Origin of the sequence: Enterococcus pernyi, from assembly GCF_045371165.1 — a bacterium.
GTDB classification, from domain to species: Bacteria; Bacillota; Bacilli; order Lactobacillales; family Enterococcaceae; genus Enterococcus_B; species Enterococcus_B pernyi.
In genome coordinates, this window is the sequence record NZ_JBIQDM010000002.1 from 239565 (window position 1) to 354907 (window position 115343).

General features: G+C 39.1%; 113 protein-coding genes, 3 tRNA genes, 2 pseudogenes, 1 riboswitch and 1 other annotated feature (2 of these 120 cut by a window edge). Of the genes and pseudogenes, 22 read left to right on the forward strand and 96 right to left on the reverse strand.

The genetic code is table 11. From position 1 onward, the window contains the following. From cls to ACH0AK_RS03730, 9 genes are all read right to left on the reverse strand, one after another. Positions 1–1099, reverse strand: partial view of a cardiolipin synthase gene (cls, locus tag ACH0AK_RS03690; protein WP_010734915.1) — the 5' portion only. 350 nt of this gene lie to the left of the window's left edge; the window shows 1099 of its 1449 coding nt (coding positions 1–1099); the start codon lies at positions 1097–1099; the stop codon falls past the left edge of the window. A gap of 225 nt (positions 1100–1324) precedes the next feature. After that, the gene (gene ftsX / locus ACH0AK_RS03695; protein WP_306795955.1) at positions 1325–2209 is read right to left on the reverse strand and encodes a permease-like cell division protein FtsX; all 885 of its coding nucleotides are present in this window, start codon (positions 2207–2209) and stop codon (positions 1325–1327) included. Beyond that, on the reverse strand, positions 2202–2888 hold the full coding sequence (gene ftsE / locus ACH0AK_RS03700) for a cell division ATP-binding protein FtsE (protein ID WP_010734913.1): 687 nt from the start codon (positions 2886–2888) through the stop codon (positions 2202–2204). Before ftsE ends, ftsX begins: the two co-directional genes overlap by 8 nt. Positions 2889–2998: 110 nt before the next feature. Beyond that, positions 2999–4097 (reverse strand): peptide chain release factor 2 gene (gene prfB / locus ACH0AK_RS03705; protein WP_226075640.1). Its coding sequence is split into 2 segments (ribosomal slippage): positions 2999–4024 and positions 4026–4097, totalling 1098 coding nucleotides; the frame shifts between segments, so codons are not numbered across the junction. Between the two features lie 382 nt (positions 4098–4479). Further along, positions 4480–7014 carry a preprotein translocase subunit SecA gene (gene secA, locus ACH0AK_RS03710; RefSeq protein ID WP_010734911.1) on the reverse strand — a complete coding sequence of 845 codons (2535 nt, stop codon included), beginning with the start codon at positions 7012–7014 and terminating at the stop codon, positions 4480–4482. Between the two features lie 217 nt (positions 7015–7231). Next, positions 7232–7783, reverse strand: coding sequence for a ribosome hibernation-promoting factor, HPF/YfiA family (gene hpf, locus ACH0AK_RS03715; RefSeq protein ID WP_010734910.1), 552 nt, complete (start codon positions 7781–7783; stop codon positions 7232–7234). Between the two features lie 136 nt (positions 7784–7919). Further along, the gene (locus ACH0AK_RS03720; RefSeq protein WP_062804904.1) at positions 7920–8621 is read right to left on the reverse strand and encodes a ComF family protein; all 702 of its coding nucleotides are present in this window, start codon (positions 8619–8621) and stop codon (positions 7920–7922) included. Continuing rightward, positions 8602–9927: a DEAD/DEAH box helicase gene (locus ACH0AK_RS03725; RefSeq protein WP_010734908.1), complete on the reverse strand. Its 1326-nt coding sequence runs from the start codon at positions 9925–9927 to the stop codon at positions 8602–8604. The genes ACH0AK_RS03720 and ACH0AK_RS03725 overlap by 20 nt, the downstream gene beginning before the upstream one ends. A 263-nt stretch (positions 9928–10190) precedes the next feature. Next, entirely contained in the window at positions 10191–10481 is a 291-nt protein-coding gene (locus tag ACH0AK_RS03730; RefSeq protein WP_010734907.1) for a DUF7662 domain-containing protein, read from the reverse strand. A 131-nt stretch (positions 10482–10612) separates the two neighbouring features. Here ACH0AK_RS03730 and ACH0AK_RS03735 point away from each other — a divergent pair, with 131 nt between their 5' ends. Next, positions 10613–11257, forward strand: a complete 645-nt coding sequence (locus ACH0AK_RS03735; protein ID WP_023520031.1) for a YigZ family protein — start codon at positions 10613–10615, stop codon at positions 11255–11257. A gap of 84 nt (positions 11258–11341) precedes the next feature. Here the strand turns inward: ACH0AK_RS03735 and ACH0AK_RS03740 are convergent, their stop codons facing one another. Both ACH0AK_RS03740 and ACH0AK_RS03745 read right to left on the reverse strand, forming a co-directional pair. Then, positions 11342–12049 carry a GntR family transcriptional regulator gene (locus ACH0AK_RS03740; RefSeq protein ID WP_010734905.1) on the reverse strand — a complete coding sequence of 236 codons (708 nt, stop codon included), beginning with the start codon at positions 12047–12049 and terminating at the stop codon, positions 11342–11344. 237 nt (positions 12050–12286) lie between these two features. Continuing rightward, positions 12287–16515: pseudogene (locus ACH0AK_RS03745) on the reverse strand (acyl-CoA dehydratase activase-related protein). Positions 16516–16688: 173 nt separating this feature from the next. Here ACH0AK_RS03745 and ACH0AK_RS03750 point away from each other — a divergent pair. Continuing rightward, positions 16689–17297, forward strand: coding sequence for a TetR/AcrR family transcriptional regulator (locus ACH0AK_RS03750; protein WP_137072622.1), 609 nt, complete (start codon positions 16689–16691; stop codon positions 17295–17297). Between the two features lie 52 nt (positions 17298–17349). Here the strand turns inward: ACH0AK_RS03750 and ACH0AK_RS03755 are convergent, their stop codons facing one another. From ACH0AK_RS03755 to ACH0AK_RS03870, 24 genes are all read right to left on the reverse strand, one after another. Then, complete coding sequence (locus ACH0AK_RS03755) at positions 17350–17520, reverse strand: hypothetical protein (protein WP_010734900.1); 171 nt, start codon at positions 17518–17520, stop codon at positions 17350–17352. A 117-nt stretch (positions 17521–17637) separates the two neighbouring features. Continuing rightward, positions 17638–17709, reverse strand: a tRNA-Gln gene (locus ACH0AK_RS03760). A 6-nt stretch (positions 17710–17715) separates the two neighbouring features. Beyond that, positions 17716–17796, reverse strand: a tRNA-Tyr gene (locus ACH0AK_RS03765). 87 nt (positions 17797–17883) lie between these two features. Continuing rightward, the gene (locus tag ACH0AK_RS03770) at positions 17884–18117 is read right to left on the reverse strand and encodes a DUF2969 domain-containing protein (RefSeq protein WP_010734899.1); all 234 of its coding nucleotides are present in this window, start codon (positions 18115–18117) and stop codon (positions 17884–17886) included. Between the two features lie 74 nt (positions 18118–18191). Next, entirely contained in the window at positions 18192–19076 is an 885-nt protein-coding gene (locus tag ACH0AK_RS03775; RefSeq protein WP_023520035.1) for an ROK family protein, read from the reverse strand. 65 nt (positions 19077–19141) lie between these two features. Then, on the reverse strand, positions 19142–19591 hold the full coding sequence (locus tag ACH0AK_RS03780; protein WP_010734897.1) for a GNAT family N-acetyltransferase: 450 nt from the start codon (positions 19589–19591) through the stop codon (positions 19142–19144). Between the two features lie 32 nt (positions 19592–19623). Then, positions 19624–19899, reverse strand: coding sequence for a membrane protein insertion efficiency factor YidD (gene yidD / locus ACH0AK_RS03785; RefSeq protein WP_010734896.1), 276 nt, complete (start codon positions 19897–19899; stop codon positions 19624–19626). A gap of 212 nt (positions 19900–20111) precedes the next feature. After that, positions 20112–20288 carry a DNA-directed RNA polymerase subunit beta gene (locus ACH0AK_RS03790; RefSeq protein ID WP_010734895.1) on the reverse strand — a complete coding sequence of 59 codons (177 nt, stop codon included), beginning with the start codon at positions 20286–20288 and terminating at the stop codon, positions 20112–20114. Between the two features lie 14 nt (positions 20289–20302). Then, the gene (murA, locus tag ACH0AK_RS03795) at positions 20303–21604 is read right to left on the reverse strand and encodes a UDP-N-acetylglucosamine 1-carboxyvinyltransferase (RefSeq protein ID WP_010734894.1); all 1302 of its coding nucleotides are present in this window, start codon (positions 21602–21604) and stop codon (positions 20303–20305) included. Positions 21605–21699: 95 nt separating this feature from the next. Further along, on the reverse strand, positions 21700–21930 hold the full coding sequence (locus tag ACH0AK_RS03800) for a DUF1146 family protein (protein WP_029594144.1): 231 nt from the start codon (positions 21928–21930) through the stop codon (positions 21700–21702). 311 nt (positions 21931–22241) lie between these two features. Then, positions 22242–22664 carry a F0F1 ATP synthase subunit epsilon gene (locus ACH0AK_RS03805; protein WP_010734892.1) on the reverse strand — a complete coding sequence of 141 codons (423 nt, stop codon included), beginning with the start codon at positions 22662–22664 and terminating at the stop codon, positions 22242–22244. 13 nt (positions 22665–22677) lie between these two features. Next, a complete protein-coding gene (atpD, locus tag ACH0AK_RS03810; protein ID WP_010734891.1) occupies positions 22678–24084 on the reverse strand; it encodes a F0F1 ATP synthase subunit beta in 1407 nt (468 codons plus the stop codon). A 22-nt stretch (positions 24085–24106) separates the two neighbouring features. Next, a complete protein-coding gene (locus ACH0AK_RS03815; RefSeq protein WP_010734890.1) occupies positions 24107–25009 on the reverse strand; it encodes a F0F1 ATP synthase subunit gamma in 903 nt (300 codons plus the stop codon). A 13-nt stretch (positions 25010–25022) separates the two neighbouring features. Further along, positions 25023–26579, reverse strand: coding sequence for a F0F1 ATP synthase subunit alpha (gene atpA, locus ACH0AK_RS03820; RefSeq protein ID WP_010734889.1), 1557 nt, complete (start codon positions 26577–26579; stop codon positions 25023–25025). 22 nt (positions 26580–26601) lie between these two features. Further along, positions 26602–27144 (reverse strand): ATP synthase F1 subunit delta, encoded by a 543-nt coding sequence (atpH, locus tag ACH0AK_RS03825; protein WP_010734888.1) that lies wholly within the window; start codon positions 27142–27144, stop codon positions 26602–26604. Beyond that, on the reverse strand, positions 27131–27655 hold the full coding sequence (gene atpF, locus ACH0AK_RS03830; protein ID WP_010734887.1) for a F0F1 ATP synthase subunit B: 525 nt from the start codon (positions 27653–27655) through the stop codon (positions 27131–27133). Before atpF ends, atpH begins: the two co-directional genes overlap by 14 nt. 101 nt (positions 27656–27756) lie before the next feature. Then, positions 27757–27972 (reverse strand): ATP synthase F0 subunit C, encoded by a 216-nt coding sequence (gene atpE, locus ACH0AK_RS03835; protein WP_010734886.1) that lies wholly within the window; start codon positions 27970–27972, stop codon positions 27757–27759. A gap of 49 nt (positions 27973–28021) precedes the next feature. Next, the gene (gene atpB / locus ACH0AK_RS03840) at positions 28022–28741 is read right to left on the reverse strand and encodes a F0F1 ATP synthase subunit A (RefSeq protein ID WP_010734885.1); all 720 of its coding nucleotides are present in this window, start codon (positions 28739–28741) and stop codon (positions 28022–28024) included. Between the two features lie 301 nt (positions 28742–29042). Further along, complete coding sequence (smpB, locus tag ACH0AK_RS03845; protein ID WP_010734884.1) at positions 29043–29507, reverse strand: SsrA-binding protein SmpB; 465 nt, start codon at positions 29505–29507, stop codon at positions 29043–29045. A 33-nt stretch (positions 29508–29540) separates the two neighbouring features. Then, on the reverse strand, positions 29541–31904 hold the full coding sequence (rnr, locus tag ACH0AK_RS03850; RefSeq protein ID WP_499796732.1) for a ribonuclease R: 2364 nt from the start codon (positions 31902–31904) through the stop codon (positions 29541–29543). Between the two features lie 2 nt (positions 31905–31906). Next, positions 31907–32653, reverse strand: a complete 747-nt coding sequence (locus ACH0AK_RS03855) for an alpha/beta hydrolase (protein ID WP_010734882.1) — start codon at positions 32651–32653, stop codon at positions 31907–31909. Between the two features lie 202 nt (positions 32654–32855). Continuing rightward, complete coding sequence (gene secG, locus ACH0AK_RS03860; RefSeq protein ID WP_010734881.1) at positions 32856–33092, reverse strand: preprotein translocase subunit SecG; 237 nt, start codon at positions 33090–33092, stop codon at positions 32856–32858. Between the two features lie 200 nt (positions 33093–33292). Next, positions 33293–33568, reverse strand: coding sequence for a GNAT family N-acetyltransferase (locus ACH0AK_RS03865; protein WP_019724263.1), 276 nt, complete (start codon positions 33566–33568; stop codon positions 33293–33295). Positions 33569–33658: 90 nt separating this feature from the next. Then, entirely contained in the window at positions 33659–34624 is a 966-nt protein-coding gene (locus ACH0AK_RS03870) for an alpha/beta hydrolase (RefSeq protein ID WP_029594240.1), read from the reverse strand. A 291-nt stretch (positions 34625–34915) separates the two neighbouring features. After that, positions 34916–34960, forward strand: a riboswitch (PreQ1 riboswitch). Between the two features lie 23 nt (positions 34961–34983). Between ACH0AK_RS03870 and ACH0AK_RS03875 the strand changes: the two genes are divergently transcribed. Next, positions 34984–35958, forward strand: a complete 975-nt coding sequence (locus tag ACH0AK_RS03875) for a nucleoside hydrolase (protein ID WP_010734878.1) — start codon at positions 34984–34986, stop codon at positions 35956–35958. Between the two features lie 6 nt (positions 35959–35964). Continuing rightward, positions 35965–36543 carry an ECF transporter S component gene (locus ACH0AK_RS03880; RefSeq protein WP_023520040.1) on the forward strand — a complete coding sequence of 193 codons (579 nt, stop codon included), beginning with the start codon at positions 35965–35967 and terminating at the stop codon, positions 36541–36543. A 163-nt stretch (positions 36544–36706) separates the two neighbouring features. On the opposite strand, the gene ACH0AK_RS03885 is transcribed toward ACH0AK_RS03880, so the two are convergent. The 6 genes from ACH0AK_RS03885 to ACH0AK_RS03910 all read right to left on the reverse strand — a co-directional run bounded on the left by ACH0AK_RS03885 (position 36707) and on the right by ACH0AK_RS03910 (position 40584). Continuing rightward, positions 36707–37327, reverse strand: a complete 621-nt coding sequence (locus ACH0AK_RS03885) for a sugar O-acetyltransferase (protein WP_010734876.1) — start codon at positions 37325–37327, stop codon at positions 36707–36709. Between the two features lie 99 nt (positions 37328–37426). Further along, positions 37427–37753 carry a hypothetical protein gene (locus tag ACH0AK_RS03890; RefSeq protein WP_023520041.1) on the reverse strand — a complete coding sequence of 109 codons (327 nt, stop codon included), beginning with the start codon at positions 37751–37753 and terminating at the stop codon, positions 37427–37429. Between the two features lie 3 nt (positions 37754–37756). Next, positions 37757–38050, reverse strand: a complete 294-nt coding sequence (locus ACH0AK_RS03895) for a hypothetical protein (RefSeq protein ID WP_023520042.1) — start codon at positions 38048–38050, stop codon at positions 37757–37759. Continuing rightward, positions 38020–39657, reverse strand: coding sequence for a cutinase family protein (locus ACH0AK_RS03900; RefSeq protein WP_137072626.1), 1638 nt, complete (start codon positions 39655–39657; stop codon positions 38020–38022). Before ACH0AK_RS03900 ends, ACH0AK_RS03895 begins: the two co-directional genes overlap by 31 nt. Further along, positions 39657–40052: a hypothetical protein gene (locus ACH0AK_RS03905; protein WP_010734872.1), complete on the reverse strand. Its 396-nt coding sequence runs from the start codon at positions 40050–40052 to the stop codon at positions 39657–39659. Before ACH0AK_RS03905 ends, ACH0AK_RS03900 begins: the two co-directional genes overlap by 1 nt. Before the next feature lie 139 nt (positions 40053–40191). After that, positions 40192–40584 (reverse strand): hypothetical protein, encoded by a 393-nt coding sequence (locus ACH0AK_RS03910; protein WP_224434139.1) that lies wholly within the window; start codon positions 40582–40584, stop codon positions 40192–40194. 263 nt (positions 40585–40847) lie between these two features. Here ACH0AK_RS03910 and ACH0AK_RS03915 point away from each other — a divergent pair, with 263 nt between their 5' ends. Together ACH0AK_RS03915 and ACH0AK_RS03920 are read left to right on the forward strand one after the other, a co-directional pair. Next, positions 40848–41024 (forward strand): hypothetical protein, encoded by a 177-nt coding sequence (locus ACH0AK_RS03915; RefSeq protein ID WP_010734870.1) that lies wholly within the window; start codon positions 40848–40850, stop codon positions 41022–41024. Between the two features lie 197 nt (positions 41025–41221). Then, the gene (locus tag ACH0AK_RS03920) at positions 41222–41629 is read left to right on the forward strand and encodes a hypothetical protein (protein ID WP_023520046.1); all 408 of its coding nucleotides are present in this window, start codon (positions 41222–41224) and stop codon (positions 41627–41629) included. Between the two features lie 46 nt (positions 41630–41675). Here ACH0AK_RS03920 and ACH0AK_RS03925 read toward each other — a convergent pair whose 3' ends face one another. The 9 genes from ACH0AK_RS03925 to rpoN form a co-directional block, all read right to left on the reverse strand. Beyond that, positions 41676–42743, reverse strand: a complete 1068-nt coding sequence (locus tag ACH0AK_RS03925; protein WP_023520047.1) for a WxL protein peptidoglycan domain-containing protein — start codon at positions 42741–42743, stop codon at positions 41676–41678. Positions 42744–42950: 207 nt separating this feature from the next. Beyond that, the gene (locus tag ACH0AK_RS03930; protein ID WP_137073085.1) at positions 42951–44414 is read right to left on the reverse strand and encodes a helix-turn-helix domain-containing protein; all 1464 of its coding nucleotides are present in this window, start codon (positions 44412–44414) and stop codon (positions 42951–42953) included. Between the two features lie 543 nt (positions 44415–44957). After that, the gene (locus ACH0AK_RS03935) at positions 44958–45452 is read right to left on the reverse strand and encodes a hypothetical protein (RefSeq protein WP_019723101.1); all 495 of its coding nucleotides are present in this window, start codon (positions 45450–45452) and stop codon (positions 44958–44960) included. Positions 45453–46255: 803 nt separating this feature from the next. Continuing rightward, the gene (gene eno, locus ACH0AK_RS03940) at positions 46256–47554 is read right to left on the reverse strand and encodes a phosphopyruvate hydratase (protein WP_010734865.1); all 1299 of its coding nucleotides are present in this window, start codon (positions 47552–47554) and stop codon (positions 46256–46258) included. 116 nt (positions 47555–47670) lie between these two features. Beyond that, a complete protein-coding gene (gene tpiA, locus ACH0AK_RS03945; RefSeq protein WP_010734864.1) occupies positions 47671–48426 on the reverse strand; it encodes a triose-phosphate isomerase in 756 nt (251 codons plus the stop codon). 94 nt (positions 48427–48520) lie between these two features. Beyond that, the gene (locus ACH0AK_RS03950) at positions 48521–49711 is read right to left on the reverse strand and encodes a phosphoglycerate kinase (protein ID WP_010734863.1); all 1191 of its coding nucleotides are present in this window, start codon (positions 49709–49711) and stop codon (positions 48521–48523) included. A gap of 106 nt (positions 49712–49817) precedes the next feature. Then, positions 49818–50819: a type I glyceraldehyde-3-phosphate dehydrogenase gene (gene gap / locus ACH0AK_RS03955; RefSeq protein WP_010734862.1), complete on the reverse strand. Its 1002-nt coding sequence runs from the start codon at positions 50817–50819 to the stop codon at positions 49818–49820. A gap of 40 nt (positions 50820–50859) precedes the next feature. Continuing rightward, positions 50860–51951 carry a sugar-binding transcriptional regulator gene (locus ACH0AK_RS03960; protein WP_171844984.1) on the reverse strand — a complete coding sequence of 364 codons (1092 nt, stop codon included), beginning with the start codon at positions 51949–51951 and terminating at the stop codon, positions 50860–50862. Positions 51952–52103: 152 nt separating this feature from the next. Next, positions 52104–53432, reverse strand: coding sequence for an RNA polymerase factor sigma-54 (rpoN, locus tag ACH0AK_RS03965; RefSeq protein WP_226075646.1), 1329 nt, complete (start codon positions 53430–53432; stop codon positions 52104–52106). Positions 53433–53491: 59 nt separating this feature from the next. On the opposite strand from rpoN, the gene ACH0AK_RS03970 reads away from it, so the two are divergent. Then, positions 53492–53563, forward strand: a tRNA-Arg gene (locus tag ACH0AK_RS03970). Between the two features lie 108 nt (positions 53564–53671). Here the strand turns inward: ACH0AK_RS03970 and ACH0AK_RS03975 are convergent. From ACH0AK_RS03975 to ACH0AK_RS03990, 4 genes are all read right to left on the reverse strand, one after another. Beyond that, positions 53672–54301 (reverse strand): hypothetical protein, encoded by a 630-nt coding sequence (locus ACH0AK_RS03975; RefSeq protein ID WP_023520050.1) that lies wholly within the window; start codon positions 54299–54301, stop codon positions 53672–53674. 302 nt (positions 54302–54603) lie between these two features. Then, complete coding sequence (locus tag ACH0AK_RS03980) at positions 54604–55002, reverse strand: hypothetical protein (protein WP_010734858.1); 399 nt, start codon at positions 55000–55002, stop codon at positions 54604–54606. A gap of 281 nt (positions 55003–55283) precedes the next feature. Then, a complete protein-coding gene (gene rpoE / locus ACH0AK_RS03985) occupies positions 55284–55895 on the reverse strand; it encodes a DNA-directed RNA polymerase subunit delta (protein ID WP_019723160.1) in 612 nt (203 codons plus the stop codon). A 75-nt stretch (positions 55896–55970) separates the two neighbouring features. Continuing rightward, positions 55971–56402 carry a YwiB family protein gene (locus ACH0AK_RS03990; RefSeq protein ID WP_010734856.1) on the reverse strand — a complete coding sequence of 144 codons (432 nt, stop codon included), beginning with the start codon at positions 56400–56402 and terminating at the stop codon, positions 55971–55973. Between the two features lie 207 nt (positions 56403–56609). Between ACH0AK_RS03990 and ACH0AK_RS03995 the strand changes: the two genes are divergently transcribed. Genes ACH0AK_RS03995 through yidA form a run of 3 tightly spaced genes read left to right on the forward strand, consistent with a single transcriptional unit; the run spans position 56610 to position 59621 of the window. Then, positions 56610–57443 (forward strand): lipoate--protein ligase family protein, encoded by an 834-nt coding sequence (locus ACH0AK_RS03995; RefSeq protein WP_023520051.1) that lies wholly within the window; start codon positions 56610–56612, stop codon positions 57441–57443. Continuing rightward, entirely contained in the window at positions 57427–58797 is a 1371-nt protein-coding gene (locus ACH0AK_RS04000; RefSeq protein ID WP_499796734.1) for an HD domain-containing protein, read from the forward strand. Before ACH0AK_RS03995 ends, ACH0AK_RS04000 begins: the two co-directional genes overlap by 17 nt. A gap of 14 nt (positions 58798–58811) precedes the next feature. Continuing rightward, the gene (gene yidA, locus ACH0AK_RS04005) at positions 58812–59621 is read left to right on the forward strand and encodes a sugar-phosphatase (RefSeq protein WP_010734853.1); all 810 of its coding nucleotides are present in this window, start codon (positions 58812–58814) and stop codon (positions 59619–59621) included. A 70-nt stretch (positions 59622–59691) separates the two neighbouring features. Here the strand turns inward: yidA and ACH0AK_RS04010 are convergent, their stop codons facing one another. Further along, positions 59692–60135 (reverse strand): NUDIX hydrolase, encoded by a 444-nt coding sequence (locus ACH0AK_RS04010; protein WP_023520053.1) that lies wholly within the window; start codon positions 60133–60135, stop codon positions 59692–59694. A gap of 133 nt (positions 60136–60268) precedes the next feature. Between ACH0AK_RS04010 and gloA the strand changes: the two genes are divergently transcribed. Continuing rightward, positions 60269–60643 carry a lactoylglutathione lyase gene (gene gloA, locus ACH0AK_RS04015; RefSeq protein WP_010734851.1) on the forward strand — a complete coding sequence of 125 codons (375 nt, stop codon included), beginning with the start codon at positions 60269–60271 and terminating at the stop codon, positions 60641–60643. Between the two features lie 83 nt (positions 60644–60726). Here gloA and ACH0AK_RS04020 read toward each other — a convergent pair whose 3' ends face one another. From ACH0AK_RS04020 to ACH0AK_RS04065, 10 genes are all read right to left on the reverse strand, one after another. Beyond that, positions 60727–62073, reverse strand: coding sequence for a TrkH family potassium uptake protein (locus tag ACH0AK_RS04020; protein WP_019723165.1), 1347 nt, complete (start codon positions 62071–62073; stop codon positions 60727–60729). A 371-nt stretch (positions 62074–62444) separates the two neighbouring features. Then, positions 62445–63080: a V-type ATP synthase subunit D gene (locus ACH0AK_RS04025; RefSeq protein ID WP_010734849.1), complete on the reverse strand. Its 636-nt coding sequence runs from the start codon at positions 63078–63080 to the stop codon at positions 62445–62447. Between the two features lie 7 nt (positions 63081–63087). Next, entirely contained in the window at positions 63088–64464 is a 1377-nt protein-coding gene (locus ACH0AK_RS04030; RefSeq protein WP_010734848.1) for a V-type ATP synthase subunit B, read from the reverse strand. Further along, positions 64457–66238 (reverse strand): V-type ATP synthase subunit A, encoded by a 1782-nt coding sequence (locus ACH0AK_RS04035; RefSeq protein WP_023520055.1) that lies wholly within the window; start codon positions 66236–66238, stop codon positions 64457–64459. The genes ACH0AK_RS04030 and ACH0AK_RS04035 overlap by 8 nt, the downstream gene beginning before the upstream one ends. 20 nt (positions 66239–66258) lie before the next feature. After that, positions 66259–66570, reverse strand: a complete 312-nt coding sequence (locus ACH0AK_RS04040; RefSeq protein ID WP_019723168.1) for a V-type ATP synthase subunit F — start codon at positions 66568–66570, stop codon at positions 66259–66261. Next, entirely contained in the window at positions 66560–67546 is a 987-nt protein-coding gene (locus ACH0AK_RS04045; RefSeq protein ID WP_010734845.1) for a V-type ATPase subunit, read from the reverse strand. The genes ACH0AK_RS04040 and ACH0AK_RS04045 overlap by 11 nt, the downstream gene beginning before the upstream one ends. Positions 67547–67560: 14 nt before the next feature. Next, positions 67561–68145, reverse strand: a complete 585-nt coding sequence (locus tag ACH0AK_RS04050) for a V-type ATP synthase subunit E (RefSeq protein ID WP_023520056.1) — start codon at positions 68143–68145, stop codon at positions 67561–67563. A 16-nt stretch (positions 68146–68161) separates the two neighbouring features. Next, positions 68162–68632 (reverse strand): V-type ATP synthase subunit K, encoded by a 471-nt coding sequence (locus tag ACH0AK_RS04055; protein WP_010734843.1) that lies wholly within the window; start codon positions 68630–68632, stop codon positions 68162–68164. Positions 68633–68655: 23 nt separating this feature from the next. Beyond that, positions 68656–70650 carry a V-type ATP synthase subunit I gene (locus ACH0AK_RS04060; RefSeq protein ID WP_023520057.1) on the reverse strand — a complete coding sequence of 665 codons (1995 nt, stop codon included), beginning with the start codon at positions 70648–70650 and terminating at the stop codon, positions 68656–68658. Further along, positions 70637–70960, reverse strand: a complete 324-nt coding sequence (locus ACH0AK_RS04065; RefSeq protein ID WP_023520058.1) for a hypothetical protein — start codon at positions 70958–70960, stop codon at positions 70637–70639. The genes ACH0AK_RS04060 and ACH0AK_RS04065 overlap by 14 nt, the downstream gene beginning before the upstream one ends. 108 nt (positions 70961–71068) lie before the next feature. After that, positions 71069–71116: a sequence feature (sodium ion sensor (DUF1646 type); this cis-regulatory element may regulate processes involved in with the transportation of sodium ions), on the reverse strand. Positions 71117–71333: 217 nt separating this feature from the next. Between ACH0AK_RS04065 and ACH0AK_RS04070 the strand changes: the two genes are divergently transcribed. Next, complete coding sequence (locus tag ACH0AK_RS04070; protein WP_010734840.1) at positions 71334–72053, forward strand: gamma-glutamyl-gamma-aminobutyrate hydrolase family protein; 720 nt, start codon at positions 71334–71336, stop codon at positions 72051–72053. A 96-nt stretch (positions 72054–72149) separates the two neighbouring features. On the opposite strand, the gene ACH0AK_RS04075 is transcribed toward ACH0AK_RS04070, so the two are convergent. From ACH0AK_RS04075 to zapA, 8 genes are all read right to left on the reverse strand, one after another. Then, on the reverse strand, positions 72150–74048 hold the full coding sequence (locus ACH0AK_RS04075; RefSeq protein WP_226075651.1) for a fructose-1,6-bisphosphatase: 1899 nt from the start codon (positions 74046–74048) through the stop codon (positions 72150–72152). A 253-nt stretch (positions 74049–74301) separates the two neighbouring features. After that, positions 74302–75564 carry an ABC transporter permease gene (locus tag ACH0AK_RS04080; RefSeq protein ID WP_010734838.1) on the reverse strand — a complete coding sequence of 421 codons (1263 nt, stop codon included), beginning with the start codon at positions 75562–75564 and terminating at the stop codon, positions 74302–74304. Continuing rightward, entirely contained in the window at positions 75557–76456 is a 900-nt protein-coding gene (locus ACH0AK_RS04085; protein ID WP_010734837.1) for an ABC transporter ATP-binding protein, read from the reverse strand. The genes ACH0AK_RS04080 and ACH0AK_RS04085 overlap by 8 nt, the downstream gene beginning before the upstream one ends. A gap of 142 nt (positions 76457–76598) precedes the next feature. Continuing rightward, positions 76599–78377, reverse strand: a complete 1779-nt coding sequence (gene uvrC / locus ACH0AK_RS04090) for an excinuclease ABC subunit UvrC (protein ID WP_023520060.1) — start codon at positions 78375–78377, stop codon at positions 76599–76601. 266 nt (positions 78378–78643) lie between these two features. Beyond that, positions 78644–78958 (reverse strand): thioredoxin, encoded by a 315-nt coding sequence (gene trxA, locus ACH0AK_RS04095; RefSeq protein ID WP_010734835.1) that lies wholly within the window; start codon positions 78956–78958, stop codon positions 78644–78646. 85 nt (positions 78959–79043) lie between these two features. Continuing rightward, entirely contained in the window at positions 79044–81404 is a 2361-nt protein-coding gene (locus ACH0AK_RS04100) for an endonuclease MutS2 (protein ID WP_438725294.1), read from the reverse strand. A 109-nt stretch (positions 81405–81513) separates the two neighbouring features. After that, positions 81514–82062 (reverse strand): CvpA family protein, encoded by a 549-nt coding sequence (locus ACH0AK_RS04105; protein ID WP_010734833.1) that lies wholly within the window; start codon positions 82060–82062, stop codon positions 81514–81516. 30 nt (positions 82063–82092) lie between these two features. Continuing rightward, positions 82093–82527 carry a cell division protein ZapA gene (gene zapA, locus ACH0AK_RS04110; RefSeq protein WP_010734832.1) on the reverse strand — a complete coding sequence of 145 codons (435 nt, stop codon included), beginning with the start codon at positions 82525–82527 and terminating at the stop codon, positions 82093–82095. A 205-nt stretch (positions 82528–82732) separates the two neighbouring features. On the opposite strand from zapA, the gene rnhC reads away from it, so the two are divergent. Both rnhC and ACH0AK_RS04120 read left to right on the forward strand, forming a co-directional pair. After that, positions 82733–83647, forward strand: coding sequence for a ribonuclease HIII (rnhC, locus tag ACH0AK_RS04115; protein ID WP_023520062.1), 915 nt, complete (start codon positions 82733–82735; stop codon positions 83645–83647). Between the two features lie 82 nt (positions 83648–83729). Further along, positions 83730–84632, forward strand: coding sequence for an N-acetylmuramoyl-L-alanine amidase family protein (locus ACH0AK_RS04120; protein ID WP_010734830.1), 903 nt, complete (start codon positions 83730–83732; stop codon positions 84630–84632). 127 nt (positions 84633–84759) lie between these two features. Here the strand turns inward: ACH0AK_RS04120 and ACH0AK_RS04125 are convergent, their stop codons facing one another. The 11 genes from ACH0AK_RS04125 to ulaG form a co-directional block, all read right to left on the reverse strand. Next, the gene (locus tag ACH0AK_RS04125; protein ID WP_226075676.1) at positions 84760–87042 is read right to left on the reverse strand and encodes a glycosyl hydrolase family 18 protein; all 2283 of its coding nucleotides are present in this window, start codon (positions 87040–87042) and stop codon (positions 84760–84762) included. A gap of 345 nt (positions 87043–87387) precedes the next feature. Further along, positions 87388–89976, reverse strand: coding sequence for a glycosyl hydrolase family 18 protein (locus ACH0AK_RS04130; RefSeq protein ID WP_226075677.1), 2589 nt, complete (start codon positions 89974–89976; stop codon positions 87388–87390). A 531-nt stretch (positions 89977–90507) separates the two neighbouring features. Beyond that, positions 90508–91083, reverse strand: coding sequence for a TetR/AcrR family transcriptional regulator (locus ACH0AK_RS04135; protein WP_010734827.1), 576 nt, complete (start codon positions 91081–91083; stop codon positions 90508–90510). Between the two features lie 17 nt (positions 91084–91100). After that, on the reverse strand, positions 91101–91769 hold the full coding sequence (locus ACH0AK_RS04140; RefSeq protein WP_019722442.1) for an ABC transporter ATP-binding protein: 669 nt from the start codon (positions 91767–91769) through the stop codon (positions 91101–91103). 15 nt (positions 91770–91784) lie between these two features. Beyond that, entirely contained in the window at positions 91785–92855 is a 1071-nt protein-coding gene (locus ACH0AK_RS04145) for an ABC transporter permease (protein WP_010734825.1), read from the reverse strand. 170 nt (positions 92856–93025) lie between these two features. After that, a complete protein-coding gene (locus tag ACH0AK_RS04150) occupies positions 93026–93877 on the reverse strand; it encodes an L-ribulose-5-phosphate 3-epimerase (RefSeq protein WP_499796735.1) in 852 nt (283 codons plus the stop codon). Position 93878: 1 nt separating this feature from the next. After that, the gene (locus tag ACH0AK_RS04155; protein WP_010734823.1) at positions 93879–94520 is read right to left on the reverse strand and encodes a 3-keto-L-gulonate-6-phosphate decarboxylase UlaD; all 642 of its coding nucleotides are present in this window, start codon (positions 94518–94520) and stop codon (positions 93879–93881) included. After that, positions 94521–94832 (reverse strand): PTS sugar transporter subunit IIB, encoded by a 312-nt coding sequence (locus ACH0AK_RS04160; RefSeq protein ID WP_019722445.1) that lies wholly within the window; start codon positions 94830–94832, stop codon positions 94521–94523. A 15-nt stretch (positions 94833–94847) separates the two neighbouring features. After that, positions 94848–96338: a PTS ascorbate transporter subunit IIC gene (gene ulaA / locus ACH0AK_RS04165; protein ID WP_034691471.1), complete on the reverse strand. Its 1491-nt coding sequence runs from the start codon at positions 96336–96338 to the stop codon at positions 94848–94850. A gap of 183 nt (positions 96339–96521) precedes the next feature. Further along, positions 96522–96977 carry a PTS sugar transporter subunit IIA gene (locus ACH0AK_RS04170; protein ID WP_226075809.1) on the reverse strand — a complete coding sequence of 152 codons (456 nt, stop codon included), beginning with the start codon at positions 96975–96977 and terminating at the stop codon, positions 96522–96524. 170 nt (positions 96978–97147) lie between these two features. Beyond that, positions 97148–98209 carry an L-ascorbate 6-phosphate lactonase gene (ulaG, locus tag ACH0AK_RS04175; protein WP_023520068.1) on the reverse strand — a complete coding sequence of 354 codons (1062 nt, stop codon included), beginning with the start codon at positions 98207–98209 and terminating at the stop codon, positions 97148–97150. A gap of 171 nt (positions 98210–98380) precedes the next feature. Between ulaG and ACH0AK_RS04180 the strand changes: the two are divergent. Together ACH0AK_RS04180 and ACH0AK_RS04185 are read left to right on the forward strand one after the other, a co-directional pair. Beyond that, positions 98381–99149: pseudogene (locus ACH0AK_RS04180) on the forward strand (DeoR/GlpR family DNA-binding transcription regulator). 239 nt (positions 99150–99388) lie between these two features. Continuing rightward, positions 99389–100492: an alpha-hydroxy-acid oxidizing protein gene (locus ACH0AK_RS04185; protein ID WP_438725300.1), complete on the forward strand. Its 1104-nt coding sequence runs from the start codon at positions 99389–99391 to the stop codon at positions 100490–100492. A gap of 202 nt (positions 100493–100694) precedes the next feature. Here ACH0AK_RS04185 and ACH0AK_RS04190 read toward each other — a convergent pair whose 3' ends face one another. Continuing rightward, positions 100695–101477 (reverse strand): PhzF family phenazine biosynthesis protein, encoded by a 783-nt coding sequence (locus ACH0AK_RS04190; RefSeq protein ID WP_226075680.1) that lies wholly within the window; start codon positions 101475–101477, stop codon positions 100695–100697. Between the two features lie 7 nt (positions 101478–101484). Next, positions 101485–102444 (reverse strand): ornithine cyclodeaminase family protein, encoded by a 960-nt coding sequence (locus tag ACH0AK_RS04195; RefSeq protein WP_226075683.1) that lies wholly within the window; start codon positions 102442–102444, stop codon positions 101485–101487. Between the two features lie 92 nt (positions 102445–102536). Here ACH0AK_RS04195 and ACH0AK_RS04200 point away from each other — a divergent pair, with 92 nt between their 5' ends. From ACH0AK_RS04200 to ACH0AK_RS04210, 3 genes are all read left to right on the forward strand, one after another. After that, positions 102537–103931 (forward strand): aminotransferase-like domain-containing protein, encoded by a 1395-nt coding sequence (locus tag ACH0AK_RS04200; protein WP_226075811.1) that lies wholly within the window; start codon positions 102537–102539, stop codon positions 103929–103931. Between the two features lie 205 nt (positions 103932–104136). Then, positions 104137–105777, forward strand: a complete 1641-nt coding sequence (locus ACH0AK_RS04205) for a malolactic enzyme (protein WP_023520074.1) — start codon at positions 104137–104139, stop codon at positions 105775–105777. 263 nt (positions 105778–106040) lie between these two features. Beyond that, positions 106041–107363: a 2-hydroxycarboxylate transporter family protein gene (locus tag ACH0AK_RS04210; RefSeq protein ID WP_010734811.1), complete on the forward strand. Its 1323-nt coding sequence runs from the start codon at positions 106041–106043 to the stop codon at positions 107361–107363. 67 nt (positions 107364–107430) lie between these two features. Here ACH0AK_RS04210 and ACH0AK_RS04215 read toward each other — a convergent pair whose 3' ends face one another. The 7 genes from ACH0AK_RS04215 to ACH0AK_RS04245 form a co-directional block, all read right to left on the reverse strand. After that, a complete protein-coding gene (locus tag ACH0AK_RS04215) occupies positions 107431–107727 on the reverse strand; it encodes a GNAT family N-acetyltransferase (protein WP_264082978.1) in 297 nt (98 codons plus the stop codon). Between the two features lie 289 nt (positions 107728–108016). Further along, complete coding sequence (locus ACH0AK_RS04220; protein WP_010734809.1) at positions 108017–108322, reverse strand: DUF1292 domain-containing protein; 306 nt, start codon at positions 108320–108322, stop codon at positions 108017–108019. 21 nt (positions 108323–108343) lie between these two features. Further along, positions 108344–108775, reverse strand: a complete 432-nt coding sequence (gene ruvX, locus ACH0AK_RS04225) for a Holliday junction resolvase RuvX (protein ID WP_010734808.1) — start codon at positions 108773–108775, stop codon at positions 108344–108346. Next, positions 108772–109038: an IreB family regulatory phosphoprotein gene (locus tag ACH0AK_RS04230; protein ID WP_002290885.1), complete on the reverse strand. Its 267-nt coding sequence runs from the start codon at positions 109036–109038 to the stop codon at positions 108772–108774. Before ACH0AK_RS04230 ends, ruvX begins: the two co-directional genes overlap by 4 nt. Positions 109039–109296: 258 nt before the next feature. Continuing rightward, the gene (locus tag ACH0AK_RS04235; protein WP_226075685.1) at positions 109297–110016 is read right to left on the reverse strand and encodes a DNA/RNA non-specific endonuclease; all 720 of its coding nucleotides are present in this window, start codon (positions 110014–110016) and stop codon (positions 109297–109299) included. Between the two features lie 283 nt (positions 110017–110299). Then, positions 110300–110680 (reverse strand): hypothetical protein, encoded by a 381-nt coding sequence (locus tag ACH0AK_RS04240; protein ID WP_023520079.1) that lies wholly within the window; start codon positions 110678–110680, stop codon positions 110300–110302. A 3-nt stretch (positions 110681–110683) separates the two neighbouring features. Continuing rightward, positions 110684–111073 (reverse strand): TetR/AcrR family transcriptional regulator, encoded by a 390-nt coding sequence (locus ACH0AK_RS04245; protein ID WP_010734805.1) that lies wholly within the window; start codon positions 111071–111073, stop codon positions 110684–110686. Between the two features lie 224 nt (positions 111074–111297). Here ACH0AK_RS04245 and ACH0AK_RS04250 point away from each other — a divergent pair, with 224 nt between their 5' ends. Continuing rightward, positions 111298–112050: a threonine/serine exporter family protein gene (locus ACH0AK_RS04250; RefSeq protein ID WP_226075688.1), complete on the forward strand. Its 753-nt coding sequence runs from the start codon at positions 111298–111300 to the stop codon at positions 112048–112050. A 15-nt stretch (positions 112051–112065) separates the two neighbouring features. Then, positions 112066–112539 carry a threonine/serine exporter family protein gene (locus ACH0AK_RS04255; protein ID WP_010734803.1) on the forward strand — a complete coding sequence of 158 codons (474 nt, stop codon included), beginning with the start codon at positions 112066–112068 and terminating at the stop codon, positions 112537–112539. 158 nt (positions 112540–112697) lie between these two features. Here ACH0AK_RS04255 and ACH0AK_RS04260 read toward each other — a convergent pair whose 3' ends face one another. Both ACH0AK_RS04260 and ACH0AK_RS04265 read right to left on the reverse strand, forming a co-directional pair. Next, positions 112698–113537, reverse strand: a complete 840-nt coding sequence (locus tag ACH0AK_RS04260; protein WP_062804858.1) for a TIGR03943 family putative permease subunit — start codon at positions 113535–113537, stop codon at positions 112698–112700. A 10-nt stretch (positions 113538–113547) separates the two neighbouring features. Continuing rightward, positions 113548–114471: a permease gene (locus ACH0AK_RS04265; RefSeq protein WP_023520083.1), complete on the reverse strand. Its 924-nt coding sequence runs from the start codon at positions 114469–114471 to the stop codon at positions 113548–113550. 278 nt (positions 114472–114749) lie between these two features. On the opposite strand from ACH0AK_RS04265, the gene ACH0AK_RS04270 reads away from it, so the two are divergent. Beyond that, on the forward strand, positions 114750–115100 hold the full coding sequence (locus tag ACH0AK_RS04270; protein WP_224434150.1) for a thioredoxin family protein: 351 nt from the start codon (positions 114750–114752) through the stop codon (positions 115098–115100). A 53-nt stretch (positions 115101–115153) separates the two neighbouring features. Here the strand turns inward: ACH0AK_RS04270 and ACH0AK_RS04275 are convergent, their stop codons facing one another. Beyond that, positions 115154–115343: the 3' end of an ATP-binding cassette domain-containing protein gene (locus ACH0AK_RS04275; RefSeq protein ID WP_226075691.1), read on the reverse strand. It continues 2054 nt past the right edge of the window; the window shows 190 of its 2244 coding nt (coding positions 2055–2244); its start codon lies beyond the right edge, outside the window — the gene reads right to left on this strand; its stop codon occupies positions 115154–115156.

Consider the following 115343-nt stretch of genomic DNA (forward strand, 5'->3'; position numbering starts at 1 on the left):
TATTGGGAATCTGCAAATGGACCTTCACACCGGATAGCAATGCCAATTTCAACGCTTCATGGATTGATTCATCTGGAATATAATAAGGCGTTTGGATCAAAATCTCCCGCTTGGCCAGTGAGATCATTTTAAGGTACGTCATTTTGATTTGTTCATGTTCTGAGTCTGGTCCACTCGTCACGACCTGTAAGGCAATCTCACCGGTTGATGCAATACTTGGGAAAAAGCGCGCCGCATAATGCACTTCTTTTGTATGTTGAGAATTCCAATCCATCAAAAAGCGATTTTGTAGCGCATAGACTCCTTCACCATAGATACGCAAATGATTATCTCGCCAATAACCAAATTTTTGTACGAGACCTAAATACTCATTTCCCACATTGAATCCACCTGTATAACCAATTTTCCCATCGATTACTACGATCTTTCGATGATTACGATAATTGATTCGCGGGTTCAGATAAGGAACAAAAAGCGGAAAAAAGAAAGCAACTTCTCCACCAGCTTCTTTTAACTCATGGAAAAACTTGGTTGAAACTTCCGTCGATCCCCACGCATCCAGTAAAACTCTTACTTGTACCCCTCTGCGAGCAGCAGAAGTTAATGCTTGGCAGACCTCGATCCCTAAGCTATCGCTGCGATAAATATAATATTGTAGATGGATGTGGTCAGTTGCCTGTTCAATATCCTCGATCAACCGGTCAAATTTTTCTCTGCCATCGGTGAACAGCGTCACATCATTGCTTGTGGTATACAGTGTGCTTTCTCCAACAGTTAACATATAAATCAACTGTTTGACATCCACTTGTCCAGTCGGAGGATGTGGGTATAATCCCCGCATCAATGCCTGTCGATCCTCTTCGATCTCTAAGTTCTTACCGATCTTTCCTTGAATCTTCAAATCAAATATCTTATCTTTTGAAATCCCACGTCCAAAGAAAATGTAAAGGAAAAAACCTAGTATCGGGATAAAAGTCAATACAAGTAACCATGCCCAAGTTTGAGCAGTTTCTTTTCTTTCGGTAAAAACGATCACTAAAGATAATAATGTGTTCGTAAGCAGTAAGATCGTCGAAAAATTGTCAAAAATAATATCCATTGCCTCACCTCTTATCCGGCTATCCTCCTTAGGATAGCGAAGTTGTTTTTTAAAGTAAAGAAAAACCACTGATTTGTCTACCAGAAAAACCGACTTCCTTAGAATACTATAGATAGACAGGAAAGAGTAAGTTTATTTTTCTATAAAATAGATTTTTCGAGAATGAAAATTTTTACAAAAAAAAACCAGCAGGATCGCTCCCACTGGTCTGCTTCATATCTTTGACTAAAATTTCAAGAATCTTCTCATTGAAATAATCGAACCTAATGAACCAATAATGACACCAATACCGGCCATCAATGCGTCGATTTTCCAAACGATATCCTGTGGCTGTATCAATGAGTAATTTGAACGCAACAAGGTTGGGTTGAGCAATTTGTAGATTTCCTGATACCCAAATGTGAAAATCAATACAGGAATAATGGCTCCAATCAAGCCGATCCAACCTCCTTCAAGGAAGAAAGGCCAACGGATATAGCCATTCTTGGCACCAACTAAACGCATGATCTGGATCTCTCTTTGACGTGAAATGATCGTGATACGAATCGTATTTGAGATCAAGAACATCGCGACAAATAATAGCAAGGCAGCTGCTGCTAATCCCCATGTACGTACTGCCGCAGCAATATCAAAGATTCGGTCAGACGAAGTGCCACCATAATCCGAACGGAAAACATTTTTCAACTTCGCGGCTTCTTCAGAAACTTCTTTAGTATAAGAAGGTTGTGTCGTTGTTACAACGTATACATCGTATAACGGATTGCCGTCTCCCTCAAACAAACTCCAAGAATCACCCATTTGATCCTGGATTTTCTTTAATTCTTGGTCTTTACTTGAAAATTCAACTTTGTTGACGTGTTCAAGTTCATTCAATTCTTTTTCGAGTGTTTTCATATCTTTCTCATTCGTCCCGATATCAACGAACACAGAAACATCTACGTTACCTTCGATGTCTTCGGCTAATTTAGTCGCATTCATGATGATTGCCATAAATACACCAACCAAAGTCAGTGTGATCGTCACCGCACTGATTGATGCGATGGTCATCCAACCGTTTCGTTTTAAACTTTTGATACTTTCTAATAAATGACGGAAAAAGGTTCTAATCATCGTATCCATATTCCCCTTCCGCTTGGTCACGAATAATCCGGCCATTTTCAATGGCGATTACGCGGTGACGAATTGTATTAACGATCGTACTGTTATGTGTAGCCATAACAACAGTCGTTCCTTGCGCATTGATCCGATCCAATAACTTCATGATTTCCCATGAGTTTTCCGGGTCTAAGTTTCCTGTCGGTTCATCTGCAATCAATACTTTTGGTGTATTCACGATTGCTCGAGCAATCGAAACACGCTGTTGTTCCCCACCTGATAATTCACTTGGGAAAACACGTACTTTATGTTTCAAGCCGACTAAGTCTAAAACTTCCATGACACGTTTTTTTATGTCACGAGGTTTTCTACCGATGACTTGCATCGCATATGCGACATTTTCATATACTGTTTTTCGAGGCAACAATTTATAGTCTTGGAAAACTACTCCGATTTCTCTACGTAAATAAGGTACTTCACGATCTTTGATATTTATCAGATCATGGCCAGCAACGTTCAATGTTCCTTTCGTTGCTTTTTCTTCTCGGTACATCAATTTGATGAATGTAGATTTACCAGCACCAGATGGTCCTACTACATAAACAAACTCTCCTTGGTCAATGACGATCGAGAGATTTCGGATAGCTGTGGTACCATTTGAGTACTTCTTCATTACATCCTTCATTTCAATCATGGCGTTCTCTCCATATCTTTTCAGTCTTTAGTCATTATAGCATGGGAATGTTTCAGCTTGCTTTCGAAATCTTACAATTTTATTTCAATTTACTACTAATCGTAAGCATACTATATATGCATTTTTAAATAGCCATCGATGAATGGGTCTAACTCGCCATCCATCACCGCTTGGACATTTCCAGTTTCCACATTGGTCCGATGATCTTTGACCATCGAATACGGATGGAAAACATAAGAACGGATCTGTGAGCCCCAGCCGATTTCCATTTGTTCCCCACGTAATGCAGCTGCTTCTTGTTCTTTCTTTTCAACTTCCAATTGATAAAGTTTCGCTTTCAGCATCCCCATCGCTTGTTCACGGTTTTTTAATTGTGAGCGTTGTGCCTGACTGGCAACGACCGTTCCTGTTGGCAAATGTGTGATCCGTACAGCAGATTCTGTTTTGTTGATATGCTGTCCACCCGCTCCACTTGCTCGGTAAGTGTCGATCTTCAAATCATCAGGATTGACCTCGATGTCGATCATGTCATCTAATTCTGGCATGACATCGACCGAACAAAATGACGTATGTCGGCGTTTCGCCGAATCAAATGGCGAGATCCGAACAAGACGGTGAACGCCTTTTTCTGATTTCAGATAACCATAAGCATTATGCCCTTTGATCAATAATGTCACACTTTTGATTCCAGCTTCATCACCAGCCTGGTAATCTAACATTTCCACTTGGTAGTTGTGTTGCTCTGACCAACGGGTGTACATTCGTAACAACATACTTCCCCAGTCTTGAGATTCTGTTCCCCCAGCACCTGGATGCAGCTCGACGATGGCGTTATTGCGGTCATAAGGTCCGTCTAGTAACATGGCTAATTCGTAAGTCATCATTTTTTCAGCTAACGCACTGATTCGCTCTTGTGCTTCTTCTTGCATTTGTGCATCTGGCTCTTCTTGTAACATTTCCACCATCAATTCTAGTTCTTCTAGCTCTTGTGCGAGTTCATTGAACTGATCATAGGTTTCTTTGTTTGCATTATTTTCATTGATCACTTTTTGTGCAGCTTCACTATCATCCCAAAAACCTGGTTCAGCCATTTTTGCTTCTGCTTCAGCAATATCTTCTTCCAGCTGATCTAAGTCAAAGAGACCCCCTAAAACTTGTGACTTTCTCTTGCATTTCGGTTAGGAGGTTTCGAATTTCAGAAATTTCCATTTCGATTTCCTTCTTTCTGTCTAATCTTCATTGTTTAGTCTACCAGAATCTTGAACGAACAGAAAGAATAAGATGCGACAAGCTTGCCACTTTCCCTTTTTCATTCCGTTCTTAATGGTAGTGTGTCCCAAAAGTAACCTCTTCGGAAATAAGGTGGAATCCACAAAAATTCAACGAACGATTTTTGCGGATTCCACCTTATTTCTTGAGGCTCAGTACTGCTTGACCTCAGGGAAGTCATAAAACAAAAAATAGTGCTTTAAGATTCCCTATCTATTTTAGTTTGTGAAAAGGAACGATCACTCTCATATGAGGGGAGTTCCTTTTCTGAATTGATCAAATCTTATTGTTCAGTATGAACGATTTCTTTCAATAGGAAAGATTACATTTCATTCTTGCCGTGACAATTTTTGAATTTTTTACCACTGCCACATGGACAAGGGTCATTACGACCAACTTTATTGACACTGACAGGCTGTGATTTCACATTCAATCGACTGTTTTCTTTCGCGCCGCCTTCTGTTGGTTGAACAGGCTGTCCTTGAGACACTTGTTCACGTTGGACGTTTTGACGGATCTCTGCTTTCATAAAGATACGTGTTACTTCGTATTCGATTGCACCAATCATGTCTTCAAACATTTTGTAGCCTTCTGTTTGATATTCGACAAGTGGATTGTTTTGTCCGTAAGCACGTAGTCCGATCGATTGACGTAATTGATCCATTGCATCGATGTGGTCTGTCCATTTTGAATCGACAACACGTAAGATCACGACTTTTTCAAACTCAAGTAATTGCTCAGGTCCATTTAGTTGTGAAGCTTTCGTATTAAAGATTTCTTGTGCTTTTTCATTTAAGAATTCTTTGATTTGTTGCGGTGTCTTGCCTTCTAGATCAGCCAATGAAATACTGTCTTCATGAACAAGTGTACTACCAGCAAAGTCAACGATCCCTTCAAGGTTCCAGTTTTCCTTTTCAAGTTGAGTATGTGCATCTACTACTCGACTGATCGTTCGTTTGACCATATTCATCAATGGTTCAGATAGACTTGTTTCTTCCATGATGACGTCTTGACGTTGTTTATAGATGACTTCACGTTGTTCACGCATCACGTCATCGTATTGAAGAACGTTTTTACGTGTGTCGTAGTTGTTTCCTTCTACACGTTTTTGCGCAGATTCAACTTGTTTCGACAACATCTTACTTTGGATCACTGCATCTTCTTCACCGATCTTCATGCGTTCCAAGAAAGCTTTGATTCGTTCTGAACCGAATCGTTTCATCAAGTCATCTTCAAGAGACAAGTAGAATTGTGACATCCCTGGATCTCCTTGACGACCGGCACGTCCACGTAACTGGTTATCGATACGTCTTGATTCGTGACGTTCTGTACCAATAACGGCTAATCCACCCAACTCACGAACACCTAGACCTAACTTGATATCCGTACCACGACCAGCCATGTTCGTTGCAATCGTAACTGCTCCTTTTTGACCAGCATTCATGATGATCTCGGCTTCTTTAAAGTGGTTTTTGGCATTTAGTACTTCATGAGGTACGCGTTCTCGGTTCAATAAATCAGAAAGCAATTCAGACGTTTCAACAGCGACAGTACCTACAAGAACAGGTTGTCCTTTACGGTAACGATCTTTGATATCTTGAACGACTGCATTGAACTTGCTTGTCAATGTCGGATATAACAAATCTGGACGATCATCACGAATGACCGGACGATTTGTAGGGATTTGAATGACTTGGATGTTGTAGATTTCTCTAAACTCTTCTTCTTCTGTCTTCGCTGTCCCTGTCATACCAGATAATTTCTTATACATACGGAAATAGTTTTGGAATGTGATCGATGCCATCGTTTTTGTTTCATCTTCGATCTCCACGCCTTCTTTGGCTTCAATCGCTTGGTGCAAGCCATCAGAATAACGGCGTCCATCCATGATACGACCAGTAAATTGGTCAACGATCATTACTTTTCCATCTTGGACCACATAGTCGATATCTAAAATCATGATATAGTTTGCGCGTAATGATTGATCGATATGATGCGTTAAAGCAGAATTTTCGATATCATATAAGTTATCTAAACCAAAAGTTTCTTCGGCTTTTTCAATTCCCGCTTCAGTCAAGCTGATCGTTTTTGATTGAACATCGATTTTATAATCTTCTTCTTCTTTCAATCGTTTGACAAAGTTATCAGCACGCGTATATAACGCAGTTGACTTTTCTGCTTGTCCAGAAATGATCAATGGCGTTCTTGCTTCATCGATCAAGATCGAATCGACTTCATCGACGATTGCATAGTTCAATGGACGTTGTACCATTTGATGACGATAAACGACCATGTTGTCTCTCAAATAGTCAAACCCTAGCTCGTTGTTTGTACTATACGTAATATCACAATTGTAGGCTTCACGTTTTTCATCTGCTGATTTTGAATTGATATTCAAACCAACTGTCAAACCTAAGAAGTTGTATAACTCACCCATCTCATTGGAGTCACGGGTAGACAAGTATTCATTGACAGTAACTACGTGAACGCCTTCTCCCGTCAAAGCATTTAAATAAACAGGCATCGTAGCAGTCAAGGTTTTCCCTTCACCGGTACGCATCTCTGGAATATTTCCATCATGAAGTACGATCCCCCCCATCAACTGCACAGGGTAAGGGTACAATCCTAATACGCGTTTTGCTGCTTCACGAACGACTGCGAAAGCTTCTGGTAAAAGTTGATCTAATGTTTCCCCTTTTTTATATCTTTCCTTAAATTCGGTTGTCTTTGCTTGTAATTGTTCATCTGTTAATGCTGCCATATCATCAGCATGAGCTTCGATTTTTTTTACAATACTTTCTAAACGTTTTAGTTCTTTCTTATCATTTTCGATAATCGAACGAATAAAATTGGCCATGCGTTGTTTAATCTCCTTTTATATAATATCCAAACTATGTAGACTCTGTTTCTTATTTTATCATTAGTTGTGGATAAATGAAATAACTTAAGACAATTAAAGTGATATCTTCATAATTATTTCATATTCTTTTTTATCTATTCAATCCGAAAAAAAAGCTTGCAGTAGTCATTAGAGACCACTGCAAGTTTTTCTCATGTTATTCTTTCGTTATTTATCAATCAGTTTCGATCAATCCATATTTGCCATCTTTACGACGGTAAACAATGCTTGTACCATTCGTTTCTGCATCTTCAAAGATGAAAAAGTTATGGCCTAACATATTCATTTGTAAAACAGCTTCTTCGCTGTCCATTGGTTTCAATGACAAGCGTTTTGTACGCACGATATCTAATTCAGACTCATTTTCTTCTTCGTCTTCATTATTGAACATAACCGCCGCATTTGCTGTATTCAAACCAGTTTCACGAGATTTGCGATTGATTTTTGTTTTAAATTTGCGGATTTGACGTTCCAATTTATCAACAACCAAATCAATACTTGCATATAGATCTGGTGAAGTTTCTTCGGCACGTAATACGAGATAAGGTAATGGAATCGTAACTTCCACTTTTGCTGTTTTTTCAGTATAAACTTTTAAATTCACATGCGCCGTAGCATCGGGAGCATCGCTGAAATAACGTTCTAATTTTCCTACTTTTTTCTCTACGTAGTCACGAATCGCTTCAGTTACTTCGATATTTTCGCCGCGTACATTATATCTAAACATAAAAACTACCCCTTTCATCTACCACAATCAAGAAGGAGAAGGACCACTCTTTCCCTCTTCTTACTTCTATTATATCGAACTCGTAAGCATTTGCAAACTAAATCGCTGTCATTTTACTGCTGTTTCTACAAAAAGCTTATCTAGCAAGTGAGAACGTCTGTACTTTATTGGGTGACTGCGCCAATAGGCAGGTCGCTGCATGGAACATCGTCTGGCCAGTCGTATAAACATCATCGATCAGTAAGATATTTTCCCCTTTGATTTTAAGTGTAGATGGCTGATAAACAAATGGTTGGGACGTAATCAAACGTTGCTCTCTTGTTTTTTTAGATTGCGGTGTATGGTGTTTTTCTCTGATCAGCAATTCTTGAAAAGGAAGCCCAGCAGCTCTCAATAGTTCACTCACTTGATTAAATCCCCTTTCGCTGATCCTTTCTGTAGACAATGGGATCGGACAAAAAACAAACGACTTATATTGTTTTCGTAATTCTTGTAACTCTAAGCTGAATGTGTGTGCCAACAGGATATCCCCCATGAATTTATATTGTTTGAGCCAAGTACGGAACGCGTGATCATAGCGGAAGAACGCACGATGACAAAAACGATAGTCAGGATAACGCGTACGCCAATGCAAGCAATCTCGGCAATAGTCAGGTTGATCAATCGCCTGTTTCGTCCATACTTTTTGGCAGCCTTCGCACTGATGGCTACTCTCCTGTTGTATTCGTTGGAATAAAAATTGACATTCCTGGCAACGTCTCGCTATTTTTTTCAGTCCAAGCAATTCACTAATTGTTATATTTCTACTAAATGTTTTCTTACAGTATACGCATCTCATCTCGTTGCTCTTTTCCTTTTTTATTCATTTGTTTGATTTCTTTACACGCCTTTGCGATAGCACGTGTCTTTTCTTCATAGAAAAAATAGACCTGACTATTGGTGAATCCTCCCTTTCGATCGGCACGTCCAGCAATTTGGACCAGTGATGATTTGCTGAATACCGGATGATCGGCGCCTAAAACAACGACTGAGATCCGTTCAAAAGTCACCCCGCGCTCTAAGATCATCGTTGTCAAAAACACATCGTAATGTTGCTCTCTCATATTTTGGACTTTGCTACTACGTGCTTCATCTTTTGATGAGGCGGATGTCATACGACAAGACAATTGTTTTTTTAATTGTTTCTCCAATTGCTCCATTAAAGAGATACTCGGGCAAAACAATAGCACATGGTTTTCTTTGACTAGCTCTTGGATCAAGCGACACAATCGTTGATTCTTTTTTGGGTGTAAACAGCGATTAGCCCACTGATCCCAAAAAAGCAGTTTCGGTTCTGGCAATAATCGTTGATGAAAGCGTAAAGCCAACTGATGAACAGTCATAGCTGTTCGGCTTTTTTTCAATAACTGGTCATCGGGTGTCGCACTTAAATATATCAGTTGGCCATTTCTTTGTAGCGCGGTTTCCACTGCATAAGCTAACCCTTGATCCCCCACAAATGGAAAAGCATCCACTTCATCTACTACTAAAAGAGCAAATGCTCGGTAAAAACGATACAACTGATGCGTCGTACAAATCACTAAAGAACCATAGCGATCAGGTTCGTCTAATTTCCCATGAAGCAGGCGGATCGTTTCTTCTGGGAAGACCTTGCTAAGTCGTAGGTATAATTCCTGACAAACATCGATCCTTGGTGAGGCGATAGCAACTCTCCTACCTTTAGCTAAGGTCTTTCGGATACTGGCGTAAAGCATCTCCGTCTTGCCTGAACCGGTAACTGCCCAAACCAAATGCTCACCCGATCGTTCACATAGATCATCCGAAATTTGCTGTTGTAGTGTTGTTAATTGACCTTCCCAACAGTGATTTATATGACGCTTCTTTCCATTTGGTTGTTCGAATAAGTAGAGCTGTTGCAGGGTATCGCAACGCCCCAAAAACAGACAGTGGGGACAGTAGTAGGTAGACGCATTGAGCCTTGCAGTTTGCAAAGGGGTCGTTTGACTGCAACGATTGCAATAAAGCTGCTTCTTTTTTATTGTGATTGCATCGACCACTACATAGTTCAATTTTTCATAAGAATGTTCATTCCCATATACTTCTTTAGTTAATAATCGCCGCCCAAAAAAATCTTCCGCTTGCATGTGCACTTCTCTCCCTTCGCAAAATAGATACGCCAAAAAAGAAATTCTTCATGCAGAATCAATCGGATTGATCCAATTAGAAAATCAGCTAATAAGCGGACGAACGAACGTGATGATTTCAATGAAAAACAAAAAAAGTATGAAACTGAGTCAGCGGGCCATTTCTTTAACAGAAACTTTCGGACTCAGATCATACTGATATATGTAGCTAGACCTAAATTTGAACTTGAATCGAGGGATCGGATCAACAGCTAGAAAAATAGTTATTCGTCAAACAACCAACTGGATTTGACTAATTGATTGAATACGATAAATTCTTTTTCTAAATTGATGACCACCACTTCATAGCCAGCATTGATCCAGCCATAGGCGCCTTTTTCAGGATGTTTATAGTCGTTCGCCCACCAATCGGTACTTTCTCGTGCAGAACGGGGCAAGGCACTACTTGGAAAAAGCAACTCATCGATTTGAGTAAATGTCAGCGTGATTTGAGAGCCACCATTTGTCTTTAAATAATGAGTGATGGCATCATACTTTTTGACTCGTTCTTTCATGTTACGCACCTCACTTTTCTTTATTATCCCATATTCCCTTCGTTAAGCAACTATTAACATAATTGTCATGCAGAAAAAAATTCTCTATACTTGAAAAGAGACGAGAACAAACAATGAAAGTAGTGAAACAGATGTTAGAACGTTATTACACGATCAAAGAAAATGGTCAAAGTGAGCTTGAAATAAAAAAATCACGTTTTATCTGCTCACTGAAACGAGTTGAAACGGAAGAAGAAGCAAAACAATTTATCCAAGAAACAAAAAAAGAACATTGGAAAGCCAATCATAATTGTAGTGCGTTCGTGATTGGTGAAAAAAATGAGATTCAACGAAGTAGCGATGATGGTGAACCGAGTGGAACTGCTGGCGTGCCGATGCTAGAAGTAATCAAAAAAAATGAACTAATCAATGTTGCGGCTGTTGTGACTCGTTATTTCGGCGGGATCAAATTAGGTACAGGCGGCTTGATTCGTGCATATGCGCATTCGGTTTCCCACGCATTACAAGAAATTGGCATCGTTGAAGGAACATTGCAACAAGAATTATCGATTCATATTGCCTATCCCCAGCTAGGAAAAATAGAAAACTTCTTGGCACTCCAGCAGGTGAATGTGAAAGAAATCCGCTATACAGAAAAAGTCATCGTTGTTTGCATGATCAATGAAAAAGAGGTCTCTGCTTTCCAAGAAGCAATCATTGAACTTTTGAGCGGTCAAGTGACATTTACTGAAGGCGCTGTTTCTTATCATGAACAACTCATTCAAACAAGAGAATGAGCCTGATCATAGAGAAAAAGACCAAAGAATAGAAGGCAGCTATGCCAATGACTATTCTCTGGTCTTTTTATTCAATATGAACGATCATCTTTCTAAATAAAACTCAAAGCGGTCGCCGACATATTGGGTACGTACGTATTCAAATGGCGTGCCATCTTCAAAGTAAGAAATCTGTCTTAAACGTAAAACAGCATCTCCTCGCTTGACCTCTAAATATTCAGCAATTTTTTCTGAAGCTAAGACTGCTGAAATTGTTTGTTTCGCCGCACCGATCTTGTTTCCTCTTTTTTCTTCGAGTGTTCGGTACAATGACTCCGTAATTTCTGCTTTGCTGTATCCGTCGATGATTTTTTGCGGAATACTCGCAATCTCAAAGCAAATAGGGATATCATCAGCAAAACGAATACGTTCCATTCGTAAGATAGTATCATCTTTTTTTAGTTGCAATTTCTCCATTTCACTCGAACTTGGTGACGTGAGAAAATAAGAAATCGTTCGACTGGATGGTACACGATTTTGTGATTCCATGATTTCGGTAAAACTGGTTGCACCAGACATCTTTTCTTGGACTTTTTCTCGTGCCACGTAGGTACCTGATCCAATTTTTCTTTCAAGGATTCCTTCATCGGCTAAGTTTTGGATTGCTTGTCTTAAAGTCATTCGACTAACATTAAACTTGATGGCTAATTCTCTTTCTGAAGGAAGACGATCTCCAATTTTCCAGACGCCTTGCTCGATTTCACTTTTGATTTGATCGTGAATTTGTATATATACCGGTAATTGATTCGACATAACATCTACCCGTCCTTTCATTTCTATTTTATTATAACTGGTATATACCTAATTCTCAACAAAAAAGAGCCCATCATGCTGTTCATTCCACTGCCTTGCCCTCCGATATAATAGCGTTTGGATATAGACCTATGATCATTCACTCTTATTCAATAAGTAATTAAAGTAACAAGCCCTGACTATTCTTGCTCGGAAACGACAGAATCAAAAAAGGCTGGCTCAAGTTCACCCAACTAATCATTGATCCAGTATTTTCATGGCCGTTGCCATCATCAAACGGATTCGATTCAATTGATTGACTAAGGAAGCACCTGGGTCATAATCGATTGCCGTAATGTTGGCTTTTGGGTAACGATGACGAAGCTCTTTGAATACCCCTTTGCCTACGACATGATTCGGTAGACAGCCAAATGGTTGCATACAAACGATATTAGGCACATCATTTTCCAACAATTCAATCATCTCACCGGTTAAAAACCAGCCTTCGCCGGTCTGATTGCCAATTGATAAAATCTGGCTTGCTCCCTCTGCTAATTGATGAATTGGTGTTATTCCATCAAAGCGTTGTGATTTCCTTAATGCTTTATCCATTGGCTTTACAACATATTCAATCAAGCGGATAAGAAACTGCGCGACCCATTTACTTTTTTTCGAATGACCTAAATGTTCATATTTCCAGATTTGATTGTATATCGAATAATTCATAAAGCCCATGATATCAGGTACAACGACTTCAGCTCCTTCTTCTTCTAATAATCGGACGATATCATTATTGGCTGTCGGTGAATACTTGACTAGGATCTCTCCAACAATCCCTACTTTAGGTTTCGTTTGGTTCGTTAGCGGAACCGTGTCAAAATCATGGATGATTTTCGCCATATTTCGATTGAAATTTGTCAAAGAACCATTTTTGACATTGCGTTCCACTCGTTCAAGCCATTGATGGTGTATTTCATCAATCGCGCCTTTTTCTATCTCATACGGTCGAGTGCGGTAAACGACTCGTTCAAAAAGATCGCCATATAAAAAAGCAACAGCTAAACGTTTCAACAATGGCAATGTGAACGTAAAACCAGGAGAAGATTCTACCCCTTGATTGCCGAAAGACACAGAAACCACAGGTATCTGTGGGAAGCCAGCTTCATCAAGCGCCTTGCGAAGTAGTGGGATATAATTAGTCGCTCGGCATCCACCTCCTGTTTGGGTCATCATCACGCTGGTATGATTTAAATCATATGTGCCACTTTCCAATGCCTCGACTATTTGCCCAATCGAGATGATTGCTGGATAACACGCGTCATTGTTGACATACTTCAACCCAACATCAACGGCACTGCCACTTTCACTTGGCAAACAAACGACTCGATATCCCGAGGATTTTAGAGCAACATCAACTAAACCAGATTGATGGATAGGACTTAACATCGGCAATAACAAGGTATGTGTTTTCTTCATTTCTTTGGTAAAGGTGATTTTTTCCGGTGTAAGAAATTGTTTCGTTGGGCGAAATTTTTGTTTGTTTCGTGCATTGACTGCCGCTTTTAATGAGCGCAAGCGTATCCTGATGGCACCTAAATTTGCACCTTCATCGATTTTTAGGACAGTGTATAACTTGCCATATTGCGCCATGATTTCTTCCACTTGATCAGTTGTCACCGCATCGATACCACACCCGAAAGAGTTTAATTGCACTAATTCTAACTCCTTAGATTTGGCGACGACTCGGGCAGCTGCATATAATCTTGATTGATAGACCCATTGATTCACTACTCGTAATTGCCCCACATCTCCTAGATGAGCAATGCTATCTTCTGTCAAGACATGGAAGCCTTCTTGTGTGATCAATTCTGCAATCCCATGATTGATTTCCGGATCTAGATGGTAAGGGCGACCTGCAAGGACGATGCCACGTTCATTGTTTTGATGTAGCATCCTCAAGGTTTCTTCTCCTTTTTGCTGAATTTCTTTTTTTAAATCGGCTAATGCTTCATATCCTTGGTGTAAGGCTTCTTTTATTTGATCTTCTGAAAATCCATAGTCAGAAAATGTTTGGTGTAACGTCTTTGCCACTGATGCTTCGTTCGCTAGATTCAAAAACGGCTGACGGTAATCGATCCTTCCTTCCCGAATCGCATCGACATTATTTTTGATGACATCTGGATAACTTTGAACGATGGGACAATTAAAATGATTGTCCGCTTGGTTGTTCTCCTTTTGCTCAAAGATCACGCCCGGATAAAAAATGCAGGGAACACCAGCATCGATCAGTGACTGGATATGGCCATGCACCAGTTTCGCTGGATAGCAGACGGTATCACTTGAAATCGTGTCGATTCCTTGTTCGTAGATTTCCTTACTCGAACGAGGGGATAAGACTACTCGAAAGCCTAAAGTACGAAAGAAAGTCTGCCAAAGAGGAAAGTTTTCATACATATTCAATACTCTTGGAATCCCGATTTCCCCGTTGACAGCTTCTGTTTTTCGTAATGGACGGTAACGGAATAATTGCCGAGATTTTTCAGCCACTAAATTGATTTTCTTATCGGCTTTTTTGATTTTGATCTGTGCCCCACGTTCACAACGATTACCAGAAATCAACTTCCGACCATCAGAAAATAAAGTGACCGTCAATAGGCAATTATTCTCACACAACCCACAGTGCGTCAATTCTTTTTCTGTCGTCAACTGAGACAATTCTTCGAATGAGAGTACTTCACTTATTTCCCCTTTTTGATATTCTTCCAAAGCAATCAAAGAAGCCCCATATGCACCCATCAATCCTGCGATAGAAGGACGAACAACTTCTCTTCCACTGATTGTTTCAAATGCTCGCAAGACTGCATCGTTGTAAAAGGTTCCACCTTGGCACACGATCTTATTGCCTAGATCTTCTGGTTTTCTGATTTTGATCACTTTGTAGATCGCATTTTTGATCACAGAATAAGATAGACCAGCCGAGATGTCTCCAACAGAAGCGCCTTCTTTTTGGACTTGCTTGACCTTTGAATTCATGAAGACCGTACATCTGGAACCTAAGTCCACAGGGTTCTTGGCTGAAATAGCTGCAACCGTAAAATCTTGGATTCCATAACCTAATGACCTAGCAAATGTTTCGATAAATGAACCACAACCTGAAGAACAGGCTTCGTTCAATTGAATCGAGGACAATGCGCTGTCCTTGATCGTCATTGCCTTCATATCTTGTCCGCCAATATCTAAAATAAAATCGACACCTGGTTGAAAAAAATTTGCTGCTTTATAATGCGCCATCGTTTCGACTTCACCAATATCGATTTTCAACGCACTCTTGATCAACGCTTCACCATATCCAGTCACTACCGCTTTACCGATAAAGCAGCCTTTGGGCATTTGCTGATACATATTTTTCAATACGTTGATGGTTGTTTCTAAAGGCTGTCCTTCATTGTTTCCATAAAACGAGAATAATAGCTCTCCTGATTGATTGATCAAGGTGACTTTCGTCGTTGTCGAACCAGCATCAATACCTAGAAAAGCCACCCCCTGATGGGTAGCTAGCGCACGTTCTTGCACCTTCGCTTTTTCGTGTCGACTGCGAAAATCAGCTAACTCTTGATCGTTCTGAAACAGTGGCGCTAAAGAACGAGATGGATGAAGCAACTCTTGCTCTTGGCTTTTCAATTTCTGGATTAATTCACTGAGTGTTTTTTCCTTTGAAGTTTTTGCGTGATAAGCTGCCCCTAATGCTACGAATAGTTGCGGATTTTCTGGAAAAATCACTTCTTCTGTCGATAGACCAAGCGTTTCAATAAAGCGTTGGCGCAATTCGGACATAAAGTAAAGTGGGCCACCTAAAAAGGCGACCTTTCCTTTGATCTTTCTGCCTGCTGCTAAACCAGCGATCGTTTGATTGACGACGGCTTGAAAAATACTAGCAGCGATATCGGCTTCGCCGCTCCTTCATTGATCAGTGGTTGTACATCCGTTTTAGCGAATACACCACAGCGAGAGGCAATTGGATAAAGCTGTTGGTACGCTTTGGCTAGTTCATTCAACCCATTTGCATCGGTTTTCAATAGTGCTGCCATCTGATCAATAAACGCGCCTGTCCCTCCCGCGCAGCTACCATTCATGCGTTGTTCTAAAGAAGAACCAAAAAAAGTGATTTTGGCATCTTCTCCCCCTAATTCAATTGCTACATCTGTTTCGGGAATCCTTTCTTCGATCGTTTTTGTACATGCAATCACTTCTTGGATAAAAGGTAATTGTAGATGTTCCGCTAATCCCATACCGCCAGAACCAGTGATGGCAAAAGCAATCCCCTGATCTTGTAAGGTTGTTTTGGCTTCTTCTAATATGTTGATGGTTGCTTTTCTGATATCTGCATAATGTCGTTCGTATTTAGCAAAAAGAGTTTCGCCATGGTTATCAAGAATCACTAATTTTACTGTCGTTGAACCTACATCGATACCTCCGTACATTTTCATCGTCTCGCCACCTTCTTAAAAAAACGCTTTGTTTAACATTGAACAAACCGTCTGTTATACTACATATATCTATTTTAAAACGATTTAGAGCGATTTCAATAAGCAATAATCGTCAGTTTGTGAGATAAACAACAATCGTGTGCGATTTGTCGACCAAAAGTGAGGAGATTTTTATGATGAAGAAAAACGATCTTCGAGTGAAACGTACCAATAAAATGATTATTGAAGCATTCTTACGTTTACTAGAAACAAAAAGTATGGAGCGAATCACGATCCAAGAAATTGCCGATGAAGCAATGATCAATCGTGCGACTTTTTATGCTCATTTCAAAGATAAACAAGATCTTTATGAGCATTTATTCCATATCGCTATCCAGACATTTACCTCGATCTTAGATTTGGAACCCTTGATGGAAGACAATAAATTGAAGCTGAAACGGGTCAACCGCGCCTTAACTCAAATTTACCAATTGGTGGCTGAGAACAAAGCCATATTTATTACGACTTTGGACGGCACTTCGATCGAGTTTTTCAGGAAAAAGTTAAAAATTTTCTTATCAGAAAAATACGCCACTATCTTTGATCGTCTAAAAATCACAGAGAACGAACTAGAAGTACCTATTGACTTTATCACAGAATACATAACTGCCATTTTCACCGGTACTTTACATTGGTGGGTCACTAGTGATACCGAGATGACACCACAGCAGTTAGCTACTTTAGTCATCAAATTAGTGGGAAATGGTCACTTGACCGTCTTAGGGATCGAGATTGAAAAATAACAAAAGCTCTGAAGAACACAAGATTATGTGAACTTCAGAGCTTTTGTTATTCTTAACGATTTTTAGACAACCATTTTTTGGTATGATTTGTTGGACGTTTCGCTTTGATTTGGACAAATTTTTCTGATTTTTTCGGTACATGGATCTCTACATTGTACTTCTCCGATTTGATCATATCGTAAATTTTTTCTGCTGTTTCATCTACTTTTTGTTTCCACTTCATTTGTGCCGCCTCCTTTTTTTCTTCTTATATCTACTCTAGCCTATAATAGCAAAATCAGCAAGAAACAAGGTGTTTTACACAAAAAAAAGAGTGATCTGCAACTGATCACTCTAGGAACTGGGGTAGCTGGATTCGAACCAACGCATGAGGGAGTCAAAGTCCCTTGCCTTACCGCTTGGCTATACCCCAATGAAATGGAGGAGAGTGGATTCGAACCACTGAACCCTAAGGAACGGATTTACAGTCCGTCGCGTTTAGCCACTTCGCTACTCCTCCGAAAGGTTTGTATCAACCTGACTTAGTTATAATACCTAATTTTCCAAGTGATTGCAACCCTTTATTGAAAATTTTTTTGATATTTTTTTATTCGTGTAAATTCCAATGACGAATTACTGTTTCTATCGCATTTTCAAGACTTTTTTCTTTGCCAAAGTCTTCTTCTCCCAAGAAAATCTCAAATTCTTTTGGGCCATACGCTAAAATTTCACCGATCATTTTTTTACCAATAAATAACTGCGTTACCTCATATGTGTTCCCTTTGATCGTTTTTTTGATCTCTTCGGTACGCACTTCAATATCTTTATTCTTTTTTGACATTATTTCCCACCTCCTCAATAGTTTATCACATTTAACGGCAGAAAACATTCACTGCGTGCCTTCTATTTGATAATTTATTTTCCTGCTTCGTGTTGCGCTAGATAATTTGCTGCTGCCCCTATCAGGTTCGCATCATTGCGATACTCACACAGGGTGATCAATGGATCAAAATCATTCAACCCAAAATGATTCGTCAATTTTTTCATCCGTTGATTGATTTCTGTCAGTAATCCCTCTTTTGCAGAAATTCCGCCACCCAATACGATCACTTCTGGATCAAAAGAAAATTGAATACTAAATAATCCTTTTGTTAAATAATCATAAAAAGATTCAACTTCTTCTTGTGCGAGCGGATCACCATTTTCTGCTAATTCAAAGACTTCTTTTCCACTAAAGGTATGTTTATCTAATCCTTTGCGTTCACAATACCGCCACGCCATTTGGACTGCCGTTCCTAATGTACTGAATGTATGCTCCCCATTAAGAAACATCAAGCCAAATTCTCCGCCATAAAGATGAGCGCCTTTATTCAATTCACCATTAGTGAACATCGCACCACCTACGCCTGTACCAATTACTACAAAAGCAACATTTTGATAGCCACGAGCAGCACCTTCATAAAACTCAGCCATTCCCGCGCAATTCGCATCATTTTCCATAGCAACTGGCAGACCAAATAATTCCTCTAATTCAGTATAAATATCAAACCCATGGATATAAGGGATCGCGCTGATACCTTCAATTACTTGTCGTTGGCTGTTCACAACACCTGGTGCACTAAAGGCGACCCCACTGATTGCTACTTCTTGTGATAATTGTTGGAATACCAATGATAATTGCGCTTTCATTTCTTTCCATGTAGCTGGTGTTGTGAACTGACCTTTATGTGTTAGTGTTTCTTGTTCCCAATAACCATATTTGACAGCTGAACCACCAAAATCGAATGCTAAAATCCCCATAATTATTTGTTCCTCCTCGATAGTTTTTCATCATTATTTTCACTATGAAACGCTTTCTTTTTATTCTATAATTCTTTGGATAAAGTGACTTGATCTCTCAGAAGTATTCCTTCTTCATAGATTGGTTCTGGGTAGTTATTGATGAAGTAATCCTTTTCTCTTGATACTTCTTTAAAGCCTTTTTTTTGATAAAGATGTAACGCTGGATTCGTGATACTTCCTGTACGGATCAGTATTTTTGTTGGTTGTTTGCATTCTTTGCTAAACTGTTCGAGTGCATGGTCAATCAGCTTGCCACCGATTCCTCTTCCTTGATGCGCATCAGCAACAGAAACATTCATGATCTCACATTCCGTTTCTCTGATTTCATAAACAAGCACACCAATCACTTCATCCTGCTCTTTCCAGATAAATCCATCGCCATTGGTCACATAAGCGATCACTTTGTTTTTATCAGGATCGGCTTCTAGTAGTAATGCCCATGGTAAGTCACTTTTGTTCAATTGTTGAAACATCGCTTTCTCCCATCTAATAAAAATCAATGACTCTATTTTTTGTATTTTTTATAGTCTGGCATCGATTGATCTTCTTTATTACGCGTCAAACGAAAGTTACGAGGCACATAATCGATACCGCCTTTCACAAATGGGTGGCAACGAAAGATGCGTGCTGTTCCCATTAGGGTTCCTTTGAGCGCACCATGTACTTGGATGGCTTGGATCATGTAATTAGAACAAGTTGGATAATACCGACAACTTGGTGGGAACGCAGGTGAAATAAAACGCTGATATCCTCGAACTAAATAAATTAAAATCTTTTTCATATTCTCATCTCCATAAAAAAGAGGATTGGTCATACATCCACTTACCATCCCCTATAACCGGATAAACGGTGTTCTAAAAGCAACTCCTACAGAAATAAGCGCCAAAACCCAAAAATATGAAAAGCTATTTTCGGATTTTGGCGCTTATTTCTCGGAGCTGTACGCTTTTGCCACAACCTCTTTTTATCTTATCTGTTACCTAGTGTACACACTTAACTAAAGAAATCGAAGATATGCAACCATAAGCTCGGTTGAAAGACCTTGAATGGACTTCCACCGCCAATCAAACCATATCCGATCATTGTTCCAATGATGAATAATAGGAGTACAAGTAAAATGACAGCTAAAATTTTTACCAAACTTATCAAAATATAGCGTGGACTCGTCATCTCTCGTCACATCCTTAAGCGATTGTTTGTGGTGTTTTTTCGACTGGTGTTTCTTCTACATTTACACGTTCCACATCTGCACCTAATTGTTGCAATTTAATATGGAAATTATAATAGCCACGATCTAAATATTTTAGGTTACGAACGCGTGTGATTCCATTTGCTTTCAAACCAGCTAATACGAGCGCTGCTGCTGCTCTTAGATCTGTTGCATAGACTTCAGCACCTTGTAATTCGTGATTACCATCCATGATTGCAATGTTGCCATCGATTTTTACATGTGCATTCATTCTGCGCATTTCTTCAAGATGTTGGAAACGGTTCTCAAAGACTGTTTCAGTCACAACACTTGTACCTTCTGCAACCAACTGGATAGCAGTCATTTGTGCTTGCATATCCGTTGGGAAACCAGGATGTGGCATTGTTTTTACATCTGTTGGTAAAATATGTTTTGGTCCGATGACACGAACGCCACCGTCTTCTTCAGTGATCGTTGCACCCATTTCGATCAATTTAGAGATCAATGGACGATTATGCTCAGAAATCGCATCAGCGATCAATAGATTGCCTTCAGTCATTGCTGCTGCTACCATGAAAGTACCAGCTTCGATACGGTCTTGGACGATTGAATGGTTGACTGCATGCAAATGATCAACGCCTTCGATACGCATCGTTTCTGTACCAGCGCCATAAACATTCGCACCCATTTTATTTAAGATATTCGCTAAATCAACGATTTCAGGTTCACGTGCGACGTTTTCAATGATCGTCGTGCCTTTTGCTTTGACAGCAGCCATCATGATGTTTTGTGTCGCACCAACACTTGGAAAATCTAAATAGATCGTATTTCCGATCAGTTGATCGGCGATTGCTTCGATATAACCATTCTTTTGAATGATTTTTGCACCCAAGGCTTGAAAACCTTTTAGGTGTAAATCGATCGGACGTTTTCCAATCGCACATCCACCAGGCATTGCAACTTTTGCATGACCATTTCTAGCCAATAATGGTCCCATCACAACGATTGACGCACGCATTTGGCTTACGTATTCATAAGGTGCTTCAATTTCTAATTCTCTCGATGCATCAAGTGTCACACGATTATTCTCTTCATCAAACGCTACATCTACGTTCAAATGACGGATCACTTGATTCATAGTGAACACGTCAGAAAGAATTGGCACATTATCTAAAACGGTCGTTCCTTCTTCAGCCAATAAACTTGCGGCTAAAATCGGCAATACCGCATTCTTTGCTCCTTCGATCTTTACTGTTCCTTTTAATTGATTGCCACCTTTTACGATGATCTCTTCCATGTTGTTCCCCCCAAAAAAATCCGTTGAGTATACATTCGCTCAAAATCTTTTTTATTATATCACTTCTTGTTTTAAAATAGTACCTTTTTTTAAAATTATAGGCTGACGAAAAGATTTCGACATAGCGCAATGATCTCTAAGAAAAAACTGCTCGCTGTATACCCTAAAAAAATTGAAAAAAGGACAATTGCCATTCTAATTTGTGTCGTATGCATTGAACGAAAAAAAGCGTCAACGCGTAAAGAACGCAAAGACCAAAAGGCTAAGTAAATAAATGCCAAATGACTAACGATCCGAATGATTGCATCAATACCATATACTTGCATCATTACGCCCTTTCTAACAAATGTTTTTGATAACTAACACACTGATGATACCATAAATTTTATAAAAGTAGAAATTATTGGTTGTAAAAATGATAAATCTCTGTAATTTTCTTGACAAACTCTGAAAAATGGATGAAAAATATCATTTCTTTACACCAAAAAAATAAATTTTATCCTAACAATGAATGATAAAGAAAAGAAGAGATCGGGAAACACACGTGGCTGCATTAGCACCCATAAGTGTTTGTCCCGATCTCTTCTTTTGGGAGTTGTTCTCCCGCCATAATTCAATTACTTGTCAATTATAGTAATCACTTATGTTTTGATACATTGATACGGTTCACTGCGCGGTGTAACGCAACAGTTGCCCGTTTCAGTTCATTCTTATCTTCTTTTTGTTTGGCTTCTTCGATTTGGCGTTCAGCACGTTGTTTTGCGCGTTCTGCTCGAGTGACGTCGATATCTCGTTCACGTTCCGCACTATCTGCGACGATTGAAACTAAGTTATCGCGAACTTCCATGATGCCGCCGTTCACAGCGATCCAGTCAACGTGTGTATCTGAATCTGTCCGCTTCACACGAACTTCATCGATCGTTAAAGGCACGATGATTGGCGCATGCTGTGGTAAAATACCAAGTTCGCCAGCAGTAGTGCGTGCAACAACGATTGCCGCATGGTGATCATAAACTAAACCATCGGGAGTAACCACATTAACAGTTAAATATTGATCCATGGGGCACCCCTTTCTAGTAGCCTAGTTTTTTCGCTTTTTCGACAACGTCTTCGATTCGGCCGACACTGCGGAATGCTTCTTCAGGAAGATCATCGTATTTACCTTCAAGAATCTCACGGAAGCCTTTGACAGTTTCTTCAACTGGTACATAAGAACCTGGAAGACCTGTGAATTGTTCAGCTACATTGAAGTTTTGTGATAAGAAGAATTGGATTCGACGAGCGCGTGAAACCAATATTTTTTCTTGATCTGATAATTCATCCATCCCTAAAATAGCGATGATGTCTTGCAATTCACGGTAACGTTGTAATACATGTTGTACTTCAGTCGCTACTTTGTAGTGTTCTTCTCCTACGATTTCAGGAGATAACGCACTTGATGAAGAAGCAAGTGGGTCAACGGCTGGATAGATCCCTTGTTCGGTCAATTTACGTTCCAAGTTTGTCGTTGCATCTAAATGGGCAAATGTCGTTGCTGGCGCTGGGTCAGTATAGTCATCCGCTGGCACGTAGATTGCTTGGATCGAAGTGATCGAACCTTTTTTCGTTGAAGTGATCCGTTCTTGGAGTTGTCCCATTTCAGTCGCTAAGGTTGGTTGATAACCAACCGCTGATGGCATACGTCCTAGTAAGGCAGATACTTCCGAACCTGCTTGGGTGAAACGGAAAATATTATCAATAAATAAGAGCACGTCTTGTCCTTCGACATCACGGAAATATTCCGCAATCGTCAATCCAGTTAGTGCGACACGCATACGAGCACCTGGTGGCTCATTCATTTGTCCAAACACCATCGCTGTTTTTTCGATTACGCCTGAATCTTTCATTTCGTAATACAGATCGTTTCCTTCACGGGTACGTTCACCAACACCGGTAAACACTGAGATTCCCCCATGTTCTTGGGCGATATTATGGATCAATTCTTGGATCAGTACGGTTTTACCAACACCGGCACCTCCAAACAATCCAACTTTCCCACCTTTTAAATAAGGTGCTAATAAGTCAATGACTTTGATCCCAGTTTCAAGAATCTCTGTACTTGTGCTTAATTCATCAAAATTTGGTGCTTTCTTGTGGATCTCGCTTCTTTGGGCATCCTCTGGAAATGGTGCTTCCAAATCGATTGTTTCACCTAACACGTTGAACACACGACCTAATGTTTCTGTTCCAACTGGTACAGAGATCGCTTTACTTGTGTCGATGACTTCCATTCCACGTTGTAGTCCATCCGTCGATTCCATTGCGATCGTACGGATCACACCGTCACCTAATTCTAATGCTGCTTCAAGAACAACTTTTGATTTTTGCTCATCATTTTTATAAACAACTAATGCGTTGTTGATATCTGGTAAGGATTGGTCTAAAGAAAATTCCACGTCGACAACGGGACCGATTACTTGAACAATCTTGCCTGAACTCATCTTTTTTCCTCCAATCTCCTTGCTATTCTAGTGCCGATGCTCCGGCAACAATTTCGGTAATTTCTTGGGTGATCGCCCCTTGTCTTGCACGGTTATAAGAAACCGTCAGATCATCGATGATGTTCGCAGCATTATCTGTTGCGGTTTTCATTGCAGTCATTCCCGCGGCATGTTCTGCCGTTTTCGCATCGACGATCGCACCATAAATCAAACTTTCGGCATATTGCGGCAACAGTTGAGTCAAGATTTCTTCTTTTGAAGGTTCAAAAATATATTCTTGCTCAAAGCTTTTCGCTTCTCCCGGATCTAAATCTGAAATAGGTAACATTTTTTCTACACGAAATTGACTAGTCAATGAATTGATATGATGGTTATAACATACATACAATTCGTCAAATACTTCATTTTGATACATGGTCGTTGCCATGTTCACGATTTTACGAACCTCATCAAAGCTAGGTTGATCAGACAAATTGCGCAGTTCATACGCTAAGTTGATGTCACGAGCTTTAAAGAAATCCGCTCCGGTACCACCAATGGCGATCATGACATATTCATCTGGTGATTGATGGTCTTCTTCCAAGATGGACATGGTTTGTTTCAATATGGAACTATTGTAGCCACCGACTAACCCACCATCAGCTGTGATCACGATATAACCGGTTTTTTTAACTGGTCGACTGATCAGCATACTATTATAATTGACATCTCCTCTTGGATTAGCCGAAGCAATGTCAGTTAATTGTGTTGCTGTTAAATGCGTAACGATTTCTCTCACCTTATTGGCATAAATCTGGAACTTCTGTGAAGAAGCTTCAGATTTTGTCAATTTAGAGGCTGACACCATTTGCATGGCACGAGTGATTTGGCTCGTCTTTTTCGTTGACGCGATTCGTGTCTTGATTTCATTTAATGAAGCGCCCATTCATCTCACCTCACTATGCATTTTGAATGGATTTCAATTTGTCTTCTGTTGAAGAATTATTTCCTTTTGTTGCCATAAAGATATCTTTGTACTCTTGAATTGCTTGGTTCAACGCTTCTTCTTCAGGAAGATCTTTCGTTGTACGGATCGTTTCAAAGAGATCTGCATGATTTGTCTCAAGATATTCAAATAACTCATGTTCAAAATCTAAAATGCTATCTACAGGGATACTGTCTAAGTAACCGTGTGTCAATGCATATAAGATGACTACTTGTTTTTCCACTGCAAGAGGTGCATGTAATTTTTGCTTCAAGATTTCTACTGTACGACGACCACGATTCAATTTCGCTTGTGTCGCCGCATCTAAATCAGAGCCAAATTGCGTAAATGCTTCTAATTCACGGTAACTTGCTAAGTCTAGACGCAATGTTCCGGCAACTTTTTTCATTGCTTTGATCTGTGCTGAACCACCAACACGAGAAACTGATAACCCTGCATCTACGGCTGGACGAGTTCCTGCATAGAACAAATCACTTTCTAAGAAGATTTGTCCATCAGTGATCGAAATGACGTTTGTTGGAATATAAGCAGAGATATCCCCAGCTTGTGTTTCAACAAATGGTAAAGCAGTCATTGACCCTCCACCTAGATCATCACTTAATTTTGCTGCACGTTCTAACAAACGTGAGTGCAAGTAGAAAACATCCCCTGGATAGGCTTCGCGGCCTGGTGGTCGACGAAGTAATAAAGAAAGCTCACGATAGGCAACAGCTTGTTTAGATAGATCATCAAAAATGATCAATACATGTTTGCCGTTATACATGAATTCTTCACCCATAGCTGTTCCAGCATAAGGTGCGATGTATAGCAATGGTGCAGGTTGAGAAGCGCCCGCATTGACTACGATCGTATAATCCATTGCGCCATATTTTTTCAATGTTTCTACTTGTGTACGTACCGTTGAATCTTTTTGTCCAATAGCTACATAGATACAAATCATATCTTGACCTTTTTGGTTGATGATTGTATCGATTGCAATCGATGTTTTCCCTGTTTTACGGTCACCGATGACTAATTCACGTTGTCCACGTCCGATCGGAACTAACGCATCGATCGCTTTCAACCCTGTTTGCATTGGTTCGTTGACTGATTTACGTTGCATAACACCAGGTGCCATCGCTTCAACTGGACGTGTTTTGTCCGTCACGATTTCTCCTAGCCCATCAATGGGTTGTCCTAAAGGATTGACGACACGTCCGATCATTGCGTCCCCTACAGGTACTTCCATGATCTTTCCTGTGCGTTTTACTTTATCCCCTTCACGAATGGATTCAAAATCACCTAAGATAATGATTCCGACATCATTTGATTCCAAGTTTTGTGCCATACCATATGAACCGTTCGAAAATTCAAGTAGTTCACCACTCATGGCATTTTCAAGTCCATGCGCACGTGCGATTCCGTCACCAACATAAGTGACTGTACCGATTTCTTCGACTGAAAGCACGTTTTCATAATGTTCAATTTGTTCTTTAATCAAGGCACTAATTTCTTCTGCTTTGATAGCCATTCGATTCACCTACCTCTTTGTACTATCTATTTAATTGATTACGCAATTTTTCCAACTGCGTCCGAATGCTTCCGTCGATCACTTGATGATCTGCTTCTACAATTGCCCCACCAATGATCGTAGAATCAACTTGTTGCTTCAATTCGACCGTTTGATAGTTCATTGTTTTAGCGACATTTTCTTCAAGTCTAGTCAATTGTTCCGCTGAAAGTGGGACTGCTGTAGTCACACTTCCCAGTAACAAACCATTATTTTCATTGTAACGATGTTCATATTCGTCGATCATCAAAGGTAGATCGTTCATCCGATTGTACATGAACACGACTTCTAAAAAGTTTTTTACGATTCCTTGATAACCACTGACTAATTTGTCCATGATCAATCGCTTTTCATGAGGTTCCAACCGAACATCACTAAGGATACTCCCTAATTCAGGAACATCAGCATAGATTTTACGTAGACTAAGAAGTTCTTGGTAAATTTCTTCTGTATTATTTGAATCGATCGCCAGTTCAAATAATGCTTTTCCGTAACGTCTACCTACTGTATATTTATCTAGTTTCATTTGACGAACCTAGACCTTCGATATATTGATTGATTAAAGATTCGTGCATTTCTGGAGATAATTCTTTATTCAAGATTTTTTCCGCGATTTGAAGAGAAAGTTCAGCTACATCGTCTTTGACTGAGTTCAATGCCGTATCACGTTCCATCGTGATATCCGATTGAGCTTTACTTTTTAGACGAGCAACTTCTTCTTGCGTCTCCTTCAAAATATTTTGGCGGCTTAATTCTCCACTTTCTTTCGCATGTTTGATGATATCCGCAGCATCAGAGCGAGAAGCCAACAATTGTTGCTCACGTTCTTGTTCTAATTTTGCTGATTTGATGCGAGATTGTTCTGCAGAATCTAAATCATTGGCGATCTTATCTTCACGTTTTTTCAAAATATCGCTGATCGGTCCCCACGCAAAGTGTTTTAATAGGACCATTAATATCAAAAATGAGCCGCTGACAACGATGATATTACCTAACATCGGATTGCCAACTTCTGCAATTGCCAATTGATTCAGCATAGGTTAGCCTTCCTTTCTCTGAGAATCCAGTTTTCTTAGATTGCGTATTTAATAAAATAGTAGATAGCTTTTTTGACTATCGCGCAACCTCAGCATTTTTATTACACACCAAAAACTAGGATCAAGGCGATAACAACACCTAGAATAGGAACGGCTTCGACTAAGGCTACCCCGATGAACATCGTTGTACGTAATTGACCTGACATTTCAGGTTGGCGTGCCATTGATTCGATTGTTTTAGAAATTACTTGACCATTACCGTAACCAGCTCCGATAGCTGCCCCTAAGATTGCGATTGCTGCTGCGATATAATTCATAATTTACTTCCTCCTAAAATAGTTTAAATAGTAATTAAATCTAGTTATTTTACTCTTCTACTTCGATTTTGTGACTCATATATACCATTGATAAAGTGACAAAGACAAATGCTTGGATGCTTCCGATAAATAATGAGAACGCGATCCAAACCATCTCTAACGGAATTGCTAAAGGCAATGAGAACCAGCCTAAGCTTGTCATCATTTTTGCGATTAAAGTTAGCAATACTTCTCCCGCATAAATATTCCCATAAAGACGTAAAGCAAGTGTTAACAAGTTTGTGAACTCTTCGATCACCTTCATTGGAAACATAAAACTATAAGGTTTTAGGAACGAGTTGACAAAGTAACCTTTGAAGCCGAGCTTCTTCACCCCGAATAGATGAGTAAGTGTGATCATAATAAATGCCAATGTTAAAGTTACAAACGGGTCTGCTGTCGGACTTTTCCAAAGTGTCGTTTCGCTAGGTAAGACGATTTTTGTAACTAAACCGATATTGTTCGCAACAAAAACAAAGAGAAACAAGGTAAATGCCAATAAATGAAAATTATTCAATTCTTTTCTAGGCACATTATCTGTAACGATCCCTCGTGTAAAATCAATGACCCATTCAAGTGCATTTTGCTTCCCAGTTGGCTTCATCTTTAGATTTCTTGTAAAGAAGTAAACTAAAAAGAAAACGATCAAACAAGTTAACAACACCATCAAACAAACAGTCCCATCAAACCAAACCGGTCCAATGTGGAACGTTAGCGAGCGTTCATCCAATCCATTTCACCTCTTTTCCCCGAATTTCACATAAAATCAATTTCATGTGTGTATCTGGTTTTTCTTTATCGGTTTCTAACCAAACGGTATCATACCACCACGAAATAGAAATTTCAAAGTATTTTCATGAAAATTAGACACTTTTTTATTTCAGTCTAAAAATCATCAAAAACATGGATGATATGATGCCAGGAAACTCAGAAAAAACCTGTGATAATCATGTTTCATCAGATTAAATGCTAACAAATTTTATCATTAAGTAAATCTAAAAGCACCGAATATGCGAAAAAGGATAATGAAATTATCTAGAGAAATTTTTTAATGTACGATCAATTTGTCGATCCACATCTTTTCGCTTCAGATCTTCTCGCTTATCATACGATTTTTTCCCTTTGGCCAATCCGATCAAGACTTTCGCATAGCCATCTCGGATATAGACTTTCAAAGGAACAATCGTGATTCCGGTATTTTTTGTTTCATTCAATAAACGCGCAATTTGCTTTTTATGCAATAACAATTTTCTAGTTCTTAGTGGATCATGATTAAAGATATTCCCTTGTTCATAAGGGCTGACATGGACATTATGCAAAAAAGCTTCGCCGTTTCTCACACGAACAAATCCATCTTTTAAGTTGATACGACTATTGCGAATAGATTTGATCTCTGTACCTTGTAAAACCATTCCTGCTTCCATTGTGTCGATGATCGAATAATCATGGCGAGCTTTTTTATTTTGCGCAATCAGTTTTCCCTCGCCTTTTGGCATTGGACATTCCCCCAATTCATTTTCATTTTATATTTATTTTTTCTTTTTCTTCTTGGTGACGCCTTTGTAAAAAGGTTTTTTCCCTTTTTTCCCTTTTTCTTTTTTTGGACCATATTTACTATCGGCTTTCTTCGGACGTTTTTTCTTGTCCGTTTGCCGTCCATTTGAATGTTTTGAAGAACCTTTATTGGCTTCTTTTCTTCTTCCTTTTGGCGCTTCCAACGGTGCCAATTCCTCTGCGGAGACTAATTCGAAATCAACCGCTCGCTCCGTAGGATCAGCCTTGACTACTTTTACTCGAACTTTTTGTCCGATCTTGAAAGTTAATCCTGTCCGCTCACCAACGAGCGCTAGATGGTTTTCAATGTAGTGGAAGTAATCTTGTTTCAATTCATTGATATGGATCAAACCTTCTACTGTATTTGGAAGTTCGATGAATAACCCGAATTTCACCACAGAGCTGATGATCCCATCAAATTCTTCTCCCACTTTATCCATCATAAACTCGGCTTTCTTCATTGAGTTCACTTCACGTTCTGTTTCAACTGCACGTCGCTCCATTTTCGAGCTATGATCGGCAATATCAGGCAGTGCATTTTCCCAATGCGTCTGATTGCTTTCACTTGGATCTTGACCATATGAACGAATCAAACGATGCACGATCAAGTCTGGATAACGACGGATCGGTGACGTGAAATGTGTATAGTACTCTGCTGCTAATCCGTAATGACCAAAATTATCCTCAGAATAGCGTGCTTGTTGCATACTTCTTAACAACATGGTATTGATCACTGCTGACTCCGGTTTTTCTTCAACATCTTCGATCACTTTTTGTAAGTCCTTAGGTGTGATCGTGCCCTTCGTTCCTTTGACTAAAATCCCTAAAGCAGATGCAAAATCAAAGAATCGTTGCATTTTCTCTTCTTTTGGTTGCTCATGGATACGATAAATAAAAGGGAAATTCGCACGTGAATAATGTTCTGCCACCGTTTCATTGGCTGCTAACATAAAGGATTCAATCAAACGTTCTCCTACACCACGACTCCGCAAGAGGATATCTTGAGGGTGACCGTCTGGATCAACCATGATTTTGGCTTCCCGATCTTCAAAAGAGATCGCACCACGACGAATACGCATCGTCTCTAAGATCTCATGCAACTCACCCATCGCTTGAAACATAGGAACCAATGGTTCATAGCGAGCCATAGTTTCTTCGTCTTGCTCTTCTAAGATCTGATTGACTGCTGTATAAGTCATTCGCTCTGTTGTTTGGATCACACTTGGAAAAATCTCATGAGAAATGATTTTCCCTGTTGGGTCGATCTCCATTTCACAACTCATCGTTAAACGAGGAACCTTAGGATTCAGCGAACAAATACCATTTGATAAACGTTGCGGGATCATCGGAATCACACGATCAGTCAAATACACACTTGTTCCACGTTCATAGGCTTCACGATCTAATTGACTGCCTTCTGTCACATAATATGAAACATCGGCAATGTGGACGCCTAAAAAGTAATTCCCATTATCTAACTTTCTAACTGTGACTGCATCATCTAAATCTTTGGCATCTTCGCCATCGATCGTCACGATCAATTGGTCACGTAAATCCCTGCGACCAATCAAATCTTTGTCACTGATACTATCTGGTACAGCATCTGCTTCGCTTAATACATCATCCGGAAACTGGGTCGGTATTCCATTGGCTACGACAATCGATAAAATATCCATCCCAGGATCATTCTTATGACCAATGACTTGTTTGATGATTCCTTCTAAACTCGTTGCATAGCTTTTTTCTGGATAATGGGTCAATTCGATCAGCACGATACTTCCATCTACTGGACGGACACCTTCTGCTGCGGCGTACACTTTGAATTGATTCATTTTTTTATCTTTTGGAATGACTACTCCATAAAGATCCGTTTCTGCCATTTCATCTTCTGTATAAGCGATGAACTCTCCGGCAATTTGTGTGGTTGCGCGTTGACGAATCTCAACGACCTTTCCTTCGGCTCCACGATCCGAAAAGGCATCCGCCGTTTTGACGATATCGATTGCAACAGTATCCCCGTCCATCGCATAGCCAGTCGCTTCTTTAGGGATATACACATCATCTTCTTCAGGATCGATCGTGACAAACCCAAATCCTCGCTCATTTGCGCGGAACGTTCCTTCAATCAAAATAGGCTGAAGTGGCAGTTTGATTTTTCCTTTTTTGGTAAATACGATACTTTGTTCTCTTTCCATCTGTGCGATGGTTTGCACTAGTAATTTAAAATCTTCGCTTTTTTGAAAGCCAAGACCTTCAGCGATTTCTTCCATCGAAAAACTTTTCTTGCGACTGCTTTCAATAAAGAAAATGATTTTTTCTTTTAATGTTTCTTTTGTCATTATTATTCCTCATTCCAAGGTAAGTTCTCTAGAAAATCCAGTACATCCTTTTCAAACGCTTTTCTTGCTATTCCTACTGTGATCACATGCTTACTTTCTGGATACCAGTGTAAGGAAATGTCAGTTTGCGTAAGTTTTTTTGCTGTCTCGTAGACACCATAAGGATCAATCATTTCATCTTGACCCGCTTGAGCCATGAATACTGGTTTTTGGATATCTGATAACTTACTTTCTGTTATTGCTGCTTGCTCTTGAATATCTATTAATTGTTGCTGTACTCGTGGCCGAAAGCTTTCGACTTTTTGTTCGATCATCGACTCCGATTCACCGGCAATTTTCAAGACCTGGCGTACATAATTCTCAAAATTCTCCGGCACATGATTTTCTACTGGAGAAATTGGCGAACAAAAAAATCCGCCTCCTATCATCGGAAATTCTGATAATGCTCGAACGGCAAAAATGCCACCCATCGACAATCCTAATACGGCGATGTCAGAAAATCCTTCATCGTTGAGAAACTTGATCGCTTGTTTCGTGTCTTGCCACCACGTCTCAGCGTCCTGTTCTAAGATCTCATTTGGAGCAAGCGTGCCATGTCCTGTAAACATTGGGGCATAGACCGAATAGTTTGATTTCTCTAAAAAACGGGCTAACATCCGTACATCATTTGGACTACCTGAATACGCATGCAATAAGAGGATTGCACGCTTCCCATGTTTTTCATAAATAGGTTGTGGTAGACTTTTCATTTTATTCACCTCATTAGCCTTATTTTACCATAGTTAGCAAATACCTTCTTATATAACGGTTCTTTTTCTATTCAACAAAAAAGGTCTGGGAGCATTTCGTTTCCCAGACCTTCTATTTTTTTGAACAATCGATGAACCATCCGTGTATCCTCAAAATCTGAATGAAGCAAATGATCACTTCTGATCATTAGTTTCGAACGATTTATTTAGAAGATAAAAATGCAAGTACGAACAACAGAATCATCCATACAGCGCCCATAACAGCTGTCGAGCGTTGCATTACTGCTTCAAATCCACGTGCTTTTTGCTTTCCGAATAATTGATCTGCGCCACCTGTAAATGCACTTGCTGCACTATTTTGTTTGCTTGGTTGCATCATGATCGCAATGACCATCATAATCGAGATGACAATGACGATCCCTAAAATAATATTATACATCAAACAGCCTCCTTTCTCAAAATATCGTCCTTCTAACTTTATCACATAACATGTCTTGTGACAACAGTGTTTCATAAGATGGGCGATGTTTTAGAGAACATTTCTAGGCTTTTTTACATCGATTTTTTTGCAGGTTCTGTGACAAACGATCCACCTGTATCCTCCTCTAAAATCAATGCTTTTTTGCTAACCATTAACGCTTATTTCCGCCAAACATCATGATATTCAGCTTTTCTCTCAAACTCCGCTTTTGCGTAGGGGCATAACGGAATAACTTTTCTGCCAGTACGTCTGGCTACTTCCACTCCTGTAGCAACCAATTTTTCTGCTAATTTCTGTCCACGAAATGCAGGATCAACAAATGTATGATCAATGATCATAATATCAGGACCAGCATCAGACCACGTCATTTCTCCTATTTCATTTTGTTCATCGTCCAATAACACTAAGCGATTCTTTTCTTCTTTGATTTCCATCATTTCACTCTCCCAACCCTAAAATAACGAACAGTTTCTTTATTCAATTTGATTTTACCAGTCCTATTTTTTTCAAACAATCATTTGTACTTATAGACCCACTCTTTGCTCAATGAATGAAAAAATCACTGTCCAGTAGGTCTCTGGATCTTTACTGACTGCTTCTAAATGTTCTGCTCCAGGCACTAGCAGTAAGGCTTTATCTCCTGCCGTTGCATTTTGGATCGTATAAGCTGCTTCCATCGGAACAAAATGATCATGTTCACCATGGATGATCAGAACGGGTAAATGATTGCTCCCTAACTGTCTCGTTGCTGATGCCTGTTTCAAAGAATAGCCTGCATATTTTTGTGCGTAACGATTCGCATGTCGCATAATGATTTTTTTGGGAAAAACTGTCAATTTGCTTAACATATAACGAAATTCTGAATAAACGGATACAAAGCCACTATCAAGGACCAAGCCTTTGACAGCACTCGGCAACTTCTCGCCACTAGCCATCATGATCGTAGAAGCCCCCATTGAGCCTCCATGTAAGATGATCTTAGCCTCTGGCTCTCGTTGCAAGATCTCATTGATCCAGAGTATCAGATCTAATCGATCCAACCACCCCATCCCAATGATCTCCCCTTCACTTTCCCCATGGGCACGCAAATCAGGGATCAAGACATTGAATCCTTTTTCTGCATACTTTTTCCCGATATAAGACATGTCTTTTTTTCCTGTGCTGCGATAGTCATGGACACAGACTACCCATTTACCTTTGTTCGAATAAGTAGAGAATATCCTCCCCTTCAATTTTAACCCCTCTTGACTTTTAGTCATAATGGGTTCTCCTTGTTGCCAAAAATCTTCTGCTAGATCTTCTAAACGTTGGCGTTGCTCTTCGACTGTCGTCAAAGAGGCAGGGTCCATGAGTTGATGACCTGTCTCTTCATACCAAGCATAACCACGTTGTAATCCAGTTTTGATCAACTTCTTTGCGTACAGATAAGCAATAAAATGATAACTACCGATCATTAATAACATAATTAATAAACTATAAAAAACAATCACTTGCATCCCACACTTTCTACTTGGTGATTGAAACAAAAATTCAAGTATGCTAAATGGTGCTCTAGCATTCTCCTACGTATTTCAACGTTCATTTCTATTGTACCACGTTCTACCAAAGAGGCAGACAGTGAACCATTGACCAGCTGTAATTTTAAACACCTTATTCCTTACAAACGATCTTCTCTTCCTACTTCTAACACTCATAAGAGATAATGAATTGTTTGCATAACATTTACATTCTTCATAAAAATAAGTATACTAATGCCGTGCATTGGAATCAAGGGTTGACCCCTTGGACTGGTTCGGAAACTTCCCAGGATAAAAAACTAAGTGTCTCTAAAGAAAGGAGATTGGAAATAATGCGAAAAGTTATTATTGATTGCGATCCCGGTATCGATGATACATTAGCGCTATTGTTTGCATTAAAATCACCAGAAATCGAAGTTGTCGCAATCACCACCGTTTGTGGGAACGTCCCCGTACATTTGGGAACTGAAAATGTCATCCGTTGTTTGGAACGTTGTGACCGTTTAGACATCCCTGTCTATCAAGGTTCTGCAACACCACTCAACACGCCATTTATCAGCGCTCAAGATACTCACGGCATGGACGGTCTAGGGGAAACGAACTTCCCATTAGTAACAGACAAGCAAGCCGAAACGATCCACGCTGTTGATTTTTTAGCGAGTTATTTTGCTGAACAAAAAGATACTTCAGTGATTGCTTTAGGGCCGCTAACAAATGTCGCTTCTGCTTTACAAAAGAATCCACAAATAGGAAAGCACATGGATCGATTTGTTTCGATGGGCGGCACGTATAAAAGCCACGGCAATTGTTCACCAGTAGCAGAATACAATTACTGGTGTGACCCTGATGCCGCAGCTTATGTATTTGAACATCTTGGTCAAATGATCGAGATGGTCGGTTTAGACGTGACACGAGAAATCGTCTTTACACCAACGATCCTAGAATATTGTTGCCAACTTTCGCCCGAAGAAGGCAACTATTTAAAAGCAATCACACGCTTTTACTTTGACTTTCATTGGCAGCAAGAACGCGTCCTAGGTTGTGTCATCAATGACCCTTTGGCAGTTGCATATTTCATCGATGAACAACTGTGCCAAGGATTCACTAGCTATACTGCTGTTGAAACACAAGGCATCAGCCGCGGACAAACCTTGGTTGATCGTTATGATTTTTGGCAGAAAAAACCAAACAGTCTAATCATGACAGATGTCGACACCTCTCTTTTTTTCCGGAAGTTTTTAGCCGTTCTTTTACATGCACAAGAAGAATTGATAAAAAATGATCTGGAAAGATTAAAGATAGGATGAAAAAAGATGACACAAAAGAAAATCACGACAAGAATGATCACAATCATGGCACTAAGTATCGGAATCAACTTTCTCGGTGGAACGATTGCTTTATGGCTCCGTTTACCGATTTATCTTGATTCGATCGGTACGATTTTTGCAGGTGCCTTACTTGGACCAATTCCTGGGATTTTGACAGGATTGAGTAGTAGCTTACTTAGTGGCGTGACGATGGATATGTTCTCTTTGTATTATTCCCCGATACAAATCATCACTGGGTTATTAGCGGGGTTGATTTTACCACAGAAATTACAGGCGCAAGGTTTGAAGAGTAAACTTTCATTATTCGCATGGACGTTTGTCCTTTCAGCGCCTGGAACCATACTATCCTCGATCATCACGATCCAATTATTTGGTGGTATCACTTCATCAGGTTCAAGTACCATTGTCCAACTTCTTTATGGATTAGGACTAAACCAAGCTGTAAGTGTCACGATTGTTCAAGCAGCGACAGATTATTTAGATCGGCTACTATCGGTCCTTGTCGTTTCACTCGTTGTGTTGAAATTACCAAACCAAGTAGTGGCAAAGACAAGAAATCGTTGATGCGTATTTGTACTATAGCTAATCACTAAATGCAAAAACCCGAACGTCGAATCAATTTCTCTCATCTCTATGAGAAGGAATGATCCATCGTTCGGGTATTGTTTGTTATCCAAAAGTTTTTGTCTCTTATTTGACTGAAAGAGACTTTCCTAAATCCAGTATGCTATCGTTCCATCAACAAGGCACTATCCTGGACTTTAATATTTTTTTCTCGATCTTTATACGTAATTGGTCGGATCACTTTACATGGATTTCCCGCAGCAATCACATTTTCTGGTATATCTTTTGTTACGACACTTCCTGCCCCAATGATGCTATTTGCACCAATCGTTACCCCTTGAAGAACATGGACTCCCGCTCCTAACCAAACTTTATCGCCAATATGGATTGGCTTCGCATAAACGACATGATCAGCACGTTCAAATGGATCTTCTGCATGATTGGCTGCATACAAACCAACTCTCGGCCCTACATAAACATCATTTCCGATCGTCACCTCATGACAATCAAGAATGATCATATCATGGTTCAAATAAACATTATTTCCTATAGAAATGTTGAATCCAAACTCACATTGAAAATTCGACTCGATATAGACATTCTCACCCATTGAAGCGAATAGCGCCCGTAAAATGGGGTATTTATAATGATTTTCTGAATTCACGAGAAAATTGTATCTCCTGCATTGTCTCAAGGCATGATTTCGTGCGTGTACTACTTTAGAGTCCATATCATCGTATGGCAACCCTGTATTGGTTATCTGTTTCACATCATCTTCGCTCATCATTCTCCCCCTATTATCTTATTTGCTTACATGTATTATAACAGAGAGTCTATTTTCTATAAGGAAGAGAGATTTGTGAAAGATCGTGACTGTTTTTTTCTAGTAATTGGTTTCTTGAATTCGCTCTATCTCTTTTCGATAGGATCTTGTTAATTCTTGCTCTTTTTCTTCTAATTGTCGTTCATAGTTTTGAGCCGTATGGATCAGGTTACGATCTATTGCCTCCATTTGATGATAGAATTGTCGGTTATCCCAATGATCATTCTTCGACAAATACATGATTTTTTGTACCAATTGACCTGTTTCTTTCCTAAAGTTTACTAACTGATGATCGATTTCTTCTTGTTGACGGTGTATCTGACGTTTGTTTTCATTAAATCGCTCCTCTAAATCTTGTAGTTTACGTTGTTTCTCTACTGTCCCCATTCTTTATCCCCTTTTCACAGGTGTGAGCAATGTTGGTTGTTTCATTTGTTTGACATACTGTTCTGCTGCAACGGCACTTTCCCCTTCTAAAGCGCCTTTCAAAGTAGATGGTAAGACACTATTCGTTTGTTGATACATTCCTTCTGAGATCTCTTTTAAGGATTCGATCGAAGTTAACTTGGCCTGAGCAATACGACTTTCCTTTGCCAGAATCAGCGCTTGTATGGCTACTCGTTCCCGTTCCTTTTGTTCTTGTCCAAGTCTTTCTAGAAATTCTTGCAATTCTCTATCTTCCATGGATAAACTCCTTTCACTTGTTTTTGAACAAAATATTTCCTGCCTGCCTGTCTGTCATACTCTGTAAGATGATTTGCTACTACCGCCAGTTTATTACTAAATTCCTCCAGCTTCTCTTTATATTGTTTCACTTGATTCGTATTTAATGAGGCTTGTCCACTGTCCCATAAATTATTTTTTTCATATGGGGAAACCATCTCTTGTACTTCCCAATAAGTCAAATAGTTTTTGATTGCTCCCGCACCAGCCAATATTTCTTTTGATATTGCCGTAATCTCATCTTCAAATTCTTTTTGGGCATTTTTAAAGATGATCTCGTACTCTTCGCCTATATTTTTCGCCTTTTGGATGATCGATTGAACTAACTCCGATTGTAAAGTGATTTTTTTAGAACCTGAAGCATTAGAAATTCTTTTATGTAATTCGTTGACCGTCTCGTTCCATTCACTAGCAACTTTTGCTTCCGCAATAATCGTAGCGTATTCTTTTTCAAAATCTTTATACTCTCCAGATAACAATAGTTTTATGACTTCTGTAAAAGATAACCCACCTTCTGGTTTTTCTTTTACTACACGATTCAAATATTTATCGATCAAATGGGAAACCTTGATCCCCGCAGCAAAAATGTAGCCATGTTCCTTTAAATTAGCTTCCTGAAGTGTGCCATCAGGATTTATTTGAAACTGTCCAAAGTCATGGCTAGAGCCGTTTTGATCTTCCATATCAAACGTCGTGTTAAAAGATTTCGGTAGTAAATAGCGAACATTCCCGATTTCATCTACTCCAGGCTTATTTCTATTCAACATAGAAACGATATCAAAAGCATTGACGTAATAATCGATTTTCCCATCCTCTTCCAACTTCTGGATATTTTTTTGTGCCTGTTCAGACATTTTATTGATACTTTCACGCGCATCAGGTCCTTGAAACAAAACCACTTTGTCGATTTTAGCAATATCTTTTTCAGGGAGATTCGCCACAGCCTGAATCGACACCATCGTTCCCAGAGAATGACCTGTGACAGACATTGTAGCATGAGGTGCTTGTGTGGTCATTTCCGTTATCTTCTGGTGCATGGCTTGATTTGCTAATTTTGCTTGCGGAATATAAGCATTTTTTGTTGTAAATGCCTGGTTATTATGCCACCAGTCATTAAGATTCAAATTACTTGAAGAAATACCATCACTGCCTCTAGTAACAAAATAAGTATGCTTAGTCTCTATCGACAACTTAGGCGTATCCGTCACATAATAAGCATTGAATCCAGCTTTTTCATCCGTCAAGAGTCCTTGCTTATATGTGTTTTTTACATAGCTCTGTATTTCATAGCCTCCGTTTACTTTCGGCACTCGGCTGTTTCCTAACTCCTTGACTGTTTTTACGGTGGTGTCGGGTTGGAGGTAGACTGTACTTAAATCATTTCCATGAGCATCTTTTGCATTTGGGAAGTTGAAACGAATAGATTTACCTTTTTCCAAAGCTCTCTTTTCTTTTTTTGTCATGCCATTTACAAAATTATACGTAACTCCAGCATTGTTTCTTCTATTATTGTATGAACTTTGTGCTAAGTTAGCATAAACATTATATGAATTACCTAAGTTAGCCATTATTTAAATTCCTCCAATGCTTCTTCAAAATTATTTGTTGCTATCTCTTCTATTTTAGTAGGTTTTTGTAAATTATTTGGTAACACTTGAATTGCTCCAGCATCTATTTCATTATTATCAATTCCATATAATTCAATATCAACTATATACATCTTTTTGGTGAACGCTCCACTATCTTCTATCCTAAACGATTCCCAATTATATTTGACAATATTTATATTAGCTTTTGAATTTCTCTTTATAATGTACTTTGTTAATTCTTCTTCATGTTCTTTCAAAAAAGCGATTTGTTTTTCTTTTTCTGTCGGTTCCATTATTTTTTTCACTCCTAACGTGCCTAAAAGTACCAAGACAATAGTCAAACTAACTACAATAATTTTTTCCTTTTTCCTCACAAGAACTTCTCCCTTCTGTGGCTGCAACTATAGTAATCATAGTTAGCTAATTTCTTTTTTACTAGACCAAGGTTTTCGCTATGACCACAACCTGTATAAAAGCTTCGCCTAAAATCAGGATATATCTTGATTCTCTATATCAGCTATTAAGTTCCTCATCACTTATTTGTTGTCCATAATGTAAAGTTGACATATCAGGCATATTATTTTGATTTAATTCTATATCCAGTCTGAAATCCATATGTGGATTATGGTTTACAAATCCAAAAATTTGAATTTTTTTGCCAGCCCCACTAGGAAGACTATTTCCGATAACCACTCGATTAACATTATTCCAATCATAATTAATTTCTGTTACTTTTTCACCTTTGTATTGATTAATATATTCTGTCATTTTACTTTCATGCTCTTTCAAAAAAGCAATTTGTTTCTCTCTTTCTGTTGGTTCGCTCATCTTCTTCACTTCTATCGTCATCAAAAGAACTAATAATACACCTATACTTACTAGAATCAGCCACTTTTTCTTTCCCAAATGATTATCCCTCATTCCTTACTCTTCAAATTCTCGGATACTTTTTGTGTAAGTTCTGTCAGCACATCAATACTTTCTAGTATTTTCTATTTGTACTACTCTTTACTCATCTACTTCGTTCATTATTACTATACGTAATTTTTGCCTATTTAAATTAAAATTTACTGGATAAGGCGCATATACGTCGTATACGGTTCGTTTTAGTCTTATACGATCATAGAGAAATGCTTATTTCGTCTAACCTTTTTACAGAGGGAGCAATTATGTTAAGAAAAACAAGCTTAGTAGTTGGTTCTATTGTTCTAGCAATTTTAGGTTTTAGCCCGATGCTATTATCGATCGTTCGAAAAAATAACTCCCACGTGGATATAAAATTAACCCCAAAGTATTATGAGCAGTCAGAAGAGTCTCTGTTTATTTTGGAAAATCAAAAAGAATAAAGCATTGTTTGTTTTATGGACGATACCAGACATGTCTTGGTATTGTCTTTATTGATATGGATGTGTCCTTTACTGTTTGATGTATTACATAGGCTATAATGAAGTTGACCACCTTTTTTTTAACAATAAAAAGCCAGTGTATACATAATAAAACTCACTATATTCATTACTCAAACATCATTCGGAGGTGACCCTTCATGAAAAACCAACTCGCTTTTAAATTTTTACCCAAGTTATGGACTTCTATTTTATATCTTGTGGTGATTGCTATTGGCTCATTCATGTATTTATCAAAGTATTGGAATGTTACGATTTTCACCTCTATCTATCCTGATTTTTATCTTCATATCTCAAACTTTTCAATTAGTTTGATTTTAGGTTTGATTCCATATTTTTGGTTATTGATGGGGATAAAATTCAATTATGTAGTCATCTTTTCTTTACTCTTACTCGTAGTAAATGCACTATGTGAAACTGTCTTTGGATTCATAAACACACCTGATCTTATTGATATGTGTTTTGGCTTTGTTGGTACTGGAATTTCTTTCCTGACATTGTTAATCATTTATACATTCGGACTTTTACCTAATAAAGAAACCACATAATTTTTCAAAAATCATCTGACTGAAATGCAAAACGAGAATCGAAGCCTTAGCTGTCGATTCTCGTTTTCTTATATTTAAGATAAAGTATTACACTTGTGATGATCAACAGAGCAGAAAAAACAAGCAACAAACCGATCACCCAGATATTACTTCCTTGATTGACGATAATCTTGTTTGAACCACCTGTTTGCTCTATCAACCCTTCCAGCTCTTCTTTTGTATAATTAAATTTAGTTACTTTTTCTTTGCCATCAACAGTTAGGATAAACTGATATTCCCCAAACATCAATTCTGCATCACTAACTAACGGTAGATTTAGCTTTGTTTTAGTCATTGGAGTCAATGCAATTGAGCTTTCTTCAATTTCTCCTTCAGAAATGATATCCCCGTTTGGATTGATTACTTTGTACGAGCCGCTTTCCGCAAAAGTTACTGCAGGATCATTGTTGGCTATATAGTAATCAAGCCTTATCGCATCCTGTGAGCTCACAAACTCAAACTCATCATAAGTTTGTTCTTTTTCAGCCTCTATTTCATCCATCTTGAGATGAAATAGGATTACTTTCTCATAGACATGAACGATATCTACAGCATCTTCATGACTTTCTTCACTTAATGTCTGAGAGAAATTCACCCCACCTAAAACTTCTCCATCAAGTTCCTCAGTCACATTGATCAAAATTGCTATCGTTTCACTTTGTTTCGCTTCAACTTTGATTTTCCCGTCTTCTAGTTCGCCATTAGCATCAGTTATCTTCACGTATTTACTAAAGTCATACTTTTCATCTAAAAGGTTTTCTGTATTTTCAACATAAGTGACACTTCCCATCGTTGATATAGCAACCGATGGATAGACAGTAACATCTAAGTCCTTGTCACCTATATTTGTAATCGTAGCAATAAACTCATAGTTCTTATTAAGTTCTGGAGTAAACTGCAGATAGCTATCTCTGATCTCATATTCTTTGGGTTGCACATCCACTAGGATCGATGCAGTATCTTCCTCGGACGCCTCTACTGGTTGTATGTAAAAAAAACATCCCATCAATAAAACGAAAATAAGCGAACAGAAGTCAACTAACTTGTATTCTTTGGCTTGGCTATTTTTTGTCATTATTTCTCCTATTCATTTTCCTATCAAGTATCTTAAATCTCTATATTTTTTCTTGATCATTCTTATTCCTCTTTTTTCACAACAGTAGTTATCCTATCATCATACTTTGTATTTTGATTCATCAGAATGTTTCACTTTTTCCTGATCAAATTGAAAAGAATAAGTATCCTTAGAGATTTTTTTTATTATTTATATTTATTAAATTCATTACTCTAACTTTAAGATAATTCTTGCTTGGACAATCGCGTTTAAATTGTCCCAATGATCCTTATTGTGAATGTCTCTAAAAAAAGCAAAATCTTGGGACTCTTCGTGATACATAATCCCATCAGACACCAAAATATCTGCATCAGTAAAGTCAGAAGTGAAATGAATGATTTTTTTATTAAATATCGTTAGTAATTTACTTTCGATAACTGGTACATATTCCGGATGATGCAACATCGATATAGCAATAGTCACTCTTTCATTGTTTTGGATAGGCAAATAATACGAAAGGATATGTGCTAACTTGTTCGCAAATATTTGTCTATCACCAACTTGAAAATTCCTGTTTTTGACTATTCCCAATAGTAGCTGCTTCACTTCATGGATTCTACTATTGGGACTATTTTGATTAGCCACTCCTTTTAAATTCTCGAAATAAATATTTTTGTATGCCCAACTATTGATGACACTTTCATATAAAATCACATGTTCCACATCGGAATTTATCTTATATTTTTCTGATAATGTTTCGACGACATTCATAGAAAAATCAACGATTTCGTTCTGTCTATGCTCTTTGAATTTTTTGCCTAAGACTATCTTGTCCTGCTTGCTTGTCGTTTCAGGGATGAGAAGTTGTCTACAAAAATAAAAGAATGCAACTTCTTTTTCTCTATCTTCCATGTTTCGAGTTGGTATCAACTTTGTTAGCGAGTTCTCTTCATATAGTTCTTTCATATCAGCGAATAGTTCTATCGCTGTTTTGTCCAAATCTTGTATGATATACCCACGTGACACAGCATTTTCAAGTATTGAGAATAGAATGTCATGCTTTGCTTTTGTTGTCTTCAACCTCTCGTAGTGTCCACCTACTAGGTCAATATTCACTCTTGTTTGGCTATCTGCGAAAACATTATAGGCCATGATTTGTACCAGGTAATGATATGTTCTGATAGACATCTCATTGCCTTCCAAAGAAATTGATTCAAAATTACTATTAATAGTTATTGGTATTTTTTGATAATGAAAGATATCTTTCAGTCGGCTGATCAATTTATAACTATAAGACTTACTAAACATCAACTTTTCGGAAATATCGACTACACGAGTTTTTCGGTGTTTCAAGAGATAGAGCAATAATTGAAAATAAGGTGATTCATTAAAAAACTTTTTTTTCAAATTAACAAATACTTGAAGCAACAGTTCCTGATTAACACCTTCAATTAAACCAATCGTCCCCTTTTCTAGTAAAAAGAAAGATGAAAATGTAAAATTCAATTGTTCGAAGTTTTCTTCGAGTTCAACCAGTAATATTTTCGTTTGATACATCGTTAAGTTTAACCGCTCACTTAATTTATTCAATGACAAATATTTTTCTGTCACTAGAACCGTAAACAGTTGCAACATTTCGTTTTGTTTTTTTGTTAAGTAACGGCTACTAAACGTATCCATTATATATTCCATTTCTTCTACCAACCTTCATTTTTAGAGGATTCTATACTAAGAAGAATTCATTTAGTCAGAATGTTTCATTTTTTATTTTCAGCGAACTATACCGATGTCTCCTAGTTCAACTTGCATGGCTGTTGTATTGGTCTTGCCTGTACATTTTGACTTGATTACTAAGGTAGTGAAGCTTTGATCATGTATATTTGTCTTTCTACGGAATTATTATCTAAACACCTTCACTTTTTCTAATAAATTTCTATTGATTAAAATTTTCTCTGTTTGCATTACTAGATTCATAAATCTGATGGACCAACCAGCGACAGTAGAAGCTTGCAACTACGCGAAAGAATAAAAGAAGGAACACTGATCAGGCAATCAACAAGAGTAGTTTTCATTGATTGGATCAGCATTTCTTCTTTGAATATTCTATAGGACAGACGGATAGATCTACGTATTCTATATTATGATCCATCGTATTCTGTCAATCTTCGCACACTTAACTCTTTTTATCTGGCAAGCCTTTCACAACTGAAAAAAACTATTTTTTAGTCCGGAGTATTATCCCCAAGGATTATTTACTTCTTGTGCTGTCAAGATGATTTTGGCACTATCATCTCTGTTTGATCGCCATACGTAATCATTTGCATCTAAAATGACATCGAAATCTTTTTCGATCTGTACCGAACTCATTCGCATTACCTGTTGTGCTTGAAGATGTGGGTTTGAAGGTTGAATGTCTAGTCCATTTCCATATTGGTCAAGTTTTGCAAAAATATTCACAAAAACATCCTGTGATTTTGTATTATTTACTGTAGCAGTTGCTTTCAAGACCTTCGTTTGTTTACGCATATCTGAGTTTAAGTCAAAATCAGATAATTTGAAATCGACTTTGTTTGTTGTTCCTTCATTGAAAGTGATATCTAGTTTTCCATCTTGGACTTCAATCGGTATTTGTTTTTCACTGACTGCCTCGGATGCGTTTACTAAGCTTGGGTTACTACCTACTAACAACAAAGTTGATAGCATAACTGTTGTGGATACCTTTTTTTTCATTGTTGGATAGCCTCCGGAATTTAATATTTTTTTCACAAAATCAGTTTACATTAAATTCCCTCATAGGGTTTATCCGAACATTCAACTCTTTTTTTAAAAACAGGATAATCTTTCACCACGTTCTTTGCTACATGATAGAAACTTGTCCGGAAAGATGGACTAGGCTCACTCCTTAACTCTATAAAAGCTCCCTATTTGTCCTTTGATCAGAGTTATTAGACCTTTTAGGCGTGATATTTCGACCAAATCCGTGTCCGGTTATCAAAAAAATTTCCATGAGAACTTATTCTCTTACATTCATCAAAAATCAACTTATTTATATTGGAACCGAACACTATGCGGGTTTTGTTTATATGGCAACATATGGTGATGACGTCAAAAGAGTTGGTGGTTAGCTTGAGGAAGTAAAAGAAGCAAATGATAAAGAAGAAATCCTTCGGAATCGTTCGTCGTTTAGATAATCAATAGACTATAACACACTATATAATAAAAAGAAAGCCCACATAGTTGTCGATCTTCAAGTTTATAGGAGGTACATTCTTGTTCTCAATCGTCTCGTTTTCATCATCCATGATAAAGACGCGATGAATTAAGAACAGCTTGGATAAAGCTAATTAATCGATTTTGTGCCTAATAAAAATATGAGGAATGATGATCTTTATTTATATTCATAAGAATCTATGATTTGTTTTTATCATTCGTTTCTGTAAGTACTAAAAATATTTTTTCTGATTAATCATCTGCCTAAAAAAATACCCCTCTCATGTCATTGACATAAGAAGGGCATTTTTACATTCATTTAATTATTTGTTTTTTAAGTTGTAGAAAGATTTCAAACCTTTGTACTCTGCAACTTCACCAAGTTGGTCTTCGATACGTAATAATTGGTTGTATTTCGCAACACGGTCAGTACGTGATAGAGAACCTGTTTTGATTTGGCCAGCGTTTGTTGCAACTGCGATATCAGAGATTGTTGAATCTTCTGTTTCACCAGAACGATGAGAAACTACTGCAGTGTAACCAGCTTCTTTAGCCATTTCGATTGCTTCGAAAGTTTCTGTCAAAGTACCGATTTGGTTAACTTTGATAAGGATTGAGTTAGCAATTCCTTTTTCGATACCTTCAGCAAGTTTTTCAGTGTTTGTTACGAACAAGTCGTCACCCACTAATTGAACTTTGTCGCCTAGAACTTCTGTCAATTTCTTGAATCCATCCCAGTCGTTTTCGTCTAATCCATCTTCAATAGAGATGATTGGGTATTTAGATACTAATTCTTCGTAGAATTTGATCATTTCGTCAGTTGTTTTTTCGCCTTCGCCTGAATCAGCTAATACGTAAACACCTTTTTCTTTGTCGTAGAATTCTGAAGAAGCAGCGTCCATTGCAAGAACAACGTCTTTACCAGGAACATAGCCAGCTTTTTCGATTGCTTCGATGATTACTTCGAAACCTTCTTCGTTTGAACCAAGGTTAGGAGCGAATCCACCTTCGTCACCAACTGAAGTTGCTAATCCACGAGATTTCAAGATTGCAGCTAATGCATGGAATACTTCCGCACCCATACGTAGTGCTTCTTTGAATGTTGGCGCGCCAACAGGCATGATCATGAATTCTTGGAAGTCGATTGAGTTATCCGCATGTGATCCACCGTTGATGATGTTCATCATTGGAGTTGGTAATACTTTTGTGTTGAATCCGCCTAGGTAGTGGTATAAAGGTACTTCTAGGTAGTCAGCAGCTGCACGAGCAACAGCGATTGAAACACCAAGAATAGCGTTCGCACCTAATTTACCTTTGTTAGGAGTTCCGTCTAAAGCGATCATTGCTTTGTCGATAGCCATTTGGTCACGTACATCGTAGCCAATGATTGCTTCAGCAATGATGTTGTTTACGTTGTCAACAGCTTTGATTACACCTTTACCGCCATAACGAGATTTGTCTCCGTCACGTAATTCAACTGCTTCGTATTCACCAGTTGAAGCACCTGAAGGAACCATTCCACGGCCGAAAGCACCGCTTTCTGTGTATACTTCTACTTCGATTGTTGGGTTACCGCGTGAGTCTAGAATCTCGCGAGCGTAAACATCAGTAATAATTGACATGTTTTGTCTCTCCTTTGAGTTTGGTTTTTTCCTAAGGGATTTCCCTCATATACGATTTTAGTTAATTTTGTGTCTTTGTGCAAACATTTCTTGCATTTTTCACAAATTTTCAATAATTATTTTACAGCATCAAGTAATGCTAAGAATGAATCCGCTTCTAAGCTAGCTCCGCCAACTAATGCGCCATCCACATTTTCTTTTGCCATATACTCAGCAATGTTCTCAGGTTTTACAGAACCACCGTATTGGATACGAACTGCTTCTGATACTTCTTTGCCGTAAAGTTTTTCAACTGTTTGACGTACCACGCCACAGATTTCGTCAGCGATTTCAGCATCTGCTGATTTACCTGTACCGATTGCCCAGATTGGTTCGTAAGCAATAACTAGATTACTTACTTGACCTTCTGTTAAGCCTTCAAGACCAGCAGTGATTTGTCCTTCGATCCACTCAGCAGTTTTGCCTGCTTCATATGTTTCTAATGACTCACCACAGCAAAGAATTGGGATCATACCGTTTGCGAAGATTGCTTTCGCTTTTTTGTTGATATCTTCGTCAGTTTCGTGGAAGTATTCACGACGCTCAGAGTGACCGATGATCACATATTGTACACCTAGATCAGCTAAAGCTGCTGGTGATGTTTCACCAGTGAATGCACCTGAGTTTTCCCAGTAAGAGTTTTGTGCAGCGATTTTCAATTCTGTACCTTCAGCTGAAGCCATTAATTCTTGTAAGAATAATGCAGGAGATCCAATCACTGAATCTACTTTATCATTTGAAGGGATCTTGTTTTTTACTGCTTCTGCAAAAGCTTTTGCTTCAGATGCAGTTTTGTTCATTTTCCAGTTACCAGCGATAATTGGTTTACGCATGATATGCACTCCTATTCAGAATGTAAGAGGACTACAGATTTGAGCAATCTGTAGATGGTCCTCTCACCATTTTATTTATTCGTTGATTTTATGCTTATTTGTCGTTGATTGCAGCTAGTCCAGGTAATTCTTTCCCTTCAAGCAACTCTAAGCTTGCACCGCCACCTGTTGAGATGTGAGTGAATTTGTCTGCAAAACCTAATTGTTCCGCAGCAGCTGCAGAGTCACCGCCACCGATGATCGTTGTAGCATCTTCAAGGTTAGCGATTGCTTCACAAACACCGATCGTACCTTTAGCGAAGTTACTCATTTCGAATACACCCATTGGTCCGTTCCATACAACTGTTTTCGCACCTTGTAATGTATCAGCAAATAATTTAACTGAAGCAGGACCGATGTCTAATGCCATCAAGCCTTCAGGAATATCTCCTTCAATGACTTGTGTTTCTACATCATTTGAAAATTCAGGGGCACAAACGTTGTCGATTGGTAAAACTAATTTGTCGCCTGCTTTTTCGATCAATTCTTTTGCTAAAGCTACTTTATCTGCTTCAACTAAAGAGTTACCGATCTTGATGCCTTTTGCTTCGTAGAATGTGTAAGTCATTCCGCCGCCGATCAAGATTTTGTCTGCTTTAGGAATCAAGTTTTCGATGACACCGATTTTATCTGAAACTTTCGCTCCACCTAAGATCGCGATCATCGGACGTTTTGGTTCTTCAACTGCTTCGCCGATGAACTTGATTTCTTTATCCATCAAGAATCCAGCAACTGTTGGGATACCTGTTGAAGCGATCCCTACGTTTGAAGCATGCGCACGGTGAGCCGTACCAAATGCATCATTGACAAATACATCGCCTAAAGAAGCCCAGTATTTACCTAGGTCAGCATCATTTTTGCTTTCTTTTTTGCCGTCGATGTCTTCAAAACGAGTGTTTTCAAAAACAACTACGTCTCCGTCTTTCATGTCAGCAATTGCTGTTTCTAATTCTGAACCACGAGTTTCAGGAACGAAAGTTACTTCTTTACCTAGCAATTCGCCTAAACGTTTTGCAACTGGTGCCAAAGATTTTCCTTCTTTGTCTTCTTCTGTTTTCACACGTCCAAGGTGAGAGAAAAGAATCGCTTTTCCGCCTTGCTCCAACACATAATTGATTGTTGGTAACGCAGCTTTGATACGTGTATCATCAGTGATGACGCCGTCTTTCAAAGGAACGTTGAAGTCAACACGAACAAGGACTTTTTTATCTTTTAAATCAATATCTTTGACTGTTTTCTTAGCCATTTGATTTCCTCCTAAAATAAACATCTTATCAAAAAAAGCGGAGAAGCGCGATTGCTTCCCCGCTTTTAAGTGTACATGGATATAGGTTACACTTGTACGATTTATCTTATAAGTTAGCGAAGTATTCTAAAGTACGTACTAATTGTGCAGTGTATGACATTTCGTTGTCGTACCAAGCAACAGTTTTAACTAATTGTTTGTCACCAACAGTCATTACTTTTGTTTGAGTAGCATCAAATAATGAACCGTAAGTCATACCAACGATATCTGAAGAAACGATTTCGTCTGTGTTGTAACCGTAAGATTCGTTAGCTGCTTCTTCCATTGCAGCATTTACTTCATCAACTGTTACGTTTTTATCAAGAACTGTAACTAATTCTGTTAATGAACCAGTTGCGATTGGTACACGTTGAGCAGCTCCGTCTAATTTACCGTTCAATTCAGGGATTACTAAACCGATTGCTTTAGCAGCACCTGTTGAGTTAGGAACGATGTTTGCAGCAGCAGCGCGTGCACGGCGGAAGTCACCTTTAGGATGAGGTCCGTCAAGAGTCATTTGGTCACCTGTGTAAGCGTGGATAGTTGTCATTAATCCTTCAACAACACCAAATTTGTCATTCAATGTTTTAGCCATAGGAGCTAAACAGTTAGTTGTACATGAAGCACCAGAGATAACTGTTTCTTTACCAGTTAATGTTTCATGGTTTGTGTTGTAAACGATTGTTGGTACATCGTCTCCACCAGGAGCTGAGATAACAACACGTTTAGCACCAGCTGTTAAATGTTTTTCAGCAGCTGATTTTGAAGTGAAGAAACCAGTACATTCTAGAACGATGTCTACGCCTAGTTCGCCCCAAGGTAATTCTTCAGGGTTACGGTTAGCTAATACTTTAACTTCTTTTCCGTTTACGTTGAATGAACCTTCGTGAACTTCAACTGTTCCGTTGAAACGTCCTTGAGTTGTATCGTATTTTAACAAGTGTGCCAACATTTTAGCATCTGTCAAATCGTTGATTGCTACTACTTCGATTCCATCTACATCTTGGATACGACGGAACGCTAGACGTCCAATACGTCCAAAACCATTAATACCTACTTTAACTGTCATTTAAGATTTCCTCCTTATGAAAATCAAAAAAATATTTATTTTAAAGGGATACCCCTTTTAAAATCTCATTAGCAGCGGCTTCATCTGTGATGAGCCACGTTTGTTTTGGTGCATTATTCATATACGCTCGAATTGCTTTGGCTTTGGCTTTCCCTCCTGCAACCGCAAGAATGATCGGGACTTTAGCTAAGTCTTTTAATTCGATGCCGATTCGTGGGACTTTATAAACGACTTCTCCTTTTTCATTGAAGAAATAGCCAAAAGATTCCGCAACGGCATTGGCTTGTTTCAACATCAGCAATTCTTCTTCATTCATCTTTCGTCGCGCTGCCATATGCAACGCCCGTCCAATACTATGAATAACACAATTTGCCTGACTTATCAAGTTTAAAACTTCTTGTATAGACGGCTCATTGAGTAATGAATTGTAAGTAGCCAAGCTTAATTGTTCCGGCACATATAGTGCTCGGTGTTTTCCATTTGCCTTTGTAGCCATTCTAGCACTGACTGAGTTCGCTTGTACAGTAATCGCCTCACCGATCCCACCTCGCGCAGGAACAAACAAATTATGGCGCTTGCTGTTTTCTAAGCTAGTCAATTGCTCTGCAACGATCGCCATCGTCGTTCCTCCCATGACTGCGATGATATTATCACCTTCAGGAAGTAGTAGATTCAGTGATTCGTCTAAGGCTTCGCCAAAAGCATCTGCTACTTTTGGTTGTTGTTCACTGTTTCCAGAAACAACGATACAGCGCTGGTTTCCAAAATACTCAGATAGTTTCATTTCAATCTGATGCATTCCTAAAAGTTGGTCCATAAAGCCTTCGAGGCTTTGATAGACTTCCTCTCCTTTTTTCGTCAGCGTCATACCACTTTTAGAGGCGTTGATCAGTTCAAGTTGTTTGAGCAGATCCGTTTCTGTTCGTAAGACACGTTCGGTCATGCCCATGCTTTCCGATAAACTACGACGACCAATTGGCTGCATCCAGTAAATATTGCGCAAAATCTTATAGCGTTCTTGCAAAACATCCATGATGTCTGGCGCAACAGCTTCAATCAGTTTCAATTCATCTAACATAGCGATCTCCTTAGTTGGACATTTTTCGTCCAATGTAGACTCAAAACGACCCATGTGATCTAAAAAAATAAATCGGACTTTCCAACTTGCACGTTTTCTACTAGGAAAATCTCAACCTCACATGACATAGTCTAACAGTTTTGTCCGTATTTATCAACAAAAAAAGACTAGAAAAATGTTTAAGATTCTTCCAGTCTTTCATTCAATTATCTATCATACCGTTTTCTTTTCGATGAACTAGGGATTCCTAACAAGTCACGATATTTGGCGACTGTTCGTCGAGAAATCGAAATTTTGTCATTTTTCAGTAGTTCTACTAATTTTTGGTCAGATAATGGTTTGCTTTTATCTTCCGCATCCACTAGTTCTTGGACTTTTTTCTTTGCGGTATCTGCTGATAGGTCTTCAGTACTCTCTGCATTTGTAGGTTGGAGTCTCGTCGTAAAGAACTTTTTCAATTCGAAGACACCAAAATCGGTTTCAAGATACTTGCCATTGACTGCTCGACTGACCGTTGATTCGTGGACGTCGATTTCTTCTGCGACTTCTTTTAAGGTCAATGGGCGGATCGGTCGTGCGACATTTGTAAAGAATTCTTTTTGCCGAGAAACAATGATTTGCGCCACGCGCATGATCGTATCACCGCGTTGCAAAATCGTTTTTTGCAGCCATTCAAATTCTTGTTTTCGTTCGTTCAAATAGGCTTCAGTCTCTTTATCTGCTTTTTTTTGCATCTGTTGAAAATAGGCTTCTTGAAAACGTACATTCGGCTGGTTGCCTCGATTTGAGATGACTTGGACTTCTTCACCTATTACGACAACTTTGACATCGGGAATGATATACAAACCGCTACTATGGTCAAAGACTCGTCCAGGACTTGGACTAAGGGTTTGGATATAGTCAAAGATCCGTTGTACATCGCTTAATGGAATCGCAAAATGTTGGGCGATCTCTTTCCATTTGCGTTCGACTAATTGATCAAACCATTCTTCTAAGACGATGTAAGCCAATTCGGGCGCATAATCGTCTCTTTCGGTTTGTAACATCAAACATTCTTGTAAACTTCGCGCCCCAACACCTGCTGGCTCTAACTGCTGGATCAGCGTCAATGCGTCAAGCATTTGGATCGGTGTCGCATTCGTTTGTTGGATGGCGTCTTCTAAAGAAATAGTCAAAAAACCATTCAGGTCGATATATTCGATCAAATATAAAATCAACTTACGTAAGAAAGTATCTCGGTAATTCAAATGGACTTGTTCGATCAATGATTCAAAAAGTGAGCCTGTTGTATCAGGAATTTGATTCAAGTAGCTCATCTCTTCTCCCTCATAACTGGCATTACGTTTTTGGTAATCGGGTTGCCAATCCGGTTCGATCACTTCTACTAAGGGGTTTTCCAACGCCTGATTTTCAACAAAAGCCAGTAGCTCTTCGCTGTTATACTGCAAGACTTGGATGGACTGTTGGAGCTGTTGTGTCATGGCAAGTTTTTGTGTTTGTTGTTGTTTTTGTGAAAAATTTTGTTCAAATTTCATTTTTTTGTCCATTCCCCTTGTAATTTATTTTTGATTTCGATACAATTGTTGCAGTGCTTGCGTCCTTAGTGTAGTGGATATCACGTAAGATTCCGGTTCTTGAGACGGGGGTTCGATTCCCTCAGGACGCGTCTATTGTTATCTTAGCATATTTGTGAAGATTTTGCTTTCAAATTTCTAAGAAAAAAAGCGGTTTTCCTATCTAGGAAAACTGCTTTTTTTGATTTCTTCATGGGATTTCAAAAAGTAAACCAATCTTCTATGTAACTATAGTAGAAATGATTCGTTAAAGGTCTAGGAGTATAGCGCTCTGTCACACCCTCACCTTGACGAAGCGTTAAACCGTTTCTTAAAGTGGCTGTTTTTTGATCATAAAAATCACCATTGATGAGATAAAATATTCGGTTAGGGTCCTCTAAATAAGCAAATACATCCCCTGTAAAATGTTTTTCCAATCCTTGATCAGCGGATTTCAACTGAACGGATAAAATTGACTTGATTGCTCGGAAATTTCCACTTTCGCTCGTTTCACAGTATAACAATAAATTTGGTTGGTATACTCTGTTGACAGTTATGTTTTGAGAAAAGATACGGTAGATTGCCCCATTATGTATTGCGCTTTGCACCATTTGCTCAGTATAGCCGAGCTGTTTTTTAGCTTCTTCTTCGGTTAGTTGATATTCTCTCGAAATGACACGAAGCAGTTGCTGAAAGTCCAACTTACTGGACATTGTACGATATGTATTTTCTTCATTTTTCGTTGAAAGATTCAAAGAGGTTTGCTCTTTTGGTGATGAATGGACCAAGAGAAACAACCCAAATAAAATCACAAGAAAACCGATTACTTTTATTCGTATTGACTTTTTCATTGATTACTCCTATTTATTTGTTATTCTTCTGTCTATAATCATAATAAGAAATAGCCAATGAAGCAAAGAGTTTTTATAAAAAACAATCGTTTTTTATTTTCCGACTTGATTCTATAACCTGTTTCCTCAAGAAGTCACTACAGCAGTGTTTGACCACGAGAAATAAAGCACCATCCACGAAAATTATTTTTCAAATTTTGGTGGACGGCGACTTATTTTTCGAAGAGTTACTTCTGTTTCCGCGGTTTATTCGATTTTAAATGGTGCGAAAGGATTATTGTCCCACTCTCTTTCATTTTTTATCAATCATAAGGAACATAATCTTCGTAACTTTCTTCGTTGTTCAAGGCTTCATTTTCAATAAAATAGTTCATACCGCCCATCAATTCCGAACTCATTGGTCCGTTTAAAGATAAATCATGACGTTCAATCATTTCCCGGTATTCATCTGCACTGATCACCGCACCGGTTTTCAAGCTTTTGTATTGCTTCGGTGTTTCCTCCACTTCTTGATCCAACTTTGAAAAATCTGTTTCTTTGTATGTCACGAAATAGCCATGAGAAAGTTTCCGTTCGACTACTTCATTGCATTCAGGACAGCGGATCGGCATTTCTTTTTCTCGATGCTTCACAATGTGACGTACTTCATTATAATAGAATTTGGTCTGACAATTGGGACATTTTAATTGATCATCTAACATATCGATCGTCTCCTTTTATATTTGATTGTCATGTCTCAGTTTCACTTTCATCATACTCTTTTTTACAACAAATGAAAAAAGATTCGCTGACATCACCTAATGCTTTTCTCTGAAACATTTCTATAAACCACAAAAATATGCCTTCATCCTTAAGGAGAAACACTTTTGGTTTCTAGTTGACGTTCTGCCTTACTCTCTAGGACTTTTTCTTTTATTCTAATACAAAAAAACTGCAAGGCTACTTTTACAAGTAACTTGCAGTTTTTTGTGATTTCTCTTACTTATTCTTCTGGGAAATCTTCGTCTTCAAATTCTTCGTCTTCTTCGTCATCGTCTTCGATAATGCTTAGATCTTCTTCGATGTTTCCTGGGATTTCTTCTTCGTCGTCTCCAGTATCTGCACCAATTTCTTGTAAGTCTGAATTGTATGCAGCGATTTCTTCATCATCGTCATCTTCATCTTCAAAAAGATCATCATCGTCTTCGTCAGACAGATCAGTATCTTCTGGGTCATCATCGTTATAATCGATGGCATCTTCGTCATCATTGATAAAGGCATTGACTTTTTTGCGTTTACGACGACGTGGTGTATCCTCGTCTTCTTCGTCGATTCCATGGTTGACTTCTTCATCGATCGAATCGATGGCATACCATGAACGCAAGCCCCAACGATTGTCGCCTAATGAAATAAAGCTACCGTCGATATTTAAGTCAGTATAAAATTGTGCGAGTGAATCACGAATGTCACTATCTGATTTGCCAAGATATGTTTGAATCTCATTTGCTAAATCAGAAAAGTCCATCACATCACCACGCTGCTCTAAGATCGCGTGTGCGACTTCGATCATTGATAATTCGTTTTTATTTGCACCTTCAAATACACTAATTTCCAATCAGGACACGTCCTTTCACAGTCTACTCCTTATCATACAAAATCACAGGTGAAAAATCAAACGTTTCTTTGCTATTTATGCAGTAAAATCTAAGACCATCTCATATTCGCCTATTTTTTCGACACCCATGAACAAATCGTAATCGATCATGACTTTGCCAGCCGTTGGACGATCTTTTAGACTGACATGTAGTTCTTTTGTGTATGTGTCGACTTGGATCATTCCATAAGGCGTGCGGTAATGGGTTTCTAGACGCTCCCGATAGGCAAATTTTAGACGCATACGCATTTCACCAGCACGGATCAATTGCACGTGACCATCTGGCATGATCTTGATTGTGACAGGAATTTCTTCTTGTCCTTCTTGGATCTCTTTATAGCGTATGTATAAGGTATCGCCAATTTTGACCATTTGTCCTTTCAGATCAAAATAAAAATCTTGTTGCTCTCCTTGTTGTTTCACTTTTGTACGTAATTGTATCGAAATCGGTAATCCAGATCGTTCCATTTGACATTCTCCTTTTCTCATAGCTACATTGTTCCCACTTTCCACTGATTTGTCAACCGACAGGTATAGAGAACAGATAACTTTTTTCATCTCTTCTTTCTTATTTTGGAGTATAATGAAGAAAGAAGGAGTGATACTCCTGTATATTAGAATGAGTTGAGGTTGTAACAATCGCTGCTCAAGCAGATTTAAATAGGAGTTGAGTACATGACGTCCATCATTTTGGATCAAGAAGTCTACCAAACAAATGATTTTTCTCCGTTTGCTTTAACGGATATTTTAACAGAGTATGCCAAAAAAAATCAACAAACTTTTCTACATTTTTGGCAATATGAACAGACGATCATCCTCGGTATGAAGGATACCCGAACCCCTTTTTTATCTGAAGGGATCAAGGTCATCCAAGATGCGGGATTTACACCGGTGATCCGCAATGCTGGTGGACTAGGTATCGTTTCAGACCAAGGGATTTTGAATATCTCGTTGATTTTCCCACAAGAAGATGAGAACAAGATCTCGATCGATGAAGGATATGAACAGATGCTCGCTCTTACTCGTCAGGCTTTTCCTGTTTATGCAGACAAAATAGAAGCCTATGAAATCAAAGATTCTTATTGTCCTGGTACCTACGATCTCAGTATCAATGGTAAAAAATTTGCCGGGATCGCACAACGACGGATCAAAAACGGGATCTCTGTGATGATGTATCTGAGCGTGAATGGGGATCAAGAAAAACGAGGCGAACTGATGCGACAGTTTTATCAACAAGCATTGAAAGAACAATTCGGTACAAACGGCTATCCTGCGGTGGCACCTACAAGCATGGCGACACTAGAAAAGTTATTCGATACACCGTTGACCGTTGCTCAAGTAAAAGATTCATTTATCCAAGCGTTCACTACATCTTATCCAACAAGTATTTCTATGGGGTCTGACATTTGGCAAGAAGCGAATGTTTCGCCAGATGAATGGCACGGACAAATTGAACGTATGACCCAACGAAATGCACTAAAGGAGCTGGCTTATGACAACACCTTATAAATACAAACTATTACCAATGGAAAAAGTCTTTAGAGATCCAGTGCATAACTACATCCACGTGCAACATCAAGTGATTTTAGACTTGATCAATTCGAAAGAAGTCCAGCGATTACGACGGATCAAACAACTCGGTACTTCGTCATTTACTTTCCATGGCGCAGAGCATAGCCGTTTCACTCATTCACTCGGTGTATACGAAATCTCCCGACGCATCTGTGACATTTTTTCAAGAAATTTCTCCATTGAAAAAATCGGTCCTTCTGGTTGGGATGATCGGGAACGTCTCGTGACTTTATGTGCCGCCTTACTCCATGATATTGGCCATGGGCCTTATTCACATACCTTTGAACATATTTTCCAGACCAATCATGAAGCAATCACTGTAGAGATCATTACTTCGCCAGAAACGGAAGTCTATCAGATTTTGAATCGTGTCGAAGAAGGTTTTCCTGAGAAAGTGGCTAGTGTGATCCAAAAAACATATCCAAATCCACAAGTCGTCCAAATGATCTCTAGCCAAATCGATGCCGATCGTATGGATTACCTTTTACGTGATGCCTACTTTACAGGTACAGAATATGGAACGTTCGATCTGACAAGGATTTTGCGTGTGATTCGCCCCTATCAAGGTGGAATCGCTTTTTCCATGAATGGGATGCACGCAGTAGAAGATTATATCGTCAGTCGCTATCAGATGTATGTTCAAGTATACTTTCATCCAGTTTCTCGAGGAATGGAAGTCGTCTTGGAGCATCTATTGCATCGTGCCCATGAACTTTATCACCAAGATGATGATAGTTTTGCACGTTATTCACAGTTACTGTCGCCATTTTTAGATGGCACATTTAGTTTAGATGAGTACTTAAAGCTGGATGATGGCGTCTTGAATACGTGTTTCAGTCAATGGACGGATTCATCTGATCCAATCCTTAGTGACTTAGCCAAACGCTTCTTAAATCGTAAACCATTGAAATCAGCGATGTTTTCTGGTGATCGTTACTCACCACTGATTGCTGAATTGACCTCTTTGGTCGAAAAAGTGGGCTACAATCCAAACTATTATACAGCCATCAATTCAAGCTATGACCTGCCTTATGATTTTTACCGTCCAGAAGAAGGCAGACATCGCACACAAATTGAAATCTTGCGAAATGACGGAACTTTGGTAGAATTATCAGAGGTCAGTCAATTAGTTGCTGCACTCGCAGGGCAAGAACAAGGAGATGAACGCTTCTTCTTTCCGAAAGAAATGGTCGATCCTACCTTGCGTAATCACTATGATCTTTTTGATGAAACCTACCAAGAATTTGCGCGTCATATCCATAATGGCGCATTGATTGAAGAAATAAACTAACTAAGGAGAATTTTATGTCTATCAAATTAGTCGCTATCGATATCGATGGCACCCTGTTAAACGAAAAAAGAGAAATCACACAAGAAGTAAAAGAAGCAATTGCAAGCGCTGTGGAAAAAAACGTGGCAATCGTACTATGTACAGGTCGTCCGCTTCCAGGAGTCAAAAACCAATTGAATGAATTGGGATTATACCAAGACAACGATTATGTGATCACTTATAACGGTGCGTTAGTCCAGCAAACAAAATCTGGCAAGATCATTGCTCGTCATGGCTTGACTTATGAAGATTTCTTGGAGATCGAAGTCATGGCCAGACGTGTGGGGAGTCATTTGCATTCGATCGATGATCAAACGATCTATACAACGAATCGTGATATCAGTCCCTATACTGTCCATGAAGCTTTTTTAGTCAACATGCCATTGAAATATCGGACAGCTGATGAAATGACACCTGATATGAGTATCGTGAAGATGATGATGATCGATGAACCAGCGATCCTAGATGCGGCCATCGCTCGTTTACCACAAACTTTCCGCGAAAAATATACAACTGTCAAGAGTTCACCTTTCTACTTTGAGATCTTGAACAAAGAAGCTAGTAAAGGCGCTGCTGTTGCTAACTTAGCCCAACATCTAGGAATCAAACAAGAGGAGATCATGGCAATCGGTGACAACGAAAATGATTTGTCGATGATCGAATACGCTGGATTAGGCGTGGCGATGGGAAATGCCGTTCCGTTGATAAAAGAAGCGGCTAATGTGGTTACTGCAACCAACGATGAACACGGTGTGGCTGAAGCAATCAAAAAATATGTCTTGTAAAAGTAATGAATAAAAACAGCTCATTTTAAAGTCCGAAGTATCGGCTCTTTCTTATGAGCTGTTTTTTTGTTCAATTTTGCTTCATCGCTAACCATTTTTCCACTGCCCAACGATGACTTCCTCGTTTTAATTTTTCTAAGGCAGTTTCAGGAGTGACCCACCAGATCGATTGGTCTTTTTCGGTTGGTTCCCCTACCTTTTGCCAACTCTTTGCTACATAAAAATAGCCAGGATTGTGGAAGTAAGTTTTTCGATGGTTTGAGTAAAAATATTCCGCTGCTTCCCCTAGATAACAAGAAATCTCTGCGCTGATCCCCATTTCCTCCAGTAATTCACGAGAAATCGCTTCTTCATTTGTTTCCTGTCCCTCTTTTTCACCGCCTGGCAAAAAAAAGGCACCATTTGGCGCTTCGATCATTGCGATTTTCCCATGTGTTTCGACAATGATATACGCTGCGTAACGGTCTTGGTAATTTGCAGACTCGTCTTTTTCGCCAAACATTGGGTTTTCCATAGGTATTGTCCCTTCATCTTTTTCTTTCTATTCTACATGAGAGTTTTCTCATAAACAAGCACAAACCCATAGCGTACTTGAAATTTTTGATATGATAATGTGGAAAAGGTAAAAAAGAAAGGAAGATATACTTATGAAAATGGCTCACACTTGCGTCCGCGTTAAAGATCTTGACGCTTCTTTAAAATTCTATCAAACAGCATTCGGCTTTGAAGAAAGTCGTCGTCGCGATTTTCCAGAAAACAAGTTCACGCTGGTTTACTTGACTTTACCAGGAGATGATTACGAATTAGAGTTGACTTACAACTATGATCATGAAGGCTATGATTTAGGAAACGGCTACGGTCATATCGCTATTTCAGTTGAAGACTTAGAAGCACTTCATGAAAAACATCAAGCAGCAGGCTTCAACGTGACTGACTTGAAAGGACTGCCAGGAACAGCTCCGTCTTATTACTTCGTTGTCGATCCTGATGGTTACAAAATCGAAGTCATTCGTACAAAATAAATAGAGCAATACTAAAAAACAGAGGATGTGAACACCGCGTGTCAACTTCCTCTGTTTTTTTCTGTTCTTAAAACCACTTACTGTTAACCGATCAATACGCTCTCTTCTGGATATTTGTACTTCGTCCCTACTTGATTTCCTTTTACAAGAATAGAGAAAAAGACGGTTAAAATCCCTACACGTCCGATATACATCAATGACATGATGATCAGTTTCCCGACTTCTGTCAGATCTGGCGTCAACCCCATTGTCAACCCAACTGTTCCAAAAGCTGAGAACACTTCAAAAGCAATATATTCGATGCCTGAAGTTTCTGGGATCGTCTCAGTCACAGACAAGACCATGATCGCCAACATACATAAAGACAATGTAACGAAAAACAATGTCAGTGCGCGAAGTACTGCTGCTGGGCGAATAGTTCGTCCGAAAGCTTCAGCTCTGGTTTTCCCGTTAAATGTCGCATGCATTTGAATCAATAGGATGCCCAAAGTAGTGGTCTTTAACCCACCTGCTGTTGAACCGGATGTTCCACCGATATACATCAAGATCATTGTCAACATCAAGCCGGCATGACTCATTTGTAAATAGTCGATGGAGTAGTAACCAGCTGTTCTTGGTGTGACACTCATGAAGAACGTATTTGCTAAACGTTCAAGATAAGTTCCTTCAACTAGATGGATCGCATTTTGTTCGGTAAAGAAAAAGACGATAAAACCGCCCACCAATAAGCCACCAGTGACAATCAATGCAATTTTTGAGTGGAGAGTGATTTTCTTTACTTTATGATAACTAAGTAGATCCCGCCAAACAATGAAACCTAACCCACCAGCAATGATCAGCGCAGAGACCACCATTAAGAGATAGATGTTTGGCTGATCATTTGCTAAGCTATCCCCTAACAAATCAAACCCAGCATTACAAAAACTTGATACGGCATGGAAGATGCTGTACCAAATCCCTTTTGTCCATCCGTAAGTCGGCACAAATGTAAAACTCAAGGCAAGTGCTCCCAGCCCTTGGATGACCATTGCGAATTTCAAGATATAGAGCATCAAACTCATAACACCTGACATGATTTCAAGATTCAATGCTTCTTTTAGTAAGATCCGCATACTAAAGCTGACTTTTTTCTTCGCTACTGCAAAGAAAATAATGGGGATCATCATAAAACCTAAACCACCGATCTCGATCAAAACCATGATCAGAAACTGACCGGCTTCATTCCAATGCGCCGCAGTGTTCAATGTAGTCAAGCCAGTGACACAGACGGCTGAAGTTGCAGTAAATAATGCATCAATATAATTCGTCGGTTCGCCACTTTTACTAAAGAAAGGCAAAGTAAGTAAACTGCCACCAACTAAGATCAAAAGAAAAAAGCCAACAGCAATCAATTGAACTGGTGACAGTTGTTTTGTTATCCTCTGTTTCATTCGAATCACTCCTCTAAGACCGTTAGCTACCTTCGCAACGAACAAATGAAGTAGCTATTGCTCTCACGGATGTAAAAGTAAGTCCGCCAAACGCTCGCTTTCTTTTCATTCCTTATCTTACCTTGTTTTTCTTCTTCCAGCAAAGAATTTGAGTCTTTTTCCTCCCTTATACCTGTTCGTTTGATACACATGCTTTCGAACAAACAATAGGAACGCTCAAATGAGTTCTACAAAAAAAAACTCCAGATAATAAGCCATAAACATCCGAAATTAGTTAAAGATATTTTTCGACATTTACGGCCTATTCTTCGGAGCTTAGAACTGTAGCTCAGATGAACGAACAACGTTACTAATTTGCTCAGATGACTTAGCTAATCAGCGTTCCCCATATTTTTCACTTTGATCAAGCGAGTAACTTCCGCACGTTCATTTTCTTCTAACTTCATCTTGATATAATAGATCGTTTCTTCTAATTGTGGAATCGTCATGTACTCTAACGCATTCACTCTGCGCCGTGTTTTTTCGATCTCACCGGCCATCAGTTGACAGGTTTTCTCGATCTCTGTCAACTCAAGGAGCTTAGGCAGAAATGAGGTAAAACGATCGATCGAACGGTCTAATTCTGCATTGGAATTCAAATAGCCATAATCCACCGGTGCTTCGCCTAGCTGTTCGTCATATTCAAAATTCATGATCGGTACTTTGACGCTCATAATGTTTTTTTCGATAACAGCTAACTCGACATTTTCAGCCGGTAGTACAAACAATTCATCAATGAAGGCTTCAGGTAATGAAGCTTTCGCAAGGACAAAATCGCTCATAGCTGCTGTCATTTCTTTTTCTACTACTTGGCGCAGTTCATTGTTCTTACGGATCAGTAGGATGAATTGACGCATCAATTCATCCTGCTTATCCTTCAACAATTTGTGTCCTCTTGTTGCAGTCGTCAATTGCTTTTTGAGTCGTGTCAATTCCATTCGTGTCGGATTAACATTTAATCGAACCATCTGACACTCACTCCCCTTCTGGCAGGTACTGGTCAAGCAGATCATCTTTGATCCGTTTTAATTCCGTTCGTGGAAGCATGGCTAAAAGTTCCCATCCTAGATCCAGCGTTTCAGTGATTGAGCGGTTGGTATAAAATCCTTGATTGACATATTCTTTTTCAAAACGTTCCGCAAACTTAGCATAGATTTTGTCCACGTCTGACAACGCCGACTCCCCTAAGACAACAGCTAATTCTTTGGCTTGTTTACCTTGGGCGTACGCCGCAAATAATTGGTTCATCGTCGCTGCATGATCTTTTCTAGTTTTCCCTTCACCTGTCCCTTTATCTTTCAAACGTGAAAGCGAAGGCAGGACATCGATCGGTGGTTGGATGCCACTCTTATACAATTCCCTCGTCAAAATGATTTGTCCTTCTGTGATATAGCCGGTCAAATCAGGGATGGGATGTGTCTTATCATCTTCTGGCATGGTCAAGATCGGGATTTGTGTCACAGACCCCTTTAATCCTCGGATTCGACCAGCACGTTCATATAAAGTTGCTAAATTCGTATAAAGATACCCTGGATAGCCACGACGACCTGGCACTTCACGACGGGCAGCAGAGATTTCTCGTAATGCTTCGGCGTAGTTAGTCATATCTGTCATGATGACTAACACGTGCATCCCTTTTTCATAAGCGAGATATTCAGCCGCAGTCAATGCCATACGAGGCGTTGCGATCCGTTCGATGGCTGGGTCATTCGCTAAGTTCATGAACATCACCGAACGATCGATTGCTCCCGTCTGGCGGAAGTCTTCCATAAAGAATTCTGCTTCTTCAAAGGTGATTCCAATGGCAGCAAAAACAACTGCAAAATCATCAGAAGAGTCTAACACCGTCGCTTGTCTCGCAATTTGAGCAGCTAATTCTTTGTGTGGCAAACCAGAGCCAGAAAATACCGGCAATTTTTGTCCTCTGACCAAAGTATTCAGGTGATCGATTGCTGAGATACCTGTTTGGATAAACTCATCAGGATAATCACGAGCCACCGGGTTGATGACTTCTCCATTGATGTCCAAGTATTTTTCTGGTAGGATTTCTGGCCCATTGTCTTTTGGACGACCTAACCCGTCAAATACACGACCGATCATGTCTTCAGAAACTCCCAACTCTAATGGATGCCCTAAAAAGCGGACCGTTGAATCTCTCAGATTGATCCCACTAGTTCCTTCAAAAATTTGGACCATCGCTTTGTCTTCTTGTACTTCAAGTACTTGTCCACGACGAATCTCGCCATTTTGCATACGAACTTCAATCAACTCTTCATATTTCACCCCAGCGACTTTCTCGACCGCCATCAAAGGACCGACCACTTCACCAATTGTTCGATATTCTTTAATCATCGGTCATTCCTCCTTCTGAAACGATTGCTTGGATCGTTGGTTTGATATTCGCTTGGATTTCATCTAATTTCTCTAATTCTGTTTCTGGCACGAATTTACTACGACCGATTCGTTCTCTCAATCCCACAGTTCCTTTCATGATCTCACTGAGATAAGCACCTAATGAAATCGCCTGACGTGCTTCTTCACCAAAAGATAGGATCAATTTCAACATCTTGAATTGTTTTTCTCTAGAAGTAAATGTATCCACCTCATCAAACGCATTTTGTTGTAAGTAATCTTCACGAATGGACTTTGCTACTTCAAGCGTCAAGCGATCATTATCTGAAAGTGAATCGACACCAACAAGACGCACGATTTCATTCAATTGCTCTTCTTGTTGCAAGATACGCATTCCTTCTGCCACCATCTCTGCCCAATCCGCTTGTAGGATCTGATCCATGTAACGTCCCACTTCTGACGAATAAAGAGAATAGCTTTGAATCCAGTTGATGGATGGGAAATGACGTTTTTGCGCCAAACTGGAGTCTAATCCCCAGAAAACTTTCACGACACGCAACGTATTTTGAGTCACTGGTTCAGAAACATCTCCACCAGATGGTGAGACCGCACTGATCGCTGTAATGCTTCCTTCACGTTCTTCATTACCTAAAGCAATGACACGTCCTGAACGTTCATAGTATTCAGCTAAACGAGAACCTAAATATGCAGGATAGCCTTCATCACCAGGCATTTCTTCTAAACGTCCACTCATTTCTCGCAATGCCTCTGCCCAACGAGAAGTGGAATCTGCCATGATCGCCACATCATATCCCATATCACGGAAATATTCCGCAATAGTGATCCCTGTATAGATCGATGCTTCCCGTGCAGCTACTGGCATATTTGATGTATTGGCAATCAATACGGTACGTTCCATCAATGATTCACCTGTATTAGGATCAATCAGTTCTGGAAACTCATTCAGTACGTCCGTCATCTCATTACCACGTTCACCACAACCAACATAAACGACCATATCAACATCTGCCCATTTAGCAATTTGGTGCTGAACAACTGTTTTACCAGCACCAAATGGGCCAGGTACAGCGGCAGCTCCGCCTTTTGTCACTGGGAAAAAGGTATCGATAACACGTTGCCCCGTGATCATTGGCGCGTCCGGATTCAATTTTGCTTTGATCGGACGACTCCGTCTAACAGGCCATTTTTGCAACATCGTCAATTCTCGCAAACCGTCTTCTGTTTCGATGACACAAACCACTTCATCGATCGTAAATGATCCCGCTTCGATTTTTTTGATTTTTCCTTTGACACCATGAGGTACCATGATTTTATGTTGGATGATCTTTGTTTCATCCACCACACCTAGAACATCTCCGGTACTGACTTCTTGCCCGACTTCAGCAGTTGCTTCAAACCACCATTTTTTTTCATGGTCTAACGCTGGTAATTGGACACCACGACTTAAAAAGTTGCTTTGCGTGATCTCCATGAACGTATCCAATGGCCGTTGGATCCCATCAAACATTTGTGAAATGATCCCAGGCGCCAACTCAACAGACAACGCTTCACCTGTTGAACGAACGGGTTCACCAGGGCCGATCCCTGAAGTTTCTTCGTATACTTGTATCGATGCGACATCTCCGCGCATCTCAATGATTTCGCCGATGACTCCTAGCTCTCCCACTAAGCACATATCTTGGATACTTGCATCTGACATATTTTTTGCCATCACGAGAGGGCCAGAGACTTTTATGATTTTTCCAATTTGCAATGCACTATCTCCTTTACATTCTATAAGATATTTTGTCCAACTGCTTTTTCCACACTCTTTTGGATCTCTGCTACGCCGATCCCCATCGTTCCTTGATGGCTAGGGATTAGGACAATTGCTGGCGTCATCGATTCTTTGTAACGTTCTATCGTCTCAGGTGTCATCGCCGCCGATTGTTCTGTGACATAGATCACTCCATAGGCGCTTTTTGCCATTTGTTCGATTGCGCGCCTCACTTCTTGTGGCTCTGTCGCATAGTGCACATCAAACCCAAATAATTTAAATGGTAAAACAGAATCTTTGTCGCCAACGACACCGATTTTATGCGTCATAGACTTGTCTCACCCTTTCTCTGATCGTTTCATTATCAAAGTGATTTTTCTTACCGATCACTAATAGCCGAAGATTTTTGCTCTCAATTTCTTTTGCATTCAAGAAAGCAAGTAAAGGCAACGGGCCAAAAGCCTGCGTTTGTGCGGCTTCATACAGCGAAGATAAGTAATCGTCTTTGATTTGTTCTAATCGAACAAAATCTAGTTCTCCTTCATGGATTGCAGGTTCGATCAATTGACGATAATCTGTTGTTTGCAGAAAGTTCAAATAGGTATCCAACTCGCTTTTGACGAAACTCAAAAACGTTTCTTTCGGGATACTGCCAGAACTTGAAAGTACTGCAGTCATAAAACCACTGGATCGTTGTTGCAAGATACCGCGTGCCATCGTCGTGATATTAGTCAAATCAATAAACGCAATGATTTCTTCCAGTAATTCCGGATACCCAAGTTTCTCTCCAAGACGGCGTTGCTCTGTCAAGAAATAGCGATCATAGATAACATCGATTCCTTGTAACACAGAGGATTCTTCGCAGTATTCATGGACTTCACGAATACTATCCATCAACTGCGAAGGCAATTCTGTAGAGCCTTGTGTATGGATTGCTTGCTTTAACGCTTCGCATGAATAAAAACCATCATTACGGTACAGGTGATCCAGATTTTTACCCGTCATCTCGGCTTTTGTCAGGACTTTTAAATTATGGAACGTATACCGCATCGTATAGACCCAAACGACTTCAGGTTCTGGCGCCGATTCTTTTAACCAGGTAAATAGTTTGCCCGACTCAGCCAATAGATTTTCCTCAAAGTCCCGTTCAAAACCTTCGTAGATATAAGGATGATAAATCGTTGTTTTTAACATTTCGCCTAATGCGTCCAATGATTTCGTCTGGATCATGCGATCAAAATCTTCTTTTGATAAAAGTTCTAATTCTCTTCCACGAATCAAGGGATTTAATTCATGATAATCCATTCACCGATCCCTCCTTACTCGAATAGTTGTTTCGCAATTTCAAAGCGCATTTGTTCTTGCACTTCTTGTACTAGATCACTATAGACAAAGTTGTATTGTACCCCTTGGTCATCAATCAAAAATCCTGCTTCTTTGGCAATCCTTCGATCACTTAGATGCAAGGTGAAGGGCAACTGTTGGTTCCACTTTGTCACTACTTCATTGGTTAAAATGGCAGCAGATTTTTCTCCGGCTAATAAAGTAACCTCACCAGATAAGGATAAATTCTGCACCATATTGAACATCAATGAAAGTTGATCTTCTGCTGGCCAACTTTCTAATTCTTGGCGTGCTTCAGCAAACAAACGATGTAAAAATTCTTGTTTTTCATTGAGTGTTGCTTGACGCACTTCCACCTGTTGGCGATTTCTTAATTGACGGTAACTCTTTTCGATTTCTTCAAGTTCTTTAGATTTTTGCTTTTCATCGTCTGCTTCTAAACGCGCACGCTCGATTTTGAACTGCTGATCGATTTTTTCACGTTCTGCTTTTTCAAACGCCGCTCGTTCTGCTTCAGCTGTTTCATTCATTTGACGAATGATATTATCAATGGCGTTCATTGTTTTTCCTCCTTGTTTAAGCATTCAATACTAATAAGAAAGAAATAACGAAGCCTAAGATTGCGTAAGTTTCAACCATTGCGGCAAAGATAATTCCTTTAGTTGCGTGTTCTGGTTTTTTCGCTAAGATCTGGATACCTGCAGCAGATACTTTCCCCTGAGCAATCCCAGAAAACAATCCTGTAAAGGCAATCGGTAAAGATGCGCCTAAAAAATTCAGCCCTTGGACAACCGACATATCTGCATTTAAATTGATAAAGATCAAGAAGGCGATTACGAAGCCATAAAGTCCCTGTGTTCCGGGAAGTAATTGTAAAATCAACGCTTGTCCGAATTTTTCCGGTTGACTTGTCGTCAATGCAGCTGCGGCTTCACCAGTCATCCCCACACCTTTCGCTGATCCGATCCCTGAAAAGATCGTGGCTGTTGCCATCGCTAATACCGCAAACACCATTCCACCATTTTGAGCAATTAAGTAATCCATCATTTTTTAAAATTCCTCCAATTTTTTTACTTTTTCTTATGATTGATATTGACATATTTTTCCGCTGCTTTCAGTGGATCGAAGGCCCGTCCGCCTCCGGTATAAAACTTGCCGAAAAATTCGACATATTGCAATCTCGCGCCATGCACGTAGGCACTAAGCAAGGTCAAGAACATATTCAACGCATGTAAAGCGATGATCAATAAGATCCCGACACTAAAGCGCGCGGCTGGCGGCATGAAAGCAACCAACATATTGAAGGCAGCGCCGATACTCCCACCAGAGATCCCCAAAGCCATCAATCGTGTGTAACTCACTAGATCACCGATATAACCAGTCAAACCATACAAATTATAGGCTCCTTTTGCAGCACCTTTGACTTTGGATGAAGATTGGAAAATCGGAATGACAAAAATACATAGCGCTGATAAAATCGCTAATCCTGCACCTAGGTAAACAAAAATCGGGTTCTTGACGATCATACTACCAAGTAATAAAAGGACGACTCCCACTAAAATCCCTTGCCAGGCAAATCCATCATTGATCGCATCCACGTAATCTTTGCGCTTGATATGCTCTTTTGCTGCAAGAAACAATCCTACTAAGATTTGGATAAGCCCAAAAATGACAGACAAGACTAAAATCGTATTGACATCATCTGTTGTAGACAACAACGGGAAGGGTAAGTGGATACCTAATACTTCGGTCGGTAACGCTTGTCCAAAGAAGGAACTATAAATAAATCCCCAGATGATCGACGGAATCGCTAAGATTTCGAAAAACTTAGCAAATCGCTGCATCCCTCGAGGTAATACCAACAATTTTTGCGCAATGATTGCGCCTATAAGCATGAGTAAACCATAACCAATATCAGCCACCATCATCCCGAAAAAGACAAGATAAAATGGCGTCATCCATGGTGTCGGATCAATTTCATGATACTTAGGTAAACTGTACATTTCCGTCAGCATTTCAAAAGGTGCCACGATTGGATGGTTCTTCAATTTCGTTGGTACTTCTTGATCGATCTCTTCTTCGGTGGGCGCTTCAAAGCTAAGAAAGACTTCATCAGCAGACAACGTATTTTCTACCTGCTGGATCAATTCTTGCTTTTCGTCCTCGCCGACCCATCCTTGGACAACGATCAGGTAAGGCGCCATGACAAATCGATCCTTCACTGCTTCTCGTTCTGCCATTGCCAAGAGGATTTCTTCTGCCCATTCCAATTCTTGGATGTAACTGCTACAACGACCGATTTTGATCGCTAATTGTTTTTGTGCTTCGTAACAAGCTTGCAACTCTTGCTTGATTTCCTGTAGCTGTTCTTTTGGCGTTTGCTCATAAGGATATGCTTCTTTGACAAAACCATAACGAGTAGCAATCTCATCGACAATAGATGCTGAAGTTTTGAGCACCACGTAAGTCAAGTAAACGAAGTGATCTGTTTCGCTGACTTCTTCCACATAGACCTCTGGAACTTTTGCTAATGCTTCTCTAAATTCTGTCGCATTAGCAACACTGATCGTTCCCATCTCAACTGTTGTTTGGTGACTACTAAAGCTTTGCGGTATAACATCCAGATTTGCCCAATGTGTCAACCTGTCTTCCTGCTCTGACAGTTGTTCTCGTTGTTCTGCTAATGTTTCCCATTGTTTCTTCAAGCCTAATATTTCAGTTAAACGCTTCGTAAAATCTTCTTCCGAATAATTTGCTTCTAGTTCCTGCAAGGTCACTTCTCTTCGTTTGAGGTGTTGTTTCTTTTGTTGCTTGTCCCCATGATGATCAATGAACTGAACAGCTTCTCTTGTTTGCATGATCCGACTAGTAAGCGCATTGACGATCGGTTCTTTTTCAAAAATCGCTGCCTTAGGAAAATAAGTATCCACCCATTGATTATTTGTCGTTTCTTGAAAAAGATCGCGAATCTCTACATTTTGGATGCCTTGGATTGCTTGTAATAAGGCATCCTGATTTTGTTTATCGGAAATAAGAGTCACTTTTTCCATCTTAGTGACGGCCATAGGTTTCTTTCACCCTTTCAATGATCGCGTCAACCGCTTGCTGACGTTGCTTCTCATATTGTTCTTGTACGATGGATTGCAATCGTCTAGCGTCTTCGTTCAATTTATTTTTTTCAGCAATCGCTTTTTGCTGTTCCGCTCGTTTTTTTTCTTCAAGCAACTGTTCCAAATGTTGTTTTTGACTTGCACGAAGTTGATCCAATTCGACCGCTTTTGCTTCTTTATAATCTTTTAACTCTTGCTGAAGCTTTTTCATCGCTTGTTCATTTTCTTTTTCAGCTTGTTTGATTTTTTCTAAGGCTTCTAGCACATTCCCTACTTCCTTTCTCTAAAAAAAGAGGGACATCCTTTCTTTTTTCATTGAAAGTATGTCCCTCTAAAAATAACTTCAGATAATCTAGGCACTTTCAAAAAAATGTTCTTCTCACCCCTTGAAGAACTAGATCCTTGAAGCTTGCGCCCAACCATTTATATATTTCTTACTTACAAGTATAACAAATTCAGGTAAAATTTCAACTAACAGATCCCTTTTTCCTTTCAGAAAGTTCATAACTGACAGTAAATGAGCAACTTTAGAAACATTCTACCTATTATATAATTACGTACGTTTTCCAAAACAAATATTTTAATTTTTTTTTAAACTATTGCTAAAATAGAAGTAGTTTATGAATGGAGGAAATCGTATGCATCAAAAAATTGGTATCGCGGCCAATCAATTACTGCGGGCTACAGAAACATTTCAAGGAAATCAAGTCACTTACACCCCGCAAGGTTTTGTTAATGCGGTACAGCAAGCAGGGGGCTTGCCTTTGCTTCTCCCTATTTCTTCCACAGAAAGCGCTCGTGACTACATTCAGCTCGTCGATAAGCTACTCCTAGCTGGCGGTCAGGATGTCAGTCCTTCGTTCTACAACGAAGCGCCTCACCCTAAATTGACAGAAACAAACCTGAATCGGGATCTATTTGAACAGGCGTTGATCAATGAAGCATTAAAACAAAATAAACCGATCTTAGCTGTGTGTCGTGGGATGCAATTATTGAATGTAACGTTAGGGGGGAATCTTTACCAAGACCTTACGTTATATCCAAATTGGTCAGTGAAACATGAACAACAACCAACTCCCCCACAATTTGCTACGCATGAAATCACAGTCGAACCAGATAGTATCCTCCACGAAGTATTACCTACTTCTTATTTTGTAAATTCTTATCATCACCAAGCAATCAGGGATCTTGCTCCTACACTAAAAGCAACAGCGTATTCTCCTGATGGATTGGTGGAAGCTGTTGAAAGTAAAGGATCCAACCAACGAATACTTGGTGTTCAATGGCATCCTGAGCTTATTCACCAAAAAAATCCACTCGATCAAAAATTATTTGATTATTTTGTACAATCGTTATGATCGTTATAAACGAAATGAAAAGCCCGTCTAGCAGGAACATGTTGTTTCAGCTAGACGGGCTTTCATTCATTTTATGCAAGGAACATCGATCTGCAGTTAACTTCTACGATACTCAAGCAGCTGTTTCAATTGCTCGATTTGTCGCTGCAATTCGCTCCCTTTTGTCGTATCACGATTTAATTTTCGTGGCAACTGTTGATCAATGACCTTTTTGACTTCTGCCAAGCCATTGGCTGTTTCAAATTGTTCCTCGATGCCTAAAAATGGGTAGTGGGTCACGATTTGAAAGCCATAAGAGTTACATAGCAACGAATACCCTGCAATACCCGTTGTTCGTTGATAGGCCTTTGATAAACCACCGTCAATCACGAAAACTGTTCCGTCCGCTTTGATTGGTGACTCCCCTTTTTTCACTTTGACTGGTGTATGTCCATTGATGATCACTGAACCATAGATAGGTACACCGAACTCACGCCTTACTTTTTGACTCAACCATTCTTTGTCTCGTAATCGATAGTAAGCATTGCTGACTTCCACATGCGTTTCTTTTTCTGCTAAATAATAACGCTCAAACGTAGCCATCTTACTTTTACCAAACAACGGCGAGTAAGGCCCACTCCATGCGTACCAAATCAAATCAGTCGCTAGGTCTTCTTTTTTCTTCAGTGATTTAGCACTTTCACGAATCTGTTCTTCAAAAAATGCCATCAATTGCTTCCCTTGATACGTCTCACTCCCAAGTTTAAAACTTAGAAACTCACCATGTTCATCTAACGGCATACAGCCATGAAACAAGATACTTTGGTTCGTGACAAGATACATCCTACCTTTTTCTAAAAGGAAATCCATATGTTTTTGCATTCGGAGTGAATGTTGAAAAGAATACAGCAACATATCGATCACTCGTCGTTCGTCTGCCGTTAAACGATCCGGTTCCTGCGCAGAAATCGTCTGGAAACATGGGTGATGGATCGTATACTTTTGACCATCCAGAAACAACTCATTTTTTTCATAATCGATATTCGCTAACATATCCCGATCCGCCATCTCAAATTCTGGTCGTCGTTTCAGTAAATGCGATTCTAGTTTGAATTGCATGATCGCAAGCGCTTGATGGATTTTCTCCATCTCTTCTCTCTCGCGTTCCGTTGCGTCTTGGCTATTCTTAGGTGTAAACAAAGGGTTTGTTTGATAAGTTTCTGTCGCAAACGAACAAAGGGAACGCAGATTCAACGCGTATTCTTTTTCCAACTCGAATAAATAATTATACCGCGCAGCGATACGCAATAAGGTCAACAAACAAGTTTCCGAGCCACAATATGCCCCCAGCCATAAAATATCATGGTTGCCCCATTGGATATCGATTGAATGGATCTCCATCAAGCGGTCCATCACTTTGGCGGCTTGTGTCCCCCGATCAAAGATGTCTCCGACCACGTGGACATGATCGATCACCATTCGTTGAATCGTCTGCGCTAACTTTTTTAAAAAGCGCTCTTCTTCATTCATCTCAAGCAACTGATCAACGATTTTACTCACATAAGATTTTTTCCCTTGCACACGATCATCGACATACAATAATTCCTCAATGATATAACTATATTCTTTAGGCAAGGCTTTTCTTACTTTTGATCTCGTATACTTAACAGAAGTGAATCGCAGTAACTCGATCAATTGATGAATTAACGTTGTTTTGTCTTGTTTTTTGTACCAGTCAGTCGCTAATGCGTATTCCGGATATGCAACAAAAATCGTTAATCGTTTCATCTCTTCTTCACTTAAACAATCTTGAAATAAATCTTTGATTTTCTCTCGTAGATTCCCTGAACCATTTCTCAATATATGATCAAATGCTGGAAACTCTCCATGGATATCACTTAAAAATAATTCGGTTCCTTTTGGTAGTTGTAGGATTGCTTCTAAGTTGATGATCTCCGTAATGACTTCTTCTTTTGTTGGGAATTTTTCTGACAATAATTCTAAATATTGATCCATCCAAACGCCTCCAAAATTGGTATACCTAAAATTATAGGACACACAATGGATATTTACAATAAAATTACTTTACTAAATAAAAAATAGGTACATATAAAATCGTGGATTTTTCAAATCAAACAAAAGCACTCTAGGTATACGTCTAAAAGCAACTCTTACGAAAATAAGCCGAGACACCCGAAAATTGTTCTTCACCTTTCGGGCGTCTCGGCTTATTTCTCATCATTGAATATTTCTGTTACAACTTCAACATTTATTTCTTTTTGCGTTCATTTCTCATGATTGAAATCGATTGTTTCAATGACGTCCAAATACCACCTTCACTGTAAACAAGCACGTTTGATTTGTACATATTTGCGGACATGAACATCAATACGAATGTGATGATCACTAGAACGATCAAAGAAATCAATACGCCACTTATTTCAACCGTTTCATTTGCCAAGCGGATCGGCATGATATATGAAGATAGGAATGGAATGTATGAAGTGATGCGGATCACGATATTATTCGGATCAGATGCACCAAGGATCAATCCTAACATATAACCACCTAAAGAAAGGTACGTCACTGGTAAAATCGCTTTTGCTGTATCTTCGGCTTTGTTGACTAGTGAGCCACATAAGGCAGCTAACACGGCGTAGATCAAGATCCCAAAGAACATAAATAGTAAAGAGTACCATAAGAATGGCCCGAAAATACTATCCAAAGAAATCCCATCCAGTACACTTTTAACGATTTCCATATCTTTGAACTGGTTGAATCCTACTGCAAAGATGATACCGTATAAAGCCATTTGAGTGACTGCCACTAGCAGAACTCCTGTTAGTTTTCCATAAAAATGTTTTTGTGCAGTGGTACTAGACAAGATCACTTCCATGATTCTTGTCCCTTTTTCTGAAGCAATCTCTTGCGCGATGATCTGTGCATACGTCAAGATGATGATGAATAGAATGATCGTTGCGACATAACTGACTGCATATTGAACAGCTGAGTTATCTTCTCCTATCGTCATTTCACCATTGGCGTCAAAACTGACTTTTTGTCGTGAAAATCCAGCCGGTTGACTTAATGCAGCCACTTCTTCAGGAGAGATCCCTAAGCTACTTGCCCGCATCATTGACTGTAAACCAGTCAACTGCTGTTGGATCAACAGTTGTGTTGCTTGGCCTAATGAGTTTTCACTAAATAATTCTCCGGATACTTCTCCATTATCTGTCGTGACTACCATGTACGCATCGATCTTTTCGTCAGATAACTTACTTTTGGCTTCATCCTCCGATGAAAAAGCTTCAAAGTGGAAATCCCCCATATCGGATTGACTCAAATAATCAGTGATTTGTTGGTCTTCAGCAATCACACCGATTTTATCTGTTTCACTGTTTTGTTGAGCAAAATTACCTGCTAAGTAAATCACACCCATCAAAACAAACGGGACTAATATCATAATAATAAAAGAAATCGATTTGACATTTTTCAAATAGACATCTTTTGTGATGATCCAAAATTTACCCATGTAGTTCACCTGCTTTCATCTTGAAGATTTCTTCTAAAGTAGGCGGTTGTTGATTGAACATTGGAATATAGCCAAATTGTGTCGCACGGGTAAAAATTTCTTTCCCTACATCTGGATGATCCAACGTGATTTCCAACGATTGATCCTCACGAAGAACCACTTTTTGGACCCCAGCGATTTCCTCTACTTCTTGTTGTGACAATCCAGACTCCAAAAATAGCTTTGTTCTGCCAAATGCTTCTCGAATCTCGTGGACTTTCCCATCTAGTACCATCTCCCCATTTCGAAGCATGATCAAGTGGTCACAAATCTTTTCAACATTATCCATATTGTGACTAGAAAAAATGACACAAGAGCCATTTTTCTTCAATTCGATGATCCCGTCTTTAAGTAGCTCAGCATTCACTGGGTCCAACCCACTAAAAGGTTCATCTAAAATAATCAACTTGGGTTCGTGGATCAGTGTTGCAATCAGTTGTACCTTTTGTTGATTTCCTTTTGATAAGGACTTAACTTTATCTGTTTTTTTCCCTTTTACTTGAAATTTCTCCATCCAAAAATCGATCTTAGGTTCAATTTCTTTTTTTGTTTTTCCCCGTAATGCGGCAAAATAGATCAACTGTTCTTGGATCGATACCTTGGGATAAAGCCCTCGTTCTTCAGGTAAATACCCAATGATGTCATAATCTTTTTCACTCAAATGATGGCCGTTCCATAGTACTTCTCCTTGATCTTGCGTCAAAAAATCTAAAATCAAACGAAAAGTCGTTGTTTTTCCTGCCCCGTTTTGCCCAATCAATCCCATGATTTTCCCATCAGGTATTTGAAAAGAAACATGATCAACAGCTGTATAACTGCCAAATGTCTTAACCAAATCCTTTACTTCTAGCATTTTCTCACTCCTTCATCCTAAATTCCTCTATCCTTTACTGTACGATATAAAATAACTTATACATAAGAACTTATGTTATTGTTTTTTATTGTACATATGAAAATGATAGGACACTTTACAGGTTTTGTAAAGCGCCCTCAGTTCAATTTTTATGCAGTTTATCGAAAACATTTTGTGCGACATTTTTTGGTAGACCAATTTCTTGTAACTCCTCAATTGACGCAGCGGTGATGTTTTTTAACGATTTGAACTCTTTCAACAACATTTTTTTTCGTTTTGGCCCTAACCCTTCAATTTCATCTAAGCGCGACGCAAAACTATTTTTACTACGTAACTGACGATGAAACGTGATTGCAAAGCGATGGACTTCGTCTTGGATACGTTGCAGTAAAAAGAATTCTGGTGAATTTCGTTCAAGCGGAACCACTTCTAATTCATTCCCAAATAACAACTCATTGGTTTTATGCTTATCATTCTTAGCCATTCCAGCGACAGGGATATCGATTCCCAATTGATTCTCCAGTACATCCTTCGCTACATCGACTTGCCCTTTCCCCCCATCGATTAAAATCAGATCAGGCAAGGGCAGTTCTTCTCGTATCACACGTGCGTAGCGGCGGTAGATGACTTCTCGCATCGAAGCATAGTCGTCTGGTCCAACGACCGTTTTGATTTTGTATTTACGGTATTCTTTTTTTGCTGGTTTTCCATCGATGAATACCACCATCGCCGCTACTGGATCGGTTCCCATGATATTAGAGTTATCAAAAGACTCGATCCGAATGGGTGCTGGAATGTTCATCGCATTACCAAGGCGCTCGATCGCTCCGATCGTTCGTTCTTGTTTCCTCACGATCAAATCAAAGCGTTCGTTCAATGCCACCCTTGCATTTTTATTGGCTAGTTCGACTAATTTTTTCTTCTCACCACGTTTGGGCTGGATGACTTTTGTCGATAATAACGCCTCAACACTCGGTTGATCGATCGTATCAGGGATCACCACTTCTTTTGGAATGAAATGTTCATTTTCCTGATAAAACTGCCCGATGTATGTTAAGAAATCCTCTTCTGCTTCATTATAAAAAGGAATGATCGATACATCTCGTTCAATCAGCTTTCCTTGACGTACAAAGAATACTTGGACACACATCCAGCCTTTATCAATGGCATAACCAAACACATCTCGATCAATCAAATCAGTGTTTGTCATTTTTTGTCTTGTCATGATCGTTTCAATAGCTCTGATTTGATCACGATACTCTGCTGCTTTTTCAAATTCCATATTTTCTGCAGCCTTAGCCATTTTCTCTTTGATTTCAGCTTCGATCGTCTCATGACCACCATTCAAAAAGCGTTTGACTTCGTTCACGATACTTGTATATTCCGCTGGATCTACATCAAAATAGTAGGGACATAAGCATTGACCTAAATGGTAATAAAGACAAGGTTCTTTTGTCTGACTTGGTTTACACTTCCGTAATGGGAATAAACGATCTAAAATCTTTTTTGTTTCATTCGCAGCCCCAACATCCGGGTAAGGGCCAAAATAAAAGGCTTTGTCTTTTAATACTTTACGAGTGATCACCAAACGAGGATATTTTTCATTCGTGATTTTTAAGAAAGGATAAGTTTTATCATCCTTTAACATGATATTGTATTTTGGATCATTCTTTTTGATCAGATTGATTTCTAGCAGTAATGCTTCAATGTTGGATTCTGTCACAATGTACTCAAAGTCCTCGATCTCACTGACTAATCGCTCCGTTTTCGTGTTATGACTTCCAGTAAAATAGGAACGCACGCGATTTTTCAAGACTTTGGCTTTTCCCACATAAATGATCGTGCCGTTTTTGTCTTTCATCAAATAGCAGCCAGGCTGATCAGGAAGTAATGCAAGTTTATTTTTTATTCGTTCATTCATGGTGACTGCTCCTTTATATTTCTGATATCGCTATTATAACAGAGGTTGAGAGAGAAGTATCAAGCGAAGAGACATAAGAAAAATTTTGCGCAGTTTATTGTATAAATTTTTAAGTATCTTGTCTCCAAAAATAGATACTATTCTCTTCATCTATGACTTTTTTGTTCCACTTCTCTGTTCAGTTTCATGACTTGATTAGTCGCAAAAAAACCGAGACAGCAATCCATATGATTGTTGTCTCAGTCTGATGTGTTAGTTACTTAATCTTATAAGTGTTGGGCAATCATTTGACGTAATTGATCTTTTGATTGAACACCGATTGCTTTTTCTACTACTTCGCCGTCTTTTTTCAAAAGTAATGTTGGAATACTCATGATCCCAAATTGTTGTGGTGTTTCAGGATTTTCATCAACATCCATCTTCACGATTCTGAATTCGTCTTCGTCATATTCTTCTTCTAACTGGTCTAAAATTGGCGCTTGCATTCGACAAGGTCCACACCAAGTTGCCCAAAAGTCGATTAAAACTAACCCTTTATCTGTTTCTTCGTTGAATGTTGCATCTGTAATTACTTGAGCCATATCAAAGACCTCCATTTATTAGTCTATTCTAAGTATAGCACTATTGGTACCTAGATTCGAGCTATTTGCTTACCTTTAGTAAGCTTTATTTAAATTTAACAATTGTCGCACCATTGCCCCCTTGATTTCCAGGAGCAAAATCGAAGCTCTTGACGCTACGATGATTTTTTAAATAATCGGTGATCCCGGTTCTTAGTGCGCCTGTGCCTTTTCCATGAACGATCGTCACTTGAGGGTAGCCAGCCAAAATTGCCGCATCTAAATATAGATCGACTTCATTTAATGCTTCTTCATAACGTTTCCCTCGAAGATCAAGTTGATTGGAGACCGTCGAATGCGCATCTGAGCGAACCGTATGGATCACTCGTTGTTGTGGTTCTTTTTGGGGAGCGATCGGTGTCAATTCACTTTCCGAAACGTTCATCTTCAAGATACCGATCTCCACTTGCCATTGGTTGCCATTTTTGCGCAACAATGTTCCACGTTGCCCATAAGTCGTCACGAGTACTTCGTCACCTGGTTTCAATGTTTTCTGTTCTTTCGCTTTTTTCAAGACTTTATTTTTCTTTAATTGTTCTTCTTGATGCAAGTTAGCTAACTGTGATTTGGCATCGATCAATTGATGCTCTTTGACCGTACCTTGCCCCACTTGTTTTTGTAAATTGCGAATATCTGCGATGATTTTTTCTGCCTTTTCTTCTGCTTCAGAAACAAGTGCATTGGCTTTTTGTTTGGCTTTCGCCATTTCTTGTTCGCGCTCTTCAAAGAAGTAGCTATAAGCTTCTTTCAAATCATTGTACAGACGTTGCGCTTCATCGACATAATGACGCATCTCTAAATACTCTGTTTCTGCCATTTTTCGACGATTCTCTAAATCAGTGATCATTTCATTCAAGTCTTGACTTTCATCGTTCATCAATTGCTTGGCTTCATCAATGACTTGGTTGTCTAATCCTAAACGACTTGAAATCTCAAAGGCATTACTCCTACCTGGCACGCCGATCAACAAGCGGTATGTGGGGCTAAGGGTGTCAACGTTGAACTCCATGCTTGCATTGATGGTATTCGAACGATTGTAGCCGTAGACTTTCAGTTCAGGATAATGTGTTGTTGCCATCACATAGGCAGATTTCTTTCCTAGATCATCTAAAATAGCAATTGCTAGCGCTGCTCCTTCTTGAGGATCAGTCCCTGCACCTAGTTCGTCAAATAAAACTAAGCTTTTTTCATTAACTTTGGAAAGGATATCCACGGTATTTGTCATATGTGAGGAGAAGGTCGATAAACTTTGCTCAATCGATTGTTCATCTCCGATATCAGCAAAAATATCTTCAAAGATCCCGATCTGACTTTCTTCATCCACCGGGATCGGTAACCCTGCTTGCCCCATCAATTGCAATAAGCCCAGTGTTTTCAACGTGATGGTTTTCCCACCAGTATTTGGTCCAGTAATGACGATCGCTTGATAGTTTTCCCCAATCGAAATATCATTTGGTACGACTTTTTCTTGATCGATCAATGGGTGTCTGGCTTGCTTCAAATCAACAATGTTTTCTGTACTGATCGTCGGTACGATTGCCTTTAGTTCTTTCCCAAAGCGTGCTTTCGCATTCATCAAGTCCATTTTTCCAATGACATACGCATTGTGGATGATTTCTTGGCGATGAGGAACCAACTCCGCCGACAACTCACTTAGAATACGTTGGATCTCATTGCGTTCGGCAATTTGATATTGACGCAAGCGATTGTTCAACTCCACGACTTGTTTTGGTTCAACGAATAGTGTTTGTCCCGAAGAACTTTGATCATGGACGACTCCGCCAAACACACCACGATATTCTTGTTTTACTGGAATAACATAGCGGTCGTTTCTCATCGTAATGATGGCATCGCTTAGGTATTTGGCATTTTTCCCACGAACGATCCCATCTAATTGTTCTCTAACTGCTTGTTCGCTTCTACGGATATTATGGCGGATCGTCTTCAACTCTGGAGAGGCATCATCCGTCACTCGTCCATCATCATCGATTGCTTCTTTCAAACGACGGCTCAAGGATGGGATAGCGACTAATTGATCTGTCCAAAAATAAAGACGCGCAAACTCAATCTCGCTATCTGCTAAATCATCAATAAAACGTCGCAACTCACTAGTAGTAGATAAGACACGAGAAACTTGTGCTAACTCGACCCCATTAAGATCCGCACCGATTTGGATCCGTTTCATATGTGGGCGGATATTCTCTATTTTGGGGATTGGGATGCCGCCACGCAATCGTTGGGCTTTTAGTCCATCTTCCGTTTCTTCCAACCAATATCTGATCGTCTCTGCTTCATTCACTGGCACAAGCTGGGCTAATTCTTCTTGCCCTTGTGCTGTGATCACAAACTGTCGTACTTGTTGTTTTACTTTTTCAAACTCTAATGTTTCTAGAATGCGTTTGTTCATTTTTTTCACCTTACTTTCACTAAAAAAGAGGCCGATAGATGGCTAAGCAGTCTTCAAGACTAACCAACATCTTCATAGCCTCTGTCATTGACAAAAAATCATCTCTTACTTAGTTAATCACTTGTGTCACCCATAGATCATATATTTTATTTGCTAAAATAGGTGTTCGTTCAACCATAAATGTTGCAAGATTATTGCCACTAAATTGGTTTTGGATAAATCCCACCGGAATAAATGTTAGTAAACGTAAAACTAGAACCAACGAAATATAGGTGATGATCACGGATAAAACCCCTCCAGCCACCCAGTCTAATTGCTTTAGTACAGGAATAAATGTCAACCCATGAGCGAATACCCCAATGAATCGTGTGACTAGCCAACCAACAAATAAAATGATCAAGAAAGCCACCCCTGCATAAAATGCTTCATCTAGTTTAAATGAAAAAGCTTGATCAAAAAAAACTAAGTTAGAATTGGCGGTTACCGCAGGATAAGGAATATATAATTGCAGATGATTGGCTAATGTTTTGTAATAGGTTTGTGCTGCTAGAAATGAGACAAAATAGCCAACCAGATAAATTCCCTGTAGCGCAAAACCACGACTGGCTCCAGAAAAAAATGCAATCAGCAAAATAAATAAAATCAAAAGACTAAGCATACATTCTTCCTTTCTCTTCTATTAATAATATCAATTCGAAGATCTTTGTTTGATTTGACCTTTTCGTTTTTCATTTAGAATCTGTTGTGCTTCCACATGATTCTTGATTTCATGGTCACTTCCATTTTCTTTCAATACTGCTCGTGCTTCATTTTCAATTGCTTCGATTCGTTTGATCCGATTTTCCATTTCTGTGAATCTCACCATTTTTTGTTTCAGTTCTGTGACTTCTTTTATTAAATTCAAATTTTTTTCCTGTCTTTTCAATTGATCGGAAAATGCATTGACTGCTAATAAAATAGCTGCTTGTTCATTGTCTAATTGAGGGGACAATTCTTTCAGTTCAGCTAATTGTTCATTGATTAATTTTGTGACCATATCCATATGCTGTTTTGATTCTTGCCCGATAATAGTATACGTTTGGTCCGCAATCACCGCTTTATAGCGTGTTTTTTCATGTGCCATATGAATCTGTCTCCTCCTATTGCCAAAAATATTAACTAGTGTACCATATAGTTAAGCAATTAACCGTACACGAAAAACTTCATTATAAATACTTTACTATTATATGATAAACTTTGCAAAAATGCTATGTGTGCATTGATTTCAAATCAGCTAGATCTAGTCAAATACAACTTTTCTTACGACTGGATCGCAATAGGAGGAAAACATGAGTAACATTATCTTAAAGGTAACAACAAATCAAATGAACATGATGAAAGAGGCATATCGCCCATTTTTAGTACAAAAGCCGATTCCATATACGCATTTTTCCGCTAAAAAAAATGGCACAACGATCACTGCCTATACTTCTGGAAAAGTGATGTTTCAAGGTACCGGCGCTGAACAAGAAGCAGCGAAATGGGGAAACCCACTTACAGCAAAAAAATCGACACAAACTAATTCTTCTTCCTTACCCAAAGATCTACAAACACTATCTGTTTTAGGGAGTGACGAAGTCGGCAACGGTAGTTACTTTGGCCCACTGACTGTTTGTGCTGCCTATGTCGATCAAATACAATTGAAAGAATTACGCACGTTAGGCGTCAAAGATTCAAAAGAATTAAAAGATGGACAAATCATTCAATTAGCCAAAGTATTAAAGGAAACGATCCCATATCAATTACTGGTTCTGCCACCAAAAAAATACAATGAGATCCAACCTACGTATAATGCAGTGAGAATGAAGGTCGCTTTACACAATCAAGCTATCCATTTATTGTTACAAAAAATAGCACCAGTCAAGCCGGATGCTATTTTGATCGACCAGTTCACACCGGAAGCCAACTTTAAAAAATACGCTCGTTTAGAAAAAAATCAACTCACCGAAAAACTCTACTTTGTGACAAAAGGTGAACAATATCATTTAGCTGTTGCTGCCGCTTCGATCATTAGTCGCGCAAGCTTTTTAGAAGAGTTGGACAAAGAATCTGCTGAACTTGGTCTCACGCTTCCTTCTGGTGCAGGTACAAAATCCGACCAAGTCGCTGCAACGATTTTAAAAAAAGGTGGCGAAGCCTTGTTAGCAAACTATGCAAAATTGCATTTTGCGAACACAGAAAAAGCCAAAAAAATAGTCAACTAACTATCCGTTTTAGCTTGTTCCGCTTTTCTTTAAGTTCGATTTAAGTTTTGTTGTTTATCCTCATGTTCAAGAGGTGAAAACGATGAAAAAAATGCGAATTATTATTTTTATATGTCTGATCGGGATCATTGCTCTTTTCAAATTTGGTCTTAGCAATCAAGAAACAGATGCGAGACAACAGACAAGCAATAGTGTCTCTAGCATCATACAATCAACTGATTCTTCTTCAGAGGCCCTCATAAAAATCGGAAAAGAAGATGCTACATTGTATGCAGACTCGTCATTAAGTGAACCGCTAATTTCCGTCAATGCTGGTGAACTGGCCACGCTTCTTTCAACTACAGACAACGCCTACAAAATTACCACGAATGATGGTGAAACTGGCTATTTATCACTTACGGATGGCTCATCACTGACTCGCTCGACACAAGAGCTACCGAGTGACCTATCAGAAGCGGTGATCGTACTAGATCCCGGACACGGAGGCGACGATACAGGCGCGCTTAGCATAGATGGACATATAGAAGAAAAGACAGTGACACTCGCTGCTGCAAAACAGTTACAAACGAGTTTAGAAGCCGCTGGCGCAACGGTTTATTTGACACATGAAACAGATGACTACATTTCATTAGATGACATTTGTGCATTTAGCGAAGAAAAATCAGCTGACCTTTTTATCAGCTTACATGCTGATTCGACTGAATCAGCCAATGAAGCAACTGGTACAACCACTTATTATTATTACAATAGTGAGCAACGTCTAGCGGAAACTGTTTCTGATGAACTGGCGGATCTGCTCATTACATCTCGTGGAACTGCTACAGGGAACTATCAGGTGTTAAGAGAAAACCTTCAGCCATCCCTCTTGATCGAAATGGGCTATATGAACAATGACGAAGATTTAGCTACATTGACTACTGTTAACTATCAACAACAGTTGGCGCAATCGATCACACAAGCGCTACTCACTTATTTCAATCAGTAATTTTTTTCTAAACGCAAGAACCTCGTTAGGTATTGATGTTTCATCAAGACCAACAAGGTTCTTCCATTTCATCAGCAACCAGTTGTCAGTACATGGTCACCGCTGAATCTGTTTATATTAAAACGATCTAATTGATCAATTCCCATGGTCCCCATTGTTGAGTACCAGGTTCATCGCCTTGTGTCCACCATTTCGCCCGATACGCATTTCCTAAATGAGTGACTCTATCACCCATAAGATAGACTGTTGAGGCATCCCATGCCGCATATCCAGGCACACTGTTTTCCAAGGTTCGAACGATCACTGGTTGACTAGCTGCCGAAACATTGTTTGAGGCATCGAATGCTTTTACAGTATACGTATACTGTGTATCAGGTGCTAATCCCGTATCTGTAAATGATGGCGTTCTTGGTTGCCCTACTAATTGACCATCACGGTAAACAAAGTAACCTGCTACTCGCTGATTATCGGTTGAAGCCGTCCAGTTCAACGTCACTTCTGTCGCATTGATCGTGGTTGCTGCCACATTTGTTGGAATTGACGGTGCCTCAACATCTGATGGGTCTGGCGCTTCTACACCAAAGATCACTTGGTGATTGATTTCAATACCGTCAGTCCCAATTCGTTGACTTAAAGTGATCGTGTCAATATGATCAACCGAAACCTGTGACGTATCAGATTGTAAACGGAAATCATAAGAAGCTCCTGGAGCAAGTTCTCTGCCATCATAAACGGTGGCTAGATCAACAGTTACCATGCCGTTCGTAGTAGTCACATCCCCTGCCTTGAAGTTACCAGAAGTTAACGTTTCATTACTATTCAACTCCAGCATAAGTTTAGGCAATTTGACTGTTTTCTGGGCAGCTTCCACAGCGCTTAGTACAGTAGACGTTTCTGTCAATGTTTCATTATTTGTCAAAGTGATTTCGTACCCGCTTACATTATTCTCTGTATAAGGCGTAATATCTACAGAGATATCTAACGGTGTGCTAACGATCTCGTGCTGTGGTAATGGCGTATTCCCAAATAATCCTTCTTTGATCGCATTCGTCAATTCATCACGTTTTGTACTTGTCGTTTCTTTGTCTTGTGATTGCATCCAAGAAATCACACCACCCAGTTCTTCTTCTTGCACATACTGGGTTTTGTAACCGATTGAACGTTCATTATCGAAACTGAAAAACTCGCCTGTTTCTGTACTGTACATATAAGGAGCCTTCGCTACATCATCCCAGTACTCAGTCAATCCACTCGTTGCACTGATCAAATCTGGAATATTTCGATATGGCCAGACACCTCCGGCTCTACCACCATCCCCAACGACTAATGGACTTTTATTTTTTGCACCGTATGTTGCCGTTAGGTCAGCATTTCGATTACTCTGTTCAGCCGTTTGGAACAATCCCGGCAATAATGGATCATTGCCTTCTGCCACTTCATGCCAACCACGAGTATAAAAAGCTGCCCCAATCACGATTTTTTCAGCTGGCGCACCTTCATCCCTTAAAAACTGAACCGTTTGATCTACCGAAAGTCCTTGGTCATAATTAGGATCAGCAGGATTCCCATAAAGTGCTGTATGATGTCCACTGCGGTCACCCCAACCACCGTTCATATCATAGGTCATGATATTTGCAAAATCAACAACTTCAAATAAACCATCAATGTCTATCCCTGAAGATAATTTACTTTGAGATGCAGGCAGCGCAACTGATAATTCATAAGTTTTGCCTAGTTCTTCGCCTTGTTCATCAATCGATTCACGAATCTCATTTAGTAAAATGATGTAATTTTCTTTGTCTTCAGGCACTGCATTTGGCGTTCCTTCATCGTTAACATTGTCTACCAAGTCAGGTTGTCGAACATCTGCAGGATACTCCCAATCGACATCAACAAAATCCATATTCGTATATTTGATGAAGCGGGTAACGTTCTCCACTAGATTTTGTCGTTTCACTGGATCAGCCGCTACTTCAGAAAAATCACCTGATTTAGACCAGCCGCCCAAAGAGACACCAATTTTCATATTAGGATTTTTCCCACGTAGATCTTGGATCGCATTCAAGATACCCGAACTTGCTGAATTCCATTGAACCCCTGTTTGTCCTACAGGCGCACCAACAGCAGCATCCGTATCTGTAAATTCTAAATCGCCATTACTATCAAAATCTAAAAAGGCAAAATTCAAATGAGTGATTTGATCAGCTGGAATATCTTTAGGATAGAAATTTCCTTCTCCACCCCAAATCGACCAATCGCCATAGTACATGACATTGCGATAAGGTGCGACCTGAGTTTCTCGCACCTCTTCAGCATGAACCTCTGGCGACTCATTAAATGCTGGTAAAGTCATTGCAACAATCGAAGAAAATAACAAAGCAAATAAACTAATACTCTTAATTCTTTTCATATCAATCTCATCTCCTTTTTTTCTAAGTTTTTTTACGAAAAAACAAACGCGCCCAAATCACAGGTTAAAAGTTATTTTATCACTCCTTAAAAATTAGAAATCAGATAAATTTTAATTGTAAAAATCTTACAAATATGAATTTAACATTTATTTATTTTTAACGCAACTAATTGAAACCGATTACACTCGTCATGTTTCAAGTTATTTTTAAACCATATGATTTTGTTTTTTTTTTAACTAACATGTTTTTTTCAGTGAATTCTAGTAAATAAGATAAATAACAATGACAGAATAACATTATAAAAAAAGAACAAGGCAATCTGCCCTGTTCTTTTTTTATTTAAATTAACCAATTAGTTCCCATGGACCCCATTGTTCAGTTCCTGGCTCATCACCTTGTGTCCACCATTTCGCACGATAAGTATTTCCTTTATGAGTTACTACATCACCTAAATCATAGACTTTGTTCGCATCCCATTCGCCTTCAGCTGGCGGAGTTGTTTCTTCTAAAGTTGTGACAACTAATGCTTTGCTTTCTTCTGAAACATTTCCTGCTGCATCAAACGCTTTTACTGTATATGAGTATTCCGTATTCGCTGTTAACCCAGCATCAGCAAATGAAGTTGTTGCTGATTGACCCACTTGTTTGCCATCACGGAAAACATAGTATCCTGCTACTGCAACATTGTCAGTTGAACGAGTCCAAGACAATGATACATTTTTCTCACCGATCGTTGAAGCTTTCAAGTCTAATGGAACTGAAGGTGCTTCTGTATCTACTGGTGCTTTTTCTAACGTTTTAACAACTAATGCTTTACTTTCTTCTGAAACATTTCCGGCACGGTCAAATGCTTTTACTGTATATGAATATTCTGTATCTGCAGTTAAATCAGCGTCAGTAAATGAAGTTGTTGCTGATTGACCCACTTGTTTGCCATCACGGAAAACGTAGTATCCTGCGACCCCTTTGTCGTCAGTTGATTTTGTCCATGATAGAGAAACGTTTGTTTCACCGATTGTTGAAGCTGTTAGTTCTATTGGTACTGAAGGTGCTTCTGTATCCGGTGTTCCTGGTTCAGTCGTTGAACCTTCACCAAAGATCACTTGTTTATTGATTTCAATACCTTCGTTACCAATTCTTTGGCTTAATGTGATTGAGTCGATATTGTCAACAGCGACATCTGCTTCAGCAGCATTTGAACTCAATCTGAACTCATAAGATGCACCTGGTGCGATTTCTTTGCCATCATATACAGAAGACAAATCAACGATTGCAGCGCCATCAACATTTGTTACAGTACCTGCTTTGTAATCACCAGCGCCAAGCTTTTCATTTGTCGCCATTGGAATCACTAATTTAGGTAATTTGATTGTTTCTTGTGAAAATTCAACTAATTTCAATACAGAAGAAGTTTCTTCCATTTTTTCATTGTTGGTAATTTTTACGTCGTAACCACTAACGCCATATTGTGTATAAGTTGAGATCTCAACATCCACATTCAATGGTGTGCTCTTGATTTCAAACTCTGGAAGTTTCTCACTACCTAACAATCCTTCTTTGATTGCATTGGTCAACTCATCACGTTTTGTTCCAGTTGTTTCTTTGTCTTGTGATTGTTGCCATGAAATGATTCCACCAAGTTGGTTTTCTTTTACATATTCAGCTTTATAAGTCACTGATTTTTCATTTTCGTAAGTAAAGAATTCACCAGTTGTTTCGCTGTACATAAATGGTGCTTTCGCTACGTCATCCCAATACTCTTTCAATCCAGATGTATTACCAAGTAACGTTTCAATATCTCGATATGGCCATACACCACTGGCACGTCCACCGTCACCTACTTTTAATGGATTTTTGTTTTTCGCTCCATAACTTGGTGTTTGATCGGCATCTTGACTTGATAATTCTGCTTTTTGGAATAATCCCGGTGCCTCTTCATTATCCCCTTTTGCCACTTCGTTCCATCCACGAGTATAGAATGCTGCTCCAATAACGATTTTTTCTGAAGCCGCACCTTTCTCACGTAGGTATTCTACTGTTTGATCTACTGAGAAGCCTTCATCATAATTAGGATCAGCTGGATTCCCGTAAAGTGCTGAATGGTGACCACTTGTATCTGACCATGCACCAGTTAAGTCATAAGTCATGATGTTTGCGAAATCGACAACATCAAATAGTCGTTTCACGTCGATACCTGAATCTAATTTACCTTGAGCTGCTGGCAATGCAACAGATAGTTCATATGTTTTTCCTAATTCTTCGCCTTGTTTATCAATTGTTTCGCGAATTTCATCTAATAATTTTATGTAATTTTCTTTATCTTCAGGTTTTGCATTTGGTGTTCCTTCGTCATTTACGTTATCCACTAGATCTGGTTGACGTACATCTGCCGGGAATTCCCAGTCAACATCGACAAAGTCCATATTTGTATATTTAATAAATTTTGCTACATTATCTACAAGGTTCTTACGTTTCGTAGGGTTTGCTGCTACTTCAGAGAAATCTCCTGATTTAGACCAACCACCTAATGAAACACCAATTTTCATGTTTGGATTTTTTCCACGTAAATCTTGAATCGCATTTAAGATACCAGAACTAGCAGAGTTCCATTGTACGCCCGGTAATCCTACAGGTGCGCCTGTCGCTGCGTCTGCATCAGTAAAGACTAGTTCGCCATTACTATCAAAATCTAAAAAGGCAAAATTCAAGTGAGTCAATTGATCTGCTGGGATATCTTTTGGATAAAAGTTACCTTCGCCGCCCCAAATCGACCAGTCACCATAGTACATTACGTTTCTATAAGTTGCTTGTTGTTCTGTTTGTTGGATTTCTTCTGCATTGACGATAGACAATTCCCCAATTGTCGGAAGCGCCGTTGAGACAACAGAAGAAAATAACATCGCTGCCAACCCAATTTTTTTAATACTTTTCATTTTTAAATTCTCCCCTTTTTACACTATTCACTTTTCAAAAAACAATTATGTAACAAAATAAACACGAAAATATGTTATTCATCCCCCCTCTATTTCTCTAAAATAGTGAGTTAAACTCAGTGAAACTTTTGTTGCTAACAGAATATTATCACCTGAAAATGGCTTTTTCAACCGTTCTCCTAAAATTATTTAAAAAACAAATTAAATCACCTTGGTTATTTACCTGTTTTATAATCGTTATTATTAAAAATCTTTATATCACTTGCTTTTCACCTCTTTTTCTCAATTGCTAGAAAAATTAAATATCCCTCATTATTTTAATTAAAAAATAACAATTCGAGAAAATATAATAACAAAAAGGCGTAGAGGACAAGAAATTAAATTGATTTTTGTTTCTAATCTTAAAAATCAAATAAACGAAGTTCCAGAAGTAACTCCTTCATAAAAAGCCGAGAAACTCAAAATTTGAAAAACAATTTTTGGGTTTCTCGGCTTATTTCTCGGAGCTGGACACTTCTGTCCCCACCGCATTTAATCAGCTACGACACCATGAAGGTATAAATCGATCAGTCGTTCCACACTAAATGGGTTTTCAAGTGAATTAGAAGATTCGGTGATATATGGTGCTAACAGAAGAAAAAAGTGCTTTGCAGCAATTTCTGTCGTAACATGAGCGCGCATCAAAGATTGATTTGTCGAAAAAATCACTTCAAATGGTTCACGATAACTTTTTTTCCACAAGGTAAAAAGATGATTTCGTGTCTCGGCAGAAAGGTTTGATTTTAAATCATGGTGCATCATAAATAGGTCTAAAAGATGGGTATCGATCAGATACTTCGTCATTTTAGTCAAAGATTGTTTAAAATCAAGTTTGTTCTCTTCTAAGATTGCTCTTAAGTCTGTACCTACAGTACTCAAATGCTCTTCTAAGACTGCACAATATAACTTTTCTTTATCGCTAAAGTAATGATAAAGATTTGGTTGCGTGATTCCAGCATTTTTAGCAATCTCACGTGTTGAAGTTCCTTGATAACCTTTTGACATAAACAAACGATTGGCTTCTTTTAAAATTTTCTCTTGTGTATCCTTATTGTATCGATGGACCAACTTTTACACCCTCTGACTTATTTTTTTTCTCGAAAGACACCATCTTCTATCATAAATACTTTATCACATCTGTCAATAAGTCGGGTATCATGAGTGACCATTATGATTGCTTTATTTTTTTCCTTGGATTCTTTTGCTAAAATATCTACAACTTCTACTGCTTTTTCTGAATCCAAACTAGCTGTTGGCTCATCTGCCAAAATAATCGAAGGATCGTTATATAGCGCTCGAGCAATTGCCACTCTTTGTCGTTCACCACCCGAAAGATCTTCTGGATACTTATTAAGGAGTTTATCCACCCCAAGTTGTTGGAATAGTTCTTTTGCCTCCTCTTGTCGATTTTCATGCTTGATCTTATCGACCAGTACTAATTGTTTTTTGACGGTCAAAAATGGAACTAGATTGGAAGCTTGAAGAATAAATCCGATTTCCTTAAACCGTAATTTTACTCGTTTTTTCTCCGGTTGTTCACTGAAATCTTCTCCATTGATCTTGACGGTTCCTTTATTTGGTGTCTGTAAACCGCCTGCAATCGTTAAGAAGGTACTCTTTCCAGAACCAGATGGTCCAATGATTGCGACAAACTCCCCTTTATCGACACTGACATTTGTTTTTTTCAATGCTTGGATGGTTTGATCACCATCTTTAAAACTTTTTTCAACATCTATAAATTCAATTGCTTTCATTTCCCATTCTCCTTTCTATCCGATTGCTTTTAATGGATCAATTTTTACGATCGTTCTAACAGAGAAAAGTGCCCCTAAAATAGCAACGATCAACATCATTACACTAATCACACCGAAAAACAACCAGTTACTTTGGAATGGTACAGCATCTGGTAGAACAAGTGAGGTAACGAACGTTCCAAACAATCCAAGAGCGACACCGAAAAATGAAAGTAAGAACGTTTGTGCAACTACTGAACGTGCAATAAATCCACCAGTAACGCCTTGGGCTTTAAGTACACCAAAAATATTGATTTTTTGCATGGTCAATACATAAATGAAAATGCCGATCACGATTGCTGCAATCACAATCAAAAAGCCGATCATGAAACCAAACGTCAATACTTGTGCATTGTACCCTGGTAGTTCATTGATGAATGTCGAAATACTGATTTTCTCTAGATCATCCGGTAAGCTATCCACATCTCCTCGCACGACCACTGCATTGATACGAGCATTATCAGTTGCATCTTGTTTCTCAAATCGTATCTCTTGGTACGCATTGATCGTTGTATAGACGACAGGAGAGACATTGAATTTGGCATTCTCAGTAAATCCAGTCAATTTAAATGTCTTGTCGCTTCCTGATAATTTGATCGTATCTCCAATGTCTAAGCCATATTCTTCTTTTAAACTAATATCACCGACTGCTTCATCATTTGACTGGAATTCTTCTCCTTCCACGATATTCGGCATGATGAATTGGTTTTGATCGATTCCAAAAAAACTAACATTGACTTTATCAGCATCTGGACGATCTGGACTCGTGACTACTCCAGGTGTTTGAGCTAAATAAGCGACTTGATCACCTTTCACTTCTTCTGCCATCTTTTTCGTGATCATCGACATCCCTAAGTTTGTATTGGCGTCTTTTGATAAAACAATGGTATCTGCCTCCCATTTATCTACAGCAGTTCGATTGTCTTGTGCCAACCCATAGGCTAATCCTGTCAAAAAAAAGACAAGGTACGCAATTAGAAACATGACGCCTGTCACTAAGGCATAGCGTAATTTTGAATGAATGATTTCATTTAATGCTAAAAACATAAAATTCCCCCTAAAAATTTATCAACTGATAAATATATCTTATCACTTGATAAATTTTTAGAGGAATAATCTGCTCAGAATAATCAATAAAAGAAAAAACAATTGAGTTGATCATATTCAATAAGGAATATGTCAGTCGTTTATTTCTAAGTTTCATCAAAAAATTGAGGTTAAAATCCCGATTCTATTAACTTTGGCAATAGATATTCTTTCGCTTGTAAGATCTGACTTTCATAATCCTTATCCTGACCACTCCACATTTCAATCAAGAATGGCCCTTCGTAATTTACACGTTTCAATGTTTTAAATAAGCCAGAAAAATCCACACAACCTTGACCAAACGGAACGTCTCTGAACTTACCCTTACTACTAGCTGTTACTGGTTGCGTATCTTTTAGGTGGATCGAAGTAATATATTCGATGCCTTGTTCAAGTTCAATCGCCACATTATTTTCTGGCCACGCTGATAGATTTCCTAAGTCAGGATACACTTGTAAATAAGGAGAAGGGAGTTGTTTTTTTATCTCTATGAATTTACGAATGGAATTCATAAATGGGTCATCCATGACTTCAATCGACAAGATTATCCCAAACTGTGCTGCCTCTTTGATACTGGCACGCAATCCTCTGATAAACGCTTCTCTTGTCTCTATTGATTTTTTTTCATAGTATACATCGTATCCCGCCACTTGTATGATCCTGATACCTAACCGATACGCAAGCTGTATCGCCTTTTTCATCATAGATAAGGCTTTTTCTTGTTTTTTGACATCTACTGAGCCGAATGGAAAACGGCGATGCCCACTTAAACAAAGCGAATGGATAGCAATCCCTGAAACCGCTATCGCTTCTTTTAACTCAGCGATTTGTTCATTCGTCCAATCTAAACGAGCCAATCGTTCCTCGCTTTCGTCAATCGATATTTCCAGAAAATCAAACCCCAATTCTTTTACTGCATCTAACCGCTCTTGCCACGACCATCCGCTAGGCAGTGCCTTTTCATAAAGTCCGATTCTCATCATCTCATTCTCCCCACAGTCGCTTGATCTCCTTTTGGAATGCTTGGGCTTGTATGATAGGATCTGCACACGCCGTCAATCCTCGACCGACAATAAAATGAAAGATCGGCATCCCTTGGAACAAGGCTAACGTTGAAATTGACAGCCCACCAGTTACCGAGACTTGAAAACCTAAATCGATCAATTGTTGGACGAGCTTCAGATCCTTTTCTCCCCAAACTTCTCCAGCTAACAAGGCATCCCTACTTTGATGATAGACGACCTGAGAAATCCCAATTTCTCGCCATTTTTTTGCTTGTTCCATCGTCCATTCTCCGTATAGTTCTACTTGAAGTGCTTTGACTTTCTTTTGTGCAGCTTGCATGGTAGCTAGAGAGGCACAGCAGATCACTGTCATGAAATCTGCCCCAGCCTGCGCTACATTACCAGCCACAGTTTCTCCTGCGTCGGCACATTTTGTATCCGCAACGATCGTTTTTTCTGGAAACATTTTTCTCATACATTCGATTGGTTTGCTTCCTTCTTGAAGACAAAGAATGGTGCCTACTTCAATCACATCGACGATTTCTCCAATTTTTTTCACATCTGCCAATGCAGACGCTAACGTGTTATGATCCAGTGCAATTTGTAATTTTGGTCGTTTCATCTAATTCTCCTTTGATTTCAATTCTTTGTACATTGTTGTTTCTTTGAATTTCTCACAGATCTCAGTAGGTGACATCACATTTTTGATCCCCACGACCGTCACACCTCGCTCAATTGCTTGCATGAACATCGGCATAAAATTGAGTGGCGTAAAGACGACATCATATTGACTTGCCGAACTTTTACCTTCAGAGATCGGGCAATGATGGATTTTACTCACTGTAATATTTAATTCTCTCATTGCCTTTTCTACACTACGCATCATCATTAAACTTGTACCAGAACCATTGGCACACGAAACTAAAATTCTCATTTACTTTCCCTCCTATTAATTACTGTCTCCAAACTTTTCTTTATATTTTTGATAATCCTCCACAATCAAAAAATATCCTTCTGGATTTTTTCGATATTGTAGTTGCGGAATTAGCAACAAACCGACGACCACTAGTGCAACACCTGCATAACCAAAAAATTTCATCAAAACAGTAAAGACTGGCCAAGCAGTCGCCCAATCAAACATACCAATGTACCCTCCGTAACTAGATAACCCGATCCATGTCGCAAAGAGTGCAGAACCACCGACTTGGATCAGCCCAGATAAGAAAGGGAACAAACATGCTGCCTTGAACCCACCCCGATTATTAGAGAACACAGCGATGACCGCATTATCAAAAAATAGTGGGATAAATCCAGCGATCACGATCGTTGGTGATCGGAAGACGATCAATAAGATGATCATCAAGAATTGTCCTAATGCACCAAATAAAAACCCGATCGTGACTGCATTTGGTGATCCAAAGCCAAAAGTTGCAGCCACATCGATCCCTGGCACAGCTCCTGGTAAAATAGTATTTGAGATTCCTTGGAAAGATTGTGTCAACTCGTCCACAAAGGTCCGGACACCAAGCTGTAAAATGGCTAAATACACAGCAAAGTTCAAAGAAGTGGTCAGTACGTAGAATAGAAAACTTTGTCCTGCCACCATAAATTCTGCCTCAATCAAGTACTCCTGTCCTAATACTAATAAGATGATGCCAAAGAAGAACAGCATCAATAAAGAAGTCGCCACCATGTTTTCGTTGAAAATGGATAAGAAACCCGGAAGCTCCATATCTTCAAGCTTTTTATCGGCTTTTCTATTCCCATTTTTTTTACGACTACTCTTTTGCCACCACTTCGCTAAGGTAGAAAATAGGTACACCCCAAACATCTGTTGGTGCGCAATCGCAAAACCAGCTCCGTCTGTCAATTCTTGTGTCACACCAACAGTTAAATTAGAAGCAACTGCCCAGTAACACCCTAAAATGATCCCCATAAATACTAATACTTCTACTCTTCCTAATTCAGGAAAACAGAAAAGTAAGATCCAAAAAGCTGTAGCTGCTTGCTGGATCTGGACATTTCCTGTCGTAAAAACAGCTCGCAACTTCGTATATTTTTGGAAACGAACTAACAGGATATTCAATACAAATGCAATCAATAATAAAATCATCACATCACTGAACGTTCGTCCAAAAGTATCCATCAATCCTGCATCTACAGCATTTTGACCAAAATAGGGATCAGTCACCATCGCCTCAAGATCAAAACGATCCTTTAAACCAACTAAGATCGGTCGGAAATTGTTTACTAATCCACCTGAACCAACAACTAAAATCAGATAACCTACAGTGGCTTTCAAAAATCCAGCTATACATTCGTATAATGGTCGGCCAAGAAGTATATACCCTAATAAAACGATCGAACCGATCAAATAAGCCGGCTGCGTTAAAATATTTGTCGCAAAATACGTCCATATCTCCATCAAGATAGCTCCCATATTTTTCCGTTACCAAAAACCAGAACAACTCCTCAAACGATGCGAGATATCATGGTTTTCATGTAAACGGACTCCCTCCCTTGCCTCGTATTTTTTAGTTGATAATTTATCTTTTATGTCTATTTGCTTTGTACCGAATGGTCCTCACTGGCCATACCTAGCAAGCAAAAGACTACCTCTACCTTATAGTGGCTCGTATTTCTCCATGACCATTTGATAATCTTCGATTGTTTCTGTCGCTAGTAATTCTTCGATCAACCCATCTTGCATCAGTAATTCTGATAATGATTGAATATTTTCTAAGTGTTGCTTTGGCTCTTTAGCTGCTAAGGTGAAGAAAAGGCTGGCAGACTTTGACCCTTCCTCAAAAGGAACTGGTGCGTTCATTTTGGTAAATGAAATCGTCGTATCGAAAACACGGGAGCCACCTTGCATGGCATGAGGCATCGCAACGTGCGGGGCGATCAGGATATATGCCCCATGTTGTTCGACATTGCGGATCATTTCTTCTACATATACATGATCAATGATTCTTTTTTCTAATAAGTGACGACTGCTCTCCTCGATTGCTACTCGCCAATCATTTATCGTAGTTTCTACATAATTGACTAAGTCATTCTCATAGAAATATCTCAACATATTTACAAACAGTATCAAGCAGTCAACCCGTTGTTTGACAATAGCGCATTCTTATCAAGAGATGACTTTGTCTTACGTTCACTTGCTTTGATACGTTCTCCCTCCTCGCTCTTGCTTTTGTTAAAAAATTCTCAGCTCAGCTGATTTATTGTTATATATCTCTTGGGCTCCTACAAAAATGATGGAAACGGCGTATCATTTTCCTGGGTGAAGACATCATGGAAGCCACGATCGAAATTGAATGCCAAGTCTTTTCTATTATCTGGGTACGTATACTTCCCACCCACTTGCCAAATATAAGGGGAAAACTGATAAGCCAATCGATCTTTTTTCATGCGCCATAATTGAGTGATCTCGCTAGGATCAGCCATAAAATTGGACCAAATATCATAATGGACTGGGATCACGACTTGAGCTCTTAACGATTCTGCCATTCTCAACAAATCACTGGCGGTCATCTTATCAGTGATGCCACGCGGATTTTCACCATATGCACCTAGACAAACATCGATTTGATGTTCATTGCCATGTTTGGCAAAAAGGTTGGAATAATGCGAATCCCCTGCGTGATAGATGTTCCCTCCTGATGTTTTGAAAAGATAATTGACAGCGATCGTATCCATTTCTTGTGGCAACTGATCTTTTAATTGCACATTAGGATCATCATGTGTGATCAATGCCGTCCGATCAAAGGCTTCCAGCGCAACGATCTCTACTTCATTGATCAAAGCGATATCGCCGGGTTTGACTACTTGGGTCTTTTTTTTTGGTATCCCCCAAGAGAGCCATGTTTCCACTACTGCTTTGGGGCCAATAAATAGTGCCTCCGGACAATTTTGATGAACAGCTGCGGCAGTGTGAATATCCAGATGATCGGAATGGATATGTGTCACCACTAATGCATCCACATTTTTGATCGCAAATGGATCGATCACAAAAGGTTGCGTTCGTAAATTCGGTTGCATCTTTTCTGTACCGCTCATACGCATCATCTGGTGGCCTTTTTTCATCTGTCCATTCCCGTGTGTTCGTTTTCCTGTCCCACACCATAAGTCACAAAGGATATTTGTACCTTCATGTGACTTCAGCCATATACCTGTACATCCTAGCCACCATATAGATACGCTTTTTTCTTTTACTTGTTCCATTTCGATTTCTTCGTTCAGATAGGTTCCCCATTCTGGAAAAGTCGAACGTAACCAACTTTCCTTTGTTACTTCTGTTATATTCATGTGCCATCCTCCTCTTTATTAGGTATATATAAATGATAAAGCGCTATCAAAGTGATTGGAATAGCTTTATATGACTGTTATTACTTTATGTGATCGTTTCCATTTTTTTATGCTCGTTTAGCTATAATTAGTCATATAGAGAAACAAATTGATTGAAAAGGAAGGATAACAATGAAAAATTCTCTGTTGACGATTAAAAAAAGACGTAATGAAATTCTTGATCTATTACAAAGGTACACAAAAATGACCACGATTGAACTGTCTGAAAAGCTTCACGTATCACTCAGCACTATTCGTCGAGACCTTAGATTATTAGAAGAAAAAAATGAGATTATTCGTGAATATGGCTATTGCCTCTTCAACTATGACAATCAAACAAATTTCGATCTTTCAGGACCAACGTGGATCAAACATCAAATTGCTCGTTGTGCTAGTCAATATATTGGAGACTATGCCACCGTATTTATCAATTCAAGTTCCACTGCCTTAGCTACACTCGATTATTTAGAATCGAATTACGTCACCGTCGTAACGAATAATTTAAAGGTCATTTCTTTGTGTCAGACAAGGAAATTATACGTATATACTCACTGGTGGCGAATTACGCGTACCGAAAGAAGTCTTGGTAGGAGATATTGCCGCTCGCACATTAGCAGATATGAATGCAGATGTCTGTATTATTGGATGTAGCGGAGTAGATTTAGAGAATGGTGTGACGACAAAAATTTTAAACGAATCTAAAATCAACGAATGGATGATCAAAAAGAGTATCAAATGTCGTATTCTTGTTGCAGACCATCGTAAGATTGGCCGGACTTCACAGTTTAAGATTGCCGATATTTCTGCCTTTGATTATTTGATCACCGATCAGCATTGTTCACCTAAACTTGCCAAAAAAATCGAACAATTAGGTGTCACTGTTATTCGAGTAAGTTTATAAAAGAAAGTAAATTTCATCAAAGTTGCTAACAGATAAAAAACAGCTATGATTCGATTTTCTTCTTTTAGTCGAGTATTCAAAGCGTGACTATACTCTTGCATAGCGGTAACTCTCCGTTCAGTTAAATAAAATAAAACAGATTATTTGCCTGTTTTAAAAACAAGGCGTAGTATGAAAATGTAAACGCTGACAAATTCGATATTATTTATTGATCGATACTACGAAAGAAGGTTTGTTTTATGGAAATGATTTATCAAGCTGGCTCACAAGAAGGTCAAATCAGTTTTATCAATACAGAAGACTTAGAAATGGCGGCAGCTCAAGTGATTCCTACTGGCGGATACGGCTATATCAGTAGTGGCGCTGGAGATCTCTTTACGTATCAAGAAAACGTGCAATCATTCAATCATCAATTGATTATTCCTCATGTTTTAAAAGACGTGGAAATTCCAGATACAACGACTTACTTTGACCAAGAAACATTAACTGCGCCAATCATCATGGCGCCTATTGCAGCTCATGGTTTAGCTCATACACATGCAGAAAAAGCTTCAGCTAAAGGAGTTGCCGATTTTCATACGATTTATACGGCGAGTTCTTACGCTTCCTGTACATTAGAAGAAATCCGTGAGGCCGGTGGTCCAGATGCACCACAATGGTTCCAGTTTTACATGAGTAAAGATAATGGGATCAATTTAGATATTCTAGAGATGGCCAAACGTAATGGCGCAAAAGCAATCGTTTTGACAGCTGATGCAACCGTTGGTGGGAATCGAGAAACAGACCTTCGCAATGGCTTCACTTTTCCATTGCCAATGCCGATCGTTCAAGCCTATCAATCAGGGATCGGACAAACGATGGACGCAGTTTATAAATCCTCCAAACAAAAGTTAAGTCCAAAAGATGTGGAATTTATTGCCGCTCATTCTGACTTACCCGTTTATGTAAAAGGTGTGCAATCAGAAGACGATGTTTATCGTTCATTAGATGCGGGGGCAAATGGCATCTGGGTATCGAATCATGGCGGTCGTCAATTAGATGGTGGGCCAGCAGCCTTTGATTCTTTGAAATATGTAGCAGAAGCCGTCGACAAACGTGTCCCTATCGTCTTTGATAGTGGTGTTCGTCGTGGTCAGCATGTCTTTAAAGCCATTGCTTCTGGTGCCGATCTAGTCGCGATCGGTCGTCCTGCCATTTACGGTTTAGCTCTCGGTGGAAGTACAGGCATCCAACAAGTATTCGACTTCTTCAAAAAAGAATTAGAAATGGTCATGCAATTAGCTGGGACGCAAACCATCGAAGATATCAAAAATGTGACATTACGGGAAAATCGTTTCTTCTAAATTGAGAAAATCTCAAATAAAACAAGCGCAGTTTCCATAATTATTTCGCACTTTTGAATCCAAATAAACGAACATCAAAAAAAGCCTTTAAAAATAAGCAAGAAGACCCAAAAATTTGAATAAATTTCGGGTCTTCTTGCTTATTTTTCAGAGCTGTATGCTATTTATTGCACTCTGTATCCTACCTGTTTGGATGGATTTTCTAAATGTACGCTTCACCTTTTGCAAACAAAGTTGCTTCGCCACTGATCATCACGCGTTCACCTAACCACTTGCAAGTCAAGAACCCACCTCTGGCAGAAAGTTGTTGAGCAACCAAGTCGTCCTTTCCAAGCTTTTGTGCCCAGTAAGGAATCAAATTCGCATGAGCCGAGCCACACACTGGATCTTCATTGATCGTTAGTTTTGGGAAAAAGGTCCTAGAAACAAAATCTTCTTTCTTTCCTTTGGCTGTGACAATCACGCCGACGCCTTCTTCTAATTCCCTCATTGCAGTATAATCAGGCGTCAGCTTTGCCACTGTCTCTTCGTCTTCTAATACAAAAAATAAGTCCCTTGCCAGATAAGCCTCTTTTATTCTTGTGCCGATTGCTTGTTCGTATGCTGGTAATATAGCAATTGGTTGCGGTAAAATACTTGGAAAATCCATCGCATATTTTTGCTCTTTTTTTGTGACAACTAGGTTCCCACTTTGCGTTGAAAATGAAATCATGGATTCACTGATACCATAGAAGTGGAACAATACAAATGCGGTTGCCAAGGTCGCATGACCACATAAGTCGATTTCACGATCAGGGGTAAACCAACGTAATTCATAACCTTTCTCTTTTCTAACGGTAAAGGCTGTTTCGGATAGGTTATTTTCGATGGCGATTTTTTGCATGGTATCATCAGGTAGCCATTCATCTAACACAAAGACCGCAGCAGGATTTCCTTTAAACACTTCATTGGTGAAGGCGTCAACTACATAATAGGGTAAATTCATTTATAAACTACTCCTTTACTTTTTGATAAATATATTCGGCACAACATAAATCTTCCACTGCTAAGCCAACCGCATCAAAGATCGTGATCGCTTGTTCGTCTGTACGCCCTGTTTTCTGATGGGTGACTAATTCACCTAGAGAACCGAGGATGTTTGTCTGATCAATTTTCCCTTCTGACAAGGGAATCAAATAGTCGCCACTTTCCCTTTTGACCGCTTGGTAATCATCTACATACAATTGTCCAGATGCCATCAAATCACTCGTTAATTCACGAATCTCTGGTGTAAATGTACCGATTGCATTGATATGCGTGCCTGGTTTAACCTCTTTTTTTGATAAAAAAGCATGTTTACTAGGTGTTAAAGTACAGACAATATCTGCTTCTATAGTCGCTTCAGCCAATGTCGAGCAATCAATAAAACGCAGTTTTGGATAATTAGTTTGCTGTTCTAGGATAAATTGTTTTCGTCGTGTTTCATCTAAATCATAGACATATACACGGTGAATCTTTCGGACACAGGTAATTGCGGCTAGATGTGAAACTGCTTGTTGTCCAGTTCCGATCAATGTGAGTGTATCTGCTGATGGCTTTGCTAGATAATCTGTGGCTAATGCTGAAACTGCTGCTGTTCGTATCCAAGTCACGGCATTCGCATCGATCATTGCGACGGGTTGCCCTTTTTTTGAATCGAAGAGCATGATTTCACCCAAATGTGATGGTAGCTTTTGTTTGTGATTGCTTGGAAAAGCCGTGATGATTTTTGAACCAAAGTACCGGTTTCTTCCCAAATAAGCGGGCATCATCGCAAATACATTTTGTTTCTCGCCATCTGGTAATTGTTGGACCATTCGATTCTCTTGAGAAATCTTTCCGACTTGAAAATCTTTAAAACACTGTTCCATTACGTTGATTGCTTCTGTAAAACTAAAATGGGTGATTACTTTATGACTATCGATGATTTGCATATTTCCCCTCCTTTTTTCTATCCTAGCGCCCGAAAACAATACATTCAATGATATAATTGTATGGAATACAATTTTTGAAAGAAGGAACGAGTATGTCGATCAACTCTTATGAGAATTATCCACTGACTTGGCGTCCAGATAAAAAAAAGTTACATCGCCCAATCTACCAATCACTTATCACGCAGCTAGAAGCTGATATCTTATCAAATAAATTACAAAAAAATACAAGGTTACCTTCCCAAAGAGAACTAGCTGATTTTTTAGACATCAATTTCACAACAGTTGGTCAAGCTTATAAGTTGGGTCTAGAAAAAGGGTTACTCTATACAAGTATCGGGAGTGGGACATTTGTTTCCCCAAATGCGTTTACCTCCATCACTATTTCTTCTGATCAAGTACCTGATCATGTCATTGATTTTGGGTTAGTCAGTTCATTTGATGAATGCAACGAAATGATCACTCCTTTTATTCAAGCTGTTTCACAAAATCATGCGACTAACGGACTTCTTAGCTACCGTGAACCATTAGGGACAACCTATCAATTGACGATTGCCAAAAAATGGTTGGAAACACAAGGTGTCTATGCTTCAAGGGAACAGATTGCTATTGTTTCAGGTGTCCAAAACGGCTTGGCGATCACGCTAGCTGCTTTGTTTTCTCCAGGAGATCGTTTGGCAGTCGATCGCTATACTTATTCGAATTTCATTGAGCTTGCTCACCTTTACCATATGGAAATCGTGCCGATTGATTTTGATGCGGAGGGTATGCTTCCAGAATTACTTGAACAAGAATGTCGGAAAAAAGCAATCCACGGTATTTTTCTGATGCCTTCATGTAACAATCCTATTGGGTTTCAACTATCTGCAAAACGGAGGCAACAGCTAAAAGAAGTCATTACAAAGCAACAATTGATCGTGATCGAAGACGACATCCATTCTTTTTTGACTACCTATAATCAAAAAACACCCATTCCCTCATTCCAGCAGTTACTTCCTGAACAAACCATTTATCTTGCCGGAATGACCAAGTTTATCTGTGCAGGCATGCGTGTTGCCTTTCTAGTATTTCCCGATAAGTACAAACAAAACATCCAACAGGCGATTTTCAATATCAATGTCAAAACCTCAAGTTTAGATGCTGAGATTGTCACGCAAATCCTATGTTCAGAAACCGCACAGGACATACTCGAAACAAAATCCAGCTATACAAAACAAGCAAATGAACGATTCGATACACTTTTCAACTTGCCTCGACCGACCAATCCACTTCCTTTTTATCGAAATCTCCCTGTTCGAAATGATCTGTCTCCGAAAACGATCGAACAAGCTTTTTTAAATAAAGGGATTCGTGTCTATCATTCACATCGTTTTACGACACAACCGCAACATGATCCTTTTATTCGAATTGCTTTATCCTCTAATCCTTTGGAAGTATTAACGAAAGGACTTGGAATCGTCAAGAAAGAAATCGTGTACTTTCAACGATGACTTATCATATAAAATCAAAATGATCCAACTCATTCTTTTTGTTTTTAACTGCTCGAATCCCCATCGAGGAGGAGCCTATTTTTAATCATAGGCTCCTCTTTTTTCTATTGTCATATAAATAAAATTTATCATAACTACCTATTTTGACTATAGCCTTGAGCGAATCCTATACTTCGTATGTATTAAAACTTAGGAGGAATCATTCATGCTAACAGGGTTAAACTTATTAAATAATCCATTTTTAAATAAAGGAACTGCTTTTACAAAAGAAGAACGTAAAAAATACGGGATTGCCGGAATGCTTCCTAGCACAGTCCAAACATTAGAACAACAATCTGTGCAAGCATATGGCCAATACCTAAGCAAACAAACTGATTTAGAAAAACGTATTTTCTTAATGAACTTATTCAATACAAACCGCACACTTTTCTATAAATTGATGGGACAACATTTAGTAGAATTTATGCCGGTAGTATATGATCCAGTAGTTGCAGATGCAATCGAACAATACAATGAAATTTTCTTAAAACCACAAGATGCTGCATTTCTTTCGATCGATGAACCAGAATTGATCAAAGAAAGTTTGAAAAATGCCGCAGCTGGTCGTGATATTCGTTTGATCGTTGTTACAGATGCAGAAGGTATCCTTGGAATGGGTGACTGGGGAGTTAATGGTGTTGACATCGCAATTGGAAAACTAATGGTTTATACAGCAGCTGCTGGTATCAATCCAGCGCAAGTATTACCTGTATCGATCGATGCTGGTACAAACAATGAAGAGTTATTGAATAATCCGTTATATCTAGGAAACAAACATGCGCGTGTCGAAGGTGATTCTTACTATGAATTCATCGACCAATTCGTTTCATCTGCTACAGAACTATTCCCTGAATTATTGTTACACTGGGAAGACTTTGGTCGTGGCAATGCCGCAACGATCTTAGAAAAATATGAAGACAAAATCACGACATTCAATGATGACATCCAAGGAACAGGGATCGTCGTACTAGCTGGTGTACTCGGCGGATTGAATATTTCTGGTGAATCCTTGAAAGATCAAACGATCCTAACATTCGGAGCTGGAACAGCTGGAGTCGGCATTGCGAATATCTTATTAGATGAAATGATCCGTCAAGGTGTACCAGAAGAAGAAGCACGTAAACACTTCTATCAAGTGGATAAACAAGGACTATTATTCGAAGATACTGAAGGATTGACACCTGGACAAATTCCTTTTGCACGTAAACGTTCAGAATTTACCAATAGTGAAGAATTGACTAATTTAGAAGCTGTTGTCAAAGCAATTCACCCAACGATCATGATTGGTACATCTACTCAACCAGGGGCATTCACAGAAGAAATCGTCAAAGAAATGGCTAGCCATACACCACGACCAATCATCATGCCTTTGTCTAACCCAACAAAATTAGCAGAAGCAAAAGCAAAAGATTTGATTGAATGGACAGATGGAAAAGCATTAGTCGGAACAGGTATCCCTGCGGATGATGTGGAATACAATGGCGTGACTTATCAAATCGGACAAGCAAACAACGCATTGATGTATCCAGGTTTAGGACTTGGTTTGATTGCTTCAACAGCTACTCGTGTCAACGCTGAGATCATCTCACAAGCAAGTCGTGCATTAGGTGGTATCGTTGATGTCACAAAACCAGGGGCAGCTATTTTACCACCAGTTGCAAGAATCACTGAATTCTCACAAACGATTGCTGAAACAGTCGCTCAATCAGTCGTGGATCAACAATTGAACCGTGAAGAAATCACTGACATCAAAGCAGCTGTCGAAGCAGCTAAATGGGTGCCTGAATATCAAGATTTAGAAGCTTAATTCACGCTAGTCTCTTTCACAATAATTCGTTACTAAACAGTTCTGAGCAAAACGAGACTTAAAGTAAAAAATACGCATGGTAAACATCGAAGCCTTGGATCATTCGTTCACCGAGAAATAGGAAAACCAACTATTTTTCAACGAATTGATCCAAGGGGTGTTTTTTGCCAAGAAATACTGGAGCCAGTTGAGGAATAGCTTTAGATTATTTTCCAACTCATAGGGAACTCCTCTTACGTTAATCAAGGAAAGGATCTGTAAGAATGTTACATCAAGAACAAACGACTTCTACAGTCGTTAAGACAAACAAAGAAGGTTTTTGGGAAACAAAAATCAGTGGGGTCAGTTTACCTATCTATTTGATCATGGTTCTCGTTTTGATCGTTGCGATGGCATTAGGTAAATTACCAACAAATATGATCGGTCCTATCGCCGTGCTCGTCATTTTTGGGAATCTATTCCATTTTATTGGGACAAAAATCCCAATCGTCAAAAGTTATTTAGGTGGTGGTTCTGTTTTTGCGATCTTCGCTTCCGCAGCTATCGCAACCTTTGGTATTTTACCTGATTATGTCGTGAAATCAACTGAAAACTTTGTCAATAATATGGGCTTTTTAGACTTTTATATCGCTGCTTTGATTACCGGAAGTATTCTAGGAATGAACCGCAAATTATTGATGAAGGCTTCCGTTCGTTTTATCCCTGTTGCACTTATTTCTATGGTTGTTTCATTTTTTGCAGTTGGACTTGTGGGAATGTTGATTGGGAATGGCTTCGCTAATTCCGTATTATACATCTCTTTACCTGCCATGGCTGGTGGTGTAGGTGCTGGCGCTGTTCCACTATCAACTATTTATGCAAACGTCTTAGGAACAGATGCTTCTGCTATTATTTCACGTTTGATCCCTGCAACTGCAATGACAAATGTGCTAGCCATTATCGGAGCCGCTTTAGTGGCTCGTGCTGGACAATCCATGCCAAAATTGAATGGTAATGGGAAACTGATGGAAAAAGGCGATCTAGGTGACGGCAAACCACGCAATGTGAAACCTTCTATCCCTCAATTAGGTGTTGGTTTAATGGTCTCGATCACATTCTTTATTCTTGGCCAAATCTGTAATTTCTTTGTACCAAAAGTTCATGCTTATGCTTTCATGATCATTATTGTGGTCATCTGTAAAATCACCAATGTTCTTCCTGAATACTACGAAGATGCAGCAATCATGTTCAATAACTTGATTGTTAAAAACTTAACGGCAGCTGTTTTAGCAGGTATCGGGATTGCTTTATTGAACTTGAATGTTTTAGCTTCTGCTTTAACATGGCAATTCGTCGTACTCTGCTTAACAAGTGTCATCGTCATCTCCCTTGTCTCTGCATTTGTTGGTCGTCTATTTGGACTTTATCCGATCGAATCAACGATTACAGCAGGACTATGTAACAATTCAATGGGTGGTACAGGAAATGTTGCCGTCTTATCCGCATCAAACCGCATGGAATTGATTGCTTTTGCTCAAATGGGCAATCGTTTGGGTGGAGCGATCGTCTTGATCATTTCAGGATTTTTGATGCAACTATTTTCTTAATTCGAATAAATGTAAAAAAACTTCTCGATCATTATTCGAGAAGTTTTTTTGCGATGACCTTCATCATTCATTTAGAAAATCTTTTTTGAAATTGCTTTTGCCATTTGGTTGAATGATAGTCGATACGTTCATAAAAACGATGTGCCTCGTTGCGATGTTCGCCAGAGTTTAGTCGAACACCAAAGTAGCCACGTTCTTTTCCTTGCTTCTCAACACTCTCCATCAATCGTCTGCCAATTCCTTGATGTTGCGCTTTTGAAGAAACTGCTAATGCTAAAATATTGAACAACGTTGGACTTAACAATGTTGCATACTTTTGGGCATGGACATATCCTATTCCTCGTCCCTTCTTCCTCATAAACATCAATGACATAGATCTCTGGCTGTGCCAAGATACATTTTAATTGCTTCGTTGTTTCCGAAAGTGGCATCTCATACCCTATTTCTTCCTTATTTAGCTTGTTTATAGTTTCTGCATCCTCCACACGAGCAGTTCTGATCATTTTGTTCTTCCTTTCTTCTCTAAGGTTAAGTACTATGCTAAAGATAGTATGGATTTTTCTATCGAAATGAACCATGGTCAATTCCTTGATCAAAAGAATGATAAAAAAAGAGAAACCTTGTCATTTCAAGGTTTCTCCACTATTTTAATACTATTCTTCTTCTTCCGCCATGAATGTATTGAAGACCTCTTCGATCATATCCCATTCAGCATCTGTTTCGATTTGTTCTAATTCGCCTTCTGTTCCGTCTTCGTTTTCAACGTAGGCATAGGCTTGTAATTCTACATCTTCATCTTCCGGTACGCCGGCTGGATAAAGCAATACGTAGTTACGACCAAATTCTTCTTGTCCATCGACTGTTAACAAGATTTCGTATAATGTTTCATTTCCTTGATCATCGACCAATGTGATATGTTCATGTCCTTCATGATCATGTGTATGATTGTGTTCTGCCATTAGAACCCCTCTTTTCATTTTTTAAAATAGTTGTTTTCCCGAACCATCTAAATAATTTTGTAAAATCATCACCGCAGCAAGCTTATCGATGACTTTTTTTCTTTTTGCTCTTGACGTATTTGCCTGTTCGACCAACATGCGTTCTGCTTGGACGGTAGTCAGTCGTTCATCTTGATAGTCGACTGGTAGAGAAAACATTTCTTTGATCTTTTCTCCGTAAACCATTGAGCTTTCTGCTCTCGGACCGATTGAATTATTCATGTTTTTCGGCAAGCCTACAACAAAACGATCTACTTCGTACTGTTTGACCAGTTCTGCCAATCGTTCAAATCCAAATTCTTCTTTATCTTCATCGATACGAATGATCTCTACGCCTTGTGCAGTCCAGCCAAAAGGATCACTAACAGCGACACCTACAGTCTTTGAGCCGACATCCAAGCCCATCACTCTCATAGATTCACTCCATGATTTGAGAGATAGTCTTTGACGATCACTTCCATGATTTCATCGCGTTCATGACGACGGATCAGATTCCTTGCATCACGATAACGAGGAATGTAGGCCGGGTCTCCAGAAAGCAAGTAGCCCACAATCTGGTTGATTGGATTGTAGCCTTTTTCTTCCAAAGCCCGATAAACGATCGCTAATGTTTCGCTGACTTCTTTTTTACGACTATCATCAAAACCAAAACGTACGGTTTCATCTGTAAAACCCATGATTCTACACCTCTTTCCGCAGGGTAGTCAAATTACCCTCTACACCCTTTATTTTACTCGAAATGTGGTAAAACTACAAATAAATATTCCAACTTCGCTGGAAATATAAAAATAATAATGATTTCTTATTTGATTGTATCGATTCCAACATTTATGAGTACACTTTCTTACAGTATACGTGATATTTAATCAAAAATAAGTCTTTTCTCTGTTTTTTCAAAAAATTCACAAAATATTCAAATAACGAACGCCTATGGATCATGTTTTCTTAGCTTGCCCCGTTTGATAGTTGATCGTATAACCGTCTTGCACATTATAGATAAACACATTGAACGAGATTTGGTTATCTTCAATGCTTTGGGCTTCTAACTGAACACCTCGTGCTACTAGTTCTTCCCCTTCAAAATGTGGTGTTACCCGATAGCGAACGTGATGATTGGTTTCTTTGATGTATGCGGCAATATCATTTTCATGTGCCAGCATATGAGGGGTATTCAACGAACGAGTCCCTGTCATCAAATTTTTGATGTTATTGTTTTGACCAGTTAGCTGAAAACCTATCAAGTGGCTTCGATTGTAAAGCCATTGTCCGTCACTCAATTTTTTTTGTTTCCAACCTGTAGGATCGATATAAAGAGACTCACGTTTTTCTTTAGGGAACATCTCTTTTCCTAACATGGCATTAGCTTGACCTACACGATTCAGTCGATCGATATCGGAATAACTTTCCCATGTTCCTTTATCTAAGCTCAGTTCTTCTTTTGTAAAAGTTGGCTTATTTTGATTGATTGCGATTTCTTGGTGCGTGCCGTCGTATTCTGGAACATTCGCCACTTGTGAGACTTGAGGTTTTGAATCAAATAAACCTGTCAGTTGTTGAACGAGATCAGAGTCTTTTTGCGTCGTTGAAATCCCTAATGCACCAGCTAAAAGAGCAACTGCGACTCCTATGATTGTTTTGGTTGTTTTTTTGCTCATGTATCTACTCCTTTATTCAGTCGAACTTCATAAATCTTAACATACGTTCCCCTTTTTTAAAATAAAGAAGTATTTAAATTCTTTCAACAATTCCTTCTTCAAAAATTATATACGCATGTTTAGTCTATTTCCTAAAATAAACAACCTAAATTTCCACGTGAAAGGAAATCTAGGTTGTTACTAAAACTTCATCACTCGATTCGATTGATCTTCTTATCTATTCTATCACCAAGTAAATACGTTTTCCGATAGGACAATTAGGCGCTCAACATCGATTCTTATTTCAAGTTTCTTTTACAAAGTTTGCTCTGTTCATTGCCTGTTCAATCATCGCGACTGTTGCTTCTGGGTCTTCTACTCCAATGATGAGACGATTGAATTCTTCATCTTTTAGTGTGATAACGACTGCGTTTTCTTTTCTTTTGAGGTCATAAAATACCTTGTTTGAATCTTGGACGAATGTTCCGGCAAAATAATGTCCATAGGCATCAACTCCCATTCTTTTTTCGCCAAATTTCGGTGTATCTTCCCAGACATCGGCATCCACAGTTGCGCCTAATACATTGGATAATGGTGTGGATATTTCATTTTTCAATGCCCACAGTTTTCGTACGCCCTCCATACTGATGATCAATCGATCATTTTGGATTTCAACTTTAGCCATTTTCTACTTCCCCCTGTCCGTAAGATCCGCTCGACGCATGACTCGATCAGCAATGATCGTTTCAATCGAACCTTCGTTTTTCTCTTCCAAAGCGGTGATTACCTTCTGTGCGACTTTCTTTACTTCGTTGTCATCTGCCGTACGTTCTAATAATGCGATGATCAATAAATCAATCAATAACCCATTATCGGTCACTCCATCTTCAGCTATATAGTTAAAGCAAGTCGTAAATAAACCAGCTTTACTATAATAAGCAGAGTATAAACTTCCTCGAAGCAAGCCAGTCGCTTTTACCAATTGACTGATCGACGTCCCTGCATACCCATTTTTGGCAAATATTTTTGCCGATTCTAGTAAAACTTTCTCTTCATTAAATTCTCTCGTTCTTCCCATAACTTAATTATGCCACATTATTGAACGATTGGTCAACAATTAACCAAAAAGCTTGATTTAGCCTAACTGTTGACTTAACACTTGGATCTCTTCTGCATTGCTCTCACTTGGATCTTATTTTACCTTTCACTGCTTATTTTTTTGATTCAAGTTTTCTTTTTATACGTTTTCCAATTTGTTTGTAGTAAAATAAATACAAGAAAACAACTATTGGAGAAAATGCCATGCCAGAAAGAGATTTAGATTTATTGCTTAATACCTGTTTATTGGCGGGAAAAATAATGACGGAAAGTAATGCAGAGATGTACCGTGTAGAAGATACGATGAGTCGGATCGCTTCTGCTTCTGGAAATTATCGCTTAGTTAGCTACGTGACCCAAACAGGACTATTTATCGGATTTGATCGGACTTCGACGATCCGCATGGAACAAATCACCAATCGAACGATCAATTTAGAAAGAGTAGTCAAGGTCAATAATCTTTCAAGAAAATATGTTGCCAATGAATTGACTTTGGAAGAACTATATAGCGCATTACAAGAAGTCGAGAAAGATCGTCGGATGTTCCCAGTATGGCTACAAATCATCAGCGCTGCTATCATTAGCGGGACGATCATGATTTTATTTGGTGGCGAATTGAAAGATTTACCGATCACATTGCCGATTGGTGGAGTGGGCTACATTGTTTATCTTTGCAGTTTGCGTTTTTTTAGAATCAAGTTTTTAGCTGAATTCCTTTCCTCTTTGATTATCGGCATTGCCGCTATTTTAAGTGTGCGTTTAGGAATCGGTCTCAATCAGGATTTGATCATCATTGGTTGTGTCATGCCGTTGGTTCCTGGTGTTCAAATCACCAACGCGATTCGTGATCTATTAGCGGGGCACTACGTTTCTGGTGTTTCTCGTGGAGCAGAAGCGATGATGACTGCGGCGATGATTGGTTTTGCAATCGCCTTTATCTTTCAAATCTTCTACTAAGAAAGGACTTTAGCCATGTGGCATGTATTGATTCAATTTTCTTTTAGCTTTTTAGCGACCGCTGCCTTTGCAATCATCACTAATGTGCCAAGGAAAGCCTTAGTTTGGTGTGGTTTAGCTGGTGCCGTAGGTTGGATGATCTATTGGTTGTGTCTAGCTATGGGTGGCGGTGCAGCTTTAGGTTCATTACTAGGTTCATTAGGCGTTGCGTTTGCTAGTGATCTTTTTTCTAAACAACTAAAAATGCCCGTCACGATTTTCAATATCCCCGGTATGGTACCACTGGTTCCTGGAGGCTTAGCCTATCAAGCTGTTCGCAGTTTAGTTACAGGTGCTTATCAAGATGCGGCATTTTTCACTGTTCAAGCGATCATGATTGCTGGAGCGATTGCCTTAGGTCTAGTGATATCAGAAGTATTCAACCACAATATCCGTAGTTTTAAACTGAAACGTGAAGCGATTGTATTGAAGAGAAGAAAGAAAAAATGAGCGTTTCTCGCTTTAATCTTTTTTGTACAGAGCAATCATACTGTGGGATTCTTGCAAGCTTTAATAAAAAAAGTGATAAGAGAGGAAATTCTTACGAGTTTCATCTCTTATCACTTTTTTATTTGTGTTATACATGACTACAACTTTATTTCGTTCATTTAAAATGCACGATACACATATTGATTTTCAGGAGCAGTGATTTTTTCTACTTTCGTCACTACGACTGAAGGAATCTCTCGCTTGAAAGGTTGATAAAAATCGGTTTGGATCGTTCCTTCGACTTTGTACCAGTCATCATTTTTCACAGTCATTCCTTCTGGCAGATGCGTCAACAATCCAAAAACCCCGGAATCAGCAACACAGTGGATGATCCCAAATCGAAAGAGAAAGGTATCAGTAGCCTTGTCATTTTTCGACTGATAGATAAAGCCTTCATAAGAGACTTTCTTACCAATGAATTCGCTTGGATAGTTGTAGATCAATTCCATGATCTCTAAATAATTATCGTCTGTGATCGCAATCGTTTGTTCATCTTCGTATTTGTCTTTTAACTCATTCATTTGATCTTGATAGTCGGATTTATTGAAATAAATACTCGTATCTGGTTTCAAATATTGCGTTTGCACTTGTGGATCACCGACAGATTCTTTGCTTAGTGGAAAGTTGAACCCTTTCGCTTCCACGATCGTTGTGTTTAAACTAACTGTCGGAAACAGTGTTCCTACAACGATCGGCAAGGCTAATAAGAGATAAGCAATCCAACGCTGATACGGTTTTGATAATCCGTGATCATGAGAATCATGGGACTCATGGACTCCTTTTTTTCCATCTGCTTTTACCCAAAGATACAACTGAACTAAGGCTAGTAAGGCAGATAAAACCATGGATAATACTGCCAAATAACGATAATGGACATTGATGTATTGATCTAAACGCCCTGAAACTTGAAGATACATCATCATTTCAAAATAACCAGATAAAATCAAAAATCGCAGCATGATTCTCCTCCTAAATAAATAGTGTAAAGCCGATAACACTTAAGGCAATCAGCCCGATCAATGAAACGATGAAGCGTGTGTTGAAGTAACGTTTCATCATCAATAGGTTTTTGATATCCACCATTGGTCCAAAAACTAAGAAAGCAACAACTGGCGCTGTTCCAAAAAGACTTAACAAAGAGGAACCAATAAACGCATCCGCCTCGGAACAAAGAGACATCGTGAATGCCAATACTAGCATGATCAAAATGGCTAATAGCTTTGTCGAACCTAACGTCAACATCACTCTCGTAGGTAAATAGGTTTGCATCCCTGCAGCAATCAAACCGCCAATGATCAAATAGCGGCCCGTATCGAAGAACTCATCAATCGAGTGAGTCAAGACATGGAGGATTCGATATCCCCATTTCTGTGGTGCGATTGCTTCCACTTCCTCATGCTCATGTGTATGGGAGTTAGGCTCAACCATCGCTGAATCAAATGAAGACTTCAAGATTGTGCCTTTTTGGATATAGGCCAACCAGACACCTACGATCAGTGCGACAATAAAACTTCCTAACATGCGCAGTCCCGCCATTTTCCAAGTATTGCCAAATGCAATAAAAGTTGAAAAGATCACGACTGGATTAATGATTGGCGCAGTGAGCATAAACGCAAATGCTGTGTGGACAGGAACCCCTTTTTTTACAAACTGATGAACGATTGGAACGATCCCACATTCACATGAAGGAAAGAAAAAACCTAAAATAGACCCAACAATAATCGATAAAAAGCGATTTTTAGGTAACCATCGTTTGACACGTTCGGGGGTCAAAAATACTTGTAAAGCACCTGAGATGATACATCCCAATAAAACAAACGGCAAGGCTTCGATAACGATCGATAAAAAAATCGTTCCCATCTGCGATACCGAATTTGGAATAAACGAAAACATATAATTTCTCCTTGTCATTTGAACTTCATTCGCCCATCAATATACGCTTTTCTTCAATAAAATACAAGAAAGCTTAAATTTTTTTCATAAGTTTAAGAAATCAAAAAAAGCTTTTTTATTGACATCTCCGTCATAAGGATTTACTTTTAGCACAGCTAAGATGAAGATTCAGGTAAAAAGAAGAGAGTCATTTGCCTATTTTCTATCTGTATACGACTGAATACTTTTTCACCATCGAATTAGCGATGTGCTAAAAGTAACCTTAAGGAGTTATCACCATGAAAGAAACCCATGATTTAACTGAAGTCTTAAAAACTATCCAAGAAGAACCGACTGTCGTGCTTGCGATTTCCACCCCCAATTGTAGTGTTTGTCATGCAGTAGTGCCAAAATTGGAACAATTATTGACTCATTATAATTTCCCAGCGTATCATTTAGATGCCTTCGAGATGCCGGAAGTAGCTGGCACATTCCAAACATTTACTGCACCAGTGATCTTGCTCTTCCATTTTGGAAAAGAAGTCGAGCGACAAGCCCGCTTTATTCAATTTGAACAACTGACAAAGCGTTTAGATCAATTAAATGAATCAAGTGATCAAATCGGCTACGATACTTTATTTGATCACTAGAAAAAAGAGCGACAAGTCATTTTCTACAAACAATGACTTGTCGCTCTTTTTATTTAAACATCCATCAAATAACGAGCTGTGATCGACTGTTCACAAGTAACGATTTTTTCTGGTGTTCCTTCATAAAGGATCTCGCCACCACGAATTCCCCCATCGATCCCTACATCGATCAACCAATCTGCCGCCTTCATGATTTCCAGGTTATGTTCAATGACGATGACCGTATTGCCTTTATTGACCAAC

What these genes read in the sequence shown, in the direction of transcription:
- ACH0AK_RS03865 (WP_019724263.1), bottom strand. Translation starts at nt 33,568, where the DNA reads ATGGAAATCAAAGAAGAAAAGAATCGCTTAGTGTTATTGGACGATGAA.
- ACH0AK_RS03995 (WP_023520051.1), top strand. Translation starts at nt 56,610, where the DNA reads ATGACGTCCATCATTTTGGATCAAGAAGTCTACCAAACAAATGATTTT.
- secG (WP_010734881.1), bottom strand. Translation starts at nt 33,092, where the DNA reads ATGTATAATATTATTTTAGGGATCGTCATTGTCATCTCGATTATGATG.
- smpB (WP_010734884.1), bottom strand. Translation starts at nt 29,507, where the DNA reads ATGCCAAAAGGCGAGGGAAAACTGATTGCGCAAAATAAAAAAGCTCGC.
- ACH0AK_RS03800 (WP_029594144.1), bottom strand. Translation starts at nt 21,930, where the DNA reads ATGCAAGTATATGGTATTGATGCAATCATTCGGATCGTTAGTCATTTG.
- ACH0AK_RS04155 (WP_010734823.1), bottom strand. Translation starts at nt 94,520, where the DNA reads ATGAAACGACCAAAATTACAAATTGCACTGGATCATAACACGTTAGCG.
- atpE (WP_010734886.1), bottom strand. Translation starts at nt 27,972, where the DNA reads ATGAATTATATCGCAGCAGCAATCGCAATCTTAGGGGCAGCTATCGGA.
- ACH0AK_RS04200 (WP_226075811.1), top strand. Translation starts at nt 102,537, where the DNA reads ATGTCGATCAACTCTTATGAGAATTATCCACTGACTTGGCGTCCAGAT.
- ACH0AK_RS04120 (WP_010734830.1), top strand. Translation starts at nt 83,730, where the DNA reads ATGAAAAAAATGCGAATTATTATTTTTATATGTCTGATCGGGATCATT.
- ACH0AK_RS04150 (WP_499796735.1), bottom strand. Translation starts at nt 93,877, where the DNA reads ATGATGAGAATCGGACTTTATGAAAAGGCACTGCCTAGCGGATGGTCG.
- ACH0AK_RS03960 (WP_171844984.1), bottom strand. Translation starts at nt 51,951, where the DNA reads ATGGGTCGTTTTGAGTCTACATTGGACGAAAAATGTCCAACTAAGGAG.
- ACH0AK_RS03815 (WP_010734890.1), bottom strand. Translation starts at nt 25,009, where the DNA reads ATGGGCGCTTCATTAAATGAAATCAAGACACGAATCGCGTCAACGAAA.
- ACH0AK_RS04270 (WP_224434150.1), top strand. Translation starts at nt 114,750, where the DNA reads ATGAAAGAAACCCATGATTTAACTGAAGTCTTAAAAACTATCCAAGAA.
- rnhC (WP_023520062.1), top strand. Translation starts at nt 82,733, where the DNA reads ATGAGTAACATTATCTTAAAGGTAACAACAAATCAAATGAACATGATG.
- atpD (WP_010734891.1), bottom strand. Translation starts at nt 24,084, where the DNA reads ATGAGTTCAGGCAAGATTGTTCAAGTAATCGGTCCCGTTGTCGACGTG.
- ACH0AK_RS03885 (WP_010734876.1), bottom strand. Translation starts at nt 37,327, where the DNA reads ATGAGCGAAGATGATGTGAAACAGATAACCAATACAGGGTTGCCATAC.
- ACH0AK_RS03750 (WP_137072622.1), top strand. Translation starts at nt 16,689, where the DNA reads ATGATGAAGAAAAACGATCTTCGAGTGAAACGTACCAATAAAATGATT.
- ACH0AK_RS04215 (WP_264082978.1), bottom strand. Translation starts at nt 107,727, where the DNA reads ATGTTTATGAGGAAGAAGGGACGAGGAATAGGATATGTCCATGCCCAA.
- ACH0AK_RS03805 (WP_010734892.1), bottom strand. Translation starts at nt 22,664, where the DNA reads ATGGATCAATATTTAACTGTTAATGTGGTTACTCCCGATGGTTTAGTT.
- uvrC (WP_023520060.1), bottom strand. Translation starts at nt 78,377, where the DNA reads ATGAATGAACGAATAAAAAATAAACTTGCATTACTTCCTGATCAGCCT.
- ACH0AK_RS03740 (WP_010734905.1), bottom strand. Translation starts at nt 12,049, where the DNA reads ATGTCGAATCAATTACCGGTATATATACAAATTCACGATCAAATCAAA.
- ACH0AK_RS04240 (WP_023520079.1), bottom strand. Translation starts at nt 110,680, where the DNA reads ATGGCTAAAGTTGAAATCCAAAATGATCGATTGATCATCAGTATGGAG.
- ACH0AK_RS04060 (WP_023520057.1), bottom strand. Translation starts at nt 70,650, where the DNA reads ATGGCCGTCACTAAGATGGAAAAAGTGACTCTTATTTCCGATAAACAA.
- ACH0AK_RS03980 (WP_010734858.1), bottom strand. Translation starts at nt 55,002, where the DNA reads ATGTTAGATGATCAATTAAAATGTCCCAATTGTCAGACCAAATTCTAT.
- atpA (WP_010734889.1), bottom strand. Translation starts at nt 26,579, where the DNA reads ATGGCTATCAAAGCAGAAGAAATTAGTGCCTTGATTAAAGAACAAATT.
- ACH0AK_RS04235 (WP_226075685.1), bottom strand. Translation starts at nt 110,016, where the DNA reads ATGAGCAAAAAAACAACCAAAACAATCATAGGAGTCGCAGTTGCTCTT.
- ACH0AK_RS04080 (WP_010734838.1), bottom strand. Translation starts at nt 75,564, where the DNA reads ATGGGTAAATTTTGGATCATCACAAAAGATGTCTATTTGAAAAATGTC.
- yidD (WP_010734896.1), bottom strand. Translation starts at nt 19,899, where the DNA reads ATGAAAAAGATTTTAATTTATTTAGTTCGAGGATATCAGCGTTTTATT.
- ACH0AK_RS03730 (WP_010734907.1), bottom strand. Translation starts at nt 10,481, where the DNA reads ATGAAAGAACGAGTCAAAAAGTATGATGCCATCACTCATTATTTAAAG.
- ACH0AK_RS04105 (WP_010734833.1), bottom strand. Translation starts at nt 82,062, where the DNA reads ATGCTTAGTCTTTTGATTTTATTTATTTTGCTGATTGCATTTTTTTCT.
- ACH0AK_RS03875 (WP_010734878.1), top strand. Translation starts at nt 34,984, where the DNA reads ATGCGAAAAGTTATTATTGATTGCGATCCCGGTATCGATGATACATTA.
- ACH0AK_RS04075 (WP_226075651.1), bottom strand. Translation starts at nt 74,048, where the DNA reads ATGGATCAATATTTAGAATTATTGTCAGAAAAATTCCCAACAAAAGAA.
- ACH0AK_RS04140 (WP_019722442.1), bottom strand. Translation starts at nt 91,769, where the DNA reads ATGAAAGCAATTGAATTTATAGATGTTGAAAAAAGTTTTAAAGATGGT.
- ACH0AK_RS03770 (WP_010734899.1), bottom strand. Translation starts at nt 18,117, where the DNA reads ATGTCAAAAAAGAATAAAGATATTGAAGTGCGTACCGAAGAGATCAAA.
- ruvX (WP_010734808.1), bottom strand. Translation starts at nt 108,775, where the DNA reads ATGAGAGTGATGGGCTTGGATGTCGGCTCAAAGACTGTAGGTGTCGCT.
- atpF (WP_010734887.1), bottom strand. Translation starts at nt 27,655, where the DNA reads ATGCTGAATCAATTGGCAATTGCAGAAGTTGGCAATCCGATGTTAGGT.
- secA (WP_010734911.1), bottom strand. Translation starts at nt 7,014, where the DNA reads ATGGCCAATTTTATTCGTTCGATTATCGAAAATGATAAGAAAGAACTA.
- ACH0AK_RS03735 (WP_023520031.1), top strand. Translation starts at nt 10,613, where the DNA reads ATGTTAGAACGTTATTACACGATCAAAGAAAATGGTCAAAGTGAGCTT.
- ACH0AK_RS03900 (WP_137072626.1), bottom strand. Translation starts at nt 39,657, where the DNA reads ATGGCTAACTTAGGTAATTCATATAATGTTTATGCTAACTTAGCACAA.
- ulaG (WP_023520068.1), bottom strand. Translation starts at nt 98,209, where the DNA reads ATGAATATAACAGAAGTAACAAAGGAAAGTTGGTTACGTTCGACTTTT.
- ACH0AK_RS04190 (WP_226075680.1), bottom strand. Translation starts at nt 101,477, where the DNA reads ATGAATTTACCCTATTATGTAGTTGACGCCTTCACCAATGAAGTGTTT.
- ACH0AK_RS03930 (WP_137073085.1), bottom strand. Translation starts at nt 44,414, where the DNA reads ATGGAATATATAATGGATACGTTTAGTAGCCGTTACTTAACAAAAAAA.
- trxA (WP_010734835.1), bottom strand. Translation starts at nt 78,958, where the DNA reads ATGGCTCAAGTAATTACAGATGCAACATTCAACGAAGAAACAGATAAA.
- rnr (WP_499796732.1), bottom strand. Translation starts at nt 31,904, where the DNA reads ATGACAAAAGAAACATTAAAAGAAAAAATCATTTTCTTTATTGAAAGC.
- ACH0AK_RS04245 (WP_010734805.1), bottom strand. Translation starts at nt 111,073, where the DNA reads ATGGGAAGAACGAGAGAATTTAATGAAGAGAAAGTTTTACTAGAATCG.
- ACH0AK_RS04255 (WP_010734803.1), top strand. Translation starts at nt 112,066, where the DNA reads ATGTGGCATGTATTGATTCAATTTTCTTTTAGCTTTTTAGCGACCGCT.
- ftsE (WP_010734913.1), bottom strand. Translation starts at nt 2,888, where the DNA reads ATGATTGAAATGAAGGATGTAATGAAGAAGTACTCAAATGGTACCACA.
- ACH0AK_RS04210 (WP_010734811.1), top strand. Translation starts at nt 106,041, where the DNA reads ATGTTACATCAAGAACAAACGACTTCTACAGTCGTTAAGACAAACAAA.
- ACH0AK_RS04230 (WP_002290885.1), bottom strand. Translation starts at nt 109,038, where the DNA reads ATGGGTTTTACAGATGAAACCGTACGTTTTGGTTTTGATGATAGTCGT.
- ACH0AK_RS03935 (WP_019723101.1), bottom strand. Translation starts at nt 45,452, where the DNA reads ATGAAAAAAAAGGTATCCACAACAGTTATGCTATCAACTTTGTTGTTA.
- murA (WP_010734894.1), bottom strand. Translation starts at nt 21,604, where the DNA reads ATGGAAGAGATCATCGTAAAAGGTGGCAATCAATTAAAAGGAACAGTA.
- ACH0AK_RS03755 (WP_010734900.1), bottom strand. Translation starts at nt 17,520, where the DNA reads ATGAAGTGGAAACAAAAAGTAGATGAAACAGCAGAAAAAATTTACGAT.
- ACH0AK_RS04070 (WP_010734840.1), top strand. Translation starts at nt 71,334, where the DNA reads ATGCATCAAAAAATTGGTATCGCGGCCAATCAATTACTGCGGGCTACA.
- ACH0AK_RS03725 (WP_010734908.1), bottom strand. Translation starts at nt 9,927, where the DNA reads ATGCAAGCGGAAGATTTTTTTGGGCGGCGATTATTAACTAAAGAAGTA.
- ACH0AK_RS04020 (WP_019723165.1), bottom strand. Translation starts at nt 62,073, where the DNA reads ATGAAACAGAGGATAACAAAACAACTGTCACCAGTTCAATTGATTGCT.
- ACH0AK_RS03720 (WP_062804904.1), bottom strand. Translation starts at nt 8,621, where the DNA reads ATGAGATGCGTATACTGTAAGAAAACATTTAGTAGAAATATAACAATT.
- ACH0AK_RS04170 (WP_226075809.1), bottom strand. Translation starts at nt 96,977, where the DNA reads ATGTTGAGATATTTCTATGAGAATGACTTAGTCAATTATGTAGAAACT.
- ftsX (WP_306795955.1), bottom strand. Translation starts at nt 2,209, where the DNA reads ATGATTAGAACCTTTTTCCGTCATTTATTAGAAAGTATCAAAAGTTTA.
- ACH0AK_RS03775 (WP_023520035.1), bottom strand. Translation starts at nt 19,076, where the DNA reads ATGGGGATTTTAGCATTCGATTTTGGTGGTTCAGCTGTCAAATATGGT.
- eno (WP_010734865.1), bottom strand. Translation starts at nt 47,554, where the DNA reads ATGTCAATTATTACTGATGTTTACGCTCGCGAGATTCTAGACTCACGC.
- ACH0AK_RS03890 (WP_023520041.1), bottom strand. Translation starts at nt 37,753, where the DNA reads ATGGGGACAGTAGAGAAACAACGTAAACTACAAGATTTAGAGGAGCGA.
- hpf (WP_010734910.1), bottom strand. Translation starts at nt 7,783, where the DNA reads ATGTTTAGATATAATGTACGCGGCGAAAATATCGAAGTAACTGAAGCG.
- ACH0AK_RS04000 (WP_499796734.1), top strand. Translation starts at nt 57,427, where the DNA reads ATGACAACACCTTATAAATACAAACTATTACCAATGGAAAAAGTCTTT.
- ACH0AK_RS04265 (WP_023520083.1), bottom strand. Translation starts at nt 114,471, where the DNA reads ATGTTTTCGTTTATTCCAAATTCGGTATCGCAGATGGGAACGATTTTT.
- ACH0AK_RS04205 (WP_023520074.1), top strand. Translation starts at nt 104,137, where the DNA reads ATGCTAACAGGGTTAAACTTATTAAATAATCCATTTTTAAATAAAGGA.
- tpiA (WP_010734864.1), bottom strand. Translation starts at nt 48,426, where the DNA reads ATGCGTAAACCAATTATCGCTGGTAACTGGAAAATGAACAAAACTGCA.
- ACH0AK_RS04010 (WP_023520053.1), bottom strand. Translation starts at nt 60,135, where the DNA reads ATGGAAAACCCAATGTTTGGCGAAAAAGACGAGTCTGCAAATTACCAA.
- ACH0AK_RS03950 (WP_010734863.1), bottom strand. Translation starts at nt 49,711, where the DNA reads ATGGCTAAGAAAACAGTCAAAGATATTGATTTAAAAGATAAAAAAGTC.
- ACH0AK_RS04045 (WP_010734845.1), bottom strand. Translation starts at nt 67,546, where the DNA reads ATGGATTATCATGAATTAAATCCCTTGATTCGTGGAAGAGAATTAGAA.
- ulaA (WP_034691471.1), bottom strand. Translation starts at nt 96,338, where the DNA reads ATGGGAGCTATCTTGATGGAGATATGGACGTATTTTGCGACAAATATT.
- ACH0AK_RS03780 (WP_010734897.1), bottom strand. Translation starts at nt 19,591, where the DNA reads ATGTTTCAACAATTGAACAAAAGTGACTTACCATGGGCATTACTACTA.
- ACH0AK_RS04145 (WP_010734825.1), bottom strand. Translation starts at nt 92,855, where the DNA reads ATGTTTTTAGCATTAAATGAAATCATTCATTCAAAATTACGCTATGCC.
- ACH0AK_RS03975 (WP_023520050.1), bottom strand. Translation starts at nt 54,301, where the DNA reads ATGAAAAAGTCAATACGAATAAAAGTAATCGGTTTTCTTGTGATTTTA.
- zapA (WP_010734832.1), bottom strand. Translation starts at nt 82,527, where the DNA reads ATGGCACATGAAAAAACACGCTATAAAGCGGTGATTGCGGACCAAACG.
- ACH0AK_RS04195 (WP_226075683.1), bottom strand. Translation starts at nt 102,444, where the DNA reads ATGCAAATCATCGATAGTCATAAAGTAATCACCCATTTTAGTTTTACA.
- ACH0AK_RS03790 (WP_010734895.1), bottom strand. Translation starts at nt 20,288, where the DNA reads ATGACGAGTCCACGCTATATTTTGATAAGTTTGGTAAAAATTTTAGCT.
- ACH0AK_RS03915 (WP_010734870.1), top strand. Translation starts at nt 40,848, where the DNA reads ATGTTAAGAAAAACAAGCTTAGTAGTTGGTTCTATTGTTCTAGCAATT.
- ACH0AK_RS04250 (WP_226075688.1), top strand. Translation starts at nt 111,298, where the DNA reads ATGCCAGAAAGAGATTTAGATTTATTGCTTAATACCTGTTTATTGGCG.
- ACH0AK_RS04050 (WP_023520056.1), bottom strand. Translation starts at nt 68,145, where the DNA reads ATGAACGCCATTGATAATATCATTCGTCAAATGAATGAAACAGCTGAA.
- ACH0AK_RS04260 (WP_062804858.1), bottom strand. Translation starts at nt 113,537, where the DNA reads ATGCTGCGATTTTTGATTTTATCTGGTTATTTTGAAATGATGATGTAT.
- ACH0AK_RS03895 (WP_023520042.1), bottom strand. Translation starts at nt 38,050, where the DNA reads ATGGAAGATAGAGAATTGCAAGAATTTCTAGAAAGACTTGGACAAGAA.
- ACH0AK_RS03925 (WP_023520047.1), bottom strand. Translation starts at nt 42,743, where the DNA reads ATGACAAAAAATAGCCAAGCCAAAGAATACAAGTTAGTTGACTTCTGT.
- ACH0AK_RS03990 (WP_010734856.1), bottom strand. Translation starts at nt 56,402, where the DNA reads ATGGAACGATCTGGATTACCGATTTCGATACAATTACGTACAAAAGTG.
- gloA (WP_010734851.1), top strand. Translation starts at nt 60,269, where the DNA reads ATGAAAATGGCTCACACTTGCGTCCGCGTTAAAGATCTTGACGCTTCT.
- ACH0AK_RS03855 (WP_010734882.1), bottom strand. Translation starts at nt 32,653, where the DNA reads ATGAAAAGTCTACCACAACCTATTTATGAAAAACATGGGAAGCGTGCA.
- ACH0AK_RS03920 (WP_023520046.1), top strand. Translation starts at nt 41,222, where the DNA reads ATGAAAAACCAACTCGCTTTTAAATTTTTACCCAAGTTATGGACTTCT.
- ACH0AK_RS04220 (WP_010734809.1), bottom strand. Translation starts at nt 108,322, where the DNA reads ATGGCAGAACACAATCATACACATGATCATGAAGGACATGAACATATC.
- ACH0AK_RS04125 (WP_226075676.1), bottom strand. Translation starts at nt 87,042, where the DNA reads ATGAAAAGAATTAAGAGTATTAGTTTATTTGCTTTGTTATTTTCTTCG.
- ACH0AK_RS04160 (WP_019722445.1), bottom strand. Translation starts at nt 94,832, where the DNA reads ATGAGAATTTTAGTTTCGTGTGCCAATGGTTCTGGTACAAGTTTAATG.
- yidA (WP_010734853.1), top strand. Translation starts at nt 58,812, where the DNA reads ATGTCTATCAAATTAGTCGCTATCGATATCGATGGCACCCTGTTAAAC.
- ACH0AK_RS04055 (WP_010734843.1), bottom strand. Translation starts at nt 68,632, where the DNA reads ATGATGGATTACTTAATTGCTCAAAATGGTGGAATGGTGTTTGCGGTA.
- ACH0AK_RS04030 (WP_010734848.1), bottom strand. Translation starts at nt 64,464, where the DNA reads ATGATTAAAGAATATCGAACAATTGGTGAAGTGGTCGGTCCTTTGATG.
- ACH0AK_RS04100 (WP_438725294.1), bottom strand. Translation starts at nt 81,404, where the DNA reads ATGAACAAACGCATTCTAGAAACATTAGAGTTTGAAAAAGTAAAACAA.
- ACH0AK_RS04130 (WP_226075677.1), bottom strand. Translation starts at nt 89,976, where the DNA reads ATGAAAAGTATTAAAAAAATTGGGTTGGCAGCGATGTTATTTTCTTCT.
- gap (WP_010734862.1), bottom strand. Translation starts at nt 50,819, where the DNA reads ATGACAGTTAAAGTAGGTATTAATGGTTTTGGACGTATTGGACGTCTA.
- ACH0AK_RS04085 (WP_010734837.1), bottom strand. Translation starts at nt 76,456, where the DNA reads ATGCTAGAAGTAAAGGATTTGGTTAAGACATTTGGCAGTTATACAGCT.
- ACH0AK_RS04040 (WP_019723168.1), bottom strand. Translation starts at nt 66,570, where the DNA reads ATGACGCATAAAATCGGTGTCGTTGGCGACAAAGATTCTGTTTTACCA.
- ACH0AK_RS03880 (WP_023520040.1), top strand. Translation starts at nt 35,965, where the DNA reads ATGACACAAAAGAAAATCACGACAAGAATGATCACAATCATGGCACTA.
- ACH0AK_RS04185 (WP_438725300.1), top strand. Translation starts at nt 99,389, where the DNA reads ATGGAAATGATTTATCAAGCTGGCTCACAAGAAGGTCAAATCAGTTTT.
- rpoN (WP_226075646.1), bottom strand. Translation starts at nt 53,432, where the DNA reads ATGAAATTTGAACAAAATTTTTCACAAAAACAACAACAAACACAAAAA.
- ACH0AK_RS04025 (WP_010734849.1), bottom strand. Translation starts at nt 63,080, where the DNA reads ATGGTTCGATTAAATGTTAATCCGACACGAATGGAATTGACACGACTC.
- atpH (WP_010734888.1), bottom strand. Translation starts at nt 27,144, where the DNA reads ATGAAACTAGATAAATATACAGTAGGTAGACGTTACGGAAAAGCATTA.